Consider the following 114,315-nt stretch of genomic DNA (forward strand, 5'->3'; position numbering starts at 1 on the left):
TAGCGGGTGTCCCTCACGTTCTTCTCTAGCGTTCCTGCGCACGCCGGTCACGTACGCCTGCGCCAAGCAATTGGCGCCTGGCCCTCGTTTTAACTAGCTCAGCGCCTTACGACACCAGCTTGCTGGTACGACAGTGACTCATCGTACCGGTGTGGTCTCACTCGGCATAAACCGAGCCTCCGGCACAGCAACCGCTGTGCCCGCGACTCGGCTCACGCCGAGGTCATCCTCTTCGAACCGGCTGGTCAGCCGGCATCGAAGTACGAGGTTTCGAGGTAATCGTGTACCGCCTTCGCGTGTACACGGAACGAACGGCCCACTCGTACAGCGGGCAATTCGCCACTGTGTACCAACCGGTACACAGTCATTTTCGACACCCTCATCAAAGTTGCTACCTCAGCAACAGTGAGGAATTGCGTGCCGGCCACTGCCGGCTTTCCGTCGTGGGACGAACCCATGGACGGCTTGTTTGCAGACACCATTAATCCACATACCTCCAGCACGACTCGCGCCGCCGGCTTCCCCTCCGGCGGAACAGACACGTACGTACTAAGTCGAGCTTAGCTGTACTGGTGGGGTTAAAGCGACGGGTGTGGCTAAACGGACGACTATTCCGCAGCTGAACCCATCGCGGCCGAGCGCGACTTGGCGGCATCCAAGGCATCGAAGAACGCCGTCCGCAGGCCGCCCGCTTCGAGCTGACGCAGTGCCGCAGCCGTCGTTCCACCCGGTGACGTCACCGCGGCGCGAAGATCCGTCGCACTGTCGCCGGTGCGATCGAGCATCGCTGCGGAACCGACCATCGTCTGCACCACCAATTCGGTAGCGACCGGGCGCGTCAGGCCGAGACCGACTCCCGCGTCGATCATCGCTTCGGCAACCAAGAAGAAGTAGGCCGGGCCGGAACCGGAGACAGCAGTGACCGCGTCGATCTGCGATTCGGGAACCGTGACCACCTTGCCGACGCTGCCGAGGATGCCGCGTACGAGCTCGAGATGCTCGGCCTTGACGTGCCGTCCGGGCGAGAGAACGCTCACGCCCTCCCCAACCAGCATGGGGGTATTCGGCATGACGCGGATGACCGGGAACCCTGCGGGCAGACGCGTTTCGAAGAACCCGGTCGGGATACCCGCCGCAAGGGAAACGATCAATTGCTCGAGGTCGCCGTCCAGATCGACCTTCGTCAACGCGGTGAGCGCCGATTCGACGTCGCCGGGCTTGACCGCGATGACGATGACGTCTGCGCCCTCGGCGGCGTCGGCGATCGTGCTGACGCGGATGGAGTATTCGGCGATCAATTCGTCTGCGCGAGGCTGATACTGCTCGGCGACAACCAGATCCTTGATGGCGTGGCCGGCCTGCAACAGCCCGGAGATCAGCGCCTCGCCGATCTTGCCGCCACCGATAATCGCAATTCTTGTCATGGCGAACAGCCTGCCACGGCCGCAGCGATCGACCCTAGCGGGGCATCATCGCCAATTGACGGCTCTGTACGACGACTGCGCCCGTCGAATCGAGAACAGCATGATCCTCTTCGAACCACGTGCTGCCCAGAACATCCGAGCTTGCCCGCACGCGAAGCCATCCCGGCGTCGGCAGTCGGCGCAGGTACGTCGTCAACTGCACGGTCGGCGCCCACCCGAACAGGCCGCGGTTCATCGTCACGGGCGCGCTGATGTCGCCCGCCATGATCGCGAACAGCACAGCGGTGTCGATGTCGTTCTCGTCCTCGGGTCGAGGACGAACCCACATCCTGACCTCGGCCTCGCCTTGGCTGCCGGTCAGGAAGTGCGCCGAGGTGGTGTCGATTCGCATGTCGCAGCCCTGCCCGACGTGCACGACCTGCGCCATCGGGTGATCGCCGATGACGGCCACCGCACTCTCCGGCGGTTCCGGTGACATGTCGTCGATCGACGAGGCAGTGACGAAAGTGGGGTCGCCGTCATCGGGGAATCCGAGCGTGACCGCCGCGCGAACAGCGCTGCGTCCCGCCTGGCTCAACTCGACGTCGAACAGCGCGACCTGGCGTCCCTGCTTTCGGACGATCACCTCCAGTTCGACTTCACCGGGGTCGGGGGCGGACAGATAGTTGGCGCTCACCGCGAGTGGCTGCATCTTCAGAAGCGAATCGTTCTCACCTGCGCCGTCTCGCAGACATTGACGCGCGGCAGCGGCGCACACAGCCATCATGGAGCCGCCGTGCACTTTGGGCCCGATGGTCCAGATCGGATCGATCGTTGCGGTGTATCGCCCGTCGCCGAGCGAGGTGAGGCGATTGAGATCTTGAAAGGGGCTGGTGCTCATCGATTTTCCTGTTCGGTGCTTTCTCGGTGCTGCGGGAAATGTCGTGCGGCAAGGTCTTGGTGCGCCAGGCGTCGCAATGCTGTCAGGACGGGTTCGTACATGGCGGTTCCGAGGACTGCATAGCGAATGCCGTCCTCGGTCGAAGCGGCATGGCGAACGCCCTCCTTCGTCGTACTGGTGGGCATCAGCTCGATTTCCACTTCGGCAATTCCTCGGATGTGGTCGCCGTAGGCGCGCAATCGCTCGTCCGAGAGGCTCAGTCCGGCATCCTCGAGACCGATCAGTGCACGCTCGAGGTGAGCAACCGCCACGTACCTCGGCTCGTAGACCTGACCGAGAAACTCCAGAACCTTGCGAGCTCTGGGGAACTGTTGATCCGGCACCGGATCGACGTAGGGCGGCAGTTGCGCGATCGCGCGACCGAAAGTCTCGAATTCGGATCGCTCGTCACTGTCCACCAATTCGAGCACCGCACGAATCCGTGGAATCGCGAGTCCCGCCCCGGCCAGCGCCCTGATCAACGCGAGTCGCCGGACGTGCTGTTCGCCGTACCTCGCTCCCGTCGCGCTGGTCGGTTCACCAGGCATCAGCAGACCTTCACGGAGGTAGTACTTGATCGTGGCCAACGCAACGCCGGACTGTGCGGCCAATTCGGAAACCTTCACCGCTCCTCCGTCCAACTCGCTCGGGCCACCACTGGATAGTGATGCTATCCAATGGTGGCCGAGCATCGGTAGGCAGGACACGCCTTGCGCTAGGGTTGAACCTTCTCTGCGCACACCACCAGAAATTTCCGAACGGAGCGAACAGGCGGAATGACGGATTTGCAGTCGGGGGCTCAACCCGACGAACAGTGGCGCATCGTCGAACCACTGACGCTGACTCCCCTGCTCACCGCCGCACTCGAGGTCTTCCACGAACTCGGCTACCACGGAGCGTCGGTTCGTGACATCGCAAAACGCGCCGGCGTCACCGTGCCGACGCTGTACTACCACCACGGCAACAAACAAGGCATCCTCGTCGCGCTGATGGAACCGGGCATCGAGAACGTCACCGCACGCGCGAGCGCTGCGGTCGACGCTGCCGGACCGTCGCCGACGGCACAGTTCGGCAATCTCGTCGAGGCGTGTGTTCTGCACATGACCAGTCGCTCCGACATCGCGTTCCTCGATTCCGAACTGCGGTACCTCGAGGACGCCGAACGAAAGAGCTACGCCGCCAAACGAAAGAAGCTCGAGAATCTACTCGTCGACGTTTTGACGGCAGGCGTCGACAGCGGTGAGTTCACGGTCCCGGACATCACCGGAACGGGCCGCGCACTGCTGGGCATGTGTCAGTCCGTCGTCCTCTGGTATCGACTCGACGGACCGCAGACTCCGCGCGAAGTCAGTGTTCTCTACCGCGAGATAGCTCTGAAAGCCGTCGGCGTCACTTCGTGAACGCTGGTCGAATTTCCAGGCATGTCCGATTAGCCCTTAACTGACGAACGTCACACCTGTCGGCTGACACCGAAACCGGGACGCGCCCACTGTCACGGGTCCACACTTAGAAGCAGAGATGCGCGGGGTGGATCCGCAGACCGAGGGAGTTCTTGACGTATGGCCAACAGCAATCCATTTGTTCCTCCGAGCGCGGTCGACGTCGACCTTTCCGCGGTTGCCTGGGGGGCGAACCGCACGATGTCCGACTTCGAGACGGGCATGTGGCGGATGGAAGAGGCGCAGCCGCAACTGCGCTCACCGATCGTTGCGGTAGAGGTTCTCGATCGAGCTCCGGACTGGGATCGACTTCTCGACGCAGTCGAGTGGGCATCACACGTGGTTCCGCGTATTCGTATGCGCGCGGTGGAACCGGCGATGCAACTGGGCAATCCGGTGTGGTCGGTTGATCCCGAGTTCGACATCGGCTACCACCTACGACGCGTCCGCTTGCCCGCACCGGCGGACTTCGATCACGCGCTGCGCATGTGCCGTCACCTTGCGACCGAACCTTTCGACAAGGCTCGGCCGCCGTGGAGCGCGCTGCTCATCGAGGGTCTCGACGACGGTCGTGCCGTGTTCGTGGTCAAGACTCACCACTCCATCACCGACGGCATGGGCGGCATCCAGATGATGACGCTGCTGCACAGCAGGCGCCCGGATCCCACTCCGAACAAGCCCGACCGCACACCGCCGGCTCCGGAGCACCTGTCGTCGGTAGGCGCCTTCGGCGAGGAGGTCGTCAGCGAGATCCGGCGTGCGCCCTCCCGTATCGCCAAGCTGGTTCGCGGCGCCACCAATGTTGCGACCACGGCGATCTCGAGTCCGTTCAGCACGGCTTCCGAGGTCCTCGGGTACGCCAATTCACTCCGCAAGATCGTCACTCCCCCAGCTCGTTCCGGTTCCCCGCTGCTCCACGATCGTGGTCTCGGACGGTGGTTCGGAACTCTCGAAGTGGGTGTTCCCGAGCTCAAGGCCGGCGCAAAAGCTGCCGGCGGCTCACTCAACGACGCTTACGTCGCCGCGTTGCTCGGCGGCTTCCATCGCTACCACGAAGCCTTCGGACAATCCGTCGAGAGCATCCCGATGGGTATGCCGATCAGCATGCGCACCGGCGCGGATGCCAACGGCGGCAACCGGTTTGCAGCCGTTCGCTTCAACGGCCCGGTCGCCGAAACGGATCCGGCCAAACGCATCAGGCAGGTGCGAGAAATCGTTCTGGGTCTGCGTGAGGAACCCGCGTTGGACGCTCTCGACGTCGCCGCCCCGATCCTCGCTCGCCTGCCGAATTATCTACTCGCGAACTGGTATCTGTCCCAGTCGACAGGACTGGACCTGCAGGCTAGCAACGTCGCCGGCGTACCGGTACCGGTCTATCTCGCCGGAGCGAAGATCGAGCGGATGTTCCCGTTCGGCCCGGCGCCCGGTTGCGCGGCGATGGCGACACTGGTCTCCCACGTCGGGGTGTGCTGCATCGGAATCAATCTCGACACCGCCGCGATCACGAAGCCCGCGCTGCTGATGCAGTGCTTGCAGGAGAGCCTGGACGAGATCGTGGCTCTCGGAGTCACAACGGAAGGTGCGTGAGTCATGAGCGAGAACACGACCAACCCGCGCGTGTACCTCACCGAAACCATGACAGAGGCCGAAGCCGGCGTGCTGCGAAAGTGGCTTGCCGACAAGGCAACCTCATCCGAAACTCGGCCGGTCACCGTGAACATCACCGACAAGACCCTTGCAGAACTGGCGGCACGGACCGACGACCCGATGCTCGCACCGCTTCGCGTGGTGTGGATTCCGGACACCCATACCAAACACAATGTCGCGGTGCGACTGCGTGATGCGCTGGCACCACGCGATCCCCTCCACCCCGGACGCGGTGCGCAACGCAGAACCCTGCGCACCGACCCCTCACGGTGCCAGGTCATCGAAGGTGAACCAGCACCACTGAGCGATCTCGAGCGTCGCCTCGAAAAGAGCGGTGGCGGTTCACTACCCGAGTTCATCCGACGGCAGGCCGCCCTCGCACTCGAGCGCGCCGAATTGGGCCTTCTGGGTGGCCAGTACAAGGTGTCGCGGTTCGTCGTCGACGAGATCACCGACACCCGCCGGTTCACCACCGAGGTGATGGCTTTGGCCGACCGGTTGAACATCGCCGTCGCCGAAGTCGACCGCCGCGCCCGTGAAGCTCTCGAAGAAATGGTTGCCACCCAGAGTCGCCAAGCCATCGCGGTGTGGGATCGCCTGGGCCGCTACTTCGCTCGCGCCTACAAGCTGGACGTGGACACGAGCCGCTTCGAGGAACTCCGTGAGCTGAACAAGGAACACTCACTGGTCTTCCTCCCGAGTCACCGTTCGTACCTCGATCCCCTCGTCCTGCGTCCGGCGTTGATCGCGAACGGCTTGCCGCTCAATCACGTCATGGGCGGCCTCAACATCAGCTTCTGGCCCATGGGCTCGATCCTCAAGCGCAGCGGCACCGTTTTCATTCGTCGAAGCATCGGCAACGACGAGGTCTACAAGTGGTCGATGCACGAGTACATGCGCTACCTGCTCACCAAACGCTTCAATCTGGAGTGGTACATCGAAGGTGGACGCGGGCGTACCGGGAAACTACGCCCACCGCGCTTCGGTCTCCTGACCTACCTGACCAAGGCCTTTCAGGTCAGCGGCGCATCCGACGTGTACCTCGTCCCCGTCGCGCTGAGCTACGACCAGCTCTACGAGGTCGGGGCAATGGCTGCCGAGGCACTCGGCGCCGAGAAGACACCGGAAGGCCTGCGCTGGATGGTGGGTTACGTACGCGCACAGGGAAAACGCAACGGCGTCGCGCACGTGACCATCGGCCGGCCGCTCTCACTCGCGGACGCACTCAGCCAGGAAACCGATCAGCGCCTCGCCATTCAAAAGGCCGGCATCGAGGTGTGCCACCGCATCAACGAGGTCACACCGGTGACCGTGTCTTCACTGGCAATGTTGGCGTTCCTCGGAATCGAAGACCGGGCGTTGACAGTTCGTGAACTCACCGCGATTCTCACGCCGCTGTTCGGATACATCACCGCGCGAAATCTTCCGATCGCCGGCGACGTCGAACTGTCCGATCCGCGTGTCATCGAGAAGGCGTTGCAGACACACGTCGATTCCGGTGTGCTCGAGCGCTTCGATCGCGGCGGCGAGCAGGTCTTCTACCTCGGCAAGGACCAGCATCTTGTTGCTGCCTTCTACCGCAACAACACAATTCACTTTCTCGTCGTGCGCGCCATCACCGAACTCGTGCTCCAGGCAGCCGTCGAAGAGCGGTTCGAGGATCCCGTCGGAGACGGTTGGGCCGAGGCCAAGCGCATCCGCGACCTGATGAAGTTCGAGTTCTTCTTCAGCGACCGGGACACGTTCGAGCAGGAGATGCGAACCGAGCTGACCCTGATCGATCCCGAGTGGGAAACCGTCATGGCCGCCGACAATCGAACCGAGCACATGATCGAGACGGTGCGGCCGTACCTCGCGCACCGAGTGCTGCAACCGTTCCTCGAGGCGTACCAGGTTGTCGCCGATCAGCTTGTGCTCGCGCCGATTTCGACGTCGTTCGACGAAAAGTCCTTCATCAGCAACTGCATCGACGTCGCACATCAGCGTCGCCTGCGGCAGCAGATCGCCAGCAACGAATCGGTCTCCGGTGAGTTGTTCGCCACTGCACTGAATTTGGCGCGCAACCGTAACTTGATCGAAGTCGACGACGACGGAGTCCGGGCCAGGCGCCTGGCGTTTGCCGCGGAGATCAAGGTCCAGGTCGAACGTCTGCGCCATATCCGAGCACTCGCGCACGCACGGCTCGATCAGGTGGCCATGCCCGTGCCCGACGCCGCAGCAGTAGTGACCATTCCAGAAGCAAACCGAGCGCCCGCCGAGAACGAGGAAGTAGGACTGTGACCGGACTCGAGCGTCTGCACTCCGCCATCGAAGCCGCGCCTCCCGGGCCCGGAACGATCGCCGCCTTCGACCTCGACGGCACGTTGATCAGCGGGTACTCGGCCAGCGTTGTGTACCGAGACCGCCTGCGGCGCTTGGATATCAGCGTCGGCGAATTGTTGCGCACCACCGGCGCCGCGATCGACACCCAGTTCCGTGGCGCTGATGTCGGAGCGCTGATGGACATCGGCGTTCGCGCCCTGGGCGGCCGTACCGTCGAGGAACTCAACGACTGGGGCCGACGGCTGTTCAAGCAGGAGATCGCCGCGATGATCTACCCGGAAGCCCGTGGGCTACTGGCGGCGCACCGGCGAGCCGGCCACACGATCGTGATGGCCACGTCGGCGACTCCGTTCCAGGCCAAGTACGTCGCCGAAGATCTCGACATCGAAGACGTGCTGTGCACCGAACCCGAAGTCGTCGACGGCATGCTCACCGGCGAACTGTCCTCGCCCGCTCTGTGGGGGCCGGCCAAGGCCAATGCCCTTGCGGGCTATGCCGAGAAGATGGGCGCCGACTTGAGAAACGCGTTTGCGTACTCCAACGGTGTCGAAGACGTCTTCATGCTCGAGGCCGTCGGGCGACCTGTCGCGTTGAATCCCGATCGTGGTCTGGCCAGGATCGCGTTGCGCAATCACTGGCCTTCGGTCAGCCTGCGTAAACCGCAACGAGGCGCAACGCCGATCTCGACGATCCGAACGGCGACCGCCATGGGCGCTCTTGCTGCCACCGCCGCCCTCGGCGCGTCGGCGGGCATCGTCACCGGCAACCGTCAACTGGGTGCGAACCTGGTCGGCACCTACGGCCCCGACATCTCGCTCTCACTGCTCGGCATCGACGTCGAGATCGACGGCGAACACAACGTGTGGGACCACCGCCCAGCGGTGTTCATGTTCAACCATCAGAGTTCCCTGGACATGTTGGTCCTGGGCACCGTGATCAAGCGTGACGTGACCGGCGTCGCGAAGAAGGAAGCGGCAAGCGATCCGCGGTTCATGCCCGTCGGTGCACTGCTCGACGTCGCCTACATCGACCGCACCGACACCACAAAAGCGAAGGCTGCGCTACAACCGGCAGTCGACAAGCTGAAGAATGGTGTCTCGATAGTCATAGCTCCGGAGGGCACCCGTTCTCCGACGCCACGCCTGGGCCCTTTCAAGAAGGGCGGATTCCACTTGGCGATCCAAGCCGGTGTGCCGATCGTGCCCGTGGTGATTCACAACGCGGGTGAACGGATGTGGCGCAATTCGCTTGTCGCCCATCCAGGCCCGGTCTACGTTTCGGTCCTCGATCCCATCTCGACCGAAGGCTGGGAGACCAAAGACCTCGACGCACACGTCGAGAAGGTACGCGCGCAGTTCGAAGCTGCGCTACTTGCCGGCCACCGCTGAGCGTGCCAGGTGCTCGCGTGCAAACGCGAGCGCCTGCGCCAGCATCGACGACCGCTCCCGCCGGGTGCGCGCGTTCTGCGTGTTGATCTCGATGACAGCCTGGCCGCTGAATTCGCTCGCAGCCAATTGCTGACACAACTCCGCGCACGGCTGTGAGCCATGCCCCGGAATCAGGTGCTCGTCCATCGACGCCCCGCGACCGTCGGCCAGGTGCAGGTGCTCGAGCCCCTTGCCCATACGGGAGGCCAACTCCAAGGCATCCATGCCCGCCGTCGCGGTGTGCGACAGGTCGAGTGTGTAGTGAGCGTGATCGGAATCGGTCGGGTCGTACGACGGACTGAACGCGGACAACGCTGCCCCCGGACCACCACGTTTACGCAGCCGCTCCGCGGATTTGTCCTTGCCACCGAAGAAGCTGTCGGCGCGCATGGGGAACATGTTCTCCACCGCCACCACGACGCTGCTCTTCGATTCGAGATCGACAACCTGTTCCGCGAAGCCTTCGGCGTACTTGCGCTGCCACCGGAACGGCGGGTGGACGACCACCGTCGACGCTCCCAAGGTTTCGGCAGTGCGTACCGAACGCTCGAGCTTCTCGACCGGATCGGAACCCCACACGCGCTGCGAAATCAGCAGACACGGCGCATGCACGGCCTGCACCGGAATCGCATACTTGCGAACGAGGGCAGCCACAGCACCGATGTCCTGACTCACGGATTCGGCCCACACCATCAGTTCGACACCGTCGTATCCGAGATCAGCGGCGTAGCGAAATGCTGCTTCCGTGTTCTCCGGATATACCGAAGCCGTCGACAAGCCGACAGCGATCGGCCGACGAACCATGCGCTGCGATCCCCCGATCATCGTCCGATCAACCCGAGGTCAACAAGAACGCCAGTGGACCGAGCGTCACGATCATGCCGACGACCACCGCGATCACGAAACTCGTGATGTCGTCCGTCTTGCGCAGAACCCGCACGACGGCCACCAAGCCGACGATCACGATCAGCGCGAGCACCAACGCCACCCACGGCAGCATGTCCCACAGCTTCTCGAAGCCCTTGAACATCGCGCCGCCGACGATCAGTGCAACAACCACCTGACCGGCAAGCACTGCCCATTCACGGATCGAGTTACGCTCGCCTGCCTCTTCCGCTACCGGTTCGGCTTCGACATCGGACTCCGCGGCGGCACTGGACTTTTTTGCACTGTCATCGACTGCCGACGCCTTGACCAGATCGACAACGGCGGTCGATTCGGCCTCGCCGGCATCCGCGTCTGCGATCTTGTCGATCAGTTCGGTGCTCTCTTCCGGCGCGGCCGGAGCAGGAGCGGTCGGTGCAGGTGCCTTCACGACAGGAGTGGGGACACGCGGCGGCAGGATCGGCGGACGCAACGACGGCGACTGCGTTGCAGCGCGCTCCTGACGCATCAGGTCGCCCGCCAGGGTCTGACCTGACAGCAGTGCTGGTTCCTGCGTTACCTGCGTCGGTGACGAGGAGTTGAGCGGTGTCCGGCTCACCCACTGTCCGGGCGAGGACTTCGAGGTCTGTCCCGGCGATGGCGTGGAAGTCGGCTTCGGAGTGGTGACCGGCGGTGTGGCAACCGGCTTCGACTCGGCCTTGGGTGCCTGCGGCTCGTCATCGTCATCGTCGTCGTCGAACGAGACGGCGAAGGCGGCGGTGCGGTCGGCGGGAACCTTCGGTGCCGGTTCGGCTGACTTGGCGGTTTCCGCGACAGCCTCGGCCGGCGCAGAAGATGCAGCGTTTTCTGGCGCAGCTGCTTCAGGCTGGGCTGCTGGTTCGTCCGACTCTGGCTCGGCGGCCGCGCGCGATCCCGACTGGCGAACGATCGGGATCTCACCCGTCAGTTCGGCGACGGAGATGCCACCGGCTACGCCGCGCCGACGTCGTCCACCTCGGGATTCGACGCTCTGACCGTTCCGCTTGAGCAGTTCCGCTACGGAAATCTGCTGACTGTCCTCGGTCATCAAGCACTCACCACCAATTCACCGCCCATTTCTGTGTCGAGCTTTCGCAGAATCAGACCCTCACGCAGTGCCCAGGGACAAATTTCCAGTTCGTCCACTCCGAGCGCCCGCATGGTTGCCTCTGCGATGAGCGCGCCGGCCACAATCTGCTGTGACCGATCCGAGCTCACTCCTTCCAATTCTGCACGGTCCGCTGCCGTCATCCTGGATATGAAGGCTATGAGTTGCCTGAGTCCGCTGGAAGTCAGGGTCCGTTTTGCCCGGGGGCCTGCGGCAGAAGGGGCCGCGCCGGTGAGCCGAGCCAACGATCGGAAGGTCTTCGAGGTCCCGACCGTGCGGTCCCAGTCGCCGGCGGCGCGCAGTTCCTTGGCTGGTCCGACCAACTCCGCGTCCAGCCAGTCGCGCAATACAGCGACCCGGCGCTTGCCCGGCGGATCGGCCTGTAGCCAGTCGCGCGTCAACCGTCCCGCACCGAGTTGCAGTGAGAAGGCGACGTCCGGATCCTCGTCACCGCCTGCGGTGAGTTCGAGCGAGCCGCCGCCGATGTCCAGGTTCAGGATGCGTCCGGCGCTCCAGCCGTACCAGCGGCGCACGGCAAGAAAGGTCAGGCGGGCTTCGTCGACCCCGGAGAGAACCTCGAGATTGACTCCGGTCTCGGCGCGGACGCGGGCGAGCACAGCTTCGGAATTGTTGGCGTCACGGACGGCGGAAGTGGCAAAAGCCATCATTTCCTCGCACCCGGACGTCTTGGCGATACCGGCGAATTCGGAGACCGTCGACACCAACCGATCGGCCCCTGACGTGGTGATATCGCCGCGGTCGTCAGTGTTTTCTGCCAGCCTCAACGTGGACTTGGTCGAGCTCATGGGTGTTGGGTGGCCGCCCCGATGGGCGTCCACAACCAATAGATGGACGGTATTGCTTCCGACGTCGAGTACCCCTAGTCGCACATCGCCACGTTACTGGGTCTACCGTCGGCCCTTGTGACAGCAGGTAACCCAGACCGGTCCCACAAGATGACTCCGAGCCCCGAGGTCGATCTCGATTTCCCGCGCGAATGGGTCGAATTTGTCGATCCGGACAACTCCGAGCACCTCATTTCCGCTGATATGACGTGGTTGCTCTCGCATTGGACCTGCGTGTTCGGCACGCCGGCGTGTCAGGGCATCATCGGCGACCGCCCGGACGACGGCTGCTGCTCGCACGGCGCTTTCCTCTCCGATCAGGAGGATCAGGACAAGCTCGATGCGTCAGTGAAAATGCTCACAGCCGAAGACTGGCAGTTCATGGAAAAGGGTCTCGGCAAGAAGGGCTACGTCGAAGAAGACGACCTCGAGGACGAGCCCGCGCTGCGCACCCGCCGCTACAAAGGTGCATGCATCTTCCTCAACCGGCCGGGTTTTGCCGGCGGCGAGGGCTGCGCACTGCATTCCATGGCGCTCAAGAAGGGCATCGAGCCGCTCGAGGTGAAGCCGGACGTGTGCTGGCAGCTACCCATCCGCCGCACCCAGGACTGGGTCGACCGGCCGGACGGCGTTCAGATCCTCAAGACCACGATCACCGAGTACGACCGCCGCGGCTGGGGTGAGGGCGGCGACGACCTCGCCTGGTACTGCTCCGGCTCCCCCGACGCTCATGTCGGGGAGCGGCAGGTCTGGCAGTCCTACGGGCCGGAACTGACAGAGCTTCTCGGAAAGCGTGCGTACGACGAGCTGGCTCGCCTCTGCAGGCGTCGCGCCGGCCTCGGCCTCATAGCAGTCCATCCGGCGACCACGATCGCTCAGAACAAAGCTCAGGGCTGACTCCACGTAGACAAAAAGAATTCAGCCGCTCACACGATCGTGTGAGCGGCTGAATTCTTCTCGGCATTCGTCTCGATATTTCTTCTCGACGAGGTTCGATCACGCTTCGAGCTTGTAGCCCAATCCTCGGACCGTGACCAGGTGTTCGGGCTTGGCCGGATCCGATTCGATCTTCGAACGCAACCGCTTCACGTGTACGTCAAGGGTTTTGGTGTCACCGACGTAGTCGGCGCCCCAGACGCGGTCGATCAACTGTCCACGGGTCAGCACCCGGCCGGAGTTGCGGAGCAGGTACTCGAGGAGGTCGAACTCCTTGAGCGGCAATGTCACCGGGTTTCCAGCGACCTGCACGACGTGACGCTCGACGTCCATCCGTACCGGTCCGGCCTCGAGCACCCCATTGTCGGAGGCGAGATCCGCCTCGTTCTCCACCCCGCGACGCAGCACCGCACGGATGCGGGCAATCAGCTCGCGCGCCGAATACGGTTTGGTCACATAGTCGTCCGCGCCGAGTTCCAGGCCTACGACCTTGTCGATCTCACTGTCACGCGCCGTCACCATGATGACGGGAACGCCGGAGCGCGATCGCAGCGCCTTGCAGACGTCGGTGCCACTCATGCCGGGCAGCATGAGGTCGAGCAGGACGATGTCCGCTCCGGAGCGATCGAATTCCGCCAACGCCGACGGTCCGTCGTTGACGATGGTGGTCTCGAAGCCCTCCTTGCGGAGCAGGAACGCCAGCGGGTCCGCCAAGGACTCCTCGTCCTCCACGATCAGCACACTCGTCATCGTTTGGCCTCCATGCCGTTTTCTCTACTGCCTTGTTCTCGTCTGCCGATCCGCGTGGAACCGGCGGTTCCCGCGTCGTCAGAGTCGATGTCGTCGTCCGACTCCACGTGTGCCGGTATCTGCAACGTGAAGGTAGACCCTGTTCCCGGTTTGCTCCACAGTTCGATGGAGCCGTTGTGATTGGCCGCGACGTGTTTGACGATCGCCAGCCCCAGACCGGTTCCGCCGGTCTGCCGTGACCGCGCCTTGTCCACGCGGAAGAATCTCTCGAACACTCGCTCCTGGTCCGCTTTCGCGATGCCTTCTCCTCGGTCGGTGACTGCGATCGCGACATTGTCGCCGCGTACCGACCGACTGACGGACACCGGAGAACCCTTGGGCGAGTATGCAATAGCATTCTCGATGAGGTTGGACAATGCTGTGACGAGGAGAGTCTGATCCCCGAGTACTTCCAGCCCACTCGGATGGTCGGTGGTGACGGTGATCCCGGCGGCCTCGGCCGACAGATTCGACCTCGACAGTGCCTCGGACACCACGGTGTCGACGTCGACCACGTCGAGATCCGGCAGCTTCTCGGCGCCCTGGAGGCGCGAGAGTGCGATCAACTCGGTGACCATCTTGCCCAGACGAATCGACTCGCCCAGCACCCGTTCGCCGAAGTGCCGCACCGATTCCGGGTCGTCAGCAGATTCGAGCAATGCCTCCGCGAGCAAACTCATCGCGCCGACCGGCGTCTTGAGTTCGTGGCTGACGTTCGCGACGAAATCGCGTCGCGTCGCCTCCATGCGGACCTGCTCGGAATCGTCGTCGGCGAACAGGACCACGAAATTGCGATCGTCCTTGCTGAGCAACCGGGCCGTGCCACGTACCGCGATCTTGTCGCGGCCGCGCTGAGCGGTCTGCGCCGTCAGATCGACCTCGACGGCTTGGCCCGTCCGTAGAACTTCTTGAGCAGCACGCCAGGCTCGCTCGTCGACCAGACGATTCTTGACGAGGCCGAGTTCCTCGGCGCGAGGGTTGAAGAGCACGACGTCGTGGAAACCGTCGACGACGGCGATACCGCTTTCCGAAGCCAACACGATGAGGTCGAGAACCTGAGACATCGTGAGCCCGGTCTGTTCGTCCGAGCGCTGACTCTGGCGCGACGACAGCCTGGGTACCAGCACCCCGCCGACGAGGTAGCCGACCAAGCCGGCGACCACGACCAGCAGCACTGCAATCACGACACTCACGGCGCAATCGTACGTTCGCGCGAAGTGTCGGTTACGGCGGGTTCGGACGTTCCCGCCCGCGTAATCCGCCAGGTGGACGGCGTTGGTTCGTCGTTCATCTGTTGTTGGCCGAGGCCCCCCGAAAACACTGTTCGGGGGGCCTCGACGCACATCATCGGGTTGCTACTTTCCGCCCTGATTCGCCACCGCGGCGGCGCCGGCAGCTGCGGCCTCCGGATCCAGGTAGGTGCCGCCGGGATTGAGCGGCTTCAGGTTCTCGTCGAGGTCGTAACGCAGCGGGATTCCGGTCGGGATGTTCAGGCCCGCGATGTCCTCGTCCGAGATGCCGTCGAGGTGCTTGACCAATGCACGCAGCGAGTTGCCGTGTGCAGTGACCAGCACGTTCCGGCCGGCGAGCAGCTCCTGGGAGATGGTGTCCTCCCAGTACGGGATCAGACGCTTGACGACGTCGAGCAGGCACTCGGTCAAGGGAACCTCGTCGAGGTTCGCGTACCGAGGATCGGTGTCCTGGCTGTACTCGCTGCCGGCTTCGATGGCGGGCGGCGGGGTGTCGTAGCTACGACGCCAGAGCATGAACTGCTCGTTTCCGTACTCTTCCTTGGTCTGCGCCTTGTTCTTGCCCTGCAGAGCGCCGTAGTGGCGCTCGTTGAGACGCCAGTCGCGCACTACCGGGATCCAGTGGCGATCGGCGGCGTCGAGTGCGAGGTTGGCCGTGCTGATCGCGCGGCGCAGCAGAGACGTGTAGAGAACGTCGGGCAACAGGTTGTGCTCGGCGAGCAGTTCGCCGGCGCGCTTGCCCTCGGCCATGCCCTTGTCTGTCAGGTGTACGTCCACCCAGCCGGTGAACAGATTGAGTGCATTCCATTCGCTCTCGCCGTGGCGGAGCAGGACCAGGGTTCCGATACTCATGGCGTTCATCCTGGCACGAGTACCGGAACCCTTCTTGATCAACCCTGTCCGGAAATCAGCTCGGGGCTACTTCCGCAGTTCGCAGATCCTTGCGGAGGATCTTTCCGGCCGCGGATTTCGGCACGGTACTGATGAACGAAACCTGGCGAACCTTCTTGTGCGGCGAGACTCGCTCGGCGACGAACGAGATCACGTCGGCTTCGGTCAACTCGGCGCCGTCCTGGAGCACGACGAATGCCTTCGGGACCTCTTCGCCCTCGGCGTCGAGCACGCCGATCACGGCGGCGTCGGCGATCTGCGGGTGGGTCAGCAGCAAAGCCTCGAGTTCCGCCGGGGGAACCTGGTAGCCCTTGTACTTGATCAGTTCCTTGAGGCGGTCGACGATCTTGACGACGCCGTCGCCGTCGACGGTCGCAATGTCACCGGTGTGCAGGTAACCGTCGTCGTCGAGGGTGTCCTTGGTGGCCTGGTCGTTGCCGAGGTAGCCGAGCATGATGTTCGGGCCCTTGCACCACAGTTCGCCGGGCTCGCTGACGCCGTCCGAGCCGAGAGCCGGGTACGCGACCTCTTCGCCCGTTCCGGGGTCGACGAGCTTGCATTCCATGTTGGCGATGGTCGGACCGCACGTGTCGAGGGCGATGTCGTCACGATCGAAGGGGATCGCGTGCGAGACCGGGCTCATCTCGGACATGCCGTAGCCCTGGCGGACGTGGCAGTTCAACCGGTCGGCGACGGCCTTGCCGAGCGCCGCGTCGAGCGGGGCCGCACCGGAGAAGATGGTGTGCACGCTCGAGAGGTCGTACTGATCGACGAGCGGGTGCTTTGCCAGCGCGACGGCAACGGGCGGTGCGACGAAGATGTACGTCGACTTCTGCTCGGCGACGATCCGCAGGAACTCGACGAGATCGAACTTCGGCATCGTGATGAGGCTCGCGCGGCGGTAGAGCGCAGCGTTGAGCAGGACAGTCATGCCGTAGATGTGGAAGAACGGCAGGACCGCGAGAATCTTGTCGTCGGTCTCGATGCCCATCCGCGGAATGATCTGGCAGACGTTGGCCACGAGGTTCCGATGGGTGAGCATGACCCCCTTGGGTCGGCCGGTGGTGCCAGACGAGTACGGCAGCACCGCGAGCTGGGTGGCCGGATCGAAGGAAACCTCGGGCGCCGCTGCGCCCTCGCCGAGCAGATCTCGCAGCGACAGATGGCCTTCGGCACCGTCGAGCACGAAGACGTTCTCAGCCGGGATACCGACCAGGTCAGCAGCTGCCTTTGCCTGCGGCAGGAGCGGCGAGACGGTGAAGAGGAACTTGGCCTTGGAATCGGTGAGCTGCTTGGCGATGTCCTCGGCGGTGTAGAGCGCGTTGATCGTGGTCGCGACGCCACCGGCACGAAGGATGCCGTGGAAGACGGAACCGAAGGCCGGGACGTTGGGCGAATGCAGCCCGACCACGTCGCCGACGGCGAGTCCGCGCGCTGCGAGAGCGCCTGCAACGCCGTTGATCTGTGCGATCAGCGAAGCGTATGTGGTGACTGCGCCCGAACTGCCCTCGACGAATGCCGTCTTGTCGAGGTCTGCGGGGTCGGTATTTCCGAACAGGAAGTCGTAGACGCTGAGGTTGGGGATTTCAACGTCGGGGAACGGACTCTTGAAGCTCACTGTGCTCCTCGAAAAGTTGCGCGGCGGGGTGGTGTGACCAACTTACTGTGACTCACGGGAACAGTATTATTCCGTGACGACAGTCACAAGTAAAGGTCACTTTACGTGACACATCCACGATGTGTCTCAGCCCGCTCGATCAGCTCTGCGCGGGCTCCTCCTCGATGAGGTGCTTGAACGGTTCGAGATTCGCCAGCGACTCGCCTCGCGACACCCGCCACGCCCACTCACGCTTGATGGACGAGGAGAAGCCGAGTTCGAGGATGACGTTGAAATCGCCGTCGGCGGCTTCGAGAACCTGACCGAGCACTCGGTCGAGTTCATCGCCGGTCACGGCATGCTCCGCGATCTTGCCGACCAGGTAGATGTCCCCGACCTTGTCGAGTGTGTACGCCACCCCGTACAGACGGCGGTTGCGCTTGAGCAGGAACTTGTAGACGCCCTCGAAGTTCTCGTCCACCTTGCGGCACACGAAGGCCTCGACCCGCACACCGTGATTGCCGACGGTGAGCAGAGTCGACGTCTTGAGTTTGTGTTCACCGGGAAGTTCGACGATGAAATGCGCGTCGTCTTTTCTGGTGAATTCGAGTTCGCGCTCGGTGAGAGCCTGCTCGATGGTGTCCGAAATGCTGCTCATGTACGCACTCCCCCGGTCCGGCGCAGACGCCACAGACCCCGCGCACGGCGGGGCGAGAAGTCGCTTGGACCGGTTCCGTTGTTGTAGTTGACTGCGGCTTTGCGATAGCTCTCGAGCAAACCGTCCGCGGTGTGTTCCCACGAGAAATTCTCGGCGTGACGCGGTGCCTGCGCGGCGAGTTCGGCCAAGCGCGTCGGCGCTGTCACCAAAGATTCGAGGGCGCCGGCCCAGTCTTCGGTGCGGTGTCCTTGAACCAGCAGGCCTGTCTCCCCGTTGCGTACGGCTACTCCCAGTCCGCCGACGTCGGCGGCAATCACGGGAGTTCCGCAGGCTTGAGCTTCGATGGCGACCAACCCGAAGGACTCCGAATAGCTCGGCACCGCAACCAGATCCGAGGCACGGTAGACATCGGCGAGACGCTCCGGTGCCTGCGGTGGCAAGAACGTCACCTGCGCGGTGATGCCGAGTGATCGTGCAAGTTCGATCAGCACGTCCGGCCGCGCGAGACCAGTTCCGGACGGGCCACCGACGACGAGGATGCGCAGCGGCAACCCGGGCCTGCGGCTGATCACTTCGGCGGCAGCACGCAGCAGAACGTCCGGCGCTTTGAGCGGTTGGATGCGGCCGACGAAAGTCACGACGATCTCGCCCGGGTCCAACCCCAACGACGCGCGGGCGGAATCGCGATCGCCCGGTCGGTAGCGGGTGAGATCGGCGCCGGGAGCCACGACGTCGATACGCGTGGGATCTGCGCCGTACAACTCGTGCAGCGCCTTGGCTTCGTCGGTGGTGTTGGCGACCAGGCGATCGGACTCGGCGACTACTTGCTGCTCACCGATCTGACGTGCTGCCGGCTCCGGGGTGTCTCCCTCGGCAAGCGAAAGATTCTTCACCGCCGCGAGGGTGTGTGCAGTGTGTACGAGGGGAACGCCCCAACGGTCGCGAGCCAGCCAGCCGACCTGCCCGGACAACCAGTAGTGCGAGTGGATCAGGCTGTAGTACCCGGGCTCGTGTCGCGCTTCCTCCCGTAGAACGCCCGCGACGAAGGCACACAGTTGAGTCGGCAGATCCGCCTTGTCCAGCCCTTCGAAGGGACCAGCAGCAATGTTCCGAACCCGCACTCCGGGAGCGGCGTCCACCACGGGTGCGTCGGCCGAGGACGTCGCGCGGGTGAATATCTCCACCTCGACGCCACGTTTGGCGAGCTGAATCGCGGATTGCAGAACGTAGACGTTCATCCCACCCGCGTCACCGGTGCCGGGTTGCGCCAATGGCGAGGTGTGGACCGAGAGAACGGCCACCCGGCGAGGGCGCGAAATGTGCATGGGCGTCACGACTCCATACTGCCCCCTCACCGGGCGCGAACTCTAACCGAGGCTCGAGATGAAGGTTCGCACTTCGGACACGAATCGTGTCGGATCCTCCACGAACGGGCCGTGATTGCAGCCTTCCCAGTACGACGCCTGGGACTTGGGAATCAGTTCCTCGGCGTGCTTACCTGCACTCACGTCGACGACGGAGTCCTCGGTTCCGTGCAGAACGAGAACGGGGATATCCAGGTTGCGAAGCAAGTCGTCGTGACCGACAGCACGGTTGAACAATGCTGCTCGTACCCGCGGACGGGTCGAGAGGCTGTACCCGAACAAGGCCTGCGACGCTGCACCCTTGCCCTCGGGTGGGCCGGTGAGAGCGTTGCCGAAAGCGCCGAGTGCCCTGATCGCCTCGCGGGGATCTTCGGACATCGCGCCGGGAACCGCGCTACGCATCGCCGAGCCGACCTTGCCGCCCTTCTCACCGCGGCCGATGCTGGTGATCGCACCGACCAGAACCGCACCCGCCACCGCACCGGTTCCGTGCGCTGCCAGATAATCGCAGATCACCAGACCGCCGTACGACCAGCCGAGCAGTATCGCGTTCTCGGTGACGCCTTCTGCCGCGAGAACAGCCGCGACGTCGCCGGCCCAGTTCGCGGAGTCGTCGTATCCGGTTTCGGGAGCATCGGAGTAACCGTGGCCGCGCAGATCGACAGCGATCAGGCGGTAGTCCGCAGCCAGGTCCGCGAGGACCTGCTCGCCCCAGCACTGCGACGACTGAGCCCAGCCGTGCAGCAGCACCAGCGGGGTCCCCGCCGAATTTCCGGTTACTCGATAGACGATGGACGTGCCGTCGACGCTGACGGCTTCACGAATAGACATGCCGTCACGATAGAGGCTGCGACTGCAGCGCCGACCGCGAGCATGTACGCCGACGGGACGCCGTAGCGGTCGATCAGTTGCCCGGCCAGCGCAGACCCGAGCGCCACGCCGACGCCGAGGCCGGTGACCGTCAGGGTCATTCCCTCCGTGAGCTTTTCCGGGGGGACGATCTGTTCGACCAGGGCTGTCGCGATGATGAGCGTCGGTGCGACGGTCGCGCCTGCCAGCACGTACGCACCCGCGAGTGCGGCCACGTTTCCGACCAGGAGTAGTGGGACGCTGAGAACGGCGACCGCGGAGGACGCGATCATCAGTTGACCGCGCAGCGATCGCGCCGGGTGCATCGACCCGAAGATCAGTCCCGCGATTCCCGAGCCGCCGGCGAACAGCGCGAGGACCAGCGTCGCCGATCCCGGCGAATTCTGTTCCTCGGTGAACGCGATGGCGCCGACGTCGATGACGCCGAAGATCGTTCCGAGCATCACCATGATCACGATGACGATCCACATCACGTGATTACCGAGAACCGACCGTCCGCGGCCGGGTCGGCGCGGATGCACCTTCGGTTCGGTTCCTCGCTGTATGACCAGCAGCAGGGTTCCGGTGACCAGCAGAATCAGTCCCGCCAGCGGTCCGGCCTCGGGAAAGAGCCCGATACTCAGGCCGACCGAAATGACGGGGCCCGCCACGAAACAGAGTTCGTCCACCACGGATTCGAAGGCAAAGGCGGTGCGCAGCTGAGGTTTTCCGACATAGATCGCCACCCACCTGGCGCGGATCATCGCGCCGATCGTCGGGGTGGCGCCGCCGGGGACGACCAGAACGAAAAGCAGCCAATCGGGAGCTTCCATCCGCACTGCGAGCAAGAGCGCCCCGATCGCCGTGACGCTCACGGCTGCGGCAATCGGCAGGACCGCACGCTGGCCGAAGCGGTCGACCGCACGAGAGACCGCGGGCGCGATGATCGCCGACGAGAGCGCAAAAACCGCGGCGAGCGCGCCGGCGAGTGCGTAGTCACCACGAAGTTGCGAGATCATCGTCACGATTCCGATGCCGATCATGGCGATCGGCAGCCTTGCGACAAATCCGGCGGCTGAGAAGGCGACCGATCCGGGGGCGGCAAAGATCTCGCGGTAGGCGCTCAGCAGGCCATTGTTGGTGGATTCGCTCATGTCAGCTTCTCGTGCACTGAACAAGGTTCACAGAGCCGAGGCCGACTCGACAAATCGTTTTCACTGTGCGCTCGGGTTGACCTGTCGGTAACTTGCCTTACGATTGCGCGAATGAGTGTCCTGGTGTGTTTCCACGCCCATCCCGATGACGAAGTTTTCACTACGGGTGGCGTGATGAGAATGGCCGCCGACGCAGGTCACCGCGTCGTAGTCGTCACCGCTACCGACGGTGCTCTCGGTGAATTCCCCGACGGCCTGTTGGACGAATACGAGACGTTGGCTCAGCGCCGCAGCCGTGAACTCGAGGCGTCCACCGACGCGTTGGGCGCCAATCGCGTCGTGTCCCTGCATTACCCGGATTCCGGGATGGTGGGTACGCCCGAGAACGAGAATCCGGAAGCGTTCTGCAACGTCGACGTCGAGAAGGCCGCCGAGCGTCTTGCCGAGGTTCTTCGTGAAGAGAACGCCGATGTCCTGACCATCTACGACCCCAACGGCGGATACGGGCACCCGGATCACATCCAGGTCCACCATGTCGGCGTCCGGGCCGCAGAACTCGCAGGCACGCCGTTCGTCTACGAGGCGTCCACCAACCGCGATCACATGAAGATGCTGATGCAGGCCAACCCCGAGTGGACCGAAGAGGCGCAGCCGCCGGACATCGAATCGTTCGGGCTTCCGGCAGACCAACTCACCACCGCCGTCGATGTCAGTTCGGTGATCTCGTCCAAGCGCGCGGCCATGTACGCACACGCGACGCAGGTCGGCGATTTCGGCCCGTTTCTCGAAATGCCGACGGAGCAGCTCGCCGCGGCATTCGGCACCGAGTGGTTCCGTCGCCGCAACGCGCCGGAAGGTCTGTCCGAAACCGCCCTTCCCCTCTGAAGTCACCGCCCTCGATAAACCGAAGTCCCGACGGAGGTTTCGGCGGCTCGTTACCATCGGTAGGCATGGACCTCGAACAACTTGTCGCGAGCATGCCTTTTGCAGTTCACACCGGAATTCAGTTGGACAGCGCGGCACCCGAACAGGTTGTCGGCCATCTGGATTGGGACAGCCACCGCACCACCGCCGGCAACGGAATGCACGGCGGCGCCTTGATGACGCTGGCAGACAGCGTCGGCGTCGTCTGTGCATTCCTCAATCTTCCGCCCGGTGCAAGCACTTCCACCACCAGTTCGTCGACCGTGTTCACTCGCGGGGTGCGCAAGGGCACGGTCACCGCAACCGCCCGGCCACTGCATGCGGGGCGCAGCACCGTCGCGGTCGTGACCGAGATTCGCGACGACGAAGGCCGCCTCGTCGCTCAGGTCACCGCATCACAGGCAGTATTGGGACCGTGAAGCGTCCCGCGTACCGCGCCTCGGGTGCCACCCTGCCGTACGGCAATCTGCTTGCCTCCCATGACGTTGCGATGGAGGGTTACTTCTGGCGATTCACGATGCCAGGCAGCGGACGGGTGGTGATCGCGCTCGCCGGAATCAACAAGTCCGACGGCGGCAACTGGTCGACGCTCGGTCTCGCGGCACATCCAGGCGGATTCCTCCGTACCGCCGAACATCCGAGCGGATCGGCCGATCCACGTATCCTGGGGGCCTACGCCGACAACGCTTTCCGCGGCAATGCCGATCGACTGCAGGTCGATTTCGGCGACAGCCATCTCGACGTACGGATCAGCAATCAGCGATTCTGGCCGCATCGCCGCTTCGGGGGATCGAGCTACTTCCAATCAGTTCCCGCACTCAATCAATACTGGCATCCGTGGCTGCTCGGCGGCCGGGTCGAGGGAAGCGCCGTCATCGACGGGCAGAACTGGGATCTCACCGGGGCACAGGTGTACGGCGAGAAGAACTGGGGAAAGGGAGGATTCCCGGAATCCTGGTGGTGGGGACAGGCACAGGGGTTCACCGATCCTCGAGCCTGCGTGGCGTTTGCCGGCGGCCAGGTCAGCGCCGGACCTCTGCGCACCGAAGTCACCGCCGTCGTTGCCGCGCTACCGGACGGAACGGTATTGCGGCTGGGTAATCCGCTGACGTCACAGGTGGAGACGACGGTGTCCGACGATCGCTGGACTCTTCGCGGCTACAGCCGGAAGTGGAGCGTCGACATCGACGGGACCGCGCCCATCGCCGACGCACATATTCTTCCTGTTCCGATACCTGCCGAGCGTCGAAACGTGCCAGGAGCGCCCGAGCATCTCGGTGGAACCATGTCGGTCATCGTCCGCCGGCGCGGCACCATAGTCTGGAAGGACAGGTCACGGTTGGCCGCTCTCGAGCACGGCGGATTGGATCGGGCGCAGGCCGAACTCACTCGGCGGGAACAGCTCTCGCAAGATCGATGAGAGCAGAGGCCGCCGGATTCTTGCCGCCCGACGAACGCCAGACCAATTCCAGCCGAGATCGTGCTTCCGGTTCGAGATCGATCCGATGCAACTCCCCCACTGTCGACTCCGGTAGCACGGCCATTCCCAGCCCCTGCGCTGCCAATGAAACGATGATGCCGAGGTTGCTTGCCTCGAGCGCAACCGTCGGCTTGGTGCCGGCTGCGGCGCACGCGAAGTCCAGACACGTTCTGATGCCGGTTCCCTCCGGCAGACAGATGACCGATTGCGTCGCGAGTTCGGCAAACGGCAGAGACGACACCTCGGCCAGCGGATGATCGGCCGCCACTCCGGCCACCAGTCGTTCGTCGGTGATCACCCTCGATTCGAGCCCTTCCGGCAGCTTGCCCGCCACCCCGATGACGGCTATGTCGAAGGTTCCGTCCAACACTCCGGCAAGCAAACTGCGCGAATCGTCCTCGGCCAGCGAAATGTCCAGTCCGGGGTGTTTGTTGTGCAACCGACTGAGCAGATCTGTGAGGTCGGCGGAAGCGCAGGCGGTGACCATCCCGACCGAAACGGAACCCCGAACCAGTCCGTTCAGGGCATCGACAGCGTCGCGGGTGCTCTGAACGGAAGCGAGTGCAGCGTAGGCGTGCGGGAGGACGGCTCGCCCGGCGTCGGTCAGACAAACGGTTCGACCACTTCGATCGAGCAATTCCTGCCCCAACTCACGTTCCAGCCGTTTGACCTGCGCACTCACACCCGGTTGGGCTACGTGAAGCCGCTCGGCGGCGCGGGTGAAGTTGGCTTCCTCCACTACCGTGACAAAGTATTCGAGCTGCCGAAGTTCCATAACTACTGATTCTAGCTGCGAGACAAACTAGATCTTGGACTTATCGCCGGTGCGGTAGAACGATGGAAGCATGACAACAACAGATGACGTCCAGAAGGCCGGAACCCCGGTAGACATCGCGAAGCTTTTTGTGCAGTTCGCCAACGCTGGTGACGCAGACGCCGTCGCCGCACTCTACGAGGAGGGTGCGGTGATGGCCTTCCCGCCCGGATCCCTCACCGTGGGCCGCCAAGCCATCCGCGAGGTGATCTCTCAGATGCTGGCAGCTGCACCGAGTTTCACCGTCGAGGAATCTCTACCGACGGTGATCAGCGGCGACCTCGCCATGACCTCGACCAAACCTTCCGACGGAACCGGCGGGCGCACGCAGGTCGCGCGCCGCCAGTCCGACGGATCATGGTTGCGAGTCTTGGATCGACCGGAACTCTGACTACCCTCTTCGCAGTCAGACGGCCGACGCGCGACGCATGGCCGCAGCGGGATCAGCAAACAGTGAACTCAGTGACACGACCGTGGAAGCGTATTCCTGGACCCGATTACCGAAACCGGTAATTCGAATGTCCTTACGCTCCAACGAGGATGCCGTCGAGAAAGCCTCGGCGACATGGGGCACTCCGGCGGGATAGTCGGTGAATGCCTGACCACCCAGAATCACACGATCCGGGTTGAACAGGTCACGCAGCATTGCCACCGTCCGGCCGAGGACGCGTGCTCGATCAACCAGAAGTTCGTGTGCCGGAATGGAACCCGACGACGCAGCCCGGTAGACGTCCGCGATCGTGACACGCTCACTGCCCTGGATCACGGCGCCCGAAGACAAAGCCTGCGCGACTACAGCGCGGTCACTGATCGTTGCTTCAAGGCAACCCACGGCGCCGCAGGTGCACCGTGCGGACGAACCCGTCGGAAGGTGCGCGATCGAACCGGGTCCGCTGGACGGCGTGTGTACTCGACCTTCGAAAGTGATTGCGATACCGGCAGTTTCACGGGCGTAGAAGTACAGCCCGGTAGTGCCCGGTGTCGGAGCCTCGGCACGGTCGGTGCTGAGCAGTAGTTCCGACGCAGCCATCGCCTCGACGTGGGCTGCGACTGAGACGGGGAGATCCAAGCCGGCTCCGATGATGGATCCAACTTTGGCGCCCTTCCACCCCAGGCGCGGGTGATCGACTACTCCGGTCGCCGAATCGACGCGACCGCCGATGGCCACGCCGACGGCGAGGGGACGACGCTTGTGCCACCGTGAGGCAAACGATTTGGCCGAGCGCGCAATGGTGGCAAGCGCGACAGCAGAATTGGTGGCGGGAGTCGGAATCTCGACGGCGCCGAGCACCTTCCCGCGGATGTCGCTGGCGATGATGCTGGTGACGACGGCACCGATATGAATGCCCACGGTCAAGTACGGCTCGTGGTTGACCTCGAACGGAACCCGCGGACGCCCGATGGCGCCGGAGGCCGTCAAGTCTGCGCGTTCGCGCAGGATCCCGAGGTCCAGCAGGCTCGTGACCTGCCGGTTCACGGTGGCAATACTCAGTCCGGACGCTTTCGCCGCGGTATCGCGAGAGAGCGGTCCGCGGGATCGAGCAATGCGCAACACCGTCGCGGACGGTCCGTCGGCAATGCGCAGTTCGGGCACGACGATCTGGGTACGGGTCCGCGTTCCCGAGAGCGCGGTTCGCGATCGGATGTTCGGAATGGCGGAGATGGTGGGTGTCGACATGGCTGTCCCTTGCAGAAGGAGGAGAAGGCGCATATCTCTGTCGACCGCGAAATCAGCTTTTGCGCTGGTCAAGCGAAGAGAAAGACAGGAAAGGCGCAGAAATTAGCTGCAGAAAGAACGGCGGCGACAACACAGCTCTCGCGCCAAGGGCAGACGCGAACCAAGCGCAGCGGTCACATAGGTGACCCGCAAAGCGGCAGGCTGGTCGGTCGACATGGCTCCAAAAGTAGCAGCTTCACCGAGATTCACAAATCAGGTGCGGTAACGATCACACTGACCACAACCCTGTCGAGGCGGATTCTCGCGTGTTTGGGTGGGTGCACTCCCCACGAAAGGTGCACCATGTCTACAGCTTTCGCCAAGCCGACCCTCACGGACGCGGCATCAACGAACGGGGCGGCTGCCGGCGCCGCTCGCGGCACTGTCACCCCCCTCGGCGCGCATATCGGCGCCCGAATCGACGGAATCACTCTCGGCGAGCACCTCGATCCGGCGACGATCTCACTCATCCGACAGGCGATTCTCGAACACAAGGTGATCTTCTTCCGCGGACAGAACCACCTCGACAACGATTCGCAGTACGAGTTCGCCCAGCTGTTGGGCACCCCGACCACTGCCCACCCCACGGTGAAGTCGCACGGCGCAAAAGTTCTGCCCATCGATTCGGACCTGGGCAAGGCCAACAGTTGGCACACCGACGTCACCTTCGTCGATCGCATCCCCAAAGCTTCGATCCTGCGCGCGGTGCAGCTGCCCGAATACGGCGGTTCGACGACGTGGGCGTCGGGGGTAGCCGCGTACAACGGACTGCCGGATCCACTCAAGGCGCTCGCGGAGAACCTCTGGGCTCGCCACACGAACGTCTACGATTACGCGGCCACCAGCGCCGAGCGTCTCACCGAAGATCGCACGGCCGCCTATCGCGAGGAGTTCCAGTCAACGTACTTCGAGACGGAGCACCCCGTGGTGCGTGTCCACCCCGAAACCGGAGAACGCACGCTCGTCCTCGGACATTTTGTCAAGAACTTCGTCGGGTTGAGCACCGAACAGTCGAACGGTGTGTTCAAGCTCTTGCAGGATCACGCCATCAAGCTCGAGTACACGACGCGCTGGAACTGGGAAGCGGGTGACGTCGCGATCTGGGACAACCGGGCCACCCAGCATTACGCGATCGCAGACTACGACAACCAGTACCGGCGTCTGGAGCGCATCACACTGGCCGGCGACATCCCGGTCAACATCCATGGGGAACGAAGCCGCAGTATCGCCGGCGACGCTTCCGAGTATTCGGTTATCGAAGGTGCAGTTGCGGCAGAAGGTGCCTCGAACAACTCATGACTCACGCAGATTCCGCCCTTCCGCCGCACGCGCGCGGTTACGAAGGCTTCGAGGGTCGAATCGGCCGCACCGCAGCCGATTCGACCCCGGCGTGGCCCACAGCCACGACCCCGCCTCTCGGATCACCCAACATCGTCGTGGTTCTGATCGACGACATGGGATACAGCGACATCGGACCGTTCGGCTCCGAGATCGAGACTCCCACCCTCGACCGCCTTGCCTCGCAGGGCATTCGAATGACCAACTATCACACGACGCCCCTCTGCTCGCCGTCGCGCGCCGCGCTTCTCACCGGCCTGAATCCGCACCGCGCCGGGTACGGTTTTGTCGCCAACGCCGATCCGGGCTACCCCGGACTGCGTCTGGAATTGGCCGACGACGTCCAGACACTCCCCGAAATCCTCCGCGGCGCAGGCTATGCGACCTATGCGGTGGGCAAGTGGCATCTCGTGCGCGACGCAAACCTCGCCCCGGGACGAAGTCGTGATTCCTGGCCGACACAGCGTGGATTCGATCGCTACTACGGCTCACTCGAAGGACTCAATTCCTTCTATTACCCCAATCAATTGATCTCCGACAATTCTGTGGTCGACGTCGACGAGTATCCCGAGGGCTACTACCTCACCGACGATCTGACCGACAAGGCCGTCGGGTACATCAAGGACCTTCGCGCCCACGATCAGGACAAGCCGTTCTTTCTCTACTTCGCACACGTCGCCATGCACGGACCCTTACAGGCCAAGCCCGCCGATCAAGCGAAATACCGCGGTCGCTACGACGAGGGCTGGGATCGAATCCGCGAGTCGCGGTTCGCCTCTCAGCTACTGCAAGGACTCTTTCCGGAGGGGACACGTCAGGCGCCGCGTAACTCCGAACCCGGATTCGACGTGCCCGAATGGGATTCGCTCACGCCGGAGGTGCAGTCTCGGTTCGCCCGCTACATGGAGGTGTACGCGGCGATGGTCGACTCGATCGATCAGAGCGTCGGACGCATCGTCGACACCCTGGACGAACTGGGCGAACTCGACAACACGATCATCGTCTTCACCTCGGACAACGGCGGCACCGCCGAGGGCGGTTCGGACGGGACTCGAAGCTACTTCGCGCAGTTCGCACATATTCAGGATCCGGACTGGGTGGGCGATGTCCCCCACGACGAATCCCTCATCGGCGGACCTGAATTGGGCGTGCACTATCCACGTGGATGGGGGCAGACGTCCAACACCCCCTTCCGGTTCTACAAAGGGCAATCCTTTGCCGGTGGGATCCGTGTTCCCTTCCTCCTGTCCTGGCCCGCGGGATTGAAACCCGAAGCGGGCGACAACGGGATCCGCGACCAGTTCGCGTATGTCACCGACCTGACGCCGACGCTTCTCGAACTGGCCGGAATCGAAACCCCCACCGTGCGAAACGGGCTGCCGGTCAAGGAGTTCGACGGCGCGTCGAGCGCGCCGGTTCTGCGTTCACCCACCGCTCCGAGTACCCACACCGAGCAGTACACCGAGGTGACCGGAATCCGCGGCTACTACAAGGACGGATGGAAACTGCTGGCGCTCGCTCCAGCTGACATCGACAAACCGCACTGGCAATTGTTCGACGTCCGAGCCGACCCGACCGAGCTCGACGACCTCGCATCACGGTTTCCCGACAAGGTTCGCGAACTCGCCGAGGCCTGGGACCACTCGGCGTGGGCGAACACCGTGTTTCCTCTACTGGGCAATACCGTCGGCGCGGTTCGCCGTCCGGAGGAAGAGGCACTCTCACGCCCGGTGCGACTACTTGCGGGAACGCCCCCGCTGGAGCGCTACCGCTCATCCAAACTGATCGGGTTCCGTGACTTCGACATCACGATCGAACTCGACGGTTACCGCGAAGGCGACGCCGGCGTCCTTGTCGCCCATGGGGATCCACAAGGTGGATATCTTCTCTACGTCGAGGACGGCAACCTGCATCTCGGATACAACGCCTTCGGTTCATACTCCGTGGTCGATGCGGGGCCATTGCCGGTCGGCACCAAGCGAATCGACGTGTCCGTGGCGGTGTTACCGCGGTTGCGTTGGGATCTCCACGTCAGCGTCGACGGCATTCACGCGGGCCAACTGCTCGGGCAAGTACAACTGGTCGGGATGGCGCCGTGGACCGGCATCTCGGTCGGGGTCGACGCCAGAGGACCTGTGTCGTGGGAAGTACGACGACGCCACGGACCATTCCGGTACAGCGGCGCGCTGCGCGCCGTCACCTACACCCCTGGCCCGGTCAAGGTACCGCGTCGTCACATCGAATCCATCGAACGGGAGGCAGAGTATGCCGCCGACTAGCCCTACGATTGCATCATGACCATTTCTTCCGATGCCCGCATCGCCGTAGTCACCGGAGCCAGCTCCGGAATCGGTGAGGCCACCGCCCGCACCCTGGCAGCTCAGGGATTCCACGTCGTGATCGGTGCTCGCCGCGTCGATCGTCTCGAGAAGATCGCCGAGGAGATCGGTGGTACCGCTCTCGAACTCGACGTCACCGACGAGGATTCCGTCGACGCGTTCGCGGCCGTGGTCCCCCGTGTCGACGTGTTGGTCAACAACGCGGGTGGTGCAAAGGGTCTGGCAACAGTCCTGGACGCCGATCTGGACGACTGGCGGTGGATGTGGGAGACCAATGTCCTGGGCACGTTGCGTGTGACGAAGGCACTGCTGCCCAAGCTGATCGATTCGGGTGACGGTCTGGTCGTGACCATCACCTCGGTGGCCGCGCTGGAGGCATACGACAACGGCTCGGGCTACACCACCGCCAAACACGCTCAAGCCGTCCTTCATCGGACATTGCGCGGTGAACTGTTGGGTAAGCCCGTTCGACTGACCGAAATCGCGCCGGGAGCCGTCGAGACGGAGTTCTCACTCGTCCGGTTCGAGGGCGATCAGGACAAGGCCGACAAGGTGTACGAGGGAATCACACCGTTGGTGGCGCAGGACATCGCCGAGATCATCGGTTTTGTCGCGTCGCGGCCGTCACATGTGAACCTCGATCAGATCATCGTCAAGCCGCGGGATCAGGCAAGCCCCGGTCGGTTCCATCGCACCACCAGCTAGTTCGAATCGCACCGAACAGCTAGAGCCTCGGGCGAATCGACTGACGGAGGACGGAGTCGAGATTGCGTGCAATCTCGGCCTCCGTCACTTCCGCGGAAGCGCCGCGGGCACTCACGGTTTCACCCGCGGTGATGATGTACCGACCGTCGCCGGCATAGTCGTGCCAGTGGAATGTTATTCCGTCGTCTGTCGGCCTGCTGTCGACGGCTCCTCCCGGGTATGCGGTGACTTCACCGATCGAGGTCCGCTCTCGGCCGAAGAATCTGCTCACTTCCTCGCTCCCGCGCGCACCGGCTGCGCTGCTCAGAAAGCTCTGCCTCCCGGCAGTTTTCGGCCTTTCGATGTTCAGGCCACGCTCCGATCCAGCGGGGCAGGTCGGCAGGTGATCGACGAGCATCCGCGGAATTGCCGATGGGCGTGCCACGGTGAAAACCACGTCGGAGCCACAGTCGACAGTCCTGCCGGGCAGTTGAGTCAGGAGCACACCCAGGTCGCCGGCAACAACACCGTGCAATCGCGTCACCGTACTCATCTTCTGCCCATGGAAACCGGAAACCTCCACACGAGCATCAGGATTCGCAAGAGCACCGAGAACGTGATGCAGCCGATCGTCGAGCACGGCAGACAGGTGCGCTCCCGCTCGACGTCGCGCCGCTGTCAACTCGATCATGGTGTCGGCCGCCGGACGAAACCGCAGCGGGTACGGGAGTCGGTCACGTCCGACCGCTTCCCAGAGAATCTGGAATTCGAGGCCGGTGAACTGCCATTGCATGGTGGTCATTCGCCCAGTACCGCCGGGGAGACCATGGGTAGGTCGCCGATCAGGGCGTTACCGTTCTCGACGGTGACGAGGTAGCCGGGGGTGTCGTGAACGTTGTCTTCGTCTTGCCCTTGCCCTCGTCCCGGTGCCATGCCGCCGACGCCACCCATCGCGCCCCGACCGCTCTGCGCGCCCGTCGCCGAAGTACCGCCAGTTCCGTTGACTCCCCCACGTCCGCCACCGGCGAGGCCACCGCCGCCGCCAGGGCCTCCAGGTCCGAGGGCTCCACCTGGCCCGAAGCCGCCGGTACCGATTCCACCGGCAGAACCTCCACCCGAACCGCTACCCACCAGGCCTGACGGCACGCCGGAACCGAGCTGAGCACCATTCGGAGTTGCACGGGCAAGGCCATCCGGCGCTGCACCGGCGGACAGTGGACCGGCATGTGCCGCGGTGGTCCCGGCCGGGCCGGAATCGTTTGCGGACCGGGCGGCGTCGGCACCGGAATTCCCTTGGGTGTCAACACCACTACGGTTGTCACCATTTCCGGAATTGGGGCCTAAAGGGTTCTGACCGGAACCGTCTCCGGCCGGATTTGCACCGCCGGAGATTCCACCGTCCACTCCTCCACCAACTCCGCCACCCGACGCCGATGGCGCGCCGAGCCCGTTCCCCGTTCCCGAGGCCATACCTCCGCCGGAACCACCACCACCGAATGCGCCGCCACTTCCAGCCCCGCCACTTCCAGCCCCGCCACTTCCAGCCCCGCCATTGCCGGTGACCGGATTGAAAGCGGCCGGGAGGATCGGCACCTGGTCGTCCGCACGCTTCATGTACGGCAGATACACGTCCTTCATCACCTGGCGCGCTTGACGTTCGGCTTCTTCCGCTTCGTATTGGGCCTGCTTCCACGTAGCCCCGGGAACCAGGCTGAGAAACCTCTCGACCGTCGAGGCGCCGTCGGGTGCCGGAATCGAGCGTTTGGCCTCGTCGAGTGCGATCTTCGCCTCCTCGATCTTGTTCGAGATCAGATCGACCCGCACCTTCAGCTCACCCGCATCAGCCGAGTAGGCCAGCACTGCTTCCAACGCAGCCGAGCCGCCGCGCCCCTGCCAGCCTTCGGTGATTGCACCGTTCACATCGTTCTGGAACTTCCCGATGCCAGATTCCACCCGGCCGGCAATGGCCTTCCAGGCCTCACCGATTGCACTCAGGGTTGCCGGATTCATCTCGTTGACGTGGTCGAAGATTTCGGAGTGCGACATCGCATCGAAAGGATCGTCGTCCACGATTGCATGTTCGCTGTACTCGAGCGATGACGTCTGGGCGGTGAGGGCATCGCGCTCACCCCAGGCTCGTGCGCGCTCTGCATCGGCGTCGGCGGTCGCAACAGCCATCTCGTCGTCGAACGCGCCGCGGTCGTCGGTTACGGATTGCACCAGAGCAGATGTAGCGAATGCGCTCGCGATGGGAGCGCCGACAACTGGCAACGCCGCCACGCCGGACGGGACGGCATGCGTCGCTTCGGAGATCCTGCCAAGCACATCTTCCAGAAATGGAATGCCCACCGATGCCCCCTGACGTCGAAATCCCCGTCGGACTCCCCCGAGCCGACAGCGCTTACCTGTATTGACGCAAGCAACGCCCGGATGGTTCCGCTCGTCGACGGATTTCTCGGTTCACAGCAGTAGAGACTTACGCCAGTGCAGACATCGACTTCCAGGTCGGCAAATCGATCGCCCAGTCGTAGATGTCGCCGTCCGCAGGCGACAGGTCGATCGACGTGCCGGTCACCTCGACGGGGTCACCGTAGAGGGCGGTTCCGAAGTATTCCTGCGCGTCGGATGTCGACAGGTTGATGCAACCGTTCGTGACGTTCGACGAGCCCTGCACCCCGGTGGTCTGAGGATTGGCGTGGATGAATTCGCCGTTGTTGGAGATGCGCACCGCCCAACGCTCACGCACGTTCTCGTAGAATGGCGGATTGGACATCATGAAGTCTTCGTACTTCTCCGTCACCATGTGAATGCCGCTGCGCGTGACGTTTCGAGGTTCGTTTCCCTCGCCGTAGCTGACGGGAATGTCCATGATCGTCTGACCGTCTCGCACCACCTGCATGCGGTGGCTCGGCGCGTTCGCCTTCACGATCTGGCTACGACCGATCGTGAAGTCGAGCGTGAGATCCTGGTCGCCGTAAGCGCCACCGCCGTAGTTCAAGCCGTAGAGCTTGGCGTCCAGATGGACAGTTGTGCCCGGCACCCAGTAATCGGCCGGTCGCCAATGGGCCCGTGATCCGCCGTTGTCGTCGGCCAGCCATGCCCACGATCCGGCGGTGGGCGGCACGGTGGTCACGACAAGCGCCTTCTCGACGGCCGCCTTGTCGACGACGGAGTTGTCGAACTGCAACGTGATCGGTGCCGCGATACCAACTTCCTGGCCGTCGGCGATGTTGAGGGTGGCGCCGGTGGTCGACTCCGGGGCGACCGTCGTAAAGCTCCCCTGCACTGGCACGGATTTACCGTCGGTTCCGGTTGCCGAGCCCGACCACGAATACGTGGTGCCGTAGCCGAGTGCCTCACTGACGGTGAACGTCGTCTTGTCAGGCGAGAGTTGTCCGGCGACGGCCTTACCGGCCGCGTTGCTGAGATTGACGTCGGCCAGTGTTCCCTGGGTCACCGCAACCGAGACGGGCGCGACCGGGCTGACGTCTTTGGTACCGGGTGCCGGCGTCGACACCACGGTCGCAACAGGCGCTGGTTCGGCGGCCGCCGCACCGCCTTGTCCGTCCTTGCCACCGATCGTGCAGCCGACGGCGGCCACCATCACCGCGAGCAATACAGCTACCAACGCAACAACACGCGAACGACTTCTCCGACCACCCAGCTCATGCACTTCAACAGGCTACCTGCGGGCTCCGTCAGGAATCAGATGGTGAAGCCCACAGTTACCGGTTCCGGTTCCAGGTGGACGCCGAACGCGGCTTCGACGCCGTCGCGAACCGTCCGCGCGAGCGAGACCACATCCGCGCTCGTTGCCGACCCTCTGTTGGTCAACGCCAAGGTGTGTTTCGTCGACAGCCTGGCCGGTGCATCTTCACCGGGATAACCCTTCGAGAATCCGGCCCGTTCGATCAACCATCCGGCCGAGAGCTTGGTTCCACCACTGCCCGGGAACTGCGGCAGGGTGACGTCTCCGAGCTGTTCGGTTATTGCTCCGAGCACAGCGGGCAGCTTGTCGTCCGGCACCACGGGGTTGGTGAAGAAGGAACCCGCGCTCCACGTGTCGTGGTCGTACGGATCGAGCACCATCGCCTTGCCGGTCCGCAATCCCAGAACCGCCTCGCGGACCTGCGACGCAGGCAACCGCTCGCCTTCCTCGGCCCCGAGTGCGGTGAACAGTTCGCGGTACGCGAGCGGGGCGCTCAATCCGTCGGTCGACGCATCGAATTCGACGGCGAGAACCACTGCTGCATCGGAATGCTTGAGAACGCTCGACCGGTAGCCCAACTCGAGTTTCGACGGTTCGACCCACGACACTTCGCCGCTGCGTCGGTCGAGCAATTGAACCTGCCGGAGCCGCGAGCCCACCTCGACGCCGTACGCGCCGACGTTCTGCACCGGCGTCGCACCGGTCGAGCCCGGAATCCCGGACAGGCATTCGAGGCCGCCCAGTTCCGCGGCGACGGATTGGCCGACTACTTCGTCCCACACTGCGCCCGCTTCGGCAATGACGCGGTCCGTGTCGAGGCTCACGGTGGTGTTGGCCACACGAACGACAACTCCGTCGAATCCCGCGTCCGAGATCACGAGATTCGATCCGCCGGCGAGAATCAGCGTCGGGATCTGCTCGCGATCGAGCAGCGTCACGACGTCGATCAACGACTGCGTCGTCGGGCATTCGGCGAGCAGCCGCGCCGGTCCTCCGATTCGGAGCGTCGTCAATCCCGACAAGTCAACGTTCTCGGACACGAAAGCGCCTGATTCCACGACGCGTCTGCCAATGGTTACGTCCCACACATCGATAAACGGTAGCCTCCACAATCGTGAGCCGTCGCATCGAGCATTCGTCGAAGTACACAGTCCCCGCCGAGAAGGTCCATGAGGCGGTGACCTCCGAGCAGTACTGGCGCGACCGAATCGTCGCTGTCGGTGGTCCCGGCGCGGCGGTCGAAGAGCTGACCGTTCGCGACGAGACCGTCGCGGTCACGATGTCGCAGATCATCGCCGCCGAGCATCTCCCGAGCATGGTGTCGAAGGTCGTCAACGGCGACATCGTCATCAAGCGCAGTGAGACGATGGCTCCTTTCAAGGACGGCAAGGCCACGGGCACCTTTTCCGCCCACGTCGACGGTGTTCCCGCCCGAATCGAGGGCACGCAGGTCCTGACTGGCGACGAGAACTCCGCCACTCTCGAGATCGAGGGTGAGGTCGAGGTCAAGATCCCGTTCCTCGGCGGAAAGATCGAAAGCGCAATTGTCGACGAGGTTGTCCGGCTCATCCAGGCCGAACAGGACTTCACCCGGGAGTGGATCGCGAAGTAAAATCCTGCGGGCGGGAATAGTTGTGGATACGGCCAATTTGGCTTGTCACAGCGCGTAACAGGTATTCTTTCCGATCATGGCTCGCCGCATCGACTACTCCGCCCGCTATCAGCACTCCCCCGAGCAGGTCTACGCGGCACTGGCGGACCGCTCGTACTGGGAGGCCCGCGTCGAGGAGATGCGCAAGCATTCCGAGAACCATGTGGAACATTTCGAGGTCACCGATTCCGGAATCGATCTCGTGCTGCACCACATTCTCCCGCGCACCGATTTGCCGGACATTGCTCAGACAGTGATGAAGAAGGATCTGGTCATCACGCGCAAGGAGTCGTACGGCGCCTTCGGCGACACCGTGACCGGAACGTACGAAGCGTCCATCCCGGCCGGGCCGGGGAATCTGTCCGGCACCATGGAGTTGTTCGCGACCGATACCGGGTCCACGCTGCGAACCACGTCCGAGGCGAAGGTCTTCATACCGTTCATCGGCGCGAAGTTGGAACAGCTCATGCTCATCAACCTCGTCGATCTGTTCCGCACCGAAGCTCAGGTCACCGCGACCTGGCTCGCCGCACGCTGAAGCCGGCGTGAAGAAGGCTCCACCCCCGAAGATCGAGGGGGTCATCACCCGTGGCACGACGGGGATCAACAGACTGCGACGAAGTGACCGGTGGATCGTCCACAACCGCACTATCGCGCACGCCCTGAACAACGCGGCCGATCCGTTGATCGTCGACCTCGGGTACGGGGCGAGGCCGGACACCACCTTCGAGATGGCAAGCCGCCTCACCGCTGTCCGGCGGGATCGACGCGTCATCGGGCTCGAGATCGACCCCGCCCGCGTGGTCGAGAGTCGTGACGGTGTCAGCTTCGCCCGTGGCGGATTCGAACTGGCCGGTCTCACACCCGTTTTCGTACGCGCCTTCAACGTCCTCCGGCAATACCCGGAGGACGCTGTGGACTCTGCGTGGGCACACATTCAGTCCGGCCTCGCCCCGGGCGGACTGCTACTCGACGGAACCTGCGACGAGCTCGGAAGGCGTTGCGCCTGGGTGCTTCTCGACGCCGATCGTCCCTTGACCCTGACACTGGCCTGGGACCCCTTCGACATCGAGCGTCCTTCCGACATCGCAGAACGTCTCCCGAAGGCTCTCATTCACCGCAACGTTCCAGGTGAGCCGATCCACGCGCTGCTCAGCGCGGCCGATCGAGCCTGGGCCACCGCTGCGCCACACGCCTCGTTCGGACCTCGACATCGATGGGCTGCCGCATTGGAAATTCTTCGGGCGCAAGGAATTCCCGTGCAGCCCGCGCGACGACGTCTTCGCGACTGCATCCTGACGGTGCCATGGCATGTCGTAGCGCCGAACCCCTGAACTCGCAGACGGGAAACGCCTCGCCGCAGAAGTTGTCTCTGCGGCGAGGCGTCTGTGTGCAGGCGTCGGGCTAGGACCCGAAGATGTTTTCCAGGCTTCCCAGCGAACCTGTCGAACTGCCGCCGTTGCCGGGATCGCCGCCGTCGGACTCTGCCGTGACCTTGACGGTGACTGCGGCCTGGGTCTCGGAACCGAGATAGCCGTCAGTTCCGCTGAACACCGCGGTGATTCGGCGATCTCCGAGTTCGGTGAAGGTATGCGAGAGCGTGGCCTTACCGTTCACCACCTCAACCGGTCCACCGATCGGGGTGGTTCCGTCCATGAACTGAACCGTTCCTGCGCTGAGCGTAGGAACAACTGCCGCAACGAGATCAACCTTCGCGCCCTTGACCGCTGACGCCGGAGCGCTCACGGTGATGGACGTTTCCTGATCCTCCGCGGCCGGAGCCGTGACCGAAACCGACTGAGCGGCCGAGGTAGAAGTGAGGAATCCTGCTGCACCCGAGTAGACGGCCGTGATGTCGTGCGTACCGACGCTCGCGAACTCGTGCATGATCGACGCCTTGCCCTCGACGACCGGCACCGGCGAGCCGAGATTGCCCGAGCCGTCCTTGAACTGCACCGTGCCGCCAACCGGCGACGGAGTGACCGCCACGGAGAGACCCACTGCCGTACCGGTTTTCGCATCCGCCGGAACGGTCAAGACCGTCTCGGTCTGCTGGTCGGTGGGAGCCGGCGCCTTGACGTTCACAGTCTGGGCGTTCGATGTCGAACCCAGGTAGTTGCCCGAACCCGAGAATACTGCGGTGATGCTGTACTCGCCCGCCACGTTGAAGGTCGGCATGGTTGTCGCCCTACCCGTGGCGTCCACTGGAACCGAGGGGCCCAGATCCCTGCCACCTTCCTTGAACTGCACGGTGCCACCTGCAACACCGGTCGAGACAGAGGCAGTGAACGACAATGCCTCACCGGTCGACGCCGTCGACGGGCCGACGAGAGTGGTCGTTGTGTTCTCCTCGACCACCACCGGAGCGACTGTCAACGCATGCGGCGCCGACGTCGAAGTCTGGTAGACACCGGAACCGGAGTACACCGCCACGATCGAATGCGCGCCTTCTGCATAGGAATTCGCCATTGACGCCTTGCCGTTGGCATCGACGGTAACAACGCCGCCGAGGTCGGTTGCACCGTCTTTGAACTGCACCGTGCCACCCGCCGGAGTAGGCGACACCGTAGCCTCGACGGTCACGGACTCACCTGCAACTGCACTTGCGGGACCGGTGATCGCGGTTGCAGTGCTCTTGTCCGCTTCGGACACGACGACGTCGACAGCTGACGACGTGGAGGTCGCCACCTTTGCATTTCCGAGGTACTTGGCCGTCACGCTGTGGGTTCGGACGTCAGCCGGTGTCCAGGCAAGTGTTGCAACACCATTGGCGAGCGCGCCCGCACCGATCTTGGTGGCACCGTCGAAGAACTCCACCGAATCACCGTCGGCACCACCGGTCACCGTCGCACTCAGCGGAACAGGTTGTCCCAACTTCACGCCACTGGCCGGTGACAACGTCGTCGCCGAAATGTTCTTCGACACCGTCACCGCCGGGCCCTTGTTCTGGAAATCGGAACTCGTCACTGACGCGTTGTAATGCACCGAAGTATCCAACGGCACCTCACGCGCACAATCCGCGCCCACCGTGTACTTGAACTCGAAAGTCTTCGAGTCGTTGTTGTACAGCGGCCACTCTGTCAGTGACCCCTTCACACGAACAAAATCAGCACCCTTGGACTCGACACTCCGCGTCGAACCATTCACCTTCGCCGAACCCTCGACGTACGTCAGACATGTCGGATGAACATCCTTGATCGCATACAGGTAATCCACGACGATGTTCTTCCGCTTGAACACAGTCTTCACGGTGATCGTCTCGCCCTCGGACGGAGTCACATTGCTGATCGTCCGCGTGTATTCGTAGTTGTTCGCATTCCACGTCAACGAACCCGGTGTCTCCGGCGCAGCTCCCGCAACCCCGAGACCCGTAACCGCCGCGAAACCCGCAGCAACAGCAAACACACTCAAACCTGCAACTGCACGACGTGCAGAACCTACAGACATAGATTTTCCTTCTCGAGAAGTGAGGGATATGGGTGATGCCCCACCACCTGAAGCGGGCTGGGCATCACCGGGTATTGATTGCTAGGAGCCGAAGATGTTGCCGAGGCTGCCGAGCGAACCGGTGCCGTTGCCTGGTTCTTCACCGTCGACCGGTGCGGCGATCTGGACGGAGACCTGATCGGAGGATGCCGTCACCGTGCCGGCGCCCGAGTACTCGGCCGAGACAATTCGCTGTCCCTGAGTTGCGGGCTTCCACGAAAGGCTGGCCTTTCCGGATGAATCGACTGTAGCCGTGCCGATGACGGTCTCGCCGTCCTTGAAGGTGACTGTGCCACCGGCATTTGTAGGACTGATCTGAGCGGAGATCGTCTGTGCAACGCCGACCTGGCCCGCTACTACGCTGAGATCTGTTGTGGAGCTGGTTGTTCCGGCGGGCTGTTCGGCGACTGTCACATTCGCGGTGGTACTCGACCCGGTGACGCCGGACCTGCCGGCGAACACAGCCTCGACGGTCTGCGCACCGGCAACCGTCGGAACCCAGGCGTAGGTCGCTTCACCGTTGCCTGCCACCTGCACCGAAGCGAGCACCGTTCCGCCGACCTTGAACGTGACCGTTCCACCGGTGCCCGACGCGGATACAGTCGCTTTGAGAGTGGTCGACTTGCCGACCTGCGCGCCCGAGATCGGCGCCAGCGTCGTACTGGACTGAGCATCGGCCTGCGAAACGTTCACGATCAGCGCTGCCGAAGCGGAACCGACGGCACGCGCCGTGTCGGCGAACTTCGCTGTGATCGAGTGATCTCCACGGGTGGTCGGTGTCCAGGCAAGTGTTGCAACACCATTGGCGAGCGCGCCCGCACCGATCTTGGAACCTGCGTCGAAGAACTCCACCGAATCACCGTCGGCACCACCGGTCACCGTCGCACTCAACGTCACCGGCTGCCCCACCTGAGCGCCACTGACCGGTGACACGGCCGTCGTCGAGACGTTCTTCTGAACCTTGACCGACGGACCACGACCATTTGTCGTGTCATTCACCCAAGCCGAACCGTCGAAATGCACGGTACTCACCAAATCAGTACCGCGCTCACACCCCGCACCGACCCGATATTGAAACTCGAACGACTTCGTATTGTTCTGATACAACGGCCAATCGGTGATGCTCGCGCTCACACGCACAGAATCAGCGCTCACCGGCGTCTCCGGCGAATAGGTGTTTCCGTTCACCTTCGCCGAACCCTCGACATACGTCATGCACGGCGAATGAAAATCCCGAACCGCGTATAGGTAATTGACCAGAAAATCGGTCCGCTTGAACACCGTCGTCGAGGTGATCACGTCACCTTCCGACGGCGTCGCGTTACTGATCGTTCGCGTGATCTTGTAACCACTCGAATTGAACTCAGCCGTCACCGGAGCCGCACCAGCAACCCCGACACCCGCAACCACCGCGAAACCCGCAGCAACAGCAAACGCACTCAAACCACCGACAACACGACGAACACCACTCACGGACATCCACATCCCTCTCGCACACGGGAGCAGACAGCCGTCCAGGACAAGCGTCCGTCTGCTTTTGATGCCGTGACGTTATCCCATTGACTGTAAAGTAACTACGCTTTTCACCGAATTAGTTCATCGCCGACATCACCAAGCTGCAGCGATCATGGGTCGAAAGTCCCGAAGTACTGGTCCAGATATCGCTCCACCTGCACTGAAGAGAGAATATTCGCCCCGAAGTAGCGCATTTCAAATCTCGGATATTGGTGTCATATTCGATTTCGAACGTGATGCCAGAAGGTCGCAGAAGCATAGAAATCAATCTCGATTACAGGCTTGCGGCGAGCGCCAACTCCACTCGGACGGCAACGTCGATGCTCGCGTTTTCACACGAGAGATACAACTCGTGCGCGTCGAGTCGACCTATCGCTACCGCATCGGCGACTACTTCGTTGAGCAGAACTTGAGAAATTCCACCGGATGCGAGGTCGTGCACGGTGCGCAAAGGCGTGGTGATGCGGATGGGTCCAATCTGTTCGCACTCGTCGTCCGCGAGCGGCAGTCGGTGCAGGGCGACTTGGCGGGTCGGCGCCGCGAGTGGGTGCGCTGTCGAGAGATGAATGAAGCGAGGTTGCAGGTGCCCGAGGCCATGTAGATCTGCGGCGCTGTAATGCGAGACGGTGGCGCTACCGGCGAACCACGTGCACCACTTCGCAAATTCGTCCAAGGCAGTATGTCTGACGCGTTCGAGGCGAAAGAGTCCCCGGCACTCACACGTCCATGTTCCGGATTCCGTCATCTCCTCCATCGACGCCAGACCGAAACCCAGTTCGGACGCTTGGAGAGCCGTGACAAATCCACACTGTCGCAGCGCAAGCATCTCGAGTGATTCGTAGTCCGAAGCCATGACCACCTCCGGTGACCGTCGAAAACGCCGTTTCGAACAGACTACGGGCGACTGTGTCGCGCATCACAGGAATGAGGAAGTGCGTATTCACAGAGTTCGTTCAGACTCGTCGGGAAGAATCTGGCGAATGACTGTCGCAGCGAACAACCCTCGTCCGCGCAACCGAGTGCTCGTCATCCTTCTCGTGGTGATCGCCGTGCTCGTGGCGGCACTCGTCGGTGGAGAACTGTACGTACGCAACCAGGTGAAGACCTGCATGGCCGATCAGTTCCAGAGCGAACTGGGATCCCAGGTCGACGTCGGGTTGAGCTGGAAGCCCGTACTCCTGCAGGCAGTCGACAAGAAGGTGCCGTACATCAGCATCGACAGTGACGACTCTTCGTTCGGCCCCGCAACGGGCATGCAGGTTCACGCGAAGGTGAACGACATCAACTTGCAGCCCTCGGCGGGTAACAGCGGCACCATCGGCAGCTCCAGCGCCGACGTCACCTGGTCTACCGCAGGCATTCTCGCCACCTTGCAGAAGCAGACCTTCGGTGGCCTCGTCTCCGGCGTCACCGCCGACTCGAGCGCCGGAACACTCGCGTTCGACGTCGGACCGGTCGGGCTCGCGAAGCTCACGGTCAAGCCCACCGTCACCAACGGCGTGGTCGACGTTCAGACCGTCGGCGCCGAGATTCTCGGATTGGGTCTGCCGACAGACCTGGTCGACGGCATCGTCCAGACACTCACCGACAGCCTGCAGACGTACCCGCTGGACATGAAGCCCACCAAGCTGACCGTCACCGACGACGCAATCCAGATCTCACTGGAGGGCGGCGCTTACGCCATGCCCGTCGCCGACGCGAACAACCAGAACGCCTCGGCGGTGCCGGACAGCTGCGGCCTGCTGACCTAGTCGGTCAGACCGTCCAATACTGCTCGGGTTCCGGACAATCCGAGACGGGTGGCGCCGGCCGCAATCATGTCGAGTGCGGCCTGCGTCGTACGTATTCCGCCACTGGCCTTGACTCCCACGCCTGGGCCGACCGTCCGTGCCATCAGTTCGACGGCCTCGACCGTCGCCCCACCCGCGGGGTGGAAGCCGGTGGAGGTCTTGACGAAGTTCGCCCCGGCACGCACGGCTGCGCGGCAGCATTCGACGATGGCCTCGTCGGACAGGGCAGCGGTTTCGAGAATCACTTTGAGGATCGCACTCTCCCCCATCGCCTCACGGACGGTGAGGATGTCTGCGAGCACAGCGCTGTAGTCGCCGGCGACCGCCGCTCCTACGTCGATGACCATGTCGATCTCGGTAGCGCCCTGATCGACGGCCAGTCGCGCTTCGGCACCCTTGACCAGTGAATGATGCTTCCCCGACGGGAATCCGACGACGGCCGCCGTCACCAGTCCGTCGGCGCGAATCGGCAACATCGACGGCGAGACGCAGACGGCCAGCACACCGAGGCTGCGTGCCTCGTCGATCAGGGCGGTCACATCGGCCGCGGTGGCTTCGGGTTTGAGGAGAGTGTGGTCCACCATCGCGGCAACCTGGGAACGAGTGAGTGCAGCTTCAGACATGATGGAAAGCTTGGCACACCACCACGCGACCGTCGCCGCAGCCGCACCTGAGAGACTAGGCCGCATGACCGCTGCACCTTCGATCGACGATCGTCGCTATGTTCTGTCCCTCGGCTGCCCCGACACCACGGGCATCGTCGCACGCATCTCGACCTTTCTCACCGACGTCGGTGGATGGATCGTGGAGGCCGCATACCACGCCGATGCCGACACCGGATGGTTCTTCACGCGTCAGGCGGTCCGTGCGTCGTCTGTGAACATGAGCATCGACGAGCTTCGTGAACGGTTCAAAGCTGTTGCGGCCGAGATCGGTCCGGAAACCGAGTGGACTCTTCACGACTCCGGCGCACCCAAGAAGATCGTGCTGCTCGTGAGCAAGGAAGGTCACTGCTTGCATGATCTCCTGGGCCGCGCCGCGGGCGGAGAACTTCCGGCAGAGATCAGCGCCGTCATCGGAAATCACGAGGACCTGCGCAGTGTCACCGAGCGCCACGGGATCGACTTCCACCACGTTCCGTTCGCCAAGGACCCGGCCGAACGGGGACCGTCCTTCGAGAAGGTCCGCGCCCTGGTCGACGCCCACAACCCCGACGCCGTGGTTCTTGCACGCTTCATGCAGGTGCTTCCCGAATCACTGTGCGAGCACTGGGCCGGCCGCGCGATCAACATCCACCACAGCTTCTTGCCGTCGTTCATCGGTGCCCGCCCCTATCACCAGGCGTTCGCCCGCGGCGTGAAGTTGATCGGCGCCACCTGCCACTACGTGACCGCCGAACTCGATGCCGGTCCGATCATCGAGCAGGACGTGATCCGCGTTGACCACGCCGACGATGTCGCCGACATGGTCCGCCAGGGTCGAGACATCGAAAAGCTCGTGCTCTCACGCGGACTGCGCTGGCACCTCGAGGATCGGGTGCTGGTCCACGGGCGCAAGACGGTCGTCTTCAGCTAGAGCTGCGTTGCGCTAGAGATTGCGCAGTCGCACGATTTCCTTGTCGAACTCGTCGATGTTCTCGATCGACGACATGTGACCGACGCCCGGCAACACGATCAACCGTTCGAGGTTGCCGGCGTCGTCGAGGACCTGCGCAAGCTTGCGCGCATGGACCGGCGGAGTGAGCCGATCGAGCGAACCGACGAGCACGGTGGTCGGCACTTCGAGATTGTCGAGTCCCTCGTGAATGTCGAGGGTGCTCAGCGCTGCTCCCCAACCGCCACGAATACGCGGCTTGCACTCACGAACGATGTTCTCGCAGAACTGAATCTCGGCCTTGGTCGCGTTCGGTGACATCGAGACGTACTGGATCGCCTTCGTCATGGCGCCCGAGGAGACAAACGGAACGGGCGAACTGAGGATGGCGCGGCCCACGGGGACCGGCACCCGAGGAAAGCGATTGGGCAGTGGGATGACCGTGGTCTCGGCGATCAACCTTTCACTCGCGGTGCTCGCGAGCATGACCGCCGACGCGTACTTCTTGACCTCGTCGGGGTGACGACCAGCCCAGGCGATGATGCTCATCCCGCCCATGCTGTGACCGACGATGACCGCCTTCTTGTCCTCGCGAACCGTGGCTGCCAGCACGGCAGAAAGGTCGTCGGCGAGGACGTCCGGGCCGAGCGGAAGATTACCGACGGTGCTGCGTCCGTGACCGCGCTGATCGTAGGTGATGACGCGATATTCACCGGCAAGCGCATTGACCTGCGGGTACCAGAATTCGGTTGAGCACGTCCAGCCGTGACTGAGAACGATCGGATCGCCGTCGACGGGACCGTAAGCCCGGACATTGATGATCGCACCGTCGTCGGTGGTCAGTTCGCTGATATCAGCTTTGAGCGTCGGAGTCTTCAGGAGTGCGTTGGGCTCGACGTCGCTCGAAAGAGTCAACCCGCGCGTGGATCGCCGATGACGGATCCCAGCGACTGCCGCGACGAGTGCTCCCACTCCGACGGCGCCTGCCAGTACTCGAAGCTCTGTGGTTCGCGAACGACTGGACATGCATTTACCCCTGACTGCTGCTGACGACAGACGGATGCAATCTATGTGTGACTGCCGTTAACCGACACTATCACTCGAACAACGCGCGTTGTCAGCGTTGGAGCGAAGAGTGGGGCAACACACGGTGACCTGGAACCGCGTCACCGGATGAGCAGAAACCGCGGCCCACTACCAGCGGGAACCGCCATGCTGGATGTCGTCCACGCGCGGTCGAACGTCGACGAGATATACACACACTGCAACAACCGCGATGATGCCCAGGAGACCGACAGGGGATGTCGCCAGCAGGATCAACGCCGCAACGATCAGAATTCCGAGCCAGATCGGCTTGGTCAATTTGTTCACCGCGGTAAAGGCGTCCGGACGCTGCCTGACGGCATGAACGATCGCGTAGACAGCACCCACCAACGCGAGCACTTTCAGTGCGAGAAAGATCAGACCGACTAGCCCATCGACTTGAGTCACAACTACATCCTAAGTTCTCATCCGGTTCCCGACGAACACGAAGGCTCCCACACTCGGCTGAGCGCGGGAGCCTTCGTCAGGTGGAGCTGGGCAAAATCAGGCCTTCTTGGCCGGAGCAGCCTTCTTGGCCGGAGCCGGCGCGGTGGCCTTGGCCGGAGCAGCCTTTGCCGGAGCAGCCTTGGCCGGAGCAGCCTTCTTGGCGGCGGTGGTCGCGCGCTCCTGGACGTCGGAAGCGGCAGCGGTCACGCGAGCGGCAGCTTCCTTGGAAGCCTCGTCTGCCTGGTCACCGAGGTCGAGGACCTTCAGTGCTGCCTCGTCGCCTGCGTCGGCGATCTTCTCGCCGGCGTCAGCGATCTTCTCGCCGACCTCTTCTGCGGTGTCGGAGATGCGTCCGGCAGCGCGGCCGGCCAGCTTGGCAGCCTGCTCGCCCACGGCGCGCGTCTGACGAGCAACGGTTCCGAGTGCATCTTCGGTCAGCTCGACGGCGTCGCCGAGTGCCGACTCTGCAGCAGCGATGCCCTCTTCGACTGCGGGCTGCTTGCGGATGCGCTCGACTGCGTCTTCGCCACGCTCTGCGAGGGAGTTGTACAGATCGCCGGCAACCTTGAGGTATGCCTCGGCGACCTTGCGGAGTTCCTCGGGTGCGAACTTCTCTCGCAGCTCGGCGAGCTCTTCGGGCAGCTCGGACGGCAGGCCGGCGAGACGCTCGCGCAGTGCCTCGACGCTCTCGGCAACGTCACCCTGAACGGAAGCAAGCTTCTCGCGGGCACCGTCGACACGGCCGTTGACGTCACCCTGGGTGTTCTCGGCGCGCTCACGAACCTGAGCGACTACATCGGCCACGGCCTGGACAACCAGGTCGCCTGCGCCGACAGCGGCGTAGAGCGAGGTCTTGACGCTGTCGATGGCGTTCTTGTCAGTCATCTTGTTCTCCTAGTGAAGTCTCGGTGTCTGGAATTGCGGCCGATTCAGCGAAATCGGGCGCTGCGGCTGGTCTGGACGACTCGTTCTCGCGACAGAACGAGTCATAGATTTCGAGCAGTACTTGCTTCTGCCGTTCGTTGATGGCCGTCTCGGCCAACACCGCGTCCCTGATGGGACTGTGCGGGCGTTGTTCGAGATATCCCGCTTGGACGTACAGGACTTCTGATGAGACCCGAAGACCCTTGGCAATTTGCGCCAGTACGTCTGCCGACGGTTTACGCAATCCGCGTTCGATCTGACTCAGATACGGATTGCTGACGCCGGCGAGTTGAGCAAGTTGGCGCATCGAAACTTGGGCGGCTTCCCGCTGTGCACGAATGAACCCCCCGATGTCGTGTGCCGCAGAGCTGACGACGCGAGCTGCCAAGTCGCTTGCTCCGGCTGCGGCACCGGATAATTCACGATCTCCGTCATCGGAGTTCGTCGACTTCGCTGGCATTGCGTCCTCCCTTTCCAGTGGACATTTCCCAGGATAGGAGAGGGTGCTAACTATTGCAAGCACTACTGCTAGCACTCGTGGTGGACGTCACATACCGGACAGCTCAGCCGAAGATGAGCGTCGAAATCGTGTAGATCAGCAGCCCGGCGATCGAGCCGACAACGGTGCCGTTGATACGGATGAACTGAAGATCTCGACCGACCTGCAGCTCGATCTTCTGGCTCGCTTCGTCGGCATCCCACCGCTCGACCGTGTCGCTGATGACTCCGGTGATCTCGTCGGTGTAGTTCTCCGCGATGTACTTGGTGCCCTGCACCAGCCAGCCGTCGACCTTCTCACGCATGGATTCGTCGTCTCGCAGCCTGATTCCGAAGCCGGCCACGTTCTCGGCGACCTTGGTCCGCAGGGTGCTGTTCGGATCGTCGACCGACTCCATGATGAGGCGCTTGGCGACCTGCCACGTCGAGGACGCCAGACCCGTCACTTCCTCGCGGCCCATGATCTCCGCCTTGATCCCTTCGGCCTTCTTGATGGTCTCCGGGTCGTTCTGCAGATCATCGGCGAAATCGATCAGGAAGCGGTTGGCGGCGAGACGTACCTCGTGTTCCGGGTTGGAACGGACCTTCCAGGTGAACTCGACGAGTTCCTTGTAGATCTTCTCCCCCAGCATCGCGTCGACGAATTTCGGCGACCACGCCGGCGAATCGCGAACGATCACACGGTCGATCGTCTCCTGGCTGCCGAGTGCCCACTGATGCGCGCGCTCGGCAAGCAATTCGATGATCGGCAGTTGCTTGTTGTCCTTGAGCAACTCCCCGAGCACTCGGCCGATCGGCGGTCCCCACATGGGCTCGGCCAGCCGCTTCACGATCGTGTTGTCGATGATCTGGGCAATGTCCTCGTCGCGAAGAACCTCGACCATCCCGCGCAATACCGTCGACGTCTCGGCGGCGACGCGAGCGGCATTGGCAGGTTCAGCCATCCACGTACCGAGGCGGAGCGGAATCTGCGCCTGCTGCACCTTGGCCGACACAACCTCGGGAGCCAGGAAGTTCTGACCGACGAACGAGCTCAAACTGGCTCCGAGCTGGTCTTTCTTACGCTTGATGATGGCAGTGTGCGGGATGGGAAGCCCCATCGGATGACGGAAGAGCGCGGTGACGGCAAACCAGTCGGCAAGCGCGCCGACCATGCCCGCCTCGGACGCGGCCCGGACGTACCCGACCCACTCTCCGGCGCCGCGGGATTCCTGCCACCGGCAGAAGATGTAGACCACCGTCGCGAAGCCGAGGAGGCCAGTGGCGAAGACTTTCATCTTGCGAAGGTCCCGACGCTTGGCGGCGTCGTCGAAGGCGGAGAGGCTCAGTTGCTGCACCCTCGCCATTGTGCCGAAAGGTGTGACGCGGCGTAGCGCGAGCGACACGATGTCCGATTCGCTAGGACTTAATCCCCCGAACCGCGGATGTGAGTGCCCGAGATAAAGGCACGGACATTAAGCTGGACCAGAAAGTAGACCGATCGGACGTGGCTCGCACCACAGATATGAGATGACTCGTGGCCAAGAATGCCGTGCAGGACAACGAGCAGGTAGACGGCCCAGTCGTTGCTGATGCGAAGCCCGAGAAATCCGACGGTCGCAAGCGTCGGTGGCGCGAACACAAGATCGCTCGCCGCGAGGAACTCGTCGACGGCACCATCGCTGCTATCCGGGCCCGCGGCCGTGAGATCGGCATGGACGAGATCGCGTCCGAGATCGGTGTGTCCAAGACCGTGCTCTACCGGTACTTCGCCGACAAGAGCGACCTCACCACCGCCACGATGATGCGGTACGTCGAGACCATCCTGTCGCCGCGTATCTACGAAGCGATCAGCGGTGATCTCGACGATTTCGAACTCACCCAGGCCAGCATCACCGCGTACGTCGAGACGGTGGCATCCGACCCCGACATCTACCTCTACGTCATGGCCAACGGCGCCGGCGCCAACCGCGACGTCGTTGCCGATTCCGAGCGCATGATCGCCGAATTGCTCTCCACGGTGTTGGGCAATCGTCTTCGCGAGATGGAGATGGATTCCGGCGGTTCCCTGCCGTGGGCGTTCGGGATCGTCGGCGGAATTCAGCTCGCGACGCACTGGTGGATCTCCAACAAGTCGATGTCCGCAGAATCGCTGATCGACTACCTCACCATGATGACGTGGGGCGGCATCACCGGCATTGCTGCGGTCAACGGATCACCGGCCAAGTTCAAGTCGGTTCCGCATCCCCTCGTCAAGCCTGCCGAGGACTGACTCGCCCGAGACCGAACTTTCGAGCCACAGGGGTCGATCCTGTGGCACTCTTTCGGCATGGCACAAGACTCGCTGTGGGAAACACCGGCCGCCAAGACACTGCGGGCGGAGCCCGGGTTCGAACTCGATCAACTCGATCGCAACAGCACTCCGGGATTCACCGGAAACAAAGCTGACGGCGAACGTCTACTCGAGGAGCGCGGCGCGGTCCTGTCCGACCTGCAGGAGTTGCTCTACGCCAACGGCAGGTCCGGGGACAGCCGTTCCATCCTGCTGGCCCTGCAAGGAATGGACACCGCAGGCAAGGGTGGCATGGTCCGACACGTGATCGGTCACGTGGATCCTTCGGGAGTTCAGCACGCGGCCTTCGGCGTCCCGACCGAAGAGGAAAAGCAACATCACTACCTCTGGCGGATCAAGAAGGAACTCCCCCGCGGCGGCTATCTCGGTGTGTTCGATCGCTCCCACTACGAGGATGTCCTGGTCGTGCGTGTCCACGATCTTGTCCCTGAGGATGTCTGGAGCGCGCGCTACGACGAGATCAACCAGTTCGAGAAGGAACTCGTCGACGCCGGAACCACCATCGTGAAGGTGGCGATGTTCGTCTCGCTCGACGAGCAGAAGAAGCGGCTCGAAGAGCGGCTCGACCGCCCGGACAAGTACTGGAAGTACAACCCGGGTGATGTGACCGAACGCGGTTTGTGGCCTGCATATCAACAGGCGTATCAGGCAATGCTCGACAAGACGTCGACCGAGCACGCGCCGTGGTACGTCGTGCCGTGTGATCGGAAGTGGTACAGCCGAATTGCGGTCACGGAGCTACTGATCGACGCTCTGGAAAAGCTCGATCTCGACTGGCCGCCTGCCAACTTCGACATCGAGGCGGAGAAAGCGCGACTGGCACAGTCCTGATCAGAAGCAGTCCTGATCAGAACAGGTGTGGGGATTCGCGGTGCACTTTGTGGTCGTGATGAACGGTGCTGGTGTACAGGGCAACCGCCAGTCCGATGGACGCGACGCCGGCGAGCCCGGCAATCAACGCCCAACCACCGTGCCCTGAACCGGCGGCCACGAGAAAGCTGCCGAGACAGACAACTGTGGCCAGCACCAGGAAATACGACGCCCACGCTGCAAAGAGATTGAGCTTCATCGTTCGCTCCTCCGGTCGGATCTCTTTCGTTTCGACCGTACGCCGGAGCATGACGGTCGACAAGACACTCCTGTCGTGAGGTTTCCCGACGTCTACGCCGGGTAGCCGAATTGCATGGACATCGGAACTCTTTACCGCGGAATCGAATCGGCGCGCGGACTGGACGGTCCGTCCACTGGCATCAGACGCCGAATCCTCCAGATCACCGAGCGATCCGACAGATCGCGTACTGTCGCCGCACTTCTGCGCGGCGCCCTCGTCGGGCATCCCATCCATCCCGCCCTCGTGACCATTCCCGCGGGCGCGTGGACGGCTTCGCTGATCTTCGACGTGTCAGGCGATCCGCAGACTGCACGACGGTTGATCGGGCTCGGACTGGTCTCGACGCCGCCGGCTTTGCTGACAGGCTGGCTGGACTGGTCCGAACGTGGCGACGTCGCACGCCGTGTGGGGCTGGTACACGCCGCATCGAATGCTGTGGGGATCTGGTCTTTTGCCGCGTCGTACAGGCTACGCGGCAAGGATTCACTCGCGCTGGCGCGAGTTCTGTCGGTGCTGGGGCTCACCGCGGTCGGTGTCGGTGGCGCGCTCGGCGGTCACATCGTTTTCAAACTCATGGACGATCCTGCCGTCGAGGCTGCAGCGACTCCGGTTCTCGATCCCATCCTGGACGTGGTCAACTGAGCTGATCGGACCTCAATACTATTCAGGCGTAAGCACTTCCGGAGTAGCTCCGTAGTTCTCGCGCGGTCTCGTCCGAATCCGCCAGTGGCCTGTTCATGACCCAGTGCGGGCTGCGCGTGCCCAGTGTCGCGGCAAAGTCGGCGACGGCGTCCGGGGTCGGCACTGCGTGTGCGCCCAGATATCCGAGAACGATGAGGTCCTCCCCTGAACGAGTCTCCACGGCCAGGGCCCAACCGCACGTCTCCTCCCACAGCAACGCCACCTCACGCCCAGGGAAACGCGGCACAGTTCGATCCAACGCGATGTAGGCCTCCAGAGGATGCTCGCGCCTGCAACACCATTGCTCTATGCCGGCCCCCACGCCGACCGCCACCCGTTGTACGTACCGCTCGAACCCGAGTCCGACGGTTGCGTCGACCAGCATTTGTTCTGTCATCGAACCTCACTCCTCGCCATCGTGTTTGGAATGTGCCCAGCGCTGACCGCGCCGAAACCCGGTTCAGATCACGGACTCCGGGTATCCCCAGACGAACCGATCAAGTGGAGAGGGGACCCGATGAAGTACTCGCCCGCTATGGCTCCCGGACGAATGCTGAAGATCTCCATGGTGTCGGTGAACGCCGATCCACTCGCACCGGTGGGCTGCTCGGCAGCCGGTGCACAGAACCTGCACGTCGACGAACTGTCCGCGGCCCTGGTTCGCGCCGGACACGATGTCACCGTCTTCACCAGGCGGGCACACGTCGGTGGACCGGACCGCGTTCGCGCCCGCGCCGGGTACTCCGTCGACTATCTCGAAGCCGGACCGACACACGCTCTCCCGGACGCCGAAATACTCCCCCACCTGGGCACCTTTGCCAGCATTCTGCGCGCTCAGTGGAGTACCGACCGACCCGATGTGGTGCACTCGCACTTCTGGATGTCTGGTGTGGCAACGGAACTCGCGACCCGCTCACTCGGCATCCCCGTACTTCAGACATTCCATTCCCTGGGATCTGCGGCGCACCGACACCTCGGAGCAGCCGACGACAGTCCATCGGAGCGGACTCACCTGGAACCATTGATCGCCAGGGGCGCAACCCATGTGATCGCGACAAGTTCGGACGAGATCTTCGATCTGGTTCGGCAGGGGTCACCACGATCACGGACCACGATGGTGCCCTCGGGCGTCGATACCGAAGCGTTCACCCCGGAGGGACCCGCCGCGAAGAAGACCGCGCCGCATCGATTGATCTGCGTCGGAAGGCTGGTGGAGCAGAAGGGCTTCGATGTTGCCGTCGCCGCGCTGGCTTCGCTGCCGGACACGGAGTTGGTGGTGATCGGCGGGCCACCCGTCGCGCAACTGAGCACCGACGAGGTTGCGATCCGCTTGGTCAAGCTCGCCGAGCGGCTCGGCGTCGCAGATCGAGTCCAATTGTTGGGACGGGTTCCGCACCGCCAACTACCGAAACTGATGCGGTCGGCCGACGCCCTCGTATGCACCCCCAGATACGAACCTTTCGGAATCGCGGCGCTGGAAGCGATGGCGTGCGGAGTTCCTGTAGTCGCGACTCCTGTTGGCGGACTGCGGGATACGGTGATCGACGGACTCACGGGGCGTCGGGTGCCGGTGAACAGCCCCGTGGAAACCGCGCGCGCGGTCCGGCATCTTCTCGACGACGAAGACGAGGGCGCGGCGTTTGCACGGCAGAGTCGGGCCCGAGCGTGCGAATCGTATTCATGGGATCACGTCGCCACCGAGGTGGTCCGAACCTACGGCCGCTGCGTCACAGCACCGCCGAGAGCCCGCCAACACAAGGGCACTCACCGAAGTGAAGTGCACTGACGCTGATGGGCTCTACGAAGCTGATTTCTCGAAACTGTAGGTGACTCGAAACTATCGGCGAAAGGGCGGTATCAAGCCGGGAAACGTCGGGTCTCTTCGAGTCCGATTGCATGATCCAGCGACTCGTAGCAGGCAAACATCGACTCCTGACCAGCTGCTTTGAGTAGCCTCTGAACCGGGCGGGCGCAGACGAGCGCGAGTGTGCCGCCCACGTCGCGTGATCGCGTCGACAGGACCGACAGCACGGACAAGCCGCACGTCCCCATGAATTCGAGTTCGGAGAGATCGACAACCAGCGTCCGGTCCGCGGCAACGTGGTACGTCAAGAAGTCACGAAAAGCATTGGCGCTCATCAGGTCGATCTCGCCACGAACGTGGATCACAGCGGTATGTGCACTGATGCGGTGCGCGTGAAACGATGCGGTCGCTGTCCCGGTCGCGGGAGGTCCGTAATCTACCGATCCCTTCGCCGCGTTCGTAAAGCCTGAAATAGATGATCCTGGAACAACAGTCATGGTTCTCCCATCCCGCAACGGTTTACACTCTGCAAAAGAGAAGGGACCTCCGAAGGAGCCGCACGATGAACGGGTCTCCAGAATTACGGATAAATCCCTCATCGGCTGTGTGCTCAACCTCGGTTTGAAACAGTACGCCAGCATGACCGGCGTCACAAGTGCGTTGCGACCATTCGTTTCGGTGTTCCGAACAAAAATGTGGTTTGGTCTGCGGTTCCGCGAGGTAATCCGATGTTGCGATCGCCAACGGTCGTGAGCAGAATCGTGTCGTTTACCCCGGCACCACCATCGACCAAATTTCGTGTTCGGGGGTCACTGTGAAGGTCGAGATGGGTATCGTTCTCGGCACCAGACTTCACCGCGACCCCTGGTACGACGATCCGGAGAACTTATGGCACACCTCAGCGCACTCGAGCCCGATCAGGATCAGACTCAGCCAGTTGTGGAGTTGAGGATTCAAGCGACTCTCGATCAGCTGTCGATTTTGCGTGCACTGGCCGCCACTGTTGCCATTCAGGAAAACTTCGACCTCGACGCCATCGCCGACATCAAACTGGCCATGGACGAAATCTGTACGCATCTGATTGTTCGTGCTGCGCCTGATTCGGTTCTGGTGTGTCGGTTCGTGTTCACTCCCCCGCAACTGCACGTATCCGTATCGACGACAACCACGGAGTACGAGGACAGCACTCAACGATCGTTCGGGTGGCACATCCTCACCGAGCTCACCGATTCGATTTCGCTCGACCAGGAAGAGAACCTCGGCGGCGTCGGCTACATCACGACCATGAAGTTCACCAAGGCCCTCAGCGGGCGCCTGTGACCGCTTCCGCAGACGGCCCGTCACGCCCGCGCCGGCGGTCCACCGACGAATATCGGGACGTCATACCCGTTTTCGAGGAAATGCGGACCCTCGAGCCCCACAGCCCGGAGTACGAACGAGTGCGCACCGCACTGATCACCAGGTGCCTACCGTTGGCCGAACACATCGCCAGACGATTCGACGGGCGCGGCGAGGCACACGACGATCTGGTTCAGGTGGCGCGCCTCGGTCTGGTCAACGCCGTCGACCGTTTCGATTCCACGCGCGGATCCGATTTCGTCTCGTTCGCGGTTCCCACCGTGATGGGCGAAGTTCGACGACACTTCCGCGACACCGGTTGGGCATTGCGGGTTCCACGCCGGATGAAGGAGTTGCACTTCCAACTCGGGCAAGCCATCAGCGAGCTGTCACAACAACTCGGGCACGCGCCGACCGTCGACGAGTTGGCCGAGACGTTGGGGATCGAACGTGAAGAAGTTGCCCAGGCGTTGATCGCCGGCAACGCGTACCAGACCGTCTCGGTCGACGGTGCCGCGTCCAATCACACCGACGATCTTCCGCTCGTGGAAACACTCGGTGACTACGACGCAGCACTCGAGAACGTCGAGAATCACGAGGCCTTACGTCCACTTCTCGACAAGCTGCCCGAACGAGAGCGGACGGTGTTGATGCTCAGATTCTTCGGAAACCTGACGCAGACACAGATCGCCGAGAAAGTCGGTGTGTCCCAGATGCACGTGTCGAGATTGCTCGCGAAGACATTGAGTAACCTTCGCGAGCAACTCGACTGAACGTGACTGAGGTGGTCAGATTGTTGCGGTGTCGATCACGAATCGGTATCGAACGTCGCTCTTGATCACGCGCTCGTAAGCGTCGTTGATGTCGCTCGCCGGAATCAGTTCGATTTCTGCGCCGATGCCGTGCTCGGCGCAGAAGTCGAGCATCTCCTGTGTCTGCGGGATGCCGCCCACCATGGAGCCGGCGAGGCTACGACGGTTTGCGGCGAGCGAGAATGCTCGAACTTCGATCGGCTTCTCCGGCAGGCCCAGTTCGACGAGCGTGCCGTTGATGGCGAGCAAGGACATGTGGGCGTCGATATCGAGATTGACCGAGACCGTGTTGAGGATCAGGTCGAACTCGCCGCGAAGAGCCTTGAACGTCTCACGGTCATTGGTCGCGTAGTAGTGATCGGCGCCGAGACGAAGGCCGTCTTCCTTCTTGCCGAGCGTCTGGCTCAGGACGGTAACTTCCGCGCCGAGCGCCTTGGCGATCTTCACACCGACGTGACCGAGGCCGCCGAACCCGATGATGGCGACCTTCTTGCCGGGGCCGGCATTCCAGTGCCGCAGCGGTGAGTACAAGGTGATGCCGGCGCACAGCAGCGGCGCGGCAACGTCGAGTTCGATGCCCTCGGGGATCGAGAGAACAAAATGCTCGGTGACGACGATGTGCGTCGAGTAGCCACCCTGAGTGCGCTCGCCGTCGCGTCCGGTGGCGTTGTATGTACCGGTCACACCCTTGCGGCAGTACTGCTCTTCGCCGGCCAGGCAGGCGTCGCACTCTCCGCAGGAGTCGACGAAGCAGCCGACGCCCACGCGGTCGCCGACTTTGTGCTTGGTGACATCCGAACCCACCGCGGCGACGACGCCGGCGATTTCGTGTCCGGGGACGATCGGGTACTTGGCTCCGCCCCACTCGTTGCGAGCGGTGTGGATGTCGGAGTGGCAAATGCCGGCAAATTTGATGTCGATGAGAATATCGAGTGGACCGAGCTCGCGGCGTTCGACGGTGGTCTTCTCGAGCGGACCGTCAGCGGACGTCGCGGCGTAAGCAGCAGCAGTAACCATGCACACATGCCTACCCGTGCATGGAGGGACCTGCAAATCGCAGGCCCCTCCATGACGTGTTCTTGACGTGACTTACCCGGCGTCGCGCTCCGCTTGTTCGGCGCGACGACGCAGGCGCCTCGCGGCCGCAACCATGTTGCGCAGCGAAGGCTCGAGCTGCCATGGATGGCGGGTCTTGAGGCCACCGTCCGGGTTGGCCCACAAACGATCGAGAGAGATCGATTCGCTTGCCTCGGTGAGCAATTCGTCGAGCTCGTCGATGTCGGGAATCCGAGCCGAACGAGATTCGTACACACCGGGGCCGACGCCGTGCGTGAGCGCGCCTTCCTTGAGTGCTTCGAGAACCCACGTGATGGAGCGGGTCGCGACGATAGCCGTCACATCGGCGTCCAACCGTTCGATGGCGTCGACCACCGACGACCGAGCGGAGTACGTCAGATGTGTGTGGATCTGTGTTTCCGGCTTCGCTCCACCCGTTGCCAGACGGAACGCGTCGACGGCCCACTCCAGGTAGGCCTCCCGGCCGTCCTCACGCAGTGGCAGCAGTTCACGAATTGCCGGCTCGTCCACCTGGATGATGGCGATTCCGGCAGCTTCGAGATCCGCGATTTCGTCTCGAATGACAAGTGCCAGTTGCTCTGCCGTTTCGTAGAGCGGCTGATCCTGACGAACGAACGAACGGGCGATCATGGTGACCGGACCCGTCAGCATGCCCTTGACCGGCTTGTCGGTCAGCGACTGCGCGTACGCAATCCACTCGACCGTCATCGGCTTCGGACGTGCGATGTCGCCGTAGAGAATCGGCGGACGCGTGCAACGAGATCCGTAGGCCTGAACCCAACCGTTGTGCGTGAAGGCATAGCCCTCGAGCAGTTCGGCGAAGTACTGGACCATGTCGTTGCGCTCGTGCTCGCCGTGCACGAAGACATCGAGACCGATGTCCTCTTGCAGACGGATTGTGCGCTCGATCTCTTCCTGGATGCGCTTGTAGTAGTCGTCCCACTCCAAACGCCCCTGGCCGAGTTCGTAACGAGCCTGGCGAATCGCGTCGGTCTGCGGGAACGAACCCAATGTCTGGGCCGGAACCAAGGGCAGGTTCAACCGTTCCTGCTGAGCTTTACGACGCTCCTCGTACGGTGCACGCACACGATCTTCGGGCTTGATCGCGTTGACCCGAGCACGGACAGCGTGCTTGAGCTTGAAGTGCACCTTCGTCGGACGCTTACGCCACTTGTCCGAAGGACCTTCGGTGAGCGCCTTCGCCAAGGAGACGACCTCGCCGACCTTCTGCTTCGCAAAAGCCAGACGGTCTGCGACGTCTCCTGGAATGTCGTACTCGGAGAGCACGTCGTACGGCACGTGTAGCAGCGACGACGACGTGGAGACGACGAGGTCGGGCACAACGTCCTTGAGTTCGTTCAGGTACGTCAAGGTGTTGAACCGGTCGACGCGCCAGACGTTGCGACCGTCGACGACGCCCGCGTAGATGCGCTTGCGCTTGATGTTCGGCACCGCGGCCAGTTCCTCGGCCGTGATCTTGCCGTGCACCAAGTCCAGACCGAAGGCCTCGATCTTGGTGGGCGCCAAAATGTTGAGGGCTTCGCCGAACTTGCCGTACGGACCCGTCACCAACAGGCGCGGGCGGAGCGGAGCCGTCGACAGCTTCTCGTACGCACGTCCAAGAGCGGCTAGCTCCTCGGGGGTGCGGTCCTCGGTCACCGAAGGCTCGTCCAACTGAACACAGGTGGCACCGGCCTTGGCGAGCTGCTCGAAGAGCTTCTCGTACTCGGGCAGGAGCGCGTCCAACAAGTCGAGCGGGGTGAAGTTCGGATCGGACTTCTCGGTGGCAGGTCCGACCTTCGAGAGCAGAAGCAGCGAGACGGGCCCCATGATGACGGGGCGCAATTCGATGCCGCGCGCCTTAGCGCGTTCGAACTCGTCGAGAAGTGCCTCCGAGTTGAGCGAGAACACCGTGTTCGCGTCGATCTCGGGCTGACGGTAGTAGTAGTTCGTGCCGAAGAAGCGCACCAGCTCGAGAGGCGGGAAGTCCGGGCGACCGCGGGCCATCGTGAAGTAGAAATCGAGCGGATCGAGGGCGCCCTCGAGCGGCTTGAACCGCTCCGGCACTGCGCCGAAGAGCAGCGCATTGTCGAGGACGTGATCGTAGAAGGAGAAGGTGTTGCCCGGAACCTGGCTCAGTCCCGTCGCAGCCAGTTCACTCCAGGTCGATTCCTGGAGTTCCTTGGCGACCGCGAGAAGTGCGTCCTTGTCCGAAGTGCCGTGCCAGTAGGACTCGAGGGCGCGCTTGAGCTCACGGCGCGGCCCGATGCGCGGATACCCCAGGACGCTGGAGCCGAATGCTGCAGTGCTGCTGGACATGCGGTCGACCTTTCTAACCGAGGGGCGCGAGCGCCCTGTGCGCGTTTATGGAGTCTCTACACTCCACAAACGCGCACAGGGGCTTTGGGCCTTAGCTTGCCTGCTTGGTGGAGCGACCGTTGTCGGCGTATTCGTAGAAGCCCGCGCCGGACTTCTTGCCGGTCAATCCGGCTTCGACCATACGCAGGAGCAGCGGCGGAGCGGAGTACAGCGGCTCCTTGAACTCTTCGTACATGGAGTCGGCGATGGACTTGACGGTGTCGAGTCCGACCAGGTCCGTCAGAGCCAGCGGACCCATGGGGTGCGCGAGGCCGAGAACCGTTGCCTTGTCGATGTCTTCCTTGGTCGCGAAGCCAGACTCGACCATGCGGATCGCCGAGAGCAGGTACGGCACCAGGAGTGCGTTGACGACGAAGCCGGAGCGGTCTGCACTGCGGACGACCTGCTTGCCGAGGATGTCGCTGGCAAAAGCCTCGGCGCGCTGCGAGACGGAGGCACTGGTCTTGAGCGTCGTCACCAATTCGACGAGCGGCAGGACCGGAACCGGGTTGAAGAAGTGCATACCGATGACTCGCTCGGGACGCTTGGTCGAGATGCCGAGCTTCATGATCGGGATCGACGACGTGTTGGACGCGAGAACCGCATCCGGATCCGTCACGACCGCGTCGAGCTCGGCGAAGATTTCGCTCTTGATCTTCTCGTCTTCGACGACGGCCTCCACGACGAGCTGGCGGTCCGCGAAATCTCCCAGATCGGAGGTGAAACGCAGACGCCATGCGGCCTGCTCACGCTCACGTTCTGTGATCTTTCCGCTGCTCACACCGCGGTCGAGCGAACGCAGGATGCGTGAACGCCCGGCTGCTGCAAGCTCGCGAGTCTGCTCGAAGACCAGAACATCGACATGTGCGCGGGCGCACACCTCGGCGATTCCGGCACCCATGATTCCGGCGCCGATAACGCCGACGCGCTGAATTTTTTCGCTGGTCACGTCAGCTCCTTGTTTGTCTCGTGGAGTTTGTCTGGTGAAGGTGTTGTAAAAGAAGCACTTCGAACTGCGTCGACGCTGGTGGCCGATGCAATCGGAACTGCCTTGAAGACGAGAGAAAGTAGTGCGGTGATACAAGCAGGGGAGAGACCCGAAGCCGAGCCTCTCCCCCACCCGAAGTCAGTTCTTAGTGGAACTGGCCCTCTTCGGTGGAGCCCTTGAGAGCTGCCGTCGAGGTGTTGGGGTCAACGGTGGTGGCGATGGTGTCGAAGTAGCCGGCGCCAACCTCACGCTGGTGCTTGATGGCGGTGAAGCCACGCTCTTCGGCAGCCTTGAACTCGCGCTCCTGCAGGTCGACGAATGCCGTCATGCCTTCGCGGGCGTAACCGTAGGCCAGGTCGAACATGCCGTAGTTGAGCGAGTGGAAGCCGGCCAGCGTGATGAACTGGAACTTGAAGCCCATCGCGCCGAGCTCCTTCTGGAACTTCGCGATGGTCGCGTCGTCCAGGTGCGCCTTCCAGTTGAAGGAAGGGGAGCAGTTGTAGGCCAGGAGCTGGTCCGGGAATTCGCTGCGAACGGACTCGGCGAACTTCTTTGCAACCTCGAGATCCGGCACGCCGGTCTCCATCCAGATGAGGTCTGCGTACGGTGCGTAAGCCTTGGCGCGAGCGATGCAGGGCTCGATGCCGTTCTTGACGCCGTAGAAGCCTTCAGCCGTGCGGGTTCCGTCGAGGAACGGGCGGTCACGCTCGTCCACGTCGGAGGTGATGAGGGTTGCAGCCTCAGCGTCGGTGCGGGCGATGATGACGGACGGAACGTCCGCAACGTCGGAAGCCAGGCGAGCCGAGGTCAGGGTGCGGATGTGCTGCTGCGTGGGGATGAGCACCTTGCCGCCGAGGTGGCCGCACTTCTTCTCCGAAGCGAGCTGATCCTCCCAGTGGACACCGGCAGCGCCGGCGCCGATCATGGCCTTCTGCAGCTCGTAAGCGTTGAGAGCGCCACCGAAGCCGGCTTCGGCGTCGGCAACGATCGGAGCGAGCCAGTTGCTGACGGAGGTGTCACCCTCGGTCTTGGCGATCTCGTCGGCGCGCAGCAGTGCGTTGTTGATGCGACGAACGACGGTCGGAACCGAGTTGGCCGGGTAGAGGCTCTGGTCCGGGTACGTGTGGCCCGAGAGGTTAGCGTCGCCGGCAACCTGCCAACCGGAGAGGTAGATGGCCTTCAAGCCGGCGCGAACCTGCTGCACAGCCATGTTGCCGGTAAGTGCACCGAGGGAGTTGATGTAGTCCTCGTTGTTCACGAGATCCCACAGGATCTCGGATCCGCGACGAGCGAGGGTCTGCTCCTCGACGACGGTGCCCTGGAGCTTGACGACCTGATCGGCCGTGTAGTTACGAGTAACGCCCTTCCAGCGAGGGTTGGTGTCCCAATCCTGCTGGAGCTCAGCTGCGGTCTTCGGGGTGCCGGTGGTCGACATCAAGACTCCATCTCTTTGATCTGCTGGTCCGGCCTGTTGTGAGCAGTACGTGCGTACTACTTCACATACTTGCCAGGCCCTTCTTGTGTACTTACCGAGAATGGCACATCGAAAAAGTGCCGTCTACCTGTTGCTAATGCCAATCTTCGCTACCTTTTCAACACACTTTGCTAAGTCTGTGAAGATTCCTACACGGCTGGTACTACCCAATCGGACAGGTTCCGTACTGGCGAGTAGCAAAGAAACCGCAGGCTGTGAACGAAATGCACTCAACTCCGCCACTTGCAAATTCCGGCAGTTCGCGCGGCACTCGGAACAGGCCCATCCGCTACTTCGGAGCCAACTTCACGACTCGCAAGTGACCGCAATCACTTCGTGGCAACAGGCTTCGCTCGGACAATTCCAGGGATCCACCCGTCGGAAAGCCACAGACAACCCATTCGCCGGCCATATGCTGTCGAACCATGACTTGTCGTTCGACGCCCCCGACCGGGCGATAAAGCGGTGCCGGACAACTATCAGCGGCCACCGAACAACCAGGCATGGTCGCAATCCGGTCCACAGCCGCCGCAGTTGGGCTACCGGGCCGCGCCGCAGTCGTATCCCCCGCCCCAGGGATTCCCGCCTGCACCGCCACGTGGAAATCCGCCGCCGCGTCGGCCCGGCTGGGTGATTCCGGTATCCGTAATCGGAGTCATCACTGTGTTGGCTCTCTTCGGCGGGCTTGCCTGGGTCCTCTGGCCGAAGGACGTCCCCAACTCGGCCGCCGGTGGCGCGGCCCAGACCACCATCACCGCCGCGAACACACCCGGCACCACGACAACCGCTCCCAGCACGACATCCCCGACGACCACACGCGCCGCGAACTTCCCGGCCGGTGCGTCCGCCTGCCCCGGCGGGCAGCCGGCCGGAAGTTACAAGGAGTCCGCGACAAGTGGGGGCAAAACTTCGTGCGAGTTTGCCGAGGCAGTTCGGATCGCCTACGGAAACTCCGGTGCCGCCGGTGCCTCCAGCACCGTGTCCGCACGTAGTCCGGTGACCGGCAAGGAGTACACGATGGCATGCAAGGTGACCTCCGGCATCGTCACCTGTACCGGCGGAGACAACGCGGTTGTGTACTTGCGCTGACGGGCGCAATTGCGGCATCGGCAACCCGGTGCGTGTCGTTCCAGTGTCGCACTTACGGATCCTCCGATAGCGTGACCGCATGCCTCTGTACGAGTTTCGCTGTACCGGCTGCGGCCCGCTCGAGCGGTCGTTCGCGATGGCCGAAGTGCCCCAGTCGATCAGCTGTCCCCAGTGCAGTCTCGAGTCGAAGCGTGTTGTCTCGTCTCCCCGTTTGAGTCACAGCTCGTCAACCGCGATGGGTCTACTGGACAGCACTGCCCGATCAGCTCACGAGCCTGCCGTGGTCAGTGGGTCACTACCCGGCCGTGGCCGACAATCTGCCCCGACGACGTCCAATCCGTTGCACCGCAAGCTACCTCGCCCCTGACCGTCCTCACCGCGCGTCCTGGCCGTGAGTCCCGATCCGACACGAAAGTCCTGCCGCCACGAGTTTTCCGTTTCTTCGAGAATGAGGAGTGCATATGCCTGAACTGCTGTTTCCACTCGATTCCGCCAAGAAATTCACCGACCAGGCGATCGTCGGCCACAATCGGTGGCACCCGGACATCCCGGCGGCGGTGACGGTGAAACCCGGTGATGCGTTTCGTGTCCATTGCCGCGAATGGTTCGACGGCGCAATACACAACGACGACTCAGCCGACGACATTCTCAATGCACCACTGACCACGGTCCACACGCTGTCCGGCCCCTTTTCCGTCGAAGGCGCAAAGCCCGGCGACCTCTTGATCGTCGACATCTTGGATATCGGGCCTATCCCCCAAGAAGATTCGGGTCCGTTGGCCGGCCAAGGCTGGGGGTACACGGGCATCTTCCCGCGAAACAACGGCGGCGGCTTCCTCACCGAACAGTTCCCCGACGCGTACAAGGCCGTCTGGGATTTCTCCGGCCAAACGGCGACGTCGCGTCACATTCCGCACGTCTCGTTCACGGGCATCGTCCACCCGGGGCTGATGGGTACTGCTCCGTCGGCGGCGTTGCTCGCCAAGTGGAATGCCCGCGAGGGCGCCCTCATTGCCACCGATCCCAATCGGGTTCCCCCGCTTGCACTTCCGCCCGAGCCCCGCGATGCAGTACTGGGAACCTTGACCGGTGACGAGTACACACGCGTGGCCGGCGAGGCGGCGCGCACCGCTCCCCCTCGCGAGAACGGTGGAAACCAGGACATCAAGAACCTCACCAAGGGCAGCCGAATCTTCTATCCGGTATTCGTGGACGGTGCGAATCTGTCGGTCGGCGATCTTCACTTCTCCCAGGGCGACGGTGAGATCACTTTCTGCGGTGCCATCGAGATGGGCGGCTTCATCGATCTTCGTGTGGACATCATCAAGGGCGGAATGGATACCTACGGCGTTTCCGAGAACGCCATCTTCATGCCGGGCAACACGGATCCGCAGTACTCCGAGTGGCTTGCGTTCTCGGGCACTTCCGTCACGTTGGACGGCGAACAGAAGTACCTGGACTCACATCTGTCCTACCAGCGTGCGTGCCTGCATGCGATCGAGTACCTGACCAAGTTCGGGTACGCGCCCGAGCAGGCGTACCTGCTGCTGGGTGCGGCACCGATCGAGGGCCGCCTGTCTGGCGTCGTGGATATCCCCAACTCCTGTTCGACGGTGTATCTCCCGACTGCGATCTTCGACTTCCCCCTCGCACCCTCGTCGAGCGGACCGTTCCAGATCGATCCCGGAATCGGCGCTCCGCGTTCGGAGAACAGGGTCTAGGCCTCCCGCCCCGTGAGTGGTTGAGGAGTGTGAGGACTCCTTAACCACTCACAGGGGGTGCCGGTGCGAATTCTGCAAACCCACCTTTGCGAAGCCGGACTGTCACTCGTATCCTGGGAAAATGTCGAAAACCTTTGTCGGTGTCCGGCTCCGCCAACTGCGGACCGAGCGCGGGTTGAGTCAGGCTTCGCTGGCCAAGACGCTGGAGATCTCGGCAAGCTATCTCAATCAGATCGAGCACGACGTCCGGCCACTCACCGTGCCGGTCCTCCTGCGAATCAGTGAAGTCTTCGGTGTCGACACCACCTTCTTCTCCCCACAGGACGACACGCGCCTGATCGCGGAAATGCGTGAAGTTGCCCTCGATCAGGAGATGGGCATCGACGCCGACGCCCACGAAATCGCGGAGATGGTCTCCACGCACCCGGGCCTGGCCAAGGCGATGGTCAACATGCATCGCCGCTTCCGCAACACGACGGCGCAGCTCGCCGCAGCGACGGAAGACCGTTTCTCGGACGGCAGCGGCAGCGGTTCGATCACCATGCCGCACGAGGAAGTGCGCGACTACTTCTATCAGCGGCAGAACTACATTCACGATCTCGACACCGCGGCCGAAGAACTCACTGCCCGGATGCGCTTTCATCGCGGCGACGTCGCCGGCGAGATCGCCAGACGCCTCGAAACCGTCCACGGCGTGCAGATCGTTCGACGAGTCGACCTGGGCGAGAACATACTTCATCGTTACGACCCGGATACCAGGGTCCTGGAAATCTCCGCACGGCTCTCCGGCGGGCAACAGGTCTTCAAGTTCGCGACAGAACTCGCGTACCTCGAGCACGGCGATCTGCTCGACTCGTTGGTGGCCGAAGGCAACTTCACCAGCGAAGCGTCGGTCTCCCTGGCGCGACTTGGATTGGCCAACTACTTCGCGGCGGCCACCGTGCTCCCATACAGCCAGTTCCACGACGTCGCCGAGGACTTCCGGTACGACATCGAGCGCATGTCCGCCTTCTATTCCGCGAGCTACGAGACGATCTGCCACCGCCTCTCGACCCTGCAGCGCCCCAAACTTCGCGGGGTTCCGTTCATGTTCGTCCGTGTCGACCGTGCCGGAAACATGTCGAAGCGTCAGTCCGCCACCGGATTCCACTTCTCCACCAGCGGCGGTACGTGCCCGCTGTGGAACGTCTACGAGACGTTCTCGTATCCGGGCAAGATCATGCCCCAGATCGCACAGATGCCCGACGGCCGCCGATACCTCTGGGTTGCTCGCACGGTCGAACGTCGAGCGGCTCGATACGGACAGCCCGCAAAGATCTTCGCCATCGGATTGGGATGCGAGATTCGACACGCCCACCGACTCGTCTACAGCGACGGTCTGGATCTGGACGAGTCGAATCCGGGAACGCCGATCGGCTCGGGCTGCCGTGTCTGCGAACGCCTCAACTGTCCGCAGCGTGCCTTCCCGCCGTTGGGTAAAGACCTCGACATCAGCGAGCACCGGAGTTCGATTTCGCCTTACGTGATTCGCTGACCGCGCTAACGCACGTAGTTGCGTAGGAACGCGACTGTGCGATCGAACGCGATCATCCCGTCCACGGTATCGAGGTCGAACTGATATTCGTGGTCCAGCGCAGGCTCGTGATCGTCGGGGTAGAACAGTGCGTCTACTTCGACGCCCAGATCGGCGAGCCGTTCTGCCATGGGTTTCGACTGGCTGGCGGTCAGTGGGTCGACATTTCCGCCGGTGATGAACGTCGCTGGAAAGTCCGAGGTCACATGGCCCAGTGTCGACATCTGACCCACTGCAGTCGACCCGTCGAAGTCCCTCGTTCCGAGATACCCCCACAGCGACTGCTTGTCGACGCCCCAACCGAAGTACTTCCCCTGCGACAGCAGGGGTTTCAGATCGAAGACCCCACAGTCGAGGACAACTCCGCGTATCTGCTCGGGACGTAATGCCGGCTCCACACCCATTTCCGACGCGTAGTCAGGGCTGGTCATGACCGTCGCCAACTGACTGGACAACTGCGCGCCTGCCGAATCTCCCGCAAGAAAGAGATTGTTCGAATCGACATGCAACCTGTCCGCATTGCTCACGATAAATCGATACGCGTCGTTCAGTTGATTCACTGCGGTGGGGTAATACGCATCTGGTCCCAGTGAGTAGTCCACCGAAATCACAGTGAAGCCTTGATTTGCCAACAGTTTGTAGTAGCCGTCGGCATCAGTTCTCGATCCTGATATCCAGCCACCGCCGTGCACCCAGACCACCGTGGGTAGCGCCGAAGTGGACTCCGACGGGTAGTACGCGTCCAGTTGTGCATCGTCGTCGCCGTCGCGGTACGACTGATCGAAAATCGAGACGATTCCTGACGGTGCATGCCTGTCGAGTTGTGCGTGAGTCGCTTCGGAGCCACCCGCTGACATCCACCGTACGAGGAGAACTCCTGGCCACGGACTGACGATTGCCGCGGTTACCCCGGACAGCAGAATGACGACGAATACCGCCGCGATTCCGACAATGCGCCTTCGCCGTCTGTCGGGGGAAGACGCGCGCACAACAACTCCTGGGGTCGGATCGGATTCACCCAGGCTAGACCAAAAGGACTAGTCGAGAATTCCCCGGCAACACACCCGCGGCGCTTTGTCTGAAATGACCATTTCTTCAGCGTCTCAGCATCATCCGACAACTAGCGGGTGTGTGCGTCGAGAAACTGAACCGTGCGATCGAGGGCAGTGAGACCGTCGGCATTGTCCAGATCGAACTGATACTCGTGACCGAGCGCCGGAACGTGATCGGCCGGATAGAACAGTGTGTCGACCGCAACTCCCAACCCCGTCAATTTGTCAGCCAACGGTTTCGACTGAGAATCTGTCAAAGGATCCGCGTTGCCGCCGCTGATGTAGGCAGGCGGAAATTGAGCGCTGACGTAGTTCAAGGTCGACATCTGATCCGCTGCCTCGGTACTCATGAAGTCACGCACGCCGGTATACGCCCAGAGGGACCGATCAACCCCCCAACCGATGATGCCGGGTCCGCCGACCATGTTCCCGACGTCGTAGATTCCACAGTTCAGGATTACTCCACGTAACTGATCCGGCCGCAGCGACGGGACCACGCCCACACGGTTCGCATACGCGGGATCAGTGATGAGAGTGGCGAGCTGACTCGAGAGTTGCGCTCCCGCAGAATCACCGGCGAGAACGACCGTCGTCGGATCAACATGCAGCCGTTCCGCATTCGCGACGACGTACGCGTGAGCGTCGTTGAGCTGCCGCACCGCTGTCGGATAGTGATGCTCAGGTCCGAGTGAGTAGTCCAGGGACACAACGGTGTAGCCACGAGAGGCCAGCAACTCGTAGTACGGCGCGTAGTTGGACTTGCTTCCCGAGATCCAGGCACCGCCATGAGTCCAGATCACCGTAGGCAATGCGGTCGTCGTCGCTGCGGGAAAGTAGACATCCAGGTATGCGTCGTCGTCATCGGCGCGGTACTGCTGGTCCTTGATCGAGTCGACGCCTTCGGGCGCGTGCTTCTCGAGCGCCTCGGTGACTTTCACGGCATCACGATCGAAGACCCATCGCACGGTGAGTGCGCCAGGTCTCGGGCTCAGAACGAAGGCCAGAACCACGGCTCCGACCAGAACGAACACAATTGCCAGAGCCCACAGCAAGCGCCTGCGCCACCGATGCGGTGAAGGGTTCGTCATCGGGTTTCCTTCACTCTCGGCAAAATGTCCGGATCAGCGTAACGCGACGCCGGTACTGTCAGGCGCGATCAGCCGAGTTCAGCGATCCGCCGCTGCGCGAGTGCCTTGACTTCGCCCTTGGCTACTTTGCCGCCTGCCGCCATCGGCAATTCGGCGACCGTCATCACGTACTCGGGTATGTACTCGCGGGTCACTCCTCGGCTCTGCAGCCAGGCGGTCAGGTCCTCCGAACTCAGATCGTCATCGGCGGACACGACGACCGCACAGACCTTCTCACCGAACAGCGGATCGTCGACTCCGACCACGGCGACCAGTTCCACCGAAGGATGCGCGCGCACGTACTCCTCGACCTCGACCGCGGAAATGTTCTTGCCGCCTCGAATGATGATGTCGGCTTTGCGCCCGACCACACGCACCCGCCCGGTCTCGTCGATCTCGACGATGTCGCCGAGAAGCATCCAACCGTCGTCGGTGTACAACTCGTCGTTTGCATCGACGTCGCCCCAATAACCCTGGCACATCAGCGGGCCGTTGACCGCAGGCTGACCGCGACGGACGGAGCCGGTCACTTCCTTTGCCGCATCGTCGAATACACGAACTTGCATGCGATCGATGACGTGGCCGCACGTCTTCAGTCGGGTATCGGAACCGTCCGAAACCGTCGTCACCGAGACGGCGCCGGTTTCGTTTGATCCGTAGAACTGCAGGACAGCCGCTCCGGTACGTTGTTCGAAGGCCAGTGCCTCCGAATACGGCACGGCTTCACCACCGGTGAACATGAAACGAAGTGACGAGAGATCGGCCGATTCCGCGGCCTCCGAACGCAACAGCATCTTGAATTGTGTACTCACACAATTCAAAGCAGTCACCCGTTCGCGCTCGATCAACTCGATCATCACCGAAACGTCGAAGCGTTCCATGACGACATTGCGAGCACCGAGTAGCGCCGGCAGGAAATGCGAAGTCCAGAGGCCGAATCCGAAAGGTGCCGGGACCGCGCCGAGGAACACCTCATCCGGACCGATCGCCGCCGCCTCGGCGGCAATCTCGGAGAAACCAACCCAACGATCCTCGGTTTGTGTGACCAGTTTGGGTAGGCCCGTTGTGCCGGACGTCGAGTTCAGCATCGAAACGGCTGACGTGACAAAACACGGACTGGTTGCGGGGAACTGCTTTAGCTCGACCGGCAACGAGGTGAGTTCGCCGTTTGCACTCACGCGTTCGAAACTCACGTCGGCGCGTTCGTCGGCGAAGACGACGTCCAGTCCGGGATGCTCTGCCCGCAGACTCGCCACGAGTTCGGCGGTATCGACGCCGCGCAGCGTGCGAGTGGTGACGAGTACGGAGGCTTCCGAGCGGGCGATCAGATGAGAGATCTCGCGAATGCCCGAGCGCGAACCGATTCCGACCGCGACGCGGCCGGTGCGAAATGCTGCGCAGAGAGCCGCATGGAATACAGCGGTGTCGGGGAGCAACACGGCTACATGTCCGTATCCCTCACCAGCTAGATCCAGCGCCGACGCGATCGCATCGGCAGCCGCGTCGTACTGTTTCCACGACACCCTCGATTCCGGAGTGACAAAGGCGGTTTCGTCCGGGATGGTCTCAGACCAATGCCTGACCATTTCGCTGATGCTGACGCCGGCGAACCGGTCCGGATTCGTGGCGAATTCACCGACGGTGAAGTCGAGTGTCTTCGTTTCAAGCATGATCGTCGATCATCTCCCGTCGGCGCTGAGGACGCCCATCGATTGTTTGTACGCGTTGTCCAGTGTCGCTGCGGAATCGCATTCGCGGACGAGTTCGCCGCGCTGCATGACATATCCGCGGTCGACAACCGATTTCAGTGCAGTGAGTGCCGGTTCCGTCACGATGACGGTCACACCCTCGGCGGCCAGACCCCCGACCAGCGCTCGCAGCTCCGCGACGATTTTCGGTGCCAGTCCTGTCATCATCTCGTCGAGGAGCAGCACCTTCGGGGTTTCAAGAAGTGCCCGCCCCAGAACCAACATTTGCTGCTCACCACCGCTGAGGACCCCGGCATAACTCTCGGAGCGTTCACGCAGGATCGGGAACCTCTCGAAAGCTGTTTCCACGGCTTCGGCTTTCAATCCCAGCAAGTCTGCGCCGACGCGTAGGTTCTCGCGAACGGACATTCGCATGAACAGTTGCCTGCCTTGGGGTACGTAGGCAAATCCGCTGCGGACACGATCCAGTGCCGATAATTTCTGGATCTCTCGACCATCGAATTTGATTGTCCCGGTGGCGGGAACCGAGCCGTAGATGGATCCCGCCAAGCTGGTCTTGCCTGCACCGTTCGGCCCGACGATCGCTGTCACTTCACCGGCGGGGGCGACAAGGGAGACTTCCCGGACGGCGACAGCGGATCCGTATCGAACTGTGACTCTGTCGAGTTCGAGCATGTCAGGCGCCTTCCTCGTATTCGGAACCGAAATAGACTTCTCGCATCGCGTCGCTGGCCAAGCACTCCTGCGGTGGTCCGTAGAACGCCACTGATCCGAAATTGAGCAGCACGATCTTGGTGGCGAGCGCCGCGATGAGATCGACGTTGTGATCGACCAGGACTACTCCTTTGCCCTGCGCGGCAATCGATCGCACGGCACCGGAGATGGCAGCGATGCCGTCGTGATCCGCGCCGGCAAACGGTTCGTCCAACAGGAGAACATCGGGTTCGGTCGCCATCGCCCGCGCCACCTCGACCAGACGCTGCGCCCCCAAACTGAGATCCCCGCAAGCACTCTCGACGTCGGCGACCGAGTATCGCGCAGCAATCTCCCGGGCCCGCTGTGCTGTCCGGTCCCAGTTCTCGAAAGGTCCTTTGATCGCCCACCACAGCGAGTGCAGAGGTGAGGTGATCTTGTGCCCGTACAGTCCCGGGATGATGTTGTCGACGGCATCGAGTTCCGCCGCGAGCTGCGGATGTTGAAACGTGCGCGAGAGCCCTTGCCGTGCACGGCGCTCCGACGGCCCGGTCAAGGGAGCACCGGCGAGCGCGACGGTTCCGGAGTCTGCTTGCTGTGTGCCGAAGATGCAGTCCACCAGTGTGGTCTTGCCTGCCCCGTTCGGGCCGACAAGGCCGATCACCTCTCCCTGTCCGACGCTGAACGAGACATCGTCGACAGCGCGGACGCCGCCGTAGGACTTGTGGAGCCCGCTCACTTCGAGTAGCCGAGTCATCGATTGCCACGCTCCTTGTACAGACGGTTCATTCGACCCAGAACGTTCTGACTCCACCCGATCACCCCACCAGGCGCGACGATGAGGATCACCAGGACGGCTCCGGCAAGCAGGAGTTCGCCACTTCCCTGGTACCCGGGCATGTTCAGCGTCACGATCACTACGATCAATGCACCGAGCGGAGCACCCCACGCCGAACCGCGACCGCCGATGATCGGCATGAAGATTGCAAGGAAAACAATACTGAGAGTGAAGGTTTCAGGAGTGACAGCTTGCACCGACACGGTGAAAAGCGATCCGCCGGTCGACGCGATCGCGGCACCGATCGCCAGCGCCACGACGGTCAGGTGCGCAGGATTGACGCCGGAAGACCGTGCGACATTACGATTGTCGCGGGCAGCTTGCAACATCAGCCCCCACACCGATTTCCGGAGTCGATCGACAGCGACCGCGATCAGACACACGAACAAGATCGCGAACACGACCAATGCGTAGCGCGGTGGCTCCCAGCCGAACATCGTCACAGTCTCGACACCCGAGATCCCGGCCGATCCGCCGGTGAAACTCGGTCCGTCGATCAACCAGTGCTCGAAAGCGATACCGAACAACAAGGTCACCGCGGCAAGGTAGAAGCCGGAGAGTTTCTGCGTTGCCAAGCTGAGAAGTACTGCAACCGCTGCAGCGGCGAGGGCGCCGAGAATCCATCCCCACCACATCGACAACCCGGTCCGAACCGAGATCAGCGCAACGGCATACGCGCCGATCGCCGCATATGCGCTGTACGCCATCGACAGTGATCCCGCGAGCACGAATGGCACGTACATGCCGAGTGCGATCAGCGAATACGTCGCAGCGAGGAACACCAGATCCTGCCGGTACAGACTCGGCCCCATCCACAGCAGCACGGCAGCAACCACGACCACGGTGATCAGTGCTTCTCGTGACACGGCGAGCATCCTCGTCCGGGGACCGCCGGATGTAGCGGGCGGATTTGACGTCAGCGGACTGGTAGAAAGCGAGGCCATCAGACGCGAACCTTCCTCGAGAGCAAGCCTTCCGGACGGAAAGCGAAGAACACCAGGGCAATCAACAGAATCGCGGTTTGAGCAGCACTCGCACCGAAGTAGTACGGGGCGAATACCTGGACGACGCCCAACACCATTCCGCCGATCAGCGGAGCCCAACTCCGGCCGGTACCACCGATGACGAGTGCGATGAATGCCGTCAGCGTCCATGACAGACCGCTCGTGAACTGAACACCGGCCTTGGGAGCGAACAGAAGTCCGGCGACGGCGGCAATCACACCCGCGAGGGTGAACGCGATGAGGCGTACCCGATCCACCGGCAAGCCCAGGACGCGGGCGGCATCCGGACTGTCGCCGACGGCGCGAAGCAGACGGCCCGAGGTGGACCGGTTCAGCCACAGTCCGATACCGACGAAGATCCCGGCAGTTCCGACGACGAGTACAACGGTCGAACTGTCGACGGTGGCACCGAGCACCGATATCGGATCGAAGTCGAAGATCTTCTGCCCGGGAAGTGGTGTGCGGCCGAAGACAGTGCCGGCGAGCTGCTGGATCCCGAACAGTACTGCGGTCACAGCCACCAACGCCGGTAGTTCCCCACGACCCGATCGCTTCTGAACCTGTTTGACCACAAGCTTTTCCGTCAGGATCGACAGCGCCACCGCTACCGCGATCCCTAGCGGCATGGCAATCCAGAGAGCGAGCCCGTAATTGATCGCGACCCAACTCGACGCCATGGCCGCAGCCATCGCATACGGACCCATCGCAAAATTGAAGAAATCGGCGCCGACCACCACGAGATACATTCCGAGGGCTATAAGTGAAAAGAATGCACCGATCTCGATGGCAGCGAGCCACAGTTGTGCGTCTGTCATGTCAAGGCTCCTCGGTTATCCACACGGGGGTTGGTAGGAATCCCACGGATGGGCCGGCTTGTTGTCCTCACCGAATTCGACGAGCACCAGTCCGCAGAGGCTGTCCGGAGCCAGGTGATCCTGCGAGGAGAACGACAGTGTCAATCCGTCCTGGCCGAAGCTGGCGGGAAGTGCCGAAACCTGTTGAAGAGCATCACGAACGGCCGTCCGATCTCGGTTCAGGCCCCTTCACCGCCTGCACCTTGCGACGCAGTTCGGCGGTTCTCGGGTTGTTCTCACTGAGCGAGCCCATGTACACCATGCCGCTCAACGCCTTCGGGTCCGCCAAAGCCCAAGATGCGGGCTGGTTCCCGATGGAAGCGAGTGAGAAGCGTTGCGTCTGTGGGGTGATCTTCGACAGGGTGTTGTGCGCGAGGATTTCGAAGTGCCCGCCGATACTGGCGACCAGAATCGCGTCCGGTTCGGTTTCCGCGAGACGTGAGACCTGTGCGGTGATGTCCGCGGCATCGACCGGCGCCTTTTCAACGCCCGTCACTCTCGCGCACTTCTCGAGCGCCGGCCGCAGGGTCTTGATGATTCCGTCGATGGACGCACTCGCGTCACCGAGAATTCCCAGGGACTTGTACCCCATCTTCTCGAAAGCCCCGCAGTACACCTGGGCGTACTGCTTCAACGAGTTCGGAATCATGAACGAGTAGTCGTTGTCGGGCGCCGAGGCAAAGGCGTCGCTGAGAACGACCGGAGCTATCGCGGGAATCTTCGACTGCTGGAGAATCGACTTGGCCTGCAGCACCGACCCGCTGCCGGTGGCGAGGATGACCGCACTTGATCCGTGATCGACCAACTTCCGAATGATCGACGGGGTCTTGGTGGGACTGCTCTCGTCATTCTCGACAACCAATTCGACCTGCTTGCCGTTGATTCCGCCGGCCTGGTTGATCAGGTCGACAGTCATACGCACGGTCTTGCCGGCGATCGTGCTGTACGACGCACCGGGCCCGGTGGAGTCCTCGTCCAAACCGATGACGATGGTGTCTTCGGGAATGACACCGGCAGATGCGCACGCGCTCGCCCCGAGGACCACTGCCGCGCAGACGGCAATCGCCTTTCCGAGTCTCACATCAATCTCCCGTCCAAACTCTGCTTGGTAAATCAAACAAGCGCTTGATTTATGAGTGTGGACAGAAGTATGCACTGGGTCACACCGATAGTCAAAATTCGAACTACACGCGCAGGAACTGCGGTGCTACGGCTTCTGCAGCTGCCGGATCGAGGAGCTGAGTTCGCGAATGACGGACTTCAATTCGTCGACGTCCGAACGGAGTTCGGCCATTTGGGAGTCAGAGCGGAGTTCTGCAAATTCGGAGGCAGGAGATACGGTCTGCGCTTCCTTCTTCGCCGTGCGCCGCGCAATGCGTGCCACCGGCTCGCCGTCGACGGAACGTGCGGCGAAGCCGTCCAGGAAAACCGAAATCAGATTGCGCTGCAGATCATCCGCCAACTCGGAAAGCTGCGGGCGATACTGCGCGACGGTGGACCAGACGGATTCACGCAGGAGACGGTGAAACTGTTCGGGATCGATGTCTTCCCGAAACTCCGCGTCGGCAATTCCGCGAGCGATAGCCGATCGCCAGTAGCTGTGTGCCTTCTGAACCAGGATGGTGATGGGCGCGTCCGCCGGTTGCGACGAAAGTATGGCTTCTCCCTGATAGACCTCCGTCGCATACGGGTGATCCACCGCCGAGGCAAAAGACACCGAGACCATCGTTGCCAGGCGATCTCGGGCCGAACCTCCCGGCTCGATCGAGTCTTCGTACCTGACGTTGAGGTCTTCGAGAAACCGGACGACGATCTCGTTGGCTATCGCATCCTTGGAGTCGAAGTAGTGGTAGAGGCTGCCGGAGAGAATCCCGACTTCGTCGGCGATGTCGCGTACCGTCGTCGCGGCGATTCCCCGCTCACTGAACAGCCTGGCCGCATGAGCGAGTATTTCGTCCCGTCGGGTCGAGCGCACGAGAAGATCCTTCCGACGTTCCGATCGTCAAGCGAGTGCTTGATCAATTTCTCGTCGATGCTAACACCGCACCCTCGCTGACCTGCGGTGTGAGGTCCTGGACATCCAATCGAAACACCGGACACACACTTGTCACCGACAGTCATTCCACCGCAACAACTTCCACCTACTCTGTGCACTCGACGAATACAGCGTTGTATACGCACTCCGGATACAGATCTGTCAGAGCCATTGTCTGCCAGAGCCATCGACACGAAAGGCCCGTACATGCGAACCTTCTCGAAGCGCACCCTTGCCGCGCCGGCCGCTCTCGCCGCGCTGGGCTTGGTTCTCACCGGCTGCGGAAGCAAGGCGACAGACACCGCATCGGGAGATTCGACGGCTACGTCGTGCGTCGACACCTCGGGGGACACGATCAAGGTCGGTTCTCTGAATTCACTCTCGGGCACCATGGCCATCAGTGAAGTGACGGTCCGCGACTCCATCTCGTTGGCGGTGCAGGAGATCAACGATTCCGGCGGTGTGCTGGGCAAGAAGATCCAGATCGTGGCAGAGGACGGCGCGTCGGAGCCGACAGTGTTCGCCGAGAAGGCCGAGAAACTGATCAGCAGCGATTGCGTCGCAGCAGTTTTCGGTGGCTGGACTTCCTCGAGCCGCAAGGCCATGCTGCCGGTGTTCGAGGACAACAACTCCTTGCTCTACTACCCGGTCCAGTACGAGGGACTGGAAGATTCGAAGAACATCTTCTACACGGGTGCAACGACCAACCAGCAGATCATCCCGGCTCTGGATTACCTGAAGGAGAAGGGCGTCAAGTCGCTGTATCTGGTCGGCAGCGACTACGTGTTCCCGCAGACCGCCAACCGCATCATCAAGGCCTACGCGGCAGCGAACGGCATCGAGATCAAGGGCGAGGATTACACGCCATTGGGCTCGACCGATTTCTCCACCATCGTGAACAAGGTCCGCACAGCCGACGCCGATGCCGTGTTCAACACACTCAACGGTGATTCCAACGTCGCGTTCTTCCGTGAATACTCGAATGTCGGCCTGAAGCCCGCCGACATGCCCGTCGTCTCCGTCTCCATTGCGGAGGAAGAGGTCGGCGGTATCGGAGTCCAGAACGTCGAAGGCCAGCTGACGGCGTGGAACTACTACCAGACCATCGATTCCCCCGAGAACAAGAAGTTCGTCGAGGCGTACAAGGCGAAGTTCGGCCAGGACAAGCCCACGTCCGATCCGATGGAAGCGGCATACACCTCCGTCTACCTCTGGAAGAACACCGTCGAGAAGGCCAACTCGTTTGCGGTCAAGGATATTCAGGACAACGCCGACGGTGTGACCTTCCAGGCACCCGAAGGACTCGTCACCATCGACGGCGACAACCACCACATCACCAAGACTGCCCGAATCGGCGAAATCCGTTCCGATGGACTGATCTACACGGTCTGGGATTCGGGACAGCCGATCGAGCCGGATCCGTACCTGAAGAACTACCCCTGGGCCGAGGGACTCGGGAGCTGATCGACGAAAGGCGGAATTGACGGAATCGACGAGTAGAGAGGTGGAGCGTCTGTCATGGATGTTGTGATCGGACAGTTGTTCACGGGTTTGAGTATCGGATCGATTCTCCTGTTGGCAGCGTTGGGATTGTCTCTCACGTTCGGGCAGATGGGTGTCATCAACATGGCACACGGCGAGTTCATCATGGCCGGCTCGTACACCGCATACGTAGTGCAGCAGGTGATCTCGAATGCAACGGGATCGTTGATCATTTCTCTGCTCGTCGGTTTTGTCGTCGGCGGACTGATGGGTGTCGTGCTCGAAGTGGTACTGGTATCGCGGATGTACCACCGACCCCTCGATACCCTGTTGGTGACATTCGGCGTCGGATTGATCCTTCAGCAGTTGGCGCGCGACATCTTCGGCGCGCCGGCAGTCAATGTTTCGGCGCCGAGCTGGCTTTCGGGCGGGGTCGATATTTTCGGCGCCGTGGTACCGAAAACCCGCATCTTCATTCTGGTGTTGGCGATCGCAGCGGTGATCGCGCTTTCGGTCGCACTGAAGCAGTCGTCGATGGGTCGACGCATCCGGGCCGTCGTGCAGAATCGCGATCTGGCCGAGACGAGCGGAATCTCCTCTCGTCGTACGGACATCACGACCTTCTTCCTCGGTTCCGGACTCGCCGGCGTCGCGGGTGTCGCGTTGACACTCATCGGTTCCACCAGCCCGACCATCGGCCAGTCGTATCTGATCGACGCCTTCCTGGTTGTTGTCGTCGGCGGTCTCGGTCAGATGAAGGGAGCCGTGATCGCAGCCTTCGCCCTCGGCATCTTGAACTCGTTCATCGAGTACTCGACGACAGCGTCGATCGCGAAGGTGATCGTGTTCGTCATCATCGTCGTCTTCCTTCAAGTTCGGCCGCAGGGCCTGTTCGCAGTCAAGACGAGGAGCCTCGTATGAGCATCCTGAACAATTCCCGAATTCGGGTGTGGGGCGGTTTTGCACTTGCCGCGATCGTGCTGTTCGCCATCGCTCCGGCTGTGCTCTCGGACTTCAGGCTGTCACTGTTGGCCAAATTCCTGTGCTTCGCCATAGTCGCTGTCGGCATCGGCTTGGCTTGGGGCAGAGGCGGAATGCTCACCCTCGGCCAGGGCGTCTTCTTCGGAATCGGCGCATATGTGATGGCGATGCACCTCAAGATCGCCGATGCCGAACTCAAGGGCGACGCGGTACCGGACTTCATGTCCATCGCGGGCAAGACCGAACTTCCGGGATACTGGCAACCGTTCGCCTCGCCATTCGTGGCGATCTTCGCCATCCTTTTCCTGCCGGCCGCTGTTGCCTTTCTCCTCGGACTCGGTGTGTTCAAGCGGAGAGTCAAGGGCGCATACTTCGCGATCCTCTCGCAAGCACTCGCCGCGGCTTTCGCGATCCTCTTGATCGGCCAGCAGTCGATCGGTGGCAGCAACGGCCTCAACCGCTTTCGCACGTTCTTCGGTTTCAACCTCAACGATCCGGCGAACAAGCAGATGTTGTTCTTCATCGCCGCCGGAGTTCTTCTCGCATCGGTCGCTCTGATTCGCCAGCTGATGAACTCCCGATACGGCGAACTCCTCGTCGCCGTCCGCGATCAAGAGGAGCGCGTACGTTTCCTCGGATACGATCCGGCGAACATCAAACTGGTCGCCTACGTGACCGCGGCGTTCCTCGCCGGTATCGCCGGTGCGCTTTTCGTTCCGATCGTGGGCATCATCTCCCCCGCCGACGTCGGGATCGTTCCGTCAATCGCCTTCCTCATCGGGGTCGCGATCGGTGGCCGCGCAACGCTTCTGGGTCCGGTACTCGGTGCGATCGGCGTCGCTTGGGCGCAGTCGACATTCTCGGAGAAACTCCCTTCGGGATGGATCTACGCACAAGGGTTGATGTTCATCGTCGTGGTCGGGTTCTTCCCGGCAGGTGTGGCCGGATTGTTCGCCCTGATGCGCCACCGCAAGAAGCGTGAGACCCCGGCCGACCCGCCGGTCAAGGTCTCCCAACCCGAACCAGTGGAGGTGTCGTCATGACCAACACAACCGCCACCAGCGAACCCACACCGGCACTGGGCGGCAACGCCGGAATGTCGTCCGAGTACCTCGAAGTACGGAACCTTTCGGTCAGCTTCGACGGTTTCAAAGCCGTCGACGGCGTCGACTTGACCCTCATGCAGGGCGACCTCAGGTTTCTCATCGGCCCGAACGGGGCTGGAAAGACAACGCTGGTCGACGCCATCACCGGACTCGTTCCCGCGACGGGTTCGATCACGAAGTCCGGCGAGCAACTACTCGGCAAGAAGGTTCACAAGATCGCCCGCCTCGGCGTCGGGCGAACCTTCCAGACGGCAAGCGTCTTCGAAGAACTCTCGGTGCTGCAGAATCTCGACATCGCGGCGGGAGCCGGTCGCTCGGCGTGGAACCTGCTCCGAAGGCGCAAAGGTGTGCTCCCCGAGATCGAGGAGGCTCTGGAGACAACCGGCTTGGAGCACCTCAGAGACACTCCCGCGGGCATTCTGGCGCACGGGCAGAAACAGTGGCTCGAAATCGGAATGTTGTTGGTGCAGAACTGTTCCGTGCTACTACTCGACGAGCCCGTCGCTGGGATGAGCCTGGAGGAGCGCGAGGAGACCGGAAACCTTCTGCGCCGCATCGGCGGTGCACGAACCGTCGTCGTGGTCGAGCACGACATGGACTTCATGCGATCGTTCGCCACGTCCGTCACAGTGCTCGCCGCTGGGAAAGTACTCGCCGAAGGAACTGTGGCGGAGGTTCAAGCCGACCCCAAGGTGCAAGAGGTCTATCTCGGCACAGCCGCTGCCGGAACCGATCTCGGCGCCGACACCGAACCGACCCCGGAGGACTGAATCATGCTCGAGCTCGTCGACATCCGCGCCGGCTACGGACGCACCGAAGTAATCCACGGCGTATCCTTACTGGTTGCCAGTGACGGGGTTGCGGCAGTCATGGGTCACAACGGTGCGGGTAAAACCACCTTGCTGCGCGCCGCCGTCGGTCTGATCAAACCTACGCGGGGAAAGGTACTTCTGAACGGTGAGGACATCACCGGACTACGGCCGAGCGCCCGCGTCGCTCGCGGACTTGCCTACGTACCGCAGGGTCAGCAGTCGTTCGGACAACTGACAACTGCCGAGAATCTTCGGGTGGTCGCCGACGGGCGCAAACGCGGAAAGGCACTCATCGCAGAGGCATTGGATCTGTTTCCCGCGCTCACCACACTCCTCGACCGTCGCGCGGGACTTCTCTCCGGCGGGCAGCGCCAACAACTTGCCATCGCCCGCGCTTTGATCACCGAGCCCAAGATCCTCATCCTCGACGAACCAACCGAGGGCATTCAGCCCAACGTGGTCGCCGAAATCGAAAGAACCGTCATGGAACTCACCGAGCGCGGCGATCTCGGTGTCCTCCTTGTCGAGCAGCACATCGGTTTCGCGCTCCAATCTGCTCAGCATTACAGCATTCTCGCGGCCGGACACGTGACCTCGACCGGTGAGGGCGGCACCACGTCCACCGAGGCGGTTCGTCGAGCGATGGCAATCTGACATGAGTGTGCGGCCGCCGCTGCGCGAACAGGTTTACCGGTCGATCCGAAACGATCTGATGTCCGGTCAGATCGCGCCCTCGGAACGACTGGGCGAGCAACGCCTGGCCCATCTCTACGGTGTCTCGCGAACACCGGTGCGCGAAGCGCTCGCAAAGTTGGAATCCGACGGGCTGGTCGAGCGCGACGAACATGGACTCTTTCCGTACCGACCGCACCTCGACGAGTTGGGTGGCCTCTACGAGCTGCGCATACTCCTCGAGGTGCACGGGCTTCGTCGGGTACTCGACGGTGAGGCCCCCGCTCATGATCGAGACGCGCTCGGTTCCGAACTCGACAAGTGGTACGCATTTCTCAAACAGATGCCGGTACCGGACGCCGGTTTCGTGACGCTCGACGAGGAGTTCCACATCGCGCTCCTCGCCTCGTCCGGAAACCACGCGTTGGTCGACGCCTTGCAGGCCGTCAACTCGAAGCTGCGCCCCGTGAGGATGTTCGACTACCTGACTCCCGACCGTATGAAGGCCACCGTGGAGGAACATATCTCCGTCGTCGAACTGGTTCTGGACGGCAAGATTCCGCAAGCGCACGAGGCACTGGTATCGCACATCGACATCTCTCGTGCGGTTGTCCTCGACCGTGCTCGTCAGGCCCTCTCGTTGGCCGCCATGGCCAATGCCGTGCGTAATTGATCAGCGTCGTGTCGCTGACTTCAGGGTGACGACTTCGGTGACGCGGTCTCTCGTCAGGGGGATCCTGAGGTACTCCCCCGGTGCGGTTGGCTTCGGGCCGAGTTCAGAACCGGGGACCGTACCCGTTGTGCCGTCCGAGCATTCGACTGCAACTTCGCTCGTGTAGTCCGCATCAGGCGCAACGTCGCAGGTGAGTCCGTCATCCGTGGTGAAGGCGGAGATACTCGAACCGACGGGCCCCTGGATTACTGTCCAGATTGGGTCCGCCGGAGCCGGTGTACTCGTGGTTGGTGTAGCCGTCGTTGTCGGCGTTGCTGTCGATGTCGGCGTTGCTGTCGATGTCGGGGTTGCTGTCGATGTCGGGGTTGCTGTCGATGTCGGCACAGACGCGGTGGTCGTCATCCCTGCAGTGTTCTCAGCTGCTGTGGTCTCAGCTGCTGTGGTCTCAGCTGCCGTGGTCGAAGAAGTCGTCGATGACGGGGGTTCGCTCACCGAAGTAGGCGTCGGGCTGACCGCACGCGCAGCAAATCCGGTTGCGAGGCTCAGCGGCGTGACCGGGTATGTCGCGGTGCCAATTCCGCATTGAGCCGTTACAAGATTGAACGTCACGTTTGTGGTGCCCAGTATCTGCGCCCCCAGAATCGCAAAAGCTGCCATCGAAAGACTCACGCTCAGCGTCGATTGCGCCGTTGTTGCCGTGGACGTTCGCGTGCTCACGAGCTTGATGTTCGTGTATTGAATCGTCGCCAAGCCAGCGGCGTTCACAGTGGCGTCCGCCCCTGTCACCGTCACCGATCCGTTCTCGGCAGGCTGTGGAATCGTGAGGACGCGAGATCCCACCGTCACCTGATTCGTGGGGCTACTCGCCGATACCGATGCCCTGTTCGAGGTATCGCACGCAGCCCCTGCCGTAATCGGCGATGCCACAGTGACTATCGGCGCACTTACCAGATCAATCCCCAGTAGAGACAGCAAGTTCACTGTCACGGTCATCGAGGTGAGTGTCGACGTCGCATCGGTATCCGAAACAATTGCCGACTGGCAGCGGCCGCTCGCAGGCTGCCCGACCGAGTAGGCAGCGCACGACGAGATCGATCCGGTCCGGGACAACGAGTTGACGCCCAGCAGCTTTGCAACCACAAGATTGGTTGTGTCCAGGTCCTTTCCAATCGTGTTCTGTTGTGAGACACCTTCGAACATCGAACTGCCGAAAAGATCTATCACGATTCCGCCACTGGACAACCCGAGCCCGCCGGCGCCTCTGCCGTACCCACTCGTCGTCCATGAACCGGTGGAAATCGGACCGGTCACGTATTCGGAGTCTGTCCACGCCGCTTCGGTCTCTCCGAACAGTGGGTGAGACGAGAAACCGGAGCCCAGAACAACCGCAACTGCCAATACGATGACTGAGAACAGGTGGCGACGCTTCATTGCCTCCCGCCGTCCGGCGGTAGAAGAACCTGAATGGGTTCGGTTTTCGGTTCGGCCAATTCGGCATCATCGTCGTCATCGGTATTGCGCGGCCAGAATACCGCAACCACCAAAGCGGCCATGGTCAGCGTGATCGCCCCCAGAACAAGAGGATTCGAGAAGTAGACGATCACCCGCGCCAATCCCGGAACGTGCCAGAGCACCTTTCGGACCGTGGTGACCTCGTATACCGCGGGATCAGCCGAAGCGTTGGCATCACCCTTGAGATCGAGAATCGTGATGCCGTTGTCCTGGGTACGAGCGGAGACGACCCGGTGGGTCACCGGCAGTTCGGACACTCCCCGATCGACGGTGACGACGTCGCCCACCTCGACGGAATCTGCCGGTACTTCCCGCACAACTGCCAGAGATCCGGTCGGAATGGTCGGCGACATCGATCCGGTCTTGAACATGATCAGTGTGATGTCGAAGGCGACGGCACAGATCACCAAAGCGATACAAACAACCCCACCGGCAGCGAGAACCTGAAGGATGCAGTCCCCGATGATCGTGGGGACCGAACGCTTCTTCGTCCGGGCATGTGTTGCCCGGGCATGTGTTGGCATTGCAGCTCCTTCAGGGTGTTGCACTGAACTGCCAAGTGGGAGTTGCCGTTTTACCGATCAACGCCGAGTTACTCCAATTAGCCGAGGTTCCGGGCAGCGAAATCTCGAAGCACAGCGCCACCGCGGCGCCCGGGGACGCTCCACCGGCGGGTAGCGCGATGGCCCCGACTGCGGAACCAGTTGAGAGCGACGGAAACACCGTCGCACTTCCCACCACGAATTGTGGTGTTCCCGTGGAGAAGGCTGACGCATCACAGGTCGTCGACTTGACCACCCGATACCGAAGCGCCGACGCCAGAGTGGAGTCGCCGGCAACCGTGGCCGCCTGCAGAGTGACGGATGCTGCCGGCGAGACCGGCACTGTTCGAAGAGATATCGGGCCGTACGAGAACGCACCGGGGCGAATCAGGAGCGCCGAGGGTGTGTACGTGAAAACGCCAGGGGCACTAGATGAATGCGACGACCATCCACCACCGACGTTCGACTCGATTCCGAAGGTTCCGGTGCGAAACGATGCATCGCCCATCGTGCTGTCCACCCAACTGGCAGCCACGGTGGTTGCACCGATACCCAGGACGAGTCCCGAGGCCGCCAGTGCGTACACCTGACGCATTCGCCGTGTGACCACGCAGGCGTCAGGGGGTGGACTGGCCGGTGAACTGCCAGAGCAAGCGCCCGGTGTCCTTGCCCGACACGATCGAGGGGTCGACTCCGGCGGGCAGCGTGACCGCGAAGCACAGTTCGACCGGCACACCCGTGCCTAGCAAGGCGACATCCGAACCCGAACCTGCCGTCAAGGCCACCGGACTAGCTGTCGTGCCCACCCATGCTGTGCCTGCTCCAATTCCCGCCGCCGTGCAGGCCGTGGAGGAGACACCTCGATACACCGAGTACCGCAGGGCGGGTTTGAGATCGGCATCACCGCCCGTCGCACCGAGTAGTTGTACCGTCGCGCCGAAAGTGCTGGCCGTGGGACCGATCCGTAGCGCTACCGGCGCATATACCGTCGTTCCGGGTGCGAGTGTGTTGAATCCCGTGCTGAATTGGAAGTGGCCGGCGGAAGCGTCGACTTGATACTCACCCCAGGTCGTCAGTCCGTCGAAACTGCCCTGGAGATTCCAACTTCCCGTCTTGAACTGCGCGTCGCCGAAAACATTGTCTGTCCACGCTGCCAAGGTGACAGCGGCGCCGATACCGAGGACAAGTCCTCCGGCTAGTAATGCACGTACTTTGCGCTTGTTTACAGCCTTCCGATCAGTGGCCATGCTGGTCTCGATTCACTTGGAATGCGAAAGAACCTCCGATTCGGGAAATCTAGCCCCCACTTTCACCCGAAATATCCGAAATGACCGAAATTGAGACAAAGACTTGACGCCTTCTCCTCCTCGCCGCCATCTGTGGGCGTTGACCAGGGGGAAATAGGAAAGCCGGCCAGATGGTTGCACCTTCCAACGACGCTTGCGTTCTATTCGCTGAGAAAGGCTCCACCTCCATGGCCGTACCACTTTCCATCCTCGACCTCGCCCACATCGGGGACGACGAAACCGCCAAAGACAGCTTCGACGCCAGCGTGACCTTGGCGCAGCGTGCCGAGGAGTGGGGCTACAAGCGAATCTGGTACGCCGAGCACCACAACATGGGTTCCATCGCGTCTTCGGCAACCAGCGTTCTGATCAGCCACGTCGCCGCGAACACCAGCAAAATCCGCCTCGGCGCCGGTGGAATCATGCTGCCCAACCACGCACCGCTGACGATCGCCGAGCAGTTCGGCACCCTCGAGACTTTGCACCCCGGTCGAATCGATCTCGGTCTCGGCCGCGCGCCCGGTAGTGATCAGAAGACGATGCAGGCTTTGCGACGCGACCCGAGTTCTTCGGACAGCTTCCCGCAGGACGTACTCGAGCTTCAGGGCTACCTCGGCGACACCTCGCGCGTCCCCGGAATCAATGCCGTTCCCGGTAAGGGCACTCACGTTCCGCTCTACATTCTCGGATCGTCACTGTTCGGCGCCAAGCTCGCCGCGATGCTCGGCCTGCCGTATGCATTTGCCTCGCACTTCGCCCCCAACGCCCTGCGCGACGCCGTCGCAATCTACCGACGCGAGTTCAAGCCGTCGGAGCAGTTGGCGGAGCCGTACGTCATCGCCGGCGTCAACGTCATCGCCGCCGACACCCATGAGCAGGCTCAGCAGGACTTCCTCGCGGCCAAGCGTTCGCGCGTCAGTCTTCTTCTCGGGCGTGGACGCAAATTCACGGACGACGAAGCGGACATGCTGCTCGACTCCCCCGCCGGTCAGCAGGTTCTGCAAATGACCAAGTACAGCGCCATCGGCACGCCCGCCGAGGTGCGTGCGTACCTCGACGAATTCACCGAGCATGCGCAGGCCGACGAGCTGATCACGGTGTCGACCGGCACCAACCGCGAGGCATGGTTGCGCACGTTTGAACTCCTCGCCGACGTGAGCGATCTGGTGCCCGCCTAAGCTGCCGGTATGGGCGATCCATCCCGTCGCGGGTTCATCTCGGTACTGGCCGTACTACTTTCGACGGGTTGGGCCGCCAACCACTTTGCTTCGCTCATCCCGGTTCTCCGGGTGGACGAGGGCCTTTCGCATACCGTGCTCGACGGTGTTTTCGGTATCTATGCGCTCGGACTCCTACCCGGCCTGTTGACCGGTGGAGCACTGTCGGACCGCGTCGGCCGGGCTGTACTCGTCCTTCCCGGAGCACTCATAGCCTCGCTCGGAACCTTGATTCTTCTTCTCTGGCACGACGCGCCCGGGCTCATGGTCGGGCGCCTCGTAGTCGGTATCGGTGCCGGTCTGGCAATCGGCGCCGGTACCGCGTGGGCGGCCGACCTTCGCGGCAAGTCCGGAACCGTGATGGCGGGCGTCGTACTCACCTCGGGTTTTGCACTGGGACCACTGTTTTCGGGTCTGTTGGCACAATTTGCCGCCTTCCCACTCGCTACGCCCTTTGTCGTCTCGGCCGTCTTGTCGGTGGGTTCGGTTGCCGCGGCAGCTGTGTGGAGTCGTACTCCTGCTCCCACCAAAGCTGCGATGTTCACACAGATTCCCGACCGCGCAGAGCGGTCGGGAACCGGTGTGAAGGTCGCACTGCTCTGGGCACTTCCGTTGGCGCCATGGGTGTTCGCCAGCGCAACAGTGTCTTTCGTGACCATGACGGCCAGGCTCGGGGACCGCTACTCAGGTCCTCTCCTTCCGGGTTTCGCGGCGGCGCTGACTCTGGGTGCTGGAATCCTGGTTCAAACCGCTGCGCGCCATCGCAATTGGGGTCCTCAGGCCGGCACGGTCGGCGCCGCACTGGCGGCACTCGGATACTGCCTGGTCGCAGTCGGCGGCGCGCACCCCGCGCTCGGGTTGTTCATCGTCTGCGCGCTCGTCCTCGGTACGGCCTACGGACTGTGTCTGCGTGAGGGACTGCTCGACCTCGAGTCGCTGGCTCCCCCGGCCTCGCGGGGCGCTTTGACCGGGATCTTCTACGTCGGCACCTATCTCGGATTCGGACTGCCGGTGCTACTGGTTGTCATCGAACCCACGATGGGTCCGTCACTGCCGTTGGTGATCCTCGCCGCTGTTGCCGCCGTCGTTGCCGTGGTCCGATTCCGTCGATTGCGGTCGACCCAGGCTTCCACGTCACATCCGCGTCTCGAAGCCGCATCGGTCTGAACACCCGTTCGGACGGAGTTGGCGGTACTTGCAGTCGCAGCTACCCGGCGGTGTTAGCGTCGGAGGACCAGAAGGTAACTGCGTAGGGACACAGCACATGGGTAAGAGCGAGGCGGGCAAGGCCGAATCGGCCAAGAGCAGTGCCGACGATCTGACGGGTCGGCGCATCCTGATCACCGGTGCTGCCCGTAATATCGGTTCTTTGCTGGCCAGACGCCTGTACGACCGTGGTGCGTCCGTGGGACTGCTCGGCCTCGAGCCGGAACTTCTCGAGCAAGTCGCCACTTCCTGCGGCCGCGCGCCGTGGCAGTTGTGCGATGTCGCCGACCCCGAGCAGGTATCTCGCGGCGTCGACTACATCGCCGAGAAGCTGGGAGGCATCGACGTCGTCGTGGCCAATGCCGGCGTCGAGGCGAACTCGTCGATCCTCGGCGGAGACGTCGAAGACATGCGTCGCGCAGTCGAAGTCAACCTCATGGGCACGTACTACACCCTGCGCGCAGCCGGTCCCCACATCAGTCACGAAGATGGTTACGCCCTGGTGGTCGCCTCGGCCCACGGCGCGGCGAAGCACCCGTTCCGCGGACCGTTCGGTGCTTCGCGCGCCGGTGTCGAAGCGTTGGGCGACGCGTTGCGCCTGGAAATGAAACACCTTGGTACCAAGGTGGGCGTCGCGTATATCGGAGACATCGACACCGATACCACCGCACTCTCTTTCGACGGCGCTCGCGGAACCCTCGCCAGCGCCGGCACCACGACCGTCGCTGACGCCGTCGACGCGTTCGAGCGCGGTATCGTCGGCCGGAAGTCACGCGTACACGCGCCCCGCCGCAGCGCTGCGGTTCGCCACATCGCGCAACGAGCTATCGACCTCCGTCCCTCTCACATCCGTGGAGTCGCATGAACCCCCGCATCCCGCCCGGCCGATTCAAAGACCTCGGTCCGATCAACTGGGGAATCTGGCGTGTCCTGTCGAAGGCCGCCGGAGCACCCGACGCGCATCTGTTCAGCACCTTGGGGCGCACGGGTGGACTCTTCCGCGGTTGGCTGCACTACTCCGGCTCACTCATGCCCGGCGGCAAGATCTCTCGCCACGACACCGAACTGATCATCCTGCGGGTCGCGCACCTGCGGGACTGCGGTTACGAGATGGATCACCACATCAGGCTCGGCCGCAAAGCCGGAATCGACGCAGAAGAACTGGCCCGAATCATCGAGGGCCCTGGCGCTTCCGGGTTGAGTCCGCGTCACCGTGCGATCTTGACTGCGGTCGACGAGCTGGTCACCACCAAGGACATCACCGACAACACGTGGGGAACGCTCTCGCAGCATCTCGACGATCGTCGGCTGATCGAATTCACCTTGCTGGTCACTCAGTACGACGGCCTGGCCACCACGATCGGAACCTTGCGGGTTCAGCGCGACTTCTCCTGAAGTTCCGCGGCGGCCGTAACTCAGCTCTTACCCGAAGACATCTGGACGAAACACCTGATCAATAGCGTATACAGGTATGTCGACAGGGATGAATACGGCGCCGGAGCCACTGCGTGAGGTGGTCTACCGGGAACTACGCACCGAACTGGTCAACGGGACCATCGGGTTCGATCAGCGCCTGACGGAACCGAAGCTCTCCACGCGTTTCGGCATTTCTCGCACACCAGTACGGGAAGCGTTGACGATGCTGTGCGCCGATGGACTCCTGCGCCGGGAAGAGTACGGGTTCTCCGCCGTGCGCCCGAGCATCCCGCGGATCCGAGATCTGTACGAACTCCGAATCACTCTGGAACTACAAGGAATTACCCGGGCGATCGCAGATCCGACGATCCGGCACGACCGAACAATCCTCGACGACGAGTTGGTGCGGTGGCGTGCCTTAGCTCTCGATCCGCCGGCTCAGGAACCGGGGTTCGTCGAACTGGACGAGGAATTCCACGTCGCCGTACTGAGGGCGTCGGGAAACAATGAACTGGTCGCGTCGCTGCTGTCGGTGAATTCCCGTATCCGGCACGTTCGGATGTACGACTTCATGGTCAACGGCCGCATCGACACCTCGATCGCGGAGCACATTCGAATCCTCGAAGAACTACGTGCCGGCAATCTGCCCGAGGCCCGCACGCTTTTGCACCAGCACATCGGCGAGTCTCTCGACGTCGTCCTCGACCGGGTGACCCGCGCGATCACCGCGCTCTCACTCGCCACCATCACGGACTGATCGGAGCAGTACACAGCATGACCATCGCAGCAGAAGTTTTCACCCCGACAGCCCGGGTCGAGCAGGCCTTCCAGCGGATCGAGGAAGTAGATCGCCCCGAAGTCTGGATCACGTTGCGCTGCAAGGAAGATGTGCTTGCCGATGCCGCCTCGGCCGAAGCCAGACTCGCCGCGGGCGAGCATCTTCCCCTGGCTGGGCGCCTGGTCGCCGTCAAGGACAACGTCGACGTCGCCGGTCTGCCGACCACAGCGGCGTGCCCCGAATTCGCGTATGCGCCGGACGAAACTGCCAGTGCCGTTGCGCGGTTGATCGAGCACGGGGCTGTTGTTCTGGGGAAGACCAATCTGGACCAGTTCGCCACCGGACTGGTCGGAACGCGCAGTCCGTACGGAGCCGTTCGCTGCGCCTGGGACGAGAAGTTGATCTCGGGCGGTAGTAGCTCCGGATCCGCCGTCGCCGTGGCACTGGGGATTGCGGATATCGGAATCGGCACCGACACTGCCGGTTCGGGCCGGGTGCCGGCAGCGTTCCACGGGATCTACGGACTCAAGCTCTCGCTCGGCGTCATTCCCGTCCACGGAGTAGTGCCCGCCTGCATCGACTACGACGCTTTGACGGTATTTGCCGGCGACCTCGAATCGGCATCCGCGGCAGCGGCAATCATGGTCGGCCACGAACCTCGAGATCCCCGCAGCCGCGTCTGGCCTTCCGACGTTCGTCTCGCGGCGGCGCCGAATCCCCGCGTCGCGGTCCCCCGAATCGAGGATCTCGCTCAACTGAGCCCGTCGTATCTGGCAGCATTTCAGGACACTGTGACAGCTCTGGTGGCAGGCGGCGCCGAGACCGAGACCGTCGACATCTCCGGGCTGCTCGACGCGGCCCGATTGCTCTACGACGGCGCCGTGGTGGCGCAGCGGTACGCCGCTGCCGGCGAGTTCCTCGAAACTCGTCCTGCCGGAGCAGATCCCGCGGTGTCCGACATCGTGCTCGGCGCGAAGCACCCCACCGGATACCAGCTAGTCGACGATCTCGACGCTCTCACCCGCACCAAGGCTGCCGCCCGGGAACTCCTCGCAGGGTTCGACGCCCTACTGCTTCCCACCACCACCGAACATCCGACCATCGCTGCCGTGACCGAGGATCCATTCGGAATCAACCGCCGGATGGGAACTTTCACCAACTTCTGCAACCTGCTCGACATGGCGGCCGTCGCGACGCCCGGACACCGCACTGCCGAAGATCACCCGTTCGGCGTCATGTTCGTCGTACCCGCTTTCGACGACCAGATCGCCATCGACCTCGCCGCACGACTCGGTGATGTGCCTTCACCCACCCTCGTCAATACCGGAATCGACCTCGCAGTATTCGGCGCTCACCTGCGCGGGCAACCCCTCAACACACAGTTGGTCGACCTCGGCGCGCGGTACGTCGAAACCGTCACGACCTCGGATGCCTACCGGCTCTTCGCTCTCGACACGACGCCACCGAAGCCCGGCCTGGTACGCCGTGGCCCTGGACTCGGCGCACCGGTCGTCGGCGAGATCTTCCGGATCTCACCGGCTGGCCTGGGAACGTTTCTCGCCGCCTTGCCCGCGCCGATGGCGCTCACCAGCGTCGAGTTATCGGACGGCAGAACGACAGTCGGTTTCAGCTGCACTCATGACGCCGTAAACGGCGCAGCTGACATCACCGGCTACGGCGGTTGGGCCGCGTACCTCTCTCGCTGACAGTCAGGGCTTGCAGATTCGAGTGACGGCCTCGCGCACCACTTCACGGCGGCGCGCGATCTCGTCGGCGTCGACGTTCTGGTTGTCGGCCACACCGGGGGCCACTACCCAACCGAACACGAGGCCGAACAGCATCGTGATCAGGTCCTGGGGATCCCAGTGCTTCGAGATGAGGCCGTCTTCTTGAGCCTTTCGGATCGTGGCCATTCGCGGAACCCAGCTGGAATGTTCCTCGGCCAGCTTCTTCATCCGTGGTGCCTCACCCTGCAATTGACCCCAGATCATCATCCGTTGAATCTGTGGTTTGGCGAGCATTGCGTCGAACAGTTCGACGGCATGCGCGGGCATGTCTTCACCGGTGAACTCGACGGACTCCATCGCCTGCTCGAAGTCGACGTCGAGCACCGCGTGGAACAACGCGACCTTGTCGCCGAAATAGGCGTAGAGGCGCTCCTTACTGGCGTTTCCGTTCTTCGCAATCCGATCTATGCGCGCACCGGCAAGCCCGTAGGTGCCGAATTCTTCTTGCGCAGCGTCGAGGATTCGCTGTTTCGTCGCGGTCACGTCAGTGGGAGCCATAGTGATGATGGTAACCGAACGAACTATTTCGTTTGACTCACCCGAGAAGGCTGGAATACCTTTTTCCAATGACCACCACGTCCCACGTCGACGGCGGCACTCTGCCACCGATCCCGGCTGTCTCCGAGAATCCGAATCATCAACGTCGCTGGCTGGTGCTCTGCATCGTCGCGTTCGCTCAACTCATGGTGGTGCTCGACGGCACCATCGTCTCCATCGCCCTGCCGGCAGCCCAGGAGGAACTGGGCATCAGCGACCTTGACCGCGCGTGGGTGGTCACGTCGTACGCCTTGGCGTTCGGTGCGCTGCTGCTCCTCGGCGGACGTATCGCAGACTACTGGGGCCGAAAGCGATCCTTCATCGTCGGCATGGCGGGCTTCGCGGTTGCCTCCGGCATCGGCGGCATCGCGCAGAGCGGTATCGAACTGTTCATCGCCCGCGCCGGCCAGGGCGTCTTCGCAGCATTGCTCGCGCCCGCTGCGCTGTCGATGCTCACCACCACCTTCATCGGAGAGAAGGAGCGCGCCAAGGCTTTTGCCGTCTACGGCGCGATCTCCGGCGGTGGCGCTGCCATCGGCCTGCTCCTCGGTGGAGTGCTGACGCAGTACGTCGACTGGCGCTGGTGCCTGCTCGTCAACATCCCGATCGCGCTGATCGCCATCGCTGCAGCCGTCCCGATCGTCAAGGAAACCAAAGCGCACGGCGACACGAGCTACGACCTTCCCGGCGCTGTCCTCATCGCCCTGGGGCTCGGCTCACTGGTCTACGGATTCACACGCGCCGAGCACGGCTGGGGTCAGGCAGACACTTTGCTGTTCATCGCACTGGGCCTGGTCTTCCTCGCCATCTTCGTGGTCGTCGAGAGCCGCAGCAAGAATCCGCTTCTACCGCTGAGCGTTCCGTGGCATCGTGATCGCGGCGCTGCTCTGATCGGCTCAATGCTGGTGGGCGCCGCCCTGCTCGGCGGCACGTTGTACCTGACGTTCTACCTGCAGATCGTGCTCGGATTCAGCCCGGTCATGGCCGGCGTCGGATCGCTGCCGATGGCATTCTTCATCGTGTTGGCGTCGACCATCGCAGCGCAGTTGTCCACCAAGATCGGCCCCAAGCCGCTCATGGTCGCCGGCCCGCTGGTGGCAGCGGTAGGACTGCTCATGCTGACCCAGATCGAGGTGCACAGCTCCTACTGGACGCACGTGTTCCCCGGCCTCGCGATCTTCGGCTTCGGACTGGGCCTGCTGATGGTGCCGATGCAGAACCTCGCACTGATCGGTGTTCCCGACCACGACGCCGGCGCTGCCAGTGCCCTGGTCAACGCCACCCTGCAGATCGGCGGCGCACTCGGAACCGCACTGTTCACCACGATCTACGCTTCGGCAAAGTCGGCCTTCACCGCCGACAACGCGGCGCCGATCCCGCCGGAAGGCATTCCTGTCGACATGTCGAATGCGACCATCCCGACCGGGGACCAATTGGCGCTACTCCCCCAGCCGGTACAGGACTTCGTCGCCTCGATGACGGACTACTTCTTCGGCGCCGAGGTATCCGGATACTCGGCCGCATTCGGTTGGGCGGCAATCCTGTTGGCGATCATCGCACCGGTAGTGCTGGTTCTGGTCCGCGCCAAGAAGGGTGATCTGCCCGCCGAGGGTGCAGTCCACATGGGATAACCCCCTGTGCGCCTTTATTAACCGCCCGCGGTTAATAAAGGCGCACAGCAGGTCAGGCCTTCCTCAACACCTCAGCCACCGGAGTGCTGCTGCGGCCGATCAACTTCTGCAGGTCACCAGACTCAGTGTCCAACGCCCCCTTGGCAATTGCAGCATCGGAATCCGCGAGAACTTCTGCGACCGGGGCAGGCAGGCCGACGCTCTCGAGAATCCCCTTGTATGCGTCCTCGCTCACGAACTGGTACGCGACGGGCTTGCCGGCAAATTCGCCGATCTTCTCGGCCAATTCGGCGTAGGTGAGCCTCTCGTCACCGCCCAACTCGTACACTGCACCTTCATGACCATCGGTGGTCGCGACTACTGCTGCGGCGTCGGCGTAATCCGCACGCGCCGCAGCCGCGATCTTGCCTTCCGCTCCCGCACCGACCAGTGCGCCGCGTTCGATCACACCGGCCAGGTCGTTGGTGAAGTTCTCCCAGTACCAACCGTTGCGCAACAGCGCGAACGGAATACCGCTCCGAGTGAGCACGTCCTCGGTCGCCTTGTGCTCGGCAGCAAGCTTCATCGGCGTGTCCTGAGCATTCAAGATGCTCGTGTAGGCGATGAATCCGACGCCGGCAGCCTTCGCCGCGTCGATGATGTTGGTGTGTTGCGCGAGCCGTGACCCCACTTCACTTCCCGAGATCAGCACCAGCTTGTCGACGCCCGCCAATGCGGTTTCCAACGCCGAGGCATCGGCATAGTCCGCTTGACGTACAACTACTCCGCGGGCGGCGAGGCTTTCCGCCTTCTGTGGATTGCGGACGACTGCGACGATGTCGGACGCGGCGGTTCCCCGCTCGATCAACGACTCGACTACCAGTTGTCCGAGGTTTCCGGTTGCGCCGGTGACTGCAATGCTCATGCGAACTCCCGATCCAGGTTGAAGCGTAAATGCGTTCTGCAACCATCATGCACTTATTTTTCGTAAGTGCAACACGTCGAGTTAGCGCTATGGGATCGTGCAGTAGTAACATGGGTTCATGACCAGCACCGACTCACCTTCACGTGCTGCCCAGACCCCTGATCCGAATGCCGACGTCGTGGACCCAACGCTCGAGGCTGACGTCTTCGCTCGCGGGTGCAACTCTCGGGCGGCATTGCAGAATGCAACCGGACGCTGGGGCGCACTCGCGCTGGCGGCATTGAACGAGGGCCCGTACCGGTTCAGTGCCCTGCGCCGACGCGTCGACGGAGTCAGCGAGCGCATGCTCTCGCAGACCCTGCAAACACTCGAGCGGGATGGCCTCGTGCACCGTGAGGTACTCGAAACCATCCCGCCCAAAGTGGAATACAGCCTGACCGAACTCGGCGCCGACGTCGCCGCAAAGATCACGGCCCTGATCGAACTACTCGAGTCGCAGGTTCCGAAAATCGTTGCGTCACAAGCGTCGTACGACGCTCGGAATCAGCTCAACTTGTCCGAAAGCTGAGCGATGAACTCGTCGAATGCGTAGGGAACGCTCAGCACCGTCGGAGCGGACGTAGCCATCGCGTAGTCCATTCCGACCAGACGAACCAGACGGCCATTCGACACCGAGGTCATGTTCGCGAACGGACCGAAGGACATCAGCTTGTCCAGGTTGGTGCCATCGGCGTCGACGAGAATGAAGACGTCGGCGTCGAGTGTGTCGATGGATTCCATACCCACGGACACCGAACTGTCGCCGGAAGTGCACACTGCGTCGACACCGGGCGAGGTCTTCACCCCGAGCTGGCCGAGAAGACGGATCCGCGGGTCGGTGCCGCAGAAGACGATCAGGCCCTCGTCGGTGCGCATTGCATACGTTGCGGTTTTGCCCTGGAACTGTGGGTGATCAGCGGCTTGCTTCTCGAAGTACGCCCCGGTCTCGTCGATCAGCGTCTGAGCCTGCTCCGGCTGTCCGAGCGCTGCACCGATCATGCTCATCTGCTTGTCCCACGCCGTATCCCACGGCTGGTCGGGGAACGCGACGGTCGGCGCGATGTCACTGAGACGCTTGTACTCGCCCTCGTCGATGCCGGAGTAGACGGCGAGGATCACGTCGGGATCGAGGCCGAGGATCTGCTCGAACGGGATATCGGGATTGGTCGTCATGAGAACGGGCTTGGCACCGTTCAGACGCGAAGCGTCCCAGGGCAGGATGTTGTTCTCGATGCCGTCGCCGGAGAAGCTCTCCATGGCGACCGGAACCTTGTTCAGTGCGATCACCGCATCCTGGCCACTCCATCCGATGGTCACGATGCGCATAGGCTCCGCGTCGATCGTCGTCGAACCGTAGGCGTGGTCGACGGTCACGGGGAACGCCCCCGCCTCGGCGGCACCCGAAGCTTCGGTGTCCGATCCGGAGTCACCTGAGGTTCCACAGGCGGAGAGCGTCAGCGCGACGCAAGCCGCGAGCAGTACGGAACGAGTTTTCATGAGTGGTCCTTCGAAAGCCGGATGGTCGACTCGGGACGCTAATGCGTTGCGCGCCTACACCCCGACTCGAAGGCCTCAGATGGCGGTTTCGCAACACAACTCGACACAAAAGACGAAAACCCCGTGTGCCTTTCCGGTAGTGCGAACTACCGAAAAGGCGCACGGGGCCGAAGGCCCTGCCGTCAGAAGTTGATCATGTGGCCGGCGAGGCCGTGGATCGCTTCCTGCAGTGCCTCACTGAGTGTGGGGTGGGTGTGGACGTTGCGTGCCAACTCGTTGACCGTGAGGTCCCACTTCTGGGCCAAGGTCAGCTCAGGCAGCAGTTCCGAAACGTCCGGTCCGATGAGGTGCCCGCCGAGCAGTTCGCCGTACTTCTTGTCGGCGATCAGCTTGACGAAACCGGTCGGGTCACCGAGACCGTGTGCCTTGCCGTTGGCAGCGAACGGGAAGTTCGCGACCTTGACGTCGTAGCCCTCGGCCTTGGCCTGCTCCTCGGTCAAACCGAACGAGGCGACCTGCGGCTGGCAGAACGTCGCACGCGGCATCATCCGGTAGTCACCGAGTGTCTGCGTCTCCGCGCCGCCGATGGTCTCGGCAGCGACGACAGCCTGAGCTTCTGCGACGTGCGCGAGCTGCAGCTTGGCGGTGACGTCGCCGATGGCGAAGATGTGCGGGACGTTGGTGCGCATGTAGTCGTCGATCGCGATGGCGCCGCGATCGGTCAACGCGACACCGGTGTTCTCGAGACCGAAGCCCTCCACACGCGGTGCGAAGCCGACGGACTGCAGAACCTTGTCGACGACCACGGTCTCGATCTCGCCGGACTTGTTGTCCTTGATCGAGACGGTGACCTTGCTGCCGTCGTCGCTGATGGACTGCACAGCGGCACCGGTCTTGATGGTGACGCCGAGCTTCTTGTACTGCTTGGCGATTTCCTTCGAGACGTCGGCGTCCTCGTTGGGCAGTGCCCGATCGAGGAACTCGACGATCGTGACGTCGACGCCGTAGTTCTTGAGGACGTAACCGAACTCCATGCCGATCGCGCCGGCACCGACGATCAGGATCGAACCCGGAAGGTCACGGGTGAGGATCTGCTCTTCGTAGGTCACGACGTTCTCGCTCAGCGAGGTGCCGGGCAGCAGCTTGGTGTACGAACCCGTCGCGATGATCGCGTTGTCGAACGTGATCGTCTCGGTGCCACCCTTGCTCAGCTCCACGCTGATGGTGTTGGCGTCGACGAACGTGCCCTTGCCGTCGTACTCCGGGATCTTGTTCTTCTTCATCAAGAAGTGAATGCCCTTGACTCGCCCGTCCGCGACCTTGCGGCTGCGATCGAAAGCGGAGCCGAAATCGAAGGACACGTCTCCGGACATGCCGAACGTCTTCGCTTCTTTCGTGAAGATGTGCGCGAGTTCGGCGTTACGGAGAAGCGCCTTGGACGGAATGCAGCCGACATTCAGGCATACACCGCCCCAGTACTTCTGCTCGATGATGGCGGTGCTCAGGCCCAGTTGTGCCGCGCGGATAGCAGCGACGTACCCACCGGGGCCGGCTCCGAGGACAACGACGTCATAGTGTGAGGTCACGATTCACCAGGGTAGTCCTGCATCGTTTCGCTGTCCCCAGATGGTCGCATTACCCGTCGGTAGCCCACACTTCTCGGGCAACTCGGGCGAAATTTCCGCCGTACACGGCCTCGATCGACGGCTCGTCGAAGCCTCGGTCACGCAATACCTGATCAAGTGTCAGCACACCCTCCGGAGGAGTCCACTGCAGTGGCCCCCACGCGGTGTACGCCTCGGAGAACGACGACGGGTTCTGCTCGATCTCTTCGCGGAAGTCGTCGGCGTCGAAGGAGAAGTCGGAGCCGATCCCGACGTGATCGATGCCGACGAGTCCCACAGCCTCTTCGATGTGGTCGGCCATCGCGGACAGCCGAGTCTGGTCGTCATCCGGTCCGTTGACGCCGAGGAATATGCCCACGCCGTTGATCCCGATGACGCCGCCGGTCTCCGCACACGCTCTGGCCTGATCGTCGGTGATGTTGCGCGGATGCTCCCACAACCTTCGGAGGTTCGAGTGGCTGTAGATCATTGCTCGCTGGGTGATAGCTGAGATGTCCAACCCCGTCTGTACCGAACAATGTGAGCCGTCGACCGTCATTCCGACGCGATTCATCTCGGCAACCAGGTCACGGCCGTATCCACTCAACCCCGTGTCCGCCAGGTCCAAGCAGCCGCAGCCCGCAGCGTTCATGTAGTTATACGTCGGCAACATCGAGCGGACTCCGAGGTCGCAGAAGTACGAGACGTTGGCCAGGTCTCCCTCCAGCGGATTCGAGTCCTCCAGGTCGAAGGCCAGGGCAATTCCGCCCGACTCCTGAATCTCGACGACGCCGTCGACGGTGAAGACAGGGGTTATCTCCGGGAACTCGACCCGCGCCTGCCACGCGAAACTCTTGGCGATTGCCGTCGAGTCCGCGCGAGTCTGCGGCGAGTAACCGACGTTCACCGAAACGTAACTCCCCGCTGGGCGCTGATATCGGAGAAGATCTTCGACAGACGCGTTCGACTGCAGAGGTAGGCAACAATGTTGTTCCCATAGTGGATATGTCCGGTTCACTCACTAATCCCGTCGATGATCAGGGAAATTCACCTGAAACTGGTCGTACGTTCAGCAAATCTCTGGTTCACTGGCGGATAACGCACCGATGCGGTAGAACTTACAAGACTCACACGCCCTGTACCTATCGACAGAGCATGTACCCAGCATGAATTCCCGTACGGGAACAGCAACAAAGGACCGTTCACTCCTGGGCGGATTCGAAGGAATTTTAGGTGGAGGTTTCTGAACGTATGCGTGCTCGCACTTTCAAGCGTGGCCGTCTGGTCGCAGCTGTAGCCGCAGTATCCGTGCTGCCGATGCTGATCAGCCCTGCAGTGTCGTCCGCAGGCGGAGATCCGTCGACCACCACGGCAACTGTTGCCAAGGCAAACACAACGGGTTCCAAGCTCTCGAGCCGCACGGACAACGGGCGCATCGCCACCATCAAGGTGTACTCACCTTCCATGGGACGCGACATTCCGCTCGAGGTCATCCTCCCAGCAGACGGCAGCGAACCCCGCCCGACGCTCTACCTGCTCAACGGTGCAGGCGGCGGCGAAGACCGGGCGACGTGGCAGCGTCAGACCGACGTCAACGAGTTCTTCGCTGACAAGAACGTCAACGTCGTCACCCCTCTCGAAGGTGCATTCAGCTACTACACCGACTGGGTGAACGACGACCCGTCCCTCGGCCGTCAGAAGTGGCAGACGTTCCTGACCCAGGAACTCCCGCCCGTCATCGACGCCGAGTTCAACACCAACGGCGTCCAGTCGATCTCCGCGATCTCGATGACCGCGACCTCGGTCCTCAACCTCGCCATCGCAGCTCCGGGCCTCTACAAGGGCGTCGGTGCATACAGCGGATGCGCCGAGACCAGCACACCGGTCGGCCAGTCCTCCATCGAACTGGTTGTGGGCATGCGCGGCGACGCTGACGTGACCAACATGTGGGGCCCCCTCGACGGCCAGGGCTGGATCGACAACGACCCCGTCGTCAACGCCGAGAAGCTCCGCGGCACCGAGCTCTTCATCTCCACCGGCTCCGGACTCCCCGGCCCGCACGACACCCTGAACAACGAGGCGATCAACGGACAGGTCGGCACACTCGCCAACCAGGTGATCGTCGGCGGCGTCATCGAGGCAGCAGTCAACTACTGCACCCACAACCTCGCCTACCGCCTCAACGATCTCAAGATCCCGGCCACCTTCGACTTCAAGCCGACCGGCACCCACTCGTGGGGCTACTGGGAAGACGATCTCCACAACTCCTGGCCGATGCTCGCTCGTTCGATGGGCATCTGACCGAAATCGTTCCGACTCGACCCCGCTCCCTGCACTTCCTGGAGCGGGGTCGAGTGCTTGTCTGGGCCGATTCGGGGGTTAATTCGGGGGTTAATTCCGGGGCCAATTCAATTGTCAGGCAATCGAATCGCGTCACTTTCTGCGCCCGCTCTGCTTTACTGACACATAACAAAAAGTGAACCTGTTCCAGTAAGGGCTCACAGGCACTTCGATCCGTTCCGGATCCGAAGACATTCAGGTGGAGGATCCGAACGTATGCGTGCTCGAATTTTCAAGCGTGGCAGTGTGATCGCAGCTCTCGCAGTGGCCACGGTGCTGCCGATGCTGATCAGTCCGGCGACAGCTTCTGCGGGCGGTGACACGTCCGGATCGCACGTCGTGAGCAACACCAAGACCGGCGACCGCAAGGTCACCATCTCGGTCTTCTCCCCGGCGATGGATCGCAACATCCCGCTCGAGGTCATCCTCCCAGCAGATGGCAGCGAACCCCGCCCGACGCTCTACCTGCTCAACGGTGCAGGCGGCGGCGAAGACTCGGCGACCTGGCAACGCAAGACCGACGTCATGAACTTCTTCCAGGACAAGAACGTCAACGTCGTCACTCCACTCGAAGGCGCATTCAGCTACTACACCGACTGGGTGAACGACGATCCGGTTCTCGGTCGCCAGAAGTGGCAGACGTTCCTGACCAAGGAACTCCCGCCCGTCATCGACGCCGAGTTCAACACCAACAAGGTCCAGTCCATCTCCGCGATCTCCATGACCGCCACGTCGGTCCTCAACCTCGCCATCGCGGCTCCCGGCCTCTACAAGGGTGTCGGCGCGTACAGCGGATGTGCCGAGACCAGCACTCCCGTCGGTCAGAGTGCGATCGAACTTGTCACAGGTACCCGCGGCGGAGCTGACATCACCAACATGTGGGGCCCCCTCGACGGTCAGGGCTGGAAGGACAACGATCCGGTCCTCAACGCCGAGAAGCTCCGCGGCACCGAGCTCTACGTCTCCACCGGCTCCGGCCTCCCCGGCCCACACGACACTCTCGCCAATCCCGCGATCAACGGTCAGGTCGGTGCGCTCGCCAACCAGGCGATCGTCGGCGGCATCATCGAGGCAGCGGTCAACTACTGCACCCACAACCTCGCCTACCGCCTGAGCGACCTGAAGATCCCGGCCACCTTCGACTTCAAGCCGACCGGCACCCACTCGTGGGGCTACTGGCAAGACGATCTCCACAACTCCTGGCCGATGCTCGCTCACTCCCTGGGCGTCTGACCCGATTCGTTCTCACTCGACCCCGCTCCAGTGTTTCGGGAGCGGGGTCGAGTGCTGTCGGGAGCGAGCAGTAAGAATGGACGTATGACTTCCGATCAGCAGCCCACCACCGGCCACGACCCCTACCTCTGGCTCGAAGACGTGACCGGTGAGTCTGCACTCGATTGGGTCCGTCAGCACAATGCCGTGACCGAGGAGCAGCTCACCGACAACGAGCGCTTCGATCGACTGCAGAGCGACGTGCGCGAGATCCTCGATACCGACGCGCGAATCCCCTACGTCCGCCGTCGAGGTGAGTTCCTCTACAACTTCTGGCGCGACAGCACCCACGTTCGCGGATTGTGGCGACGCACGACGTTCGATCAGTACGTCACCGACGACCCGGAATGGGACGTCCTGGTCGACCTCGACGCCCTGGCCGAGGCCGAGGGCGAGAACTGGGTCTGGAAGGGCACGCAACTTCTACGGCCACACCGCAACCGTGCATTGATCAGCCTCTCCCGCGGCGGGGCAGACGCGGCGGTCGTTCGCGAGTTCGACATCGACAAGCGTGAGTTCCTCGCTCCCGAGGGCGAGAATCCCGGCTTCTACCTTCCCGAGGCCAAGACCGACATCGACTGGATCGACATCGATACCGTCTACGTCGGAACGGATATCGGACCAGGGTCGCTCACCGATTCCGGATATCCCCGTCTGGCCCAGCGGTGGAAGCGCGGCACTCCCCTCTCCAGCGCCGAGACCGTCTACGAGGGCCAGGCCACGGACGTGGCCATCTCGGCTTCGCACGATCCGACGCCCGGGTTCGAACGAGACTTCGTCACTCGCTCGGTCGATTTCTACAACTCTCAGCATTTCGAAGTTCGCCCCGACGGTGAACTGGTGCTCGTGGACGTCCCCGAGGACGCCGGGATCTCGATTCACCACGAGTGGTTGTTGATCCGCACCAAGTCCGTGTGGTCCGTCGAGGACACCGAATATCCGACCGGCGCACTGCTTGCCATCCGTTACGACGATTTCCTTGCCGGCTCACGAGCACTGACATCGATCTTCGAACCCGACGCACATTCCTCGCTCGAGCACTACACCTGGACACGCGATCATCTGATTCTGGTGGTCCTGACCGACGTGCGCACGACGCTGCAAATCCTGACGCCGGGCGAAAACGGCTGGGAGGATCGACCTTTCGAAGGGCTTCCAGAACTGACCAGTATCGAAATTCTCGACACCGACCCCGATGTCAGCAATGAATACTTCGTCAACTCGAGCGGATACACCTCCCCTGCAACTCTTTTGCACGGCGTGATCGGCGAAACCGAACCCACTGCCCTCAAGCAGGCTCCCGCGTTCTTCGACGCCGAAGGCATCACCACGGAGCAGTTCTTCGCCACCTCTGCCGACGGCACCCAAGTTCCGTACTTCGTGGTGCGCAGTCCGCGTAACGAGCCCGGCCCCACCCTGCTCTACGGGTACGGCGGATTCGAGATCTCGCTGACGCCGTCGTACAGCGGTTCTCTGGGCCGTGCCTGGCTGACGCAGGGCGGCACCTACGTGGTTGCGAACATTCGTGGTGGCGGCGAGTACGGACCCGGTTGGCACACACAGGTTCTCAAGGCCGGGCGCCACAAGGTGCACGAAGACTTTGCTGCCGTCGCGAGGGACCTCGTCGATCGCGGAATCACGACCCCGGATCTTCTGGCAGCTCAGGGCGGAAGCAACGGCGGCCTGCTGATGGGCATCATGCTGACCAAGTACCCCGAGCTCTTCGGCGCCATCGTCTGCCAGGTTCCGCTGTTGGACATGCGGCGATTCCATCTCCTGCTGGCCGGCGCTTCGTGGATGGCCGAATACGGTGACCCCGATGTCCCGGAGGAGTGGGCATTCATCTCGGAGTACTCGCCGTATCAGAACATCGACGCCGCCGCGTCGTACCCACCGATCCTGATCGCGACGTCCACCCGCGACGACCGCGTCCACCCCGCGCATGCCCGCAAGATGGCCGCACGGCTGGAAGAGCTGGGCAAGCCGGTGCTGTATTTCGAGAACATCGAGGGTGGCCACGGCGGCGCCGCGGACAATGCTCAGCTGGCCTTCAAGACTGCGCTGACCTACGAGTTCCTCTGGCAGAAACTCGGCTGATCTTTCAGCGGTCGCGCAACCACGCGACGACGCGCTCGCTCACAGCGGTGGGATTGCGTATCCAACCGTTGTGACCGAGTGGTTCGTCGATGTGCGTCATCGTCACTTGGGCCCCGGAGAGCTTGTCCACCAGGTTCTTTGCCGACCGGCGTGGAGCGAGATCGTCCCCTTCGATCGTGATCGACAGAACCGGCAAGGTCAGGCGAGCGATCCGCTCCTCGTAGTCGATATCCGCACCGACGGGTTCCATGCGACCGGTCCTGGCGAACCGGGCCCAATCGGTGATCAGAACTTTCGACTGTCGACCGAAGCCGCCGACGTTGACCCGGTCTCCCGGCCAGAAGCCGGCGATGTTGGCTGTCACCGACATCGCGGACGAGCCCAGATAGAGTCCGGGCGCACGGATTCCGGGGAATCCGCGGTGATACGGCGATCCGGAGGCAACCAGGATCAGTCCGCCGAGCCGGCCCCGAATCCTCGACGCGTACATGACCCCGATCTGGCCGCCCATGCTGTGCCCCATCAGAAATGGTGTGCTGGCCGGAAACCGCTCACGCACCACCTCGAACGTCGCCGGACAATCGATCGAGACCAGTTCCTGATATCCGAAAACACTCGACGCGCTCGGGCGCGGTTTGCTGTCACCTTGGCCACGCAGTTCACCGATGGCCGCATTGAAGCCGGCTTCGACCAGGGCCTGCGCCACCGGATCGTAGAACCCGGCGGGAACTCCGAGCCCGGGCAACATCACCACCACGGGTGCGTCGTCGTTCGGTCCGGGAAACAGACGGATCGGGGTCACGGTGCCGTCGGGGAGTTGGATCGGTACGGTCTCCATTCAACTCACACTAACCACCCACGCCGCGGATGGGCAGAGCCCACGCGCCGACTATTCGAGGCTTCCCACGATCAGCGGATCCGGAGTACCCACGATCTCGTAATCCTTGTTGTCGTAATCGAACTGACTGAGCACGTGACGCATCGCGTTTATCCGCGCGCGTTTCTTGTCATTGCTCTTGATGACGGTCCACGGAGCGGTGTCGGTATCGGTGAACCGAATCATCTCTTCCTTCGCCGCCGTGTACGCATCCCACTTGTCCAGAGAAGCGATGTCCATCGGCGAAAGCTTCCACTGCCGAACGGGATCGACCTGTCTGATCGCGAACCGCGTGCGCTGCTCCAGCGGTGAAACCGAGAACCAGAACTTGATCAAGCTGATGCCGTCGTCGACGAGCATCTGCTCGAACAACGGCACCTGGCGCAGAAAACGCTCGTGCTCCTCGTCGGTGCAGAAGCCCATGACCCGCTCGACCCCGGCCCGGTTGTACCAAGACCGATCGAACATCACCAGTTCCCCGGCTGCGGGAAGGTGCTGCACATAGCGCTGGAAGTACCACTGCGTCGACTCGCGGGCCGACGGCTTCTCCAGCGCCACGACGCGAGCGCCTCGAGGATTGAGGTGCTCCATGAATCGTTTGATCGTTCCACCCTTGCCGGCAGCGTCGCGTCCTTCGAACACGATGGCGTGCCGTGCGCCGGTTTCCTTCGACCAGTTCTGCAGCTTGAGGAGTTCGATCTGCAGCAGACGCTTGGACATTTCGTACTCGTCCCGAGGCATCCGTGCGTCGTACGGGTAGCCCTCCCGCCAGGTGTCGACCTCGAAACCGTCCGGCGACGTCAGCAGCACCGGATCGTCGTCGTCATTGTCGTCGACGGTGAAGGCGGCGGTGTCGGCCAGATCGACGGCGGTCGAGAGATCCGCGAAGGCGCTGAGGAACGGTCGGCGTTCTGCTAAATCGGTCACCGCCGACAAGTTAGTCTCCCGCAGCAACTGTTCGGTGAAGCTGGGATGAACTACCGGGGTATGACACGGCGGCCTCAAAAGATCAGGGTGCAGATGGGGGTCGTCCCCGATGGTGCGCGGCGCCATCTCGCTTCAGAATTGAAGCATGACATTCGAAAGCAACACACCTCGCCCCTTCACCCGTTCCAACGACAAGAAAATGTTCGCCGGAGTGTGCGGCGGAATTGCAGATTACTTCGGCGCCGACGTCAATCTTGTCCGTCTACTCGCCGTTATCGCCGCTATTTGCACGGGCGGAACCGCGGCTTTGGTATATCTCGCCGCCTGGATGCTCATGCCGTTAGGTTGAGAATTCCGGCACTTGACATGGCGAGAATTACGCGCCGACAAAAGGTATTTCGGGGCCTACGCGCCAACACGAGCAGGCCCCGAAATCAACAATCTACTTGGCGGCCTTCAACTCTCCACCGCTGAGCGCAGCGAGGGCCTCAAGACCCTTGACGGCCAGGCCACTGACGCTGCCCAACCAAGATGTTCAGAAAACTCGGGGACGACGGGCGGCGTAAAGCTGAGGGTGTCGAGAGATTATCGTTCGACGAACTCACGATTTTGGTCGGAAACTGCCTGCAGAAGCGCCGTGAACCCAACCCTCAATAGTTCGACGTAGTGCTCGATATCCGGCATCGTCTCTCGCGAGACGATGACATTGAGCGTCAGAGAACCTCCACGCGCGGCAATGAGGAAGTGGCGCAGAGTGTCTCCGTCGACCGGCGCCTGCCCGCCGAGAACTGCCACCGCCGGCGCACCTTCGAAAACATTGCCGTCGACCGATACCGGGACATTGCTGATCGTCGTGTTCTGAATGACCTTGTGCGAAGGGTCCAGCTTGTTGAGCCGACGCGAGAGACCGGTGAGTCCGAGCAGAGCCGCAGGCGAGGTTTCGATGCGTGTGCCGTAACGACGGACGGCTGGGTGCGAACTCCGCCCCTTTGCCATCAGCGCCGAATCCCTGATCAGTGTCAGCCGCTCGACCGGATCTTCGACGTCCGTGTGCAGATCGACCGTCAACAGCGCCAGTTGGTTGGCCGATTCCCATTCGGCTATCTGCCGCATCGATCGGGGAACCATCGCCGCCAACCCACTGGCCGACTTCTCGCCCTTTTCCGACAGGTATGCGTCGAGAGCACCGGCGACCACGGTCAGGAAGATGTCGTTGACCGTCACGTCCGGAACGGCCGCTCGGATCGCTTTGATGTCTGCGCCGTCCAGCGTCAGGAAATCGATCGTGATGTCTCCGCCCAGCACGCCGTTGAATCGGGTCGGTAGGCGGTCGGCCGAGTACGTAGGCAGCTCTCCGGCCTCTTCCGCCTCCCGAACCGTCTCGGCCGCAACCTTTGTCACGGACAGACCCCGGCCGAAACGGATCGCCTGGCCGGGCAGACCCACGACCGTGCGCCCGATCAAATCCAGCGACGAAAGCCCCGAACCGGCACGCTTCGTCTCCGGTTTCGGCGGACCGGAGAACAGAAGGTTGGTCAGATCGCGGATCGCCAGACCGTCACCGGCCCCGTGGTGGGTCTTGAGCATGATCAGCGTCAGATTGCCCGGTAGCTCGTCGATCCCGTGCACGCCGGTCATGACGTGCAACTCCCAGGGCGGCCGGGACAGGTCCATCGGCTCCCCGAGCGAGCGCCCGAGCAATTCACGAACCGGCGCCCACCCGGCAACAGGGGCACGATGGACGTGCACATGATCATCGACGTCGAAATCGGCCGGGACCCAATAGGGATAGTCCAGATCCAGCGGAACTCGCTGGAGGCGACTCGTGAACAGTGGCCAGTACCCGAATCTTTCGGTGATCCACCGAACCGCGTCGTCGTGCGTCATCTCTGCGAGCGGATGGCCCGTAGTGTCGAAGAAGTAGGCGCAGACCATGTGGCTCAGATGTCCGCCGGACTCGTTGTAGACGAACTCCGCGTCTCGCGGTCCCATCTGAGATACCGCGGCTGGCAACGAGTTCCGAAAGATCATGCATGCCCCTCAATTCCGACGCTGAACGAATGTCCGAATTGTAGCGAGCTGACATGCAGATCCTCTGGGTTCTGCTCGGAATCGTTGGGTATCACCAAATCCAGCAATCGGAAAAGGTGCCTGCGATTCCGATCGATCAGGAGGCAACCTCTTGGTCAGGTGAATCCGCAGTCTGCATCGCGGCTGCCGCCGCCAAATCATCGAAACTTGCTCGCAGTAGTTCGATGTAATGGTGGAGATCGGGCATGGTCGCGGTATCCGCGATGACGTTGAGGGTCAGTCCCCCACCTGCTGCGGCGACCATGAAATGCCGTAGCCCGTCCCCGTCGATAGGCGCTTGCACTGCAAGCACAGCCGCGCCCGGGGCGCCGGCAAGCGTCAACCCTTCGACCGAGAGAGGAATGTTACTCACCATGGTGTGCTGGTAACGCGGTCGATCGAGGCTGTGATCGTTCTGCTTGCGCGCATACGCCATCAATCTCATCAACGGCGCCGGCGTGGTCTCGACTGCGGCCCCGGCACGCCTGACCGCGGGATGGGACGTGCGCGCCTTCTCCGACCGTGCCGAACTCGAAATGAGCGCCAACCTCTCCAACGGGGACTTGACCTGGGTGTGCATATCCACCAGCAGAGCCACCAACTGATTCGCCGACTCCCACGCTTCGACCTTGCGTACCGAGCGAGGAACCATCGCGATCAAGGAATCTCGTGGCCGTTCGTCCTTTTCCGTGAGGTAGCGCGTCAGAGCACCTCCGACGACGGCGAGCAGAACGTCGTTGACAGTGGCACCGGGCACCGAATCCTTGATCGCACGGACCTGCTCCCCGGACATTGTCATCGGTTCCAGAGAGGCCACTCCACTCACCTTGCCGTTGAATCGAACTGCAGGCCTCTCGTTGAGGCTCTCCACCCATTCTCCTGCCCTCTTCGCAGCGTCAGCATCTCTCTGAGCGCGTCGGTTGCCTGGTACCTGCCTTGCGAAGCGATATATTCGGCCGGGAAACCCCAGTAGCGACTTGGTGAATATCCTCGCTCGCACAAACGGCACAGGCGGTTCGGACCCAGCCTGCTGCACCTTGCCCGAAAAGATAGTTTCGCCCAACGTCCTGATGGCGATACCGTCAGCTGCGCTGTGGTGAGACTTGAGCACCACCGCCGTCAGTCGGCCCGGCAATTCATCAAGTCCCTCCAAACCTACGAAGAAGTGCAGTTCCCACGGCGGACGGCGCAGGTCCATCTTCGTCGTCAACAACGCGCTCAACGGCTTTTGCAGTGCTGCCCATCCTGTGTCATCGATCTTGTTGACGTACACGTGCTTTCGCACGTCGAAGTCAGGGTCTGTCACCCAGTAGGGATGGTCCAGTCCCAACGGAGTCCGTTGGACTCGTTGAGTGAACATACGATCACATCCAAGGCGTGCGGTAACCCAGTCCACTGCCTGTTCTGCCGTGAATTCCGCGCTTGGGTGCAACGATGTCTCGAAGAAGTACACAGCGATCAGATGGTTCAGGTGACCAGCGCCCTCGTAATAGATGAATTCGGCATCGCGTGGGTTCAGCTGCGCCATCCTTACGCCTGACGTGTTGGACGCGCCCATTGAACTCCTTGTATCGCGACTGGTTGCCCGCACATTCGCCTGAGCGTAAAAGTGACTGTAAATCCGGTGATTGCAAAACCAATGGTCCCCGAAGCCACAGGGCTACGGGGACCATAGTTTCAAGCAAGTGCAGGTTCGCCTGACTGCTCCGCTACGATGCTGTCCTCGACAACCGAACAATATGATGCAGTCGCTGGAGTGATCACGGCTTTTGTGGAGGATCCTTGATGATCTTGCTTCCAGTGGAAGTGAGACCAAGCATGTTCGATACCCACGTGATCATTCCGGTTATATAAGTTTGCAGCATGACCGATTCCGTTCTTCTATGGCGTGGGGGAAGACGACAGCGCGTTGAAATACTTCACAAACGTGCCCACGAGATCGACCGATCCGAAATCGACGATCTTGGACAGGTAGTCCAGGAAGAGATCGAACATCTTTTCTCCTTCTCCTTTTACAGGCCGGCTACGGAGCCGAGGACCGATTGGACGCTGCCCGCCGCAGCTTCACCGAGCGCACCGCCCATGTTGAGGCTTCCGGTGATCGACACGAAGATTCCGTCAACGACCTTGACCAAGTAGAACAGTGGATCCACGAGGGATCCGACGTCAACGCTTGCGAGCGCACCTATCAAACTAGCTGTGTCCACCGTATTTCACACTCCTCGAGATTGATTTCGTTCACTGGGTAAAGCAATTCACTTCTCAGTCGACGTTCGGTAACCACCCGAAGTCAACCGAGGCGATAAACGGGGTAAACAAAGCCATCCCGAGAATGTTTTTGATCAACCCCCCGGCCTCGCCCTCGAGAACATCCGCAATCGATCCCAGATCCATCATTCGCTCCTGTCATGAATAACATTGGAAGAAGAACTTGCAGGTGCTGTCAACTGAGGTCGATTGCCGAAACCAACGATCCGGTGACCCCGTCGATTCCCGGCATGAGCGAACCCGACCAGACGTTACCCAGCAGGTCGGTGAACAATGCCGCCGTTGTCTGCAGGAACATGACGATCATATTGAATCCCACGCTTTCGATTGGCCGCGAATACTCACGGAACATTTACTTTGGCATGCTTGATGCAGCCCACAAAGAACCGGTCCGAGCAGCAATTAAAGAATCCCAGTCGTACCATGAAGCCGAGATCCTCCGGGGCTGGCGCCCACTTTCCGCGGCTGTGACTGACATCAAGGTAGTGCAATAGGATCCGGTTTGGGTGCTTTTTGCCCAAGAATTTCAGATGGATCTGAAACCTGTTCCATATTCGCAGGTCTAGCGTCCAAGACGCCTGAAAATCGAGCAAAATGGAATAGCAACCGGAATGCACGTCGTCCGAAAGGCTTAGTACTTGAGGGTATTCAGAACAGAATTATCCACCAAAAGAACTAGAGGTATCCGCACTTCACAGGTTAGCGGAGGCGAACAATCGGGACGGAAAATATCAAACATCCTTCAACATTCGGATAGGTGAAGCTTCTCGTTCCCCACCTTCTCGATACACCTGTTACGCCATGAGGTTGTCCACACACACGCGGCCATCCACAAAGTGGCTTCTGAATCCGCGTCGTCAGGCCCTTGCCGCCACAGTGCATACGTGGAAGTTGTCACGAGAAACCAGTTGCTCGAGCAGGGCACCTCGAGCAGTTCGATCTCCCGATCCACGCGGTCAGGGCGACTCCATCGAATCCTGCCGTCGGTGTACTCCACCGAAGAACCTGGATACTTCGAGCGTTGCGTCGCGGTCACACTGTGGAAGCCCGAGGCCGTCCTCAGCCATACCAGCGCGGCCTGGCTGTGGGATCTCCTGCCGGAGGAACCACGCTTCGTCGAGGCCACCGTGGCTCCCAGCGTCCGAGCAGGCAGTCCGCAGTGGGTACGGCTTCACCGACGAACAGGAGTCTCGTCGGATGAGTGGATGGGATTACCGATCGTGCCGATCGAGCAGTGCTTCATCGACGTCGCGACCACGTTGCCACGCCCGGAACTCGAGGCCTTCTTCGACGCGGCGGTATCGACCCGAGTGCCGTGGAAGTCGATAGCCCAACTGTGTGATGCGAGCCGCGGTAGGCACGGGATCCCCGCCGTACGCGAACAACTCCGCACCTGTTGCCCGCTCACTCGTTCGGAACCGGAGCGAGCAGTCGCCCGTGCGCTGACTGCGCGCAACGTCCACCTGGAGATCAACGCTCGGGTCGGACCCTACTTCGGCGACCTGGTCGACACGCGAGCCCGGGTGATCGTGGAGATCGACGGGCGCGAATTCCATACCGACCCCGCAACTTTCAACAACGATCGACGGCGTCAGAACGCACTCGTTCTCGACGGATGGATGGTGTTGCGTTACTCCGCCGCCACCGCGATGGCCCATCTCGACGCTGTGGCGGACGAAATCATCACAGTGGTCCGAAGACGCCGACACAACCGGACGTAAGCGCGGGCGTAAACGCACACAGCATCGAGCGTGCAACGGGAAACCGCGATCGCGTCGCAGTAGTGGACAAAAATGCCCGCATTATCTCCAGACAAGCAAAAGCCCGGCCCACCGAATGGTGGGCCGGGCTCTAGGAGCTAGGTGGAGATGGACTCAGAAGTCCATGCCGCCCATGCCGCCGGTCGGATCGCCTGCAGGCGCTCCGGCCTTCTCGGGCTTGTCAGCGACAACGGCTTCGGTCGTCAGGAACAGAGCCGCGATGGACGCTGCGTTCTGCAGTGCCGAGCGGGTGACCTTGACCGGGTCGTTGATGCCTGCAGCGAGCAGGTCGCCGTACTCGTTGGTCGCAGCGTTGAGGCCGTGACCTGCGGGCAGGTTGGAGACCTTGTCCGCAACAACGCCGGGCTCGAGGCCTGCGTTGAATGCGATCTGCTTGAGCGGAGCGGACAGTGCAACGCGAACGATGTTCGCGCCGGTTGCCTCGTCACCTTCGAGCTTGAGGTCGTCCAGTGCGGGAGCTGCCTGGAGAAGTGCAACGCCACCACCGGCGACGATGCCCTCTTCGACGGCTGCCTTTGCGTTACGCACTGCATCTTCGATGCGGTGCTTGCGCTCCTTGAGCTCGACCTCGGTAGCAGCACCGGCCTTGATGACTGCAACGCCGCCGGCCAGCTTGGCCAGACGTTCCTGCAGCTTCTCACGGTCGTAATCCGAGTCGCTGTTCTCGATCTCGGCGCGGATCTGGCTGACACGACCGGCGATTGCGTCGGCGTCGCCGGCACCCTCGACGATGGTGGTCTCGTCCTTGGTGATGACGACCTTGCGTGCCTGGCCGAGGAGCTCGAGGCCTGCGGTCTCCAAGGAGAGTCCGACCTCTTCGCTGATGACCTCGCCACCGGTGAGGATGGCGATGTCGGCGAGCTGAGCCTTACGACGGTCACCGAAGCCGGGAGCCTTGACGGCAACAGACTTGAAGGTGCCACGGATCTTGTTGACCACGAGGGTGGAGAGAGCTTCGCCCTCGACGTCCTCGGCGATGATCAGGAGCGGCTTGCCGGACTGGATGACCTTCTCCAGCAGGGGCAGCAGGTCCTTGACCGTGGAGATCTTGGAGCTGACGAGCAGGATGTACGCGTCTTCGAGGACGGCTTCCTGACGCTCTGCATCGGTGGCGAAGTACGCCGAGATGTAGCCCTTGTCGAAGCGCATGCCCTCGGTGAGCTCGAGCTGCAGGCCGAAGGTGTTGGACTCCTCGACCGTGATGACGCCTTCCTTGCCGACCTTGTCCATAGCCTCGGCGATGAGCTCACCGATGGACGGGTCGCCGGCGGAAATACCGGCGGTAGCAGCGATCTGCTCCTTGGTGTCGATCTCCTTGGCGGTCTCGAGCAGGCGAGCTGTGACAGCCTCGACAGCCTTCTCGATGCCGCGCTTGAGGCCGAGCGGGTTCGCGCCGGCTGCGACGTTGCGCAGGCCTTCACGGACCAGAGCCTGTGCGAGAACGGTAGCGGTGGTGGTGCCGTCGCCAGCGACGTCGTCAGTCTTCTTGGCGACCTCCTTGACGAGCTCGGCGCCGATCTTCTCGTACGGGTCGTCGAGTTCGATCTCCTTGGCGATGGAAACACCATCGTTGGTGATCGTGGGGGCGCCCCACTTCTTTTCGAGAACGACGTTGCGACCCTTGGGGCCCAACGTCACCTTGACAGCGTCGGCGAGGGCGTTGAGGCCTCGCTCGAGGCCACGACGTGCCTCTTCGTCGAACGCGATGATCTTTGCCATTGCGAAGTGATCCTCCGGATAGGGGGTGACACACAAGGTGACCGCTCGTCGGGTCACCTCATCGGCACAAGGCGACCGTTTGACCAGTCACCTCATTACACGGGCGACCGATTTGCCTGGTCACCCATCTACGCCTGTGGTCTAGTCAGTGCCCGCGACGGACGACCGGGGGTGTCTATGGTTCCCGGTCTCACTGCCTCGACCTGGCACTCACGGTTCGCGAGTGCCAACTGCATTTTTAGCACTCGAGCGTGCCGAGTGCAAGGTTGAGCCTCAGCCCGCGATGCAGAACTGTCCGTTACTCAAATTGACCGCAAACGAGAGCACTCCGACGCAGTCGACGCCGTTGGCATCGGCCGTAGCGCCCGCTCCGTAACCGGCGATGGCGAAGGTGACGTTGCCGTCAGCCGCCCCGGCCCGTGCGATACCGCCGCCGAGCGCAAATGCCTGCGCCTGACCGTTACCGCGAGAAGCCCCCAGCGCGGTTCCGAAGCCGTTTGCATATGAATTGGAGTATCCGTTGTCGGCGGCGACGCTCACAGCGGTACCGCTCTCGGCAGCACCGGCCTGCGAACGGCCGGCTCCGACGGACTGCGCGCCGCAGCTCGCGGTCTCGGAGACCTGGATGTCATTGGCCGACGGCGGCGAGACACACGTGACGGGGGCTGCCGAAGCAGCTCCCGCACCGGTCAGCGCCAGCCCGGCGGCGAGCCCCATACCTACAGTCATCACAGCCCCTGTTCTCGCCAGGCGGCCCCCCAACCGACTACTGGAAATTCCGCTGACTCGAGAGGATGAGCGACGGAACCAGACTGACGAGATCAAGGGCATAGAAAACTCCTTCGTGGAACAGGTTCATTGGATTCGGGCGCGAGAGTACCCGCTCGAGTGAAGTCCGTCACCCCCGGCTGGTCAAGCCTCGAGGACGACCCCGAGAAGGGCCGGAAGATCGGCGACCGAATCGATGACGTGGTCGGGCTTCTGAACCGAGAGGTCGAGCACTGTTTGCCGAAACTTGCCTGTGCGCACCAGAACTCCGGTCAGGCCGACCCGCTGTGAGGAGAGGACGTCCCCGATCAGGTCGTCGCCGACCATCACCGTCGCCTCAGGTTCGACATGCATCAGCTCCGTGGCTGTCAGGAACCCCGTGAGAGACGGTTTACCCACTGCGGCGATATTTACACCTGCCACTTCCTCGAAGCCCGGCAAGTACGTTCCGGTGTCGATCCGAAGGCCGTCTACGGTCTCCCACATCATCCCGCGGTGCATCGCGACGACGGGCACACCGGCGAGCAGAAGTTCGAGCACTCGGCTCAGCGCCTCGTGGCTGAACTCCGGGCCGGCGCCGCCGAGAATCACGACCTCCGGATCGGCGTCGTCGAATTCGATTCCCTCGAGATCGGCAGACACGTCACCGTGATTGAGGACCCACGCCCGCGCGTCCGGGTAGGTCGCCCGCACGTACTCCCCTGTGAGCCTGGCGGCAGTAACTATCTGGCTCGCCTCGACCTCGATACCGGCGTCGCACAACCCCTGCGCGATGAGCGTCGAACTGCGCGAGGTCGTGTTGGTCAGAAACCCACAGGCCAATCCGCGCCGCCGAACTTCGCGTACCGCTTCCCCTGCTCCCTCGATCGGCTGCCAGGACGTGAGCAGGACTCCGTCGATATCGAACAGAACACCTTCGATGTCGGCCATTGCACCAGCCTATATTCGCCATCGAGGTCCTGCCGAGGCGTCGGAACCCGAAATCCGTCGATCGCTCAGTAGGCTCCCACCCATGGACCTGCGCGACGACGACCTATTCTCCGTTGCCGGTTCTCTGGCCGAATTGCTCGGCGCTCCCGTCACGATCGAGGACGAGAACTCGACTGTCCTCGCGTACTCCGGCGGCGAGCAGGCCGTGGACGAAGCTCGCATCGGCACGATCCTCGGCCGGCAGGTACCCAGCCGATTCCGCCAATTACTCTCCGATGCAGGAGTATTCGATCGTCTCCACCGAGAGAGTGACCCAATCTACGTCGATCTCGAAGACCCTGCGATCACGCCGCGCCTGGTCATCGCAGTTCGCGAGAACGATCACCCCGTCGGCTCGATC

General features: G+C 62.4%; 112 protein-coding genes (2 of these 112 only partly in view). 47 read left to right on the forward strand and 65 right to left on the reverse strand.

Going from position 1 to position 114,315, the window contains the following annotated elements; all coding sequences use genetic code 11:
- The 5 genes from ABX74_RS30035 to ABX74_RS23145 all read right to left on the reverse strand — a co-directional run.
- A protein-coding gene (locus ABX74_RS30035) for a 30S ribosomal protein bS22 (protein WP_003402602.1) crosses the window boundary here: on the reverse strand, position 1 shows a 1-nt sliver of it. Its footprint begins 101 nt before the window's first position; a 1-nt sliver of its 102-nt coding sequence is all that appears in the window; only part of the start codon is in view: it crosses the left edge, with 1 base visible at position 1; the stop codon falls past the left edge of the window.
- Positions 2–245: 244 nt separating this feature from the next.
- Positions 246–482 (reverse strand): helix-turn-helix domain-containing protein, encoded by a 237-nt coding sequence (locus tag ABX74_RS23130; RefSeq protein WP_003941845.1) that lies wholly within the window; start codon positions 480–482, stop codon positions 246–248.
- A 126-nt stretch (positions 483–608) separates the two neighbouring features.
- Positions 609–1,424, reverse strand: a complete 816-nt coding sequence (gene proC / locus ABX74_RS23135; protein WP_019744381.1) for a pyrroline-5-carboxylate reductase — start codon at positions 1,422–1,424, stop codon at positions 609–611.
- A 34-nt stretch (positions 1,425–1,458) separates the two neighbouring features.
- On the reverse strand, positions 1,459–2,304 hold the full coding sequence (locus ABX74_RS23140; protein ID WP_020906772.1) for a thioesterase family protein: 846 nt from the start codon (positions 2,302–2,304) through the stop codon (positions 1,459–1,461).
- On the reverse strand, positions 2,301–2,969 hold the full coding sequence (locus ABX74_RS23145) for a MerR family transcriptional regulator (RefSeq protein ID WP_029536759.1): 669 nt from the start codon (positions 2,967–2,969) through the stop codon (positions 2,301–2,303). Before ABX74_RS23145 ends, ABX74_RS23140 begins: the two co-directional genes overlap by 4 nt.
- Positions 2,970–3,119: 150 nt before the next feature.
- Here ABX74_RS23145 and ABX74_RS23150 point away from each other — a divergent pair, with 150 nt between their 5' ends.
- From ABX74_RS23150 to ABX74_RS23165, 4 genes are all read left to right on the forward strand, one after another.
- A complete protein-coding gene (locus ABX74_RS23150) occupies positions 3,120–3,743 on the forward strand; it encodes a TetR/AcrR family transcriptional regulator (protein WP_019744384.1) in 624 nt (207 codons plus the stop codon).
- A 159-nt stretch (positions 3,744–3,902) separates the two neighbouring features.
- Positions 3,903–5,369: a wax ester/triacylglycerol synthase domain-containing protein gene (locus tag ABX74_RS23155; protein ID WP_030535507.1), complete on the forward strand. Its 1,467-nt coding sequence runs from the start codon at positions 3,903–3,905 to the stop codon at positions 5,367–5,369.
- A gap of 3 nt (positions 5,370–5,372) precedes the next feature.
- Positions 5,373–7,709 carry a glycerol-3-phosphate 1-O-acyltransferase gene (locus tag ABX74_RS23160; protein WP_047889765.1) on the forward strand — a complete coding sequence of 779 codons (2,337 nt, stop codon included), beginning with the start codon at positions 5,373–5,375 and terminating at the stop codon, positions 7,707–7,709.
- On the forward strand, positions 7,706–9,139 hold the full coding sequence (locus tag ABX74_RS23165; protein WP_047889766.1) for an HAD-IB family hydrolase: 1,434 nt from the start codon (positions 7,706–7,708) through the stop codon (positions 9,137–9,139). Before ABX74_RS23160 ends, ABX74_RS23165 begins: the two co-directional genes overlap by 4 nt.
- On the opposite strand, the gene ABX74_RS23170 is transcribed toward ABX74_RS23165, so the two are convergent.
- From ABX74_RS23170 to ABX74_RS23180, 3 genes are read right to left on the reverse strand one after another with little or no spacing between them, the layout of a single operon-like run.
- On the reverse strand, positions 9,119–10,003 hold the full coding sequence (locus ABX74_RS23170) for a sugar phosphate isomerase/epimerase family protein (protein ID WP_020968928.1): 885 nt from the start codon (positions 10,001–10,003) through the stop codon (positions 9,119–9,121). The genes ABX74_RS23165 and ABX74_RS23170 overlap by 21 nt on opposite strands.
- Positions 10,004–10,010: 7 nt before the next feature.
- On the reverse strand, positions 10,011–11,129 hold the full coding sequence (locus ABX74_RS23175) for a hypothetical protein (RefSeq protein ID WP_047889767.1): 1,119 nt from the start codon (positions 11,127–11,129) through the stop codon (positions 10,011–10,013).
- On the reverse strand, positions 11,129–12,079 hold the full coding sequence (locus ABX74_RS23180) for a Ppx/GppA phosphatase family protein (RefSeq protein WP_003941975.1): 951 nt from the start codon (positions 12,077–12,079) through the stop codon (positions 11,129–11,131). The genes ABX74_RS23175 and ABX74_RS23180 overlap by 1 nt, the downstream gene beginning before the upstream one ends.
- 66 nt (positions 12,080–12,145) lie before the next feature.
- On the opposite strand from ABX74_RS23180, the gene ABX74_RS23185 reads away from it, so the two are divergent.
- A complete protein-coding gene (locus ABX74_RS23185; RefSeq protein WP_003941928.1) occupies positions 12,146–12,931 on the forward strand; it encodes a hypothetical protein in 786 nt (261 codons plus the stop codon).
- Between the two features lie 99 nt (positions 12,932–13,030).
- On the opposite strand, the gene ABX74_RS23190 is transcribed toward ABX74_RS23185, so the two are convergent.
- The 8 genes from ABX74_RS23190 to ABX74_RS23225 form a co-directional block, all read right to left on the reverse strand.
- Entirely contained in the window at positions 13,031–13,720 is a 690-nt protein-coding gene (locus ABX74_RS23190) for a response regulator transcription factor (protein WP_003942020.1), read from the reverse strand.
- The gene (locus ABX74_RS23195; RefSeq protein ID WP_019744391.1) at positions 13,717–14,952 is read right to left on the reverse strand and encodes a sensor histidine kinase; all 1,236 of its coding nucleotides are present in this window, start codon (positions 14,950–14,952) and stop codon (positions 13,717–13,719) included. The genes ABX74_RS23190 and ABX74_RS23195 overlap by 4 nt, the downstream gene beginning before the upstream one ends.
- 162 nt (positions 14,953–15,114) lie before the next feature.
- Complete coding sequence (locus ABX74_RS23200; RefSeq protein ID WP_003941992.1) at positions 15,115–15,870, reverse strand: phosphoglyceromutase; 756 nt, start codon at positions 15,868–15,870, stop codon at positions 15,115–15,117.
- A gap of 46 nt (positions 15,871–15,916) precedes the next feature.
- Positions 15,917–17,518, reverse strand: a complete 1,602-nt coding sequence (locus ABX74_RS23205; RefSeq protein WP_029254834.1) for an AMP-binding protein — start codon at positions 17,516–17,518, stop codon at positions 15,917–15,919.
- Positions 17,519–17,657: 139 nt separating this feature from the next.
- The gene (locus ABX74_RS23210) at positions 17,658–18,155 is read right to left on the reverse strand and encodes a YbjN domain-containing protein (RefSeq protein ID WP_003941943.1); all 498 of its coding nucleotides are present in this window, start codon (positions 18,153–18,155) and stop codon (positions 17,658–17,660) included.
- Complete coding sequence (gene mshA / locus ABX74_RS23215) at positions 18,152–19,480, reverse strand: D-inositol-3-phosphate glycosyltransferase (protein ID WP_019744394.1); 1,329 nt, start codon at positions 19,478–19,480, stop codon at positions 18,152–18,154. Before mshA ends, ABX74_RS23210 begins: the two co-directional genes overlap by 4 nt.
- Positions 19,481–19,522: 42 nt before the next feature.
- Complete coding sequence (locus ABX74_RS23220) at positions 19,523–20,350, reverse strand: alpha/beta fold hydrolase (RefSeq protein ID WP_020906763.1); 828 nt, start codon at positions 20,348–20,350, stop codon at positions 19,523–19,525.
- On the reverse strand, positions 20,296–21,522 hold the full coding sequence (locus ABX74_RS23225) for an MFS transporter (RefSeq protein WP_047889814.1): 1,227 nt from the start codon (positions 21,520–21,522) through the stop codon (positions 20,296–20,298). Before ABX74_RS23225 ends, ABX74_RS23220 begins: the two co-directional genes overlap by 55 nt.
- 111 nt (positions 21,523–21,633) lie before the next feature.
- On the opposite strand from ABX74_RS23225, the gene ABX74_RS23230 reads away from it, so the two are divergent.
- From ABX74_RS23230 to ABX74_RS23240, 3 genes are all read left to right on the forward strand, one after another.
- On the forward strand, positions 21,634–22,407 hold the full coding sequence (locus ABX74_RS23230; protein WP_019744397.1) for a PIG-L family deacetylase: 774 nt from the start codon (positions 21,634–21,636) through the stop codon (positions 22,405–22,407).
- Between the two features lie 65 nt (positions 22,408–22,472).
- Entirely contained in the window at positions 22,473–22,865 is a 393-nt protein-coding gene (locus ABX74_RS23235; RefSeq protein WP_047889768.1) for a PaaI family thioesterase, read from the forward strand.
- A complete protein-coding gene (locus ABX74_RS23240) occupies positions 22,862–23,866 on the forward strand; it encodes a tocopherol cyclase family protein (RefSeq protein WP_047889769.1) in 1,005 nt (334 codons plus the stop codon). The genes ABX74_RS23235 and ABX74_RS23240 overlap by 4 nt, the downstream gene beginning before the upstream one ends.
- Here the strand turns inward: ABX74_RS23240 and ABX74_RS23245 are convergent.
- The gene (locus ABX74_RS23245; protein WP_029254832.1) at positions 23,832–24,701 is read right to left on the reverse strand and encodes a LysR family transcriptional regulator; all 870 of its coding nucleotides are present in this window, start codon (positions 24,699–24,701) and stop codon (positions 23,832–23,834) included. The genes ABX74_RS23240 and ABX74_RS23245 overlap by 35 nt on opposite strands.
- 70 nt (positions 24,702–24,771) lie before the next feature.
- Here ABX74_RS23245 and ABX74_RS23250 point away from each other — a divergent pair, with 70 nt between their 5' ends.
- Complete coding sequence (locus ABX74_RS23250) at positions 24,772–25,131, forward strand: YybH family protein (protein WP_047889770.1); 360 nt, start codon at positions 24,772–24,774, stop codon at positions 25,129–25,131.
- 15 nt (positions 25,132–25,146) lie between these two features.
- Here the strand turns inward: ABX74_RS23250 and ABX74_RS23255 are convergent, their stop codons facing one another.
- Positions 25,147–26,418, reverse strand: coding sequence for an ROK family transcriptional regulator (locus ABX74_RS23255; protein ID WP_020906761.1), 1,272 nt, complete (start codon positions 26,416–26,418; stop codon positions 25,147–25,149).
- Between the two features lie 342 nt (positions 26,419–26,760).
- Here ABX74_RS23255 and ABX74_RS23260 point away from each other — a divergent pair, with 342 nt between their 5' ends.
- The 3 genes from ABX74_RS23260 to ABX74_RS23270 are packed head-to-tail and all read left to right on the forward strand — an operon-like array spanning position 26,761 to position 30,839.
- On the forward strand, positions 26,761–27,756 hold the full coding sequence (locus ABX74_RS23260) for a TauD/TfdA dioxygenase family protein (RefSeq protein ID WP_047889771.1): 996 nt from the start codon (positions 26,761–26,763) through the stop codon (positions 27,754–27,756).
- Complete coding sequence (locus tag ABX74_RS23265) at positions 27,753–30,074, forward strand: arylsulfatase (protein WP_047889772.1); 2,322 nt, start codon at positions 27,753–27,755, stop codon at positions 30,072–30,074. Before ABX74_RS23260 ends, ABX74_RS23265 begins: the two co-directional genes overlap by 4 nt.
- A gap of 15 nt (positions 30,075–30,089) precedes the next feature.
- On the forward strand, positions 30,090–30,839 hold the full coding sequence (locus ABX74_RS23270) for an SDR family NAD(P)-dependent oxidoreductase (RefSeq protein ID WP_003942076.1): 750 nt from the start codon (positions 30,090–30,092) through the stop codon (positions 30,837–30,839).
- Positions 30,840–30,858: 19 nt separating this feature from the next.
- Here ABX74_RS23270 and ABX74_RS23275 read toward each other — a convergent pair whose 3' ends face one another.
- The 4 genes from ABX74_RS23275 to ABX74_RS23290 form a co-directional block, all read right to left on the reverse strand.
- Positions 30,859–31,620, reverse strand: a complete 762-nt coding sequence (locus tag ABX74_RS23275; RefSeq protein WP_047889773.1) for an ESX secretion-associated protein EspG — start codon at positions 31,618–31,620, stop codon at positions 30,859–30,861.
- On the reverse strand, positions 31,617–33,167 hold the full coding sequence (locus ABX74_RS23280; protein WP_047889774.1) for a hypothetical protein: 1,551 nt from the start codon (positions 33,165–33,167) through the stop codon (positions 31,617–31,619). Before ABX74_RS23280 ends, ABX74_RS23275 begins: the two co-directional genes overlap by 4 nt.
- A gap of 127 nt (positions 33,168–33,294) precedes the next feature.
- A complete protein-coding gene (locus ABX74_RS23285) occupies positions 33,295–34,491 on the reverse strand; it encodes an Ig-like domain-containing protein (protein ID WP_047889775.1) in 1,197 nt (398 codons plus the stop codon).
- Positions 34,492–34,523: 32 nt separating this feature from the next.
- On the reverse strand, positions 34,524–35,567 hold the full coding sequence (locus tag ABX74_RS23290) for a UDP-N-acetylmuramate dehydrogenase (protein ID WP_047889815.1): 1,044 nt from the start codon (positions 35,565–35,567) through the stop codon (positions 34,524–34,526).
- Between the two features lie 74 nt (positions 35,568–35,641).
- On the opposite strand from ABX74_RS23290, the gene ABX74_RS23295 reads away from it, so the two are divergent.
- The 3 genes from ABX74_RS23295 to ABX74_RS23305 all read left to right on the forward strand — a co-directional run bounded on the left by ABX74_RS23295 (position 35,642) and on the right by ABX74_RS23305 (position 37,512).
- Positions 35,642–36,139 carry a DUF2505 domain-containing protein gene (locus tag ABX74_RS23295; RefSeq protein WP_046378196.1) on the forward strand — a complete coding sequence of 166 codons (498 nt, stop codon included), beginning with the start codon at positions 35,642–35,644 and terminating at the stop codon, positions 36,137–36,139.
- A 76-nt stretch (positions 36,140–36,215) separates the two neighbouring features.
- Complete coding sequence (locus ABX74_RS23300; RefSeq protein ID WP_019744409.1) at positions 36,216–36,716, forward strand: DUF2505 domain-containing protein; 501 nt, start codon at positions 36,216–36,218, stop codon at positions 36,714–36,716.
- A 7-nt stretch (positions 36,717–36,723) separates the two neighbouring features.
- Positions 36,724–37,512 (forward strand): hypothetical protein, encoded by a 789-nt coding sequence (locus ABX74_RS23305; RefSeq protein WP_020968914.1) that lies wholly within the window; start codon positions 36,724–36,726, stop codon positions 37,510–37,512.
- A 70-nt stretch (positions 37,513–37,582) separates the two neighbouring features.
- Here ABX74_RS23305 and ABX74_RS23310 read toward each other — a convergent pair whose 3' ends face one another.
- From ABX74_RS23310 to ABX74_RS23320, 3 genes are all read right to left on the reverse strand, one after another.
- Positions 37,583–39,625, reverse strand: a complete 2,043-nt coding sequence (locus ABX74_RS23310) for an Ig-like domain-containing protein (protein WP_047889776.1) — start codon at positions 39,623–39,625, stop codon at positions 37,583–37,585.
- Positions 39,626–39,706: 81 nt separating this feature from the next.
- The gene (locus ABX74_RS23315; protein ID WP_047889816.1) at positions 39,707–41,143 is read right to left on the reverse strand and encodes an Ig-like domain-containing protein; all 1,437 of its coding nucleotides are present in this window, start codon (positions 41,141–41,143) and stop codon (positions 39,707–39,709) included.
- A 310-nt stretch (positions 41,144–41,453) separates the two neighbouring features.
- Positions 41,454–42,032 carry a hypothetical protein gene (locus ABX74_RS23320; RefSeq protein WP_047889777.1) on the reverse strand — a complete coding sequence of 193 codons (579 nt, stop codon included), beginning with the start codon at positions 42,030–42,032 and terminating at the stop codon, positions 41,454–41,456.
- A gap of 127 nt (positions 42,033–42,159) precedes the next feature.
- Here ABX74_RS23320 and ABX74_RS23325 point away from each other — a divergent pair, with 127 nt between their 5' ends.
- On the forward strand, positions 42,160–42,930 hold the full coding sequence (locus tag ABX74_RS23325) for a DUF2993 domain-containing protein (protein ID WP_047889817.1): 771 nt from the start codon (positions 42,160–42,162) through the stop codon (positions 42,928–42,930).
- Here the strand turns inward: ABX74_RS23325 and deoC are convergent.
- Positions 42,927–43,592 (reverse strand): deoxyribose-phosphate aldolase, encoded by a 666-nt coding sequence (gene deoC, locus ABX74_RS23330; RefSeq protein WP_020906748.1) that lies wholly within the window; start codon positions 43,590–43,592, stop codon positions 42,927–42,929. The genes ABX74_RS23325 and deoC overlap by 4 nt on opposite strands.
- 64 nt (positions 43,593–43,656) lie before the next feature.
- On the opposite strand from deoC, the gene purU reads away from it, so the two are divergent.
- Positions 43,657–44,544, forward strand: coding sequence for a formyltetrahydrofolate deformylase (gene purU, locus ABX74_RS23335; protein WP_047889778.1), 888 nt, complete (start codon positions 43,657–43,659; stop codon positions 44,542–44,544).
- A 12-nt stretch (positions 44,545–44,556) separates the two neighbouring features.
- On the opposite strand, the gene ABX74_RS23340 is transcribed toward purU, so the two are convergent.
- The 5 genes from ABX74_RS23340 to ABX74_RS23360 form a co-directional block, all read right to left on the reverse strand.
- Complete coding sequence (locus ABX74_RS23340) at positions 44,557–45,588, reverse strand: alpha/beta fold hydrolase (protein ID WP_021333908.1); 1,032 nt, start codon at positions 45,586–45,588, stop codon at positions 44,557–44,559.
- Positions 45,589–45,756: 168 nt separating this feature from the next.
- Positions 45,757–46,053 (reverse strand): DUF2516 family protein, encoded by a 297-nt coding sequence (locus ABX74_RS23345; RefSeq protein WP_003941505.1) that lies wholly within the window; start codon positions 46,051–46,053, stop codon positions 45,757–45,759.
- Positions 46,054–46,149: 96 nt separating this feature from the next.
- Positions 46,150–46,977 (reverse strand): heparin-binding hemagglutinin, encoded by an 828-nt coding sequence (locus tag ABX74_RS23350; protein ID WP_019744417.1) that lies wholly within the window; start codon positions 46,975–46,977, stop codon positions 46,150–46,152.
- A complete protein-coding gene (locus ABX74_RS23355) occupies positions 46,970–47,476 on the reverse strand; it encodes a helix-turn-helix domain-containing protein (RefSeq protein WP_019744418.1) in 507 nt (168 codons plus the stop codon). Before ABX74_RS23355 ends, ABX74_RS23350 begins: the two co-directional genes overlap by 8 nt.
- Positions 47,477–47,579: 103 nt before the next feature.
- Positions 47,580–48,860: a DUF445 domain-containing protein gene (locus tag ABX74_RS23360; protein WP_046378191.1), complete on the reverse strand. Its 1,281-nt coding sequence runs from the start codon at positions 48,858–48,860 to the stop codon at positions 47,580–47,582.
- Between the two features lie 170 nt (positions 48,861–49,030).
- Here ABX74_RS23360 and ABX74_RS23365 point away from each other — a divergent pair, with 170 nt between their 5' ends.
- Together ABX74_RS23365 and ABX74_RS23370 are read left to right on the forward strand one after the other, a co-directional pair.
- Positions 49,031–49,765, forward strand: coding sequence for a TetR/AcrR family transcriptional regulator (locus ABX74_RS23365; RefSeq protein ID WP_003941527.1), 735 nt, complete (start codon positions 49,031–49,033; stop codon positions 49,763–49,765).
- 57 nt (positions 49,766–49,822) lie between these two features.
- On the forward strand, positions 49,823–50,677 hold the full coding sequence (locus tag ABX74_RS23370) for a polyphosphate kinase 2 family protein (protein WP_047889779.1): 855 nt from the start codon (positions 49,823–49,825) through the stop codon (positions 50,675–50,677).
- Between the two features lie 16 nt (positions 50,678–50,693).
- Here the strand turns inward: ABX74_RS23370 and ABX74_RS23375 are convergent, their stop codons facing one another.
- The gene (locus tag ABX74_RS23375; protein ID WP_020968904.1) at positions 50,694–50,915 is read right to left on the reverse strand and encodes a hypothetical protein; all 222 of its coding nucleotides are present in this window, start codon (positions 50,913–50,915) and stop codon (positions 50,694–50,696) included.
- Between the two features lie 114 nt (positions 50,916–51,029).
- Here ABX74_RS23375 and ABX74_RS23380 point away from each other — a divergent pair, with 114 nt between their 5' ends.
- A complete protein-coding gene (locus tag ABX74_RS23380; RefSeq protein ID WP_020906743.1) occupies positions 51,030–51,599 on the forward strand; it encodes a DUF2231 domain-containing protein in 570 nt (189 codons plus the stop codon).
- Positions 51,600–51,621: 22 nt separating this feature from the next.
- Here ABX74_RS23380 and ABX74_RS23385 read toward each other — a convergent pair whose 3' ends face one another.
- Positions 51,622–52,035, reverse strand: a complete 414-nt coding sequence (locus ABX74_RS23385) for a DUF6292 family protein (protein WP_047889780.1) — start codon at positions 52,033–52,035, stop codon at positions 51,622–51,624.
- A gap of 120 nt (positions 52,036–52,155) precedes the next feature.
- Here ABX74_RS23385 and ABX74_RS23390 point away from each other — a divergent pair, with 120 nt between their 5' ends.
- Positions 52,156–53,424: a glycosyltransferase gene (locus tag ABX74_RS23390; protein ID WP_020906742.1), complete on the forward strand. Its 1,269-nt coding sequence runs from the start codon at positions 52,156–52,158 to the stop codon at positions 53,422–53,424.
- A gap of 71 nt (positions 53,425–53,495) precedes the next feature.
- Here the strand turns inward: ABX74_RS23390 and ABX74_RS23395 are convergent, their stop codons facing one another.
- Positions 53,496–53,939 (reverse strand): STAS domain-containing protein, encoded by a 444-nt coding sequence (locus ABX74_RS23395; protein ID WP_020968900.1) that lies wholly within the window; start codon positions 53,937–53,939, stop codon positions 53,496–53,498.
- A 391-nt stretch (positions 53,940–54,330) separates the two neighbouring features.
- On the opposite strand from ABX74_RS23395, the gene ABX74_RS23405 reads away from it, so the two are divergent.
- On the forward strand, positions 54,331–54,762 hold the full coding sequence (locus ABX74_RS23405; protein ID WP_020968899.1) for an ATP-binding protein: 432 nt from the start codon (positions 54,331–54,333) through the stop codon (positions 54,760–54,762).
- Positions 54,759–55,553, forward strand: a complete 795-nt coding sequence (locus tag ABX74_RS23410) for an RNA polymerase sigma factor SigF (RefSeq protein WP_020906739.1) — start codon at positions 54,759–54,761, stop codon at positions 55,551–55,553. The genes ABX74_RS23405 and ABX74_RS23410 overlap by 4 nt, the downstream gene beginning before the upstream one ends.
- Positions 55,554–55,568: 15 nt before the next feature.
- Here the strand turns inward: ABX74_RS23410 and ABX74_RS23415 are convergent, their stop codons facing one another.
- The 4 genes from ABX74_RS23415 to aceA form a co-directional block, all read right to left on the reverse strand.
- Complete coding sequence (locus tag ABX74_RS23415) at positions 55,569–56,609, reverse strand: NAD(P)-dependent alcohol dehydrogenase (RefSeq protein WP_047889781.1); 1,041 nt, start codon at positions 56,607–56,609, stop codon at positions 55,569–55,571.
- A gap of 72 nt (positions 56,610–56,681) precedes the next feature.
- Positions 56,682–58,988, reverse strand: a complete 2,307-nt coding sequence (metE, locus tag ABX74_RS23420; RefSeq protein ID WP_019744430.1) for a 5-methyltetrahydropteroyltriglutamate--homocysteine S-methyltransferase — start codon at positions 58,986–58,988, stop codon at positions 56,682–56,684.
- A gap of 91 nt (positions 58,989–59,079) precedes the next feature.
- Positions 59,080–59,976: a 3-hydroxybutyryl-CoA dehydrogenase gene (locus ABX74_RS23425; protein ID WP_003941541.1), complete on the reverse strand. Its 897-nt coding sequence runs from the start codon at positions 59,974–59,976 to the stop codon at positions 59,080–59,082.
- Positions 59,977–60,160: 184 nt separating this feature from the next.
- Positions 60,161–61,450, reverse strand: a complete 1,290-nt coding sequence (aceA, locus tag ABX74_RS23430) for an isocitrate lyase (protein ID WP_003941533.1) — start codon at positions 61,448–61,450, stop codon at positions 60,161–60,163.
- A gap of 504 nt (positions 61,451–61,954) precedes the next feature.
- Here aceA and ABX74_RS23435 point away from each other — a divergent pair.
- The 4 genes from ABX74_RS23435 to ramB all read left to right on the forward strand — a co-directional run bounded on the left by ABX74_RS23435 (position 61,955) and on the right by ramB (position 65,833).
- Complete coding sequence (locus ABX74_RS23435) at positions 61,955–62,578, forward strand: serine/threonine protein kinase (RefSeq protein ID WP_223257988.1); 624 nt, start codon at positions 61,955–61,957, stop codon at positions 62,576–62,578.
- A 79-nt stretch (positions 62,579–62,657) separates the two neighbouring features.
- A complete protein-coding gene (locus tag ABX74_RS30045; RefSeq protein ID WP_019744434.1) occupies positions 62,658–62,945 on the forward strand; it encodes an FmdB family zinc ribbon protein in 288 nt (95 codons plus the stop codon).
- A gap of 94 nt (positions 62,946–63,039) precedes the next feature.
- Entirely contained in the window at positions 63,040–64,299 is a 1,260-nt protein-coding gene (gene fmdA, locus ABX74_RS23445; protein ID WP_019744435.1) for a formamidase, read from the forward strand.
- A 121-nt stretch (positions 64,300–64,420) separates the two neighbouring features.
- Positions 64,421–65,833, forward strand: a complete 1,413-nt coding sequence (ramB, locus tag ABX74_RS23450; protein ID WP_019744436.1) for an acetate metabolism transcriptional regulator RamB — start codon at positions 64,421–64,423, stop codon at positions 65,831–65,833.
- Positions 65,834–65,838: 5 nt separating this feature from the next.
- Here the strand turns inward: ramB and ABX74_RS23455 are convergent, their stop codons facing one another.
- The 9 genes from ABX74_RS23455 to ABX74_RS23495 all read right to left on the reverse strand — a co-directional run bounded on the left by ABX74_RS23455 (position 65,839) and on the right by ABX74_RS23495 (position 75,124).
- On the reverse strand, positions 65,839–66,861 hold the full coding sequence (locus ABX74_RS23455; protein WP_047889782.1) for an alpha/beta hydrolase: 1,023 nt from the start codon (positions 66,859–66,861) through the stop codon (positions 65,839–65,841).
- Between the two features lie 131 nt (positions 66,862–66,992).
- On the reverse strand, positions 66,993–68,012 hold the full coding sequence (locus ABX74_RS23460) for an alpha/beta hydrolase (protein WP_047889783.1): 1,020 nt from the start codon (positions 68,010–68,012) through the stop codon (positions 66,993–66,995).
- Between the two features lie 68 nt (positions 68,013–68,080).
- Positions 68,081–69,721, reverse strand: coding sequence for a class I adenylate-forming enzyme family protein (locus tag ABX74_RS23465; protein WP_021333899.1), 1,641 nt, complete (start codon positions 69,719–69,721; stop codon positions 68,081–68,083).
- Positions 69,722–69,730: 9 nt separating this feature from the next.
- Complete coding sequence (locus ABX74_RS23470; protein WP_020906733.1) at positions 69,731–70,435, reverse strand: ABC transporter ATP-binding protein; 705 nt, start codon at positions 70,433–70,435, stop codon at positions 69,731–69,733.
- A gap of 1 nt (position 70,436) precedes the next feature.
- Complete coding sequence (locus ABX74_RS23475; RefSeq protein ID WP_020968895.1) at positions 70,437–71,210, reverse strand: ABC transporter ATP-binding protein; 774 nt, start codon at positions 71,208–71,210, stop codon at positions 70,437–70,439.
- Complete coding sequence (locus ABX74_RS23480) at positions 71,207–72,166, reverse strand: branched-chain amino acid ABC transporter permease (RefSeq protein WP_223257992.1); 960 nt, start codon at positions 72,164–72,166, stop codon at positions 71,207–71,209. Before ABX74_RS23480 ends, ABX74_RS23475 begins: the two co-directional genes overlap by 4 nt.
- A 68-nt stretch (positions 72,167–72,234) precedes the next feature.
- On the reverse strand, positions 72,235–73,110 hold the full coding sequence (locus ABX74_RS23485; RefSeq protein ID WP_046378187.1) for a branched-chain amino acid ABC transporter permease: 876 nt from the start codon (positions 73,108–73,110) through the stop codon (positions 72,235–72,237).
- 193 nt (positions 73,111–73,303) lie between these two features.
- A complete protein-coding gene (locus ABX74_RS23490; protein WP_223257989.1) occupies positions 73,304–74,230 on the reverse strand; it encodes an ABC transporter substrate-binding protein in 927 nt (308 codons plus the stop codon).
- Between the two features lie 126 nt (positions 74,231–74,356).
- The gene (locus ABX74_RS23495; protein ID WP_047889784.1) at positions 74,357–75,124 is read right to left on the reverse strand and encodes a TetR/AcrR family transcriptional regulator; all 768 of its coding nucleotides are present in this window, start codon (positions 75,122–75,124) and stop codon (positions 74,357–74,359) included.
- A 267-nt stretch (positions 75,125–75,391) separates the two neighbouring features.
- Here ABX74_RS23495 and urtA point away from each other — a divergent pair, with 267 nt between their 5' ends.
- Genes urtA through ABX74_RS23525 form a run of 6 tightly spaced genes read left to right on the forward strand, consistent with a single transcriptional unit; the run spans position 75,392 to position 80,910 of the window.
- Positions 75,392–76,648: an urea ABC transporter substrate-binding protein gene (gene urtA / locus ABX74_RS23500; protein WP_019744446.1), complete on the forward strand. Its 1,257-nt coding sequence runs from the start codon at positions 75,392–75,394 to the stop codon at positions 76,646–76,648.
- Positions 76,649–76,702: 54 nt separating this feature from the next.
- Positions 76,703–77,587, forward strand: a complete 885-nt coding sequence (gene urtB, locus ABX74_RS23505; protein ID WP_003941514.1) for an urea ABC transporter permease subunit UrtB — start codon at positions 76,703–76,705, stop codon at positions 77,585–77,587.
- Entirely contained in the window at positions 77,584–78,690 is a 1,107-nt protein-coding gene (gene urtC, locus ABX74_RS23510; RefSeq protein ID WP_021333894.1) for an urea ABC transporter permease subunit UrtC, read from the forward strand. The genes urtB and urtC overlap by 4 nt, the downstream gene beginning before the upstream one ends.
- Positions 78,687–79,523, forward strand: a complete 837-nt coding sequence (gene urtD / locus ABX74_RS23515) for an urea ABC transporter ATP-binding protein UrtD (RefSeq protein WP_019744448.1) — start codon at positions 78,687–78,689, stop codon at positions 79,521–79,523. The genes urtC and urtD overlap by 4 nt, the downstream gene beginning before the upstream one ends.
- A 3-nt stretch (positions 79,524–79,526) precedes the next feature.
- Complete coding sequence (gene urtE, locus ABX74_RS23520) at positions 79,527–80,219, forward strand: urea ABC transporter ATP-binding subunit UrtE (RefSeq protein ID WP_047889785.1); 693 nt, start codon at positions 79,527–79,529, stop codon at positions 80,217–80,219.
- A 1-nt stretch (position 80,220) separates the two neighbouring features.
- On the forward strand, positions 80,221–80,910 hold the full coding sequence (locus ABX74_RS23525; protein WP_047889786.1) for a GntR family transcriptional regulator: 690 nt from the start codon (positions 80,221–80,223) through the stop codon (positions 80,908–80,910).
- Here the strand turns inward: ABX74_RS23525 and ABX74_RS23530 are convergent, their stop codons facing one another.
- From ABX74_RS23530 to ABX74_RS23545, 4 genes are read right to left on the reverse strand one after another with little or no spacing between them, the layout of a single operon-like run.
- Positions 80,911–82,341 carry a hypothetical protein gene (locus ABX74_RS23530; RefSeq protein ID WP_047889787.1) on the reverse strand — a complete coding sequence of 477 codons (1,431 nt, stop codon included), beginning with the start codon at positions 82,339–82,341 and terminating at the stop codon, positions 80,911–80,913.
- Complete coding sequence (locus tag ABX74_RS23535; RefSeq protein ID WP_030535532.1) at positions 82,338–82,946, reverse strand: signal peptidase I; 609 nt, start codon at positions 82,944–82,946, stop codon at positions 82,338–82,340. Before ABX74_RS23535 ends, ABX74_RS23530 begins: the two co-directional genes overlap by 4 nt.
- Positions 82,947–82,956: 10 nt before the next feature.
- Positions 82,957–83,574: a hypothetical protein gene (locus ABX74_RS23540; protein ID WP_223257990.1), complete on the reverse strand. Its 618-nt coding sequence runs from the start codon at positions 83,572–83,574 to the stop codon at positions 82,957–82,959.
- A 7-nt stretch (positions 83,575–83,581) separates the two neighbouring features.
- Positions 83,582–84,211 carry a SipW-dependent-type signal peptide-containing protein gene (locus tag ABX74_RS23545; protein WP_019744453.1) on the reverse strand — a complete coding sequence of 210 codons (630 nt, stop codon included), beginning with the start codon at positions 84,209–84,211 and terminating at the stop codon, positions 83,582–83,584.
- Between the two features lie 227 nt (positions 84,212–84,438).
- Between ABX74_RS23545 and ABX74_RS23550 the strand changes: the two genes are divergently transcribed.
- From ABX74_RS23550 to atzF, 6 genes are all read left to right on the forward strand, one after another.
- Entirely contained in the window at positions 84,439–85,428 is a 990-nt protein-coding gene (locus tag ABX74_RS23550; protein ID WP_020906723.1) for an LLM class flavin-dependent oxidoreductase, read from the forward strand.
- 9 nt (positions 85,429–85,437) lie between these two features.
- Entirely contained in the window at positions 85,438–86,634 is a 1,197-nt protein-coding gene (locus ABX74_RS23555) for an MFS transporter (RefSeq protein ID WP_047889789.1), read from the forward strand.
- 97 nt (positions 86,635–86,731) lie between these two features.
- The gene (locus ABX74_RS23560) at positions 86,732–87,538 is read left to right on the forward strand and encodes an SDR family NAD(P)-dependent oxidoreductase (protein WP_047889790.1); all 807 of its coding nucleotides are present in this window, start codon (positions 86,732–86,734) and stop codon (positions 87,536–87,538) included.
- Positions 87,535–88,068: a carboxymuconolactone decarboxylase family protein gene (locus tag ABX74_RS23565; protein ID WP_047889791.1), complete on the forward strand. Its 534-nt coding sequence runs from the start codon at positions 87,535–87,537 to the stop codon at positions 88,066–88,068. Before ABX74_RS23560 ends, ABX74_RS23565 begins: the two co-directional genes overlap by 4 nt.
- Before the next feature lie 76 nt (positions 88,069–88,144).
- Entirely contained in the window at positions 88,145–88,846 is a 702-nt protein-coding gene (locus ABX74_RS23570) for a GntR family transcriptional regulator (RefSeq protein ID WP_024487732.1), read from the forward strand.
- Between the two features lie 17 nt (positions 88,847–88,863).
- Positions 88,864–90,573: an allophanate hydrolase gene (gene atzF / locus ABX74_RS23575; RefSeq protein ID WP_047889792.1), complete on the forward strand. Its 1,710-nt coding sequence runs from the start codon at positions 88,864–88,866 to the stop codon at positions 90,571–90,573.
- A gap of 3 nt (positions 90,574–90,576) precedes the next feature.
- Here the strand turns inward: atzF and ABX74_RS23580 are convergent, their stop codons facing one another.
- Positions 90,577–91,152, reverse strand: a complete 576-nt coding sequence (locus ABX74_RS23580; protein WP_019744460.1) for a TetR family transcriptional regulator — start codon at positions 91,150–91,152, stop codon at positions 90,577–90,579.
- Between the two features lie 68 nt (positions 91,153–91,220).
- Between ABX74_RS23580 and ABX74_RS23585 the strand changes: the two genes are divergently transcribed.
- Positions 91,221–92,822, forward strand: coding sequence for an MFS transporter (locus ABX74_RS23585; protein ID WP_003941517.1), 1,602 nt, complete (start codon positions 91,221–91,223; stop codon positions 92,820–92,822).
- Positions 92,823–92,874: 52 nt separating this feature from the next.
- Here ABX74_RS23585 and ABX74_RS23590 read toward each other — a convergent pair whose 3' ends face one another.
- Positions 92,875–93,726, reverse strand: coding sequence for an SDR family oxidoreductase (locus tag ABX74_RS23590; RefSeq protein WP_047889793.1), 852 nt, complete (start codon positions 93,724–93,726; stop codon positions 92,875–92,877).
- A 118-nt stretch (positions 93,727–93,844) separates the two neighbouring features.
- Between ABX74_RS23590 and ABX74_RS23595 the strand changes: the two genes are divergently transcribed.
- Positions 93,845–94,294 (forward strand): winged helix-turn-helix transcriptional regulator, encoded by a 450-nt coding sequence (locus ABX74_RS23595; RefSeq protein WP_007735410.1) that lies wholly within the window; start codon positions 93,845–93,847, stop codon positions 94,292–94,294.
- On the opposite strand, the gene ABX74_RS23600 is transcribed toward ABX74_RS23595, so the two are convergent.
- The 3 genes from ABX74_RS23600 to ABX74_RS23610 all read right to left on the reverse strand — a co-directional run bounded on the left by ABX74_RS23600 (position 94,270) and on the right by ABX74_RS23610 (position 97,884).
- Positions 94,270–95,262: an iron-siderophore ABC transporter substrate-binding protein gene (locus ABX74_RS23600; protein WP_019744462.1), complete on the reverse strand. Its 993-nt coding sequence runs from the start codon at positions 95,260–95,262 to the stop codon at positions 94,270–94,272. The two genes, ABX74_RS23595 and ABX74_RS23600, sit on opposite strands and share 25 nt — an antisense overlap.
- Before the next feature lie 182 nt (positions 95,263–95,444).
- On the reverse strand, positions 95,445–96,848 hold the full coding sequence (gene lpdA / locus ABX74_RS23605) for a dihydrolipoyl dehydrogenase (RefSeq protein ID WP_003941477.1): 1,404 nt from the start codon (positions 96,846–96,848) through the stop codon (positions 95,445–95,447).
- Positions 96,849–96,897: 49 nt separating this feature from the next.
- Positions 96,898–97,884, reverse strand: a complete 987-nt coding sequence (locus ABX74_RS23610) for a dipeptidase (RefSeq protein WP_047889794.1) — start codon at positions 97,882–97,884, stop codon at positions 96,898–96,900.
- A gap of 233 nt (positions 97,885–98,117) precedes the next feature.
- On the opposite strand from ABX74_RS23610, the gene ABX74_RS23615 reads away from it, so the two are divergent.
- The 3 genes from ABX74_RS23615 (at position 98,118) to ABX74_RS23625 (ending at position 102,575) form a co-directional block, all read left to right on the forward strand.
- The gene (locus ABX74_RS23615) at positions 98,118–99,167 is read left to right on the forward strand and encodes an alpha/beta hydrolase (protein ID WP_021343370.1); all 1,050 of its coding nucleotides are present in this window, start codon (positions 98,118–98,120) and stop codon (positions 99,165–99,167) included.
- Between the two features lie 255 nt (positions 99,168–99,422).
- Complete coding sequence (locus ABX74_RS23620; RefSeq protein ID WP_019744465.1) at positions 99,423–100,439, forward strand: alpha/beta hydrolase; 1,017 nt, start codon at positions 99,423–99,425, stop codon at positions 100,437–100,439.
- Between the two features lie 84 nt (positions 100,440–100,523).
- A complete protein-coding gene (locus ABX74_RS23625) occupies positions 100,524–102,575 on the forward strand; it encodes a prolyl oligopeptidase family serine peptidase (protein WP_047889795.1) in 2,052 nt (683 codons plus the stop codon).
- 4 nt (positions 102,576–102,579) lie between these two features.
- Here the strand turns inward: ABX74_RS23625 and ABX74_RS23630 are convergent, their stop codons facing one another.
- Together ABX74_RS23630 and ppk2 are read right to left on the reverse strand one after the other, a co-directional pair.
- A complete protein-coding gene (locus ABX74_RS23630; RefSeq protein WP_020906717.1) occupies positions 102,580–103,413 on the reverse strand; it encodes an alpha/beta fold hydrolase in 834 nt (277 codons plus the stop codon).
- Positions 103,414–103,464: 51 nt separating this feature from the next.
- Entirely contained in the window at positions 103,465–104,379 is a 915-nt protein-coding gene (gene ppk2 / locus ABX74_RS23635) for a polyphosphate kinase 2 (protein ID WP_024487730.1), read from the reverse strand.
- A gap of 145 nt (positions 104,380–104,524) precedes the next feature.
- Here ppk2 and ABX74_RS23640 point away from each other — a divergent pair, with 145 nt between their 5' ends.
- Complete coding sequence (locus ABX74_RS23640) at positions 104,525–104,728, forward strand: PspC domain-containing protein (RefSeq protein WP_003941534.1); 204 nt, start codon at positions 104,525–104,527, stop codon at positions 104,726–104,728.
- Positions 104,729–104,964: 236 nt separating this feature from the next.
- Here ABX74_RS23640 and ABX74_RS23645 read toward each other — a convergent pair whose 3' ends face one another.
- The 4 genes from ABX74_RS23645 to ABX74_RS30480 form a co-directional block, all read right to left on the reverse strand.
- Entirely contained in the window at positions 104,965–106,410 is a 1,446-nt protein-coding gene (locus tag ABX74_RS23645) for a wax ester/triacylglycerol synthase domain-containing protein (protein WP_047889796.1), read from the reverse strand.
- A 136-nt stretch (positions 106,411–106,546) separates the two neighbouring features.
- Positions 106,547–108,007, reverse strand: a complete 1,461-nt coding sequence (locus tag ABX74_RS23650) for a wax ester/triacylglycerol synthase domain-containing protein (RefSeq protein WP_047889797.1) — start codon at positions 108,005–108,007, stop codon at positions 106,547–106,549.
- Positions 108,008–108,461: 454 nt separating this feature from the next.
- On the reverse strand, positions 108,462–108,656 hold the full coding sequence (locus ABX74_RS23655; protein WP_031331808.1) for a hypothetical protein: 195 nt from the start codon (positions 108,654–108,656) through the stop codon (positions 108,462–108,464).
- 236 nt (positions 108,657–108,892) lie between these two features.
- Entirely contained in the window at positions 108,893–109,036 is a 144-nt protein-coding gene (locus ABX74_RS30480) for a hypothetical protein (RefSeq protein ID WP_153212751.1), read from the reverse strand.
- A gap of 565 nt (positions 109,037–109,601) precedes the next feature.
- On the opposite strand from ABX74_RS30480, the gene ABX74_RS23660 reads away from it, so the two are divergent.
- Positions 109,602–110,438, forward strand: a complete 837-nt coding sequence (locus tag ABX74_RS23660; protein WP_029254796.1) for a DUF559 domain-containing protein — start codon at positions 109,602–109,604, stop codon at positions 110,436–110,438.
- Between the two features lie 153 nt (positions 110,439–110,591).
- Here the strand turns inward: ABX74_RS23660 and groL are convergent, their stop codons facing one another.
- From groL to ABX74_RS23675, 3 genes are all read right to left on the reverse strand, one after another.
- Complete coding sequence (gene groL / locus ABX74_RS23665) at positions 110,592–112,217, reverse strand: chaperonin GroEL (protein ID WP_003941476.1); 1,626 nt, start codon at positions 112,215–112,217, stop codon at positions 110,592–110,594.
- Between the two features lie 273 nt (positions 112,218–112,490).
- Positions 112,491–113,048 carry a DUF6764 family protein gene (locus tag ABX74_RS23670; protein WP_019744475.1) on the reverse strand — a complete coding sequence of 186 codons (558 nt, stop codon included), beginning with the start codon at positions 113,046–113,048 and terminating at the stop codon, positions 112,491–112,493.
- 81 nt (positions 113,049–113,129) lie between these two features.
- Positions 113,130–113,915, reverse strand: a complete 786-nt coding sequence (locus ABX74_RS23675) for an HAD-IIA family hydrolase (RefSeq protein WP_019744476.1) — start codon at positions 113,913–113,915, stop codon at positions 113,130–113,132.
- Between the two features lie 82 nt (positions 113,916–113,997).
- On the opposite strand from ABX74_RS23675, the gene ABX74_RS23680 reads away from it, so the two are divergent.
- Positions 113,998–114,315 carry the start of a PucR family transcriptional regulator gene (locus ABX74_RS23680; RefSeq protein ID WP_003941492.1) on the forward strand. The gene runs 828 nt beyond the window's last position, so the window shows 318 of its 1,146 coding nt (coding positions 1–318); its start codon is at positions 113,998–114,000; its stop codon lies off the right edge, out of view.

It is taken from the genome of Rhodococcus sp. ARP2 (assembly GCF_001029585.1).
GTDB lineage: Bacteria > Actinomycetota > Actinomycetes > Mycobacteriales > Mycobacteriaceae > Rhodococcus_F > Rhodococcus_F erythropolis.

Bases quoted from the DNA above. Each gene is read 5' to 3' on its own strand.
- ABX74_RS23130 (WP_003941845.1), bottom strand. From the start codon at position 482: ATGGTGTCTGCAAACAAGCCGTCCATGGGTTCGTCCCACGACGGAAAG.
- proC (WP_019744381.1), bottom strand. From the start codon at position 1,424: ATGACAAGAATTGCGATTATCGGTGGCGGCAAGATCGGCGAGGCGCTG.
- ABX74_RS23140 (WP_020906772.1), bottom strand. From the start codon at position 2,304: ATGAGCACCAGCCCCTTTCAAGATCTCAATCGCCTCACCTCGCTCGGC.
- ABX74_RS23150 (WP_019744384.1), top strand. From the start codon at position 3,120: ATGACGGATTTGCAGTCGGGGGCTCAACCCGACGAACAGTGGCGCATC.
- ABX74_RS23155 (WP_030535507.1), top strand. From the start codon at position 3,903: ATGGCCAACAGCAATCCATTTGTTCCTCCGAGCGCGGTCGACGTCGAC.
- ABX74_RS23160 (WP_047889765.1), top strand. From the start codon at position 5,373: ATGAGCGAGAACACGACCAACCCGCGCGTGTACCTCACCGAAACCATG.
- ABX74_RS23170 (WP_020968928.1), bottom strand. From the start codon at position 10,003: ATGATCGGGGGATCGCAGCGCATGGTTCGTCGGCCGATCGCTGTCGGC.
- ABX74_RS23175 (WP_047889767.1), bottom strand. From the start codon at position 11,129: ATGACCGAGGACAGTCAGCAGATTTCCGTAGCGGAACTGCTCAAGCGG.
- ABX74_RS23185 (WP_003941928.1), top strand. From the start codon at position 12,146: ATGACTCCGAGCCCCGAGGTCGATCTCGATTTCCCGCGCGAATGGGTC.
- ABX74_RS23190 (WP_003942020.1), bottom strand. From the start codon at position 13,720: ATGACGAGTGTGCTGATCGTGGAGGACGAGGAGTCCTTGGCGGACCCG.
- ABX74_RS23200 (WP_003941992.1), bottom strand. From the start codon at position 15,870: ATGAACGCCATGAGTATCGGAACCCTGGTCCTGCTCCGCCACGGCGAG.
- ABX74_RS23210 (WP_003941943.1), bottom strand. From the start codon at position 18,155: ATGAGCAGCATTTCGGACACCATCGAGCAGGCTCTCACCGAGCGCGAA.
- mshA (WP_019744394.1), bottom strand. From the start codon at position 19,480: ATGCACATTTCGCGCCCTCGCCGGGTGGCCGTTCTCTCGGTCCACACC.
- ABX74_RS23220 (WP_020906763.1), bottom strand. From the start codon at position 20,350: ATGTCTATTCGTGAAGCCGTCAGCGTCGACGGCACGTCCATCGTCTAT.
- ABX74_RS23225 (WP_047889814.1), bottom strand. From the start codon at position 21,522: ATGAGCGAATCCACCAACAATGGCCTGCTGAGCGCCTACCGCGAGATC.
- ABX74_RS23230 (WP_019744397.1), top strand. From the start codon at position 21,634: ATGAGTGTCCTGGTGTGTTTCCACGCCCATCCCGATGACGAAGTTTTC.
- ABX74_RS23235 (WP_047889768.1), top strand. From the start codon at position 22,473: ATGGACCTCGAACAACTTGTCGCGAGCATGCCTTTTGCAGTTCACACC.
- ABX74_RS23245 (WP_029254832.1), bottom strand. From the start codon at position 24,701: ATGGAACTTCGGCAGCTCGAATACTTTGTCACGGTAGTGGAGGAAGCC.
- ABX74_RS23250 (WP_047889770.1), top strand. From the start codon at position 24,772: ATGACAACAACAGATGACGTCCAGAAGGCCGGAACCCCGGTAGACATC.
- ABX74_RS23255 (WP_020906761.1), bottom strand. From the start codon at position 26,418: ATGTCGACACCCACCATCTCCGCCATTCCGAACATCCGATCGCGAACC.
- ABX74_RS23260 (WP_047889771.1), top strand. From the start codon at position 26,761: ATGTCTACAGCTTTCGCCAAGCCGACCCTCACGGACGCGGCATCAACG.
- ABX74_RS23265 (WP_047889772.1), top strand. From the start codon at position 27,753: ATGACTCACGCAGATTCCGCCCTTCCGCCGCACGCGCGCGGTTACGAA.
- ABX74_RS23270 (WP_003942076.1), top strand. From the start codon at position 30,090: ATGACCATTTCTTCCGATGCCCGCATCGCCGTAGTCACCGGAGCCAGC.
- ABX74_RS23275 (WP_047889773.1), bottom strand. From the start codon at position 31,620: ATGACCACCATGCAATGGCAGTTCACCGGCCTCGAATTCCAGATTCTC.
- ABX74_RS23300 (WP_019744409.1), top strand. From the start codon at position 36,216: ATGGCTCGCCGCATCGACTACTCCGCCCGCTATCAGCACTCCCCCGAG.
- ABX74_RS23310 (WP_047889776.1), bottom strand. From the start codon at position 39,625: ATGTCTGTAGGTTCTGCACGTCGTGCAGTTGCAGGTTTGAGTGTGTTT.
- ABX74_RS23315 (WP_047889816.1), bottom strand. From the start codon at position 41,143: ATGTCCGTGAGTGGTGTTCGTCGTGTTGTCGGTGGTTTGAGTGCGTTT.
- ABX74_RS23320 (WP_047889777.1), bottom strand. From the start codon at position 42,032: ATGGCTTCGGACTACGAATCACTCGAGATGCTTGCGCTGCGACAGTGT.
- ABX74_RS23325 (WP_047889817.1), top strand. From the start codon at position 42,160: ATGACTGTCGCAGCGAACAACCCTCGTCCGCGCAACCGAGTGCTCGTC.
- deoC (WP_020906748.1), bottom strand. From the start codon at position 43,592: ATGTCTGAAGCTGCACTCACTCGTTCCCAGGTTGCCGCGATGGTGGAC.
- purU (WP_047889778.1), top strand. From the start codon at position 43,657: ATGACCGCTGCACCTTCGATCGACGATCGTCGCTATGTTCTGTCCCTC.
- ABX74_RS23340 (WP_021333908.1), bottom strand. From the start codon at position 45,588: ATGTCCAGTCGTTCGCGAACCACAGAGCTTCGAGTACTGGCAGGCGCC.
- ABX74_RS23350 (WP_019744417.1), bottom strand. From the start codon at position 46,977: ATGACTGACAAGAACGCCATCGACAGCGTCAAGACCTCGCTCTACGCC.
- ABX74_RS23355 (WP_019744418.1), bottom strand. From the start codon at position 47,476: ATGCCAGCGAAGTCGACGAACTCCGATGACGGAGATCGTGAATTATCC.
- ABX74_RS23360 (WP_046378191.1), bottom strand. From the start codon at position 48,860: ATGGCGAGGGTGCAGCAACTGAGCCTCTCCGCCTTCGACGACGCCGCC.
- ABX74_RS23370 (WP_047889779.1), top strand. From the start codon at position 49,823: ATGGCACAAGACTCGCTGTGGGAAACACCGGCCGCCAAGACACTGCGG.
- ABX74_RS23375 (WP_020968904.1), bottom strand. From the start codon at position 50,915: ATGAAGCTCAATCTCTTTGCAGCGTGGGCGTCGTATTTCCTGGTGCTG.
- ABX74_RS23380 (WP_020906743.1), top strand. From the start codon at position 51,030: ATGGACATCGGAACTCTTTACCGCGGAATCGAATCGGCGCGCGGACTG.
- ABX74_RS23385 (WP_047889780.1), bottom strand. From the start codon at position 52,035: ATGACAGAACAAATGCTGGTCGACGCAACCGTCGGACTCGGGTTCGAG.
- ABX74_RS23390 (WP_020906742.1), top strand. From the start codon at position 52,156: ATGAAGTACTCGCCCGCTATGGCTCCCGGACGAATGCTGAAGATCTCC.
- ABX74_RS23395 (WP_020968900.1), bottom strand. From the start codon at position 53,939: ATGACTGTTGTTCCAGGATCATCTATTTCAGGCTTTACGAACGCGGCG.
- ABX74_RS23405 (WP_020968899.1), top strand. From the start codon at position 54,331: ATGGCACACCTCAGCGCACTCGAGCCCGATCAGGATCAGACTCAGCCA.
- ABX74_RS23415 (WP_047889781.1), bottom strand. From the start codon at position 56,609: ATGGTTACTGCTGCTGCTTACGCCGCGACGTCCGCTGACGGTCCGCTC.
- metE (WP_019744430.1), bottom strand. From the start codon at position 58,988: ATGTCCAGCAGCACTGCAGCATTCGGCTCCAGCGTCCTGGGGTATCCG.
- aceA (WP_003941533.1), bottom strand. From the start codon at position 61,450: ATGTCGACCACCGGCACCCCGAAGACCGCAGCTGAGCTCCAGCAGGAT.
- ABX74_RS30045 (WP_019744434.1), top strand. From the start codon at position 62,658: ATGCCTCTGTACGAGTTTCGCTGTACCGGCTGCGGCCCGCTCGAGCGG.
- fmdA (WP_019744435.1), top strand. From the start codon at position 63,040: ATGCCTGAACTGCTGTTTCCACTCGATTCCGCCAAGAAATTCACCGAC.
- ramB (WP_019744436.1), top strand. From the start codon at position 64,421: ATGTCGAAAACCTTTGTCGGTGTCCGGCTCCGCCAACTGCGGACCGAG.
- ABX74_RS23460 (WP_047889783.1), bottom strand. From the start codon at position 68,012: ATGACGAACCCTTCACCGCATCGGTGGCGCAGGCGCTTGCTGTGGGCT.
- ABX74_RS23465 (WP_021333899.1), bottom strand. From the start codon at position 69,721: ATGCTTGAAACGAAGACACTCGACTTCACCGTCGGTGAATTCGCCACG.
- ABX74_RS23470 (WP_020906733.1), bottom strand. From the start codon at position 70,435: ATGCTCGAACTCGACAGAGTCACAGTTCGATACGGATCCGCTGTCGCC.
- ABX74_RS23475 (WP_020968895.1), bottom strand. From the start codon at position 71,210: ATGACTCGGCTACTCGAAGTGAGCGGGCTCCACAAGTCCTACGGCGGC.
- ABX74_RS23480 (WP_223257992.1), bottom strand. From the start codon at position 72,166: ATGCTCGCCGTGTCACGAGAAGCACTGATCACCGTGGTCGTGGTTGCT.
- ABX74_RS23485 (WP_046378187.1), bottom strand. From the start codon at position 73,110: ATGACAGACGCACAACTGTGGCTCGCTGCCATCGAGATCGGTGCATTC.
- urtA (WP_019744446.1), top strand. From the start codon at position 75,392: ATGCGAACCTTCTCGAAGCGCACCCTTGCCGCGCCGGCCGCTCTCGCC.
- urtB (WP_003941514.1), top strand. From the start codon at position 76,703: ATGGATGTTGTGATCGGACAGTTGTTCACGGGTTTGAGTATCGGATCG.
- urtC (WP_021333894.1), top strand. From the start codon at position 77,584: ATGAGCATCCTGAACAATTCCCGAATTCGGGTGTGGGGCGGTTTTGCA.
- urtD (WP_019744448.1), top strand. From the start codon at position 78,687: ATGACCAACACAACCGCCACCAGCGAACCCACACCGGCACTGGGCGGC.
- urtE (WP_047889785.1), top strand. From the start codon at position 79,527: ATGCTCGAGCTCGTCGACATCCGCGCCGGCTACGGACGCACCGAAGTA.
- ABX74_RS23525 (WP_047889786.1), top strand. From the start codon at position 80,221: ATGAGTGTGCGGCCGCCGCTGCGCGAACAGGTTTACCGGTCGATCCGA.
- ABX74_RS23530 (WP_047889787.1), bottom strand. From the start codon at position 82,341: ATGAAGCGTCGCCACCTGTTCTCAGTCATCGTATTGGCAGTTGCGGTT.
- ABX74_RS23535 (WP_030535532.1), bottom strand. From the start codon at position 82,946: ATGCCAACACATGCCCGGGCAACACATGCCCGGACGAAGAAGCGTTCG.
- ABX74_RS23545 (WP_019744453.1), bottom strand. From the start codon at position 84,211: ATGGCCACTGATCGGAAGGCTGTAAACAAGCGCAAAGTACGTGCATTA.
- ABX74_RS23550 (WP_020906723.1), top strand. From the start codon at position 84,439: ATGGCCGTACCACTTTCCATCCTCGACCTCGCCCACATCGGGGACGAC.
- ABX74_RS23555 (WP_047889789.1), top strand. From the start codon at position 85,438: ATGGGCGATCCATCCCGTCGCGGGTTCATCTCGGTACTGGCCGTACTA.
- ABX74_RS23560 (WP_047889790.1), top strand. From the start codon at position 86,732: ATGGGTAAGAGCGAGGCGGGCAAGGCCGAATCGGCCAAGAGCAGTGCC.
- ABX74_RS23565 (WP_047889791.1), top strand. From the start codon at position 87,535: ATGAACCCCCGCATCCCGCCCGGCCGATTCAAAGACCTCGGTCCGATC.
- ABX74_RS23570 (WP_024487732.1), top strand. From the start codon at position 88,145: ATGTCGACAGGGATGAATACGGCGCCGGAGCCACTGCGTGAGGTGGTC.
- atzF (WP_047889792.1), top strand. From the start codon at position 88,864: ATGACCATCGCAGCAGAAGTTTTCACCCCGACAGCCCGGGTCGAGCAG.
- ABX74_RS23580 (WP_019744460.1), bottom strand. From the start codon at position 91,152: ATGGCTCCCACTGACGTGACCGCGACGAAACAGCGAATCCTCGACGCT.
- ABX74_RS23585 (WP_003941517.1), top strand. From the start codon at position 91,221: ATGACCACCACGTCCCACGTCGACGGCGGCACTCTGCCACCGATCCCG.
- ABX74_RS23590 (WP_047889793.1), bottom strand. From the start codon at position 93,726: ATGAGCATTGCAGTCACCGGCGCAACCGGAAACCTCGGACAACTGGTA.
- ABX74_RS23595 (WP_007735410.1), top strand. From the start codon at position 93,845: ATGACCAGCACCGACTCACCTTCACGTGCTGCCCAGACCCCTGATCCG.
- ABX74_RS23600 (WP_019744462.1), bottom strand. From the start codon at position 95,262: ATGAAAACTCGTTCCGTACTGCTCGCGGCTTGCGTCGCGCTGACGCTC.
- ABX74_RS23615 (WP_021343370.1), top strand. From the start codon at position 98,118: ATGCGTGCTCGCACTTTCAAGCGTGGCCGTCTGGTCGCAGCTGTAGCC.
- ABX74_RS23620 (WP_019744465.1), top strand. From the start codon at position 99,423: ATGCGTGCTCGAATTTTCAAGCGTGGCAGTGTGATCGCAGCTCTCGCA.
- ABX74_RS23625 (WP_047889795.1), top strand. From the start codon at position 100,524: ATGACTTCCGATCAGCAGCCCACCACCGGCCACGACCCCTACCTCTGG.
- ABX74_RS23630 (WP_020906717.1), bottom strand. From the start codon at position 103,413: ATGGAGACCGTACCGATCCAACTCCCCGACGGCACCGTGACCCCGATC.
- ABX74_RS23640 (WP_003941534.1), top strand. From the start codon at position 104,525: ATGACATTCGAAAGCAACACACCTCGCCCCTTCACCCGTTCCAACGAC.
- ABX74_RS23645 (WP_047889796.1), bottom strand. From the start codon at position 106,410: ATGATCTTTCGGAACTCGTTGCCAGCCGCGGTATCTCAGATGGGACCG.
- ABX74_RS23650 (WP_047889797.1), bottom strand. From the start codon at position 108,007: ATGGGCGCGTCCAACACGTCAGGCGTAAGGATGGCGCAGCTGAACCCA.
- groL (WP_003941476.1), bottom strand. From the start codon at position 112,217: ATGGCAAAGATCATCGCGTTCGACGAAGAGGCACGTCGTGGCCTCGAG.
- ABX74_RS23670 (WP_019744475.1), bottom strand. From the start codon at position 113,048: ATGCCCTTGATCTCGTCAGTCTGGTTCCGTCGCTCATCCTCTCGAGTC.
- ABX74_RS23675 (WP_019744476.1), bottom strand. From the start codon at position 113,915: ATGGCCGACATCGAAGGTGTTCTGTTCGATATCGACGGAGTCCTGCTC.